Annotated in this window: 107 protein-coding genes and 3 pseudogenes (1 of these 110 running past the window's edge); 41 read left to right on the top strand and 69 right to left on the bottom strand. The window is 70.5% G+C overall.

The features are described 5' to 3' along the window. The 10 genes from ACZ4S3_RS34625 to ACZ4S3_RS34580 form a co-directional block, all read right to left on the bottom strand. Positions 1–515, bottom strand: partial view of an NADH-quinone oxidoreductase subunit 5 family protein gene (locus ACZ4S3_RS34625; RefSeq protein ID WP_467941765.1) — the beginning only. It extends 1483 nt beyond the left edge of the window; only the first 515 of its 1998 coding nucleotides appear in the window; the start codon lies at positions 513–515; the stop codon falls past the left edge of the window. Continuing rightward, positions 512–880 (bottom strand): NADH-quinone oxidoreductase subunit NuoK, encoded by a 369-nt coding sequence (gene nuoK / locus ACZ4S3_RS34620; RefSeq protein WP_467941763.1) that lies wholly within the window; start codon positions 878–880, stop codon positions 512–514. Before nuoK (ACZ4S3_RS34620) ends, ACZ4S3_RS34625 begins: the two co-directional genes overlap by 4 nt. Then, positions 880–1494, bottom strand: coding sequence for an NADH-quinone oxidoreductase subunit J family protein (locus tag ACZ4S3_RS34615; protein WP_467941761.1), 615 nt, complete (start codon positions 1492–1494; stop codon positions 880–882). Before ACZ4S3_RS34615 ends, nuoK (ACZ4S3_RS34620) begins: the two co-directional genes overlap by 1 nt. Further along, entirely contained in the window at positions 1491–2033 is a 543-nt protein-coding gene (locus tag ACZ4S3_RS34610) for a 4Fe-4S binding protein (RefSeq protein ID WP_467941846.1), read from the bottom strand. Before ACZ4S3_RS34610 ends, ACZ4S3_RS34615 begins: the two co-directional genes overlap by 4 nt. Before the next feature lie 107 nt (positions 2034–2140). After that, a complete protein-coding gene (locus ACZ4S3_RS34605) occupies positions 2141–3106 on the bottom strand; it encodes a complex I subunit 1/NuoH family protein (RefSeq protein ID WP_467941759.1) in 966 nt (321 codons plus the stop codon). After that, the gene (locus ACZ4S3_RS34600; RefSeq protein WP_467941757.1) at positions 3103–4278 is read right to left on the bottom strand and encodes an NADH-quinone oxidoreductase subunit C; all 1176 of its coding nucleotides are present in this window, start codon (positions 4276–4278) and stop codon (positions 3103–3105) included. The genes ACZ4S3_RS34605 and ACZ4S3_RS34600 overlap by 4 nt, the downstream gene beginning before the upstream one ends. After that, on the bottom strand, positions 4275–4916 hold the full coding sequence (locus ACZ4S3_RS34595; protein ID WP_467941755.1) for an NADH-quinone oxidoreductase subunit B: 642 nt from the start codon (positions 4914–4916) through the stop codon (positions 4275–4277). The genes ACZ4S3_RS34600 and ACZ4S3_RS34595 overlap by 4 nt, the downstream gene beginning before the upstream one ends. After that, positions 4907–5308 carry an NADH-quinone oxidoreductase subunit A gene (locus ACZ4S3_RS34590; RefSeq protein ID WP_467941753.1) on the bottom strand — a complete coding sequence of 134 codons (402 nt, stop codon included), beginning with the start codon at positions 5306–5308 and terminating at the stop codon, positions 4907–4909. The genes ACZ4S3_RS34595 and ACZ4S3_RS34590 overlap by 10 nt, the downstream gene beginning before the upstream one ends. Before the next feature lie 212 nt (positions 5309–5520). Then, positions 5521–7038 carry a hypothetical protein gene (locus tag ACZ4S3_RS34585; protein ID WP_467941751.1) on the bottom strand — a complete coding sequence of 506 codons (1518 nt, stop codon included), beginning with the start codon at positions 7036–7038 and terminating at the stop codon, positions 5521–5523. A gap of 289 nt (positions 7039–7327) precedes the next feature. Further along, a complete protein-coding gene (locus tag ACZ4S3_RS34580) occupies positions 7328–8452 on the bottom strand; it encodes a ubiquitin family protein (protein ID WP_467941750.1) in 1125 nt (374 codons plus the stop codon). Positions 8453–8624: 172 nt separating this feature from the next. On the opposite strand from ACZ4S3_RS34580, the gene ACZ4S3_RS34575 reads away from it, so the two are divergent. The 7 genes from ACZ4S3_RS34575 (at position 8625) to rarD (ending at position 17726) form a co-directional block, all read left to right on the top strand. Then, positions 8625–9815 carry a sensor histidine kinase gene (locus tag ACZ4S3_RS34575; protein WP_467941748.1) on the top strand — a complete coding sequence of 397 codons (1191 nt, stop codon included), beginning with the start codon at positions 8625–8627 and terminating at the stop codon, positions 9813–9815. Positions 9816–10072: 257 nt separating this feature from the next. Next, entirely contained in the window at positions 10073–11383 is a 1311-nt protein-coding gene (locus tag ACZ4S3_RS34570; RefSeq protein ID WP_467941746.1) for a sensor histidine kinase, read from the top strand. Positions 11384–11607: 224 nt separating this feature from the next. Then, entirely contained in the window at positions 11608–12267 is a 660-nt protein-coding gene (locus tag ACZ4S3_RS34565; RefSeq protein WP_467941844.1) for a LuxR C-terminal-related transcriptional regulator, read from the top strand. Between the two features lie 295 nt (positions 12268–12562). Further along, a complete protein-coding gene (locus ACZ4S3_RS34560; protein ID WP_467941744.1) occupies positions 12563–14503 on the top strand; it encodes a 2-oxoacid:acceptor oxidoreductase subunit alpha in 1941 nt (646 codons plus the stop codon). Continuing rightward, positions 14496–15590 carry a 2-oxoacid:ferredoxin oxidoreductase subunit beta gene (locus ACZ4S3_RS34555; RefSeq protein ID WP_467941742.1) on the top strand — a complete coding sequence of 365 codons (1095 nt, stop codon included), beginning with the start codon at positions 14496–14498 and terminating at the stop codon, positions 15588–15590. The genes ACZ4S3_RS34560 and ACZ4S3_RS34555 overlap by 8 nt, the downstream gene beginning before the upstream one ends. Positions 15591–15758: 168 nt before the next feature. Beyond that, on the top strand, positions 15759–16628 hold the full coding sequence (locus tag ACZ4S3_RS34550; RefSeq protein ID WP_467941740.1) for an SDR family oxidoreductase: 870 nt from the start codon (positions 15759–15761) through the stop codon (positions 16626–16628). An 81-nt stretch (positions 16629–16709) separates the two neighbouring features. After that, entirely contained in the window at positions 16710–17726 is a 1017-nt protein-coding gene (gene rarD, locus ACZ4S3_RS34545; RefSeq protein WP_467941738.1) for an EamA family transporter RarD, read from the top strand. Here rarD and ACZ4S3_RS34540 read toward each other — a convergent pair. From ACZ4S3_RS34540 to ACZ4S3_RS34525, 4 genes are all read right to left on the bottom strand, one after another. Further along, on the bottom strand, positions 17716–18588 hold the full coding sequence (locus ACZ4S3_RS34540; RefSeq protein ID WP_467941736.1) for an ABC transporter permease: 873 nt from the start codon (positions 18586–18588) through the stop codon (positions 17716–17718). The two genes, rarD and ACZ4S3_RS34540, sit on opposite strands and share 11 nt — an antisense overlap. Then, positions 18575–19594 (bottom strand): ABC transporter ATP-binding protein, encoded by a 1020-nt coding sequence (locus ACZ4S3_RS34535; RefSeq protein ID WP_467941734.1) that lies wholly within the window; start codon positions 19592–19594, stop codon positions 18575–18577. Before ACZ4S3_RS34535 ends, ACZ4S3_RS34540 begins: the two co-directional genes overlap by 14 nt. Before the next feature lie 105 nt (positions 19595–19699). Then, on the bottom strand, positions 19700–20965 hold the full coding sequence (locus tag ACZ4S3_RS34530; protein WP_467941732.1) for a LolA family protein: 1266 nt from the start codon (positions 20963–20965) through the stop codon (positions 19700–19702). 393 nt (positions 20966–21358) lie between these two features. Next, positions 21359–22372: a polyprenyl synthetase family protein gene (locus ACZ4S3_RS34525; RefSeq protein WP_467941730.1), complete on the bottom strand. Its 1014-nt coding sequence runs from the start codon at positions 22370–22372 to the stop codon at positions 21359–21361. A gap of 190 nt (positions 22373–22562) precedes the next feature. Here ACZ4S3_RS34525 and ACZ4S3_RS34520 point away from each other — a divergent pair. Beyond that, positions 22563–22768: pseudogene (locus ACZ4S3_RS34520) on the top strand (peptide MFS transporter); the annotation flags it as partial. Continuing rightward, a pseudogene (locus tag ACZ4S3_RS34515) lies at positions 22764–23825 on the top strand (CocE/NonD family hydrolase C-terminal non-catalytic domain-containing protein); the annotation flags it as partial. The pseudogenes ACZ4S3_RS34520 and ACZ4S3_RS34515, both read left to right, overlap by 5 nt. A gap of 47 nt (positions 23826–23872) precedes the next feature. On the opposite strand, the gene ACZ4S3_RS34510 reads toward ACZ4S3_RS34515, so the two are convergent. Next, positions 23873–25084 carry an FAD-dependent oxidoreductase gene (locus tag ACZ4S3_RS34510; protein ID WP_467941728.1) on the bottom strand — a complete coding sequence of 404 codons (1212 nt, stop codon included), beginning with the start codon at positions 25082–25084 and terminating at the stop codon, positions 23873–23875. 1064 nt (positions 25085–26148) lie between these two features. Between ACZ4S3_RS34510 and fahA the strand changes: the two genes are divergently transcribed. The 3 genes from fahA to ACZ4S3_RS34495 all read left to right on the top strand — a co-directional run bounded on the left by fahA (position 26149) and on the right by ACZ4S3_RS34495 (position 28964). Further along, positions 26149–27441: a fumarylacetoacetase gene (gene fahA, locus ACZ4S3_RS34505; RefSeq protein WP_467941726.1), complete on the top strand. Its 1293-nt coding sequence runs from the start codon at positions 26149–26151 to the stop codon at positions 27439–27441. Beyond that, on the top strand, positions 27438–28115 hold the full coding sequence (locus ACZ4S3_RS34500) for a GOLPH3/VPS74 family protein (protein WP_467941724.1): 678 nt from the start codon (positions 27438–27440) through the stop codon (positions 28113–28115). The genes fahA and ACZ4S3_RS34500 overlap by 4 nt, the downstream gene beginning before the upstream one ends. 366 nt (positions 28116–28481) lie before the next feature. Beyond that, complete coding sequence (locus ACZ4S3_RS34495) at positions 28482–28964, top strand: hypothetical protein (protein ID WP_467941722.1); 483 nt, start codon at positions 28482–28484, stop codon at positions 28962–28964. 88 nt (positions 28965–29052) lie between these two features. On the opposite strand, the gene nuoN is transcribed toward ACZ4S3_RS34495, so the two are convergent. The 14 genes from nuoN to ACZ4S3_RS34425 are packed head-to-tail and all read right to left on the bottom strand — an operon-like array spanning position 29053 to position 45185. Beyond that, on the bottom strand, positions 29053–30705 hold the full coding sequence (nuoN, locus tag ACZ4S3_RS34490) for an NADH-quinone oxidoreductase subunit NuoN (protein WP_467941720.1): 1653 nt from the start codon (positions 30703–30705) through the stop codon (positions 29053–29055). Then, positions 30702–32369, bottom strand: a complete 1668-nt coding sequence (locus ACZ4S3_RS34485) for an NADH-quinone oxidoreductase subunit M (RefSeq protein ID WP_467941718.1) — start codon at positions 32367–32369, stop codon at positions 30702–30704. The genes nuoN and ACZ4S3_RS34485 overlap by 4 nt, the downstream gene beginning before the upstream one ends. Before the next feature lie 3 nt (positions 32370–32372). Further along, positions 32373–34256 carry an NADH-quinone oxidoreductase subunit L gene (gene nuoL / locus ACZ4S3_RS34480; RefSeq protein ID WP_467941716.1) on the bottom strand — a complete coding sequence of 628 codons (1884 nt, stop codon included), beginning with the start codon at positions 34254–34256 and terminating at the stop codon, positions 32373–32375. 13 nt (positions 34257–34269) lie between these two features. Continuing rightward, positions 34270–34569 carry an NADH-quinone oxidoreductase subunit NuoK gene (nuoK, locus tag ACZ4S3_RS34475; RefSeq protein ID WP_467941714.1) on the bottom strand — a complete coding sequence of 100 codons (300 nt, stop codon included), beginning with the start codon at positions 34567–34569 and terminating at the stop codon, positions 34270–34272. After that, positions 34566–35444 (bottom strand): NADH-quinone oxidoreductase subunit J, encoded by an 879-nt coding sequence (locus ACZ4S3_RS34470; protein ID WP_467941712.1) that lies wholly within the window; start codon positions 35442–35444, stop codon positions 34566–34568. The genes nuoK (ACZ4S3_RS34475) and ACZ4S3_RS34470 overlap by 4 nt, the downstream gene beginning before the upstream one ends. Next, positions 35441–36052: an NADH-quinone oxidoreductase subunit NuoI gene (nuoI, locus tag ACZ4S3_RS34465; RefSeq protein ID WP_467941710.1), complete on the bottom strand. Its 612-nt coding sequence runs from the start codon at positions 36050–36052 to the stop codon at positions 35441–35443. Before nuoI ends, ACZ4S3_RS34470 begins: the two co-directional genes overlap by 4 nt. Further along, the gene (gene nuoH, locus ACZ4S3_RS34460) at positions 36045–37436 is read right to left on the bottom strand and encodes an NADH-quinone oxidoreductase subunit NuoH (protein ID WP_467941708.1); all 1392 of its coding nucleotides are present in this window, start codon (positions 37434–37436) and stop codon (positions 36045–36047) included. Before nuoH ends, nuoI begins: the two co-directional genes overlap by 8 nt. Then, the gene (locus ACZ4S3_RS34455) at positions 37436–39964 is read right to left on the bottom strand and encodes an NADH-quinone oxidoreductase subunit G (RefSeq protein WP_467941706.1); all 2529 of its coding nucleotides are present in this window, start codon (positions 39962–39964) and stop codon (positions 37436–37438) included. Before ACZ4S3_RS34455 ends, nuoH begins: the two co-directional genes overlap by 1 nt. Beyond that, the gene (nuoF, locus tag ACZ4S3_RS34450) at positions 39961–41334 is read right to left on the bottom strand and encodes an NADH-quinone oxidoreductase subunit NuoF (protein WP_467941704.1); all 1374 of its coding nucleotides are present in this window, start codon (positions 41332–41334) and stop codon (positions 39961–39963) included. Before nuoF ends, ACZ4S3_RS34455 begins: the two co-directional genes overlap by 4 nt. Next, on the bottom strand, positions 41334–42170 hold the full coding sequence (gene nuoE / locus ACZ4S3_RS34445) for an NADH-quinone oxidoreductase subunit NuoE (protein ID WP_467941842.1): 837 nt from the start codon (positions 42168–42170) through the stop codon (positions 41334–41336). Before nuoE ends, nuoF begins: the two co-directional genes overlap by 1 nt. A gap of 17 nt (positions 42171–42187) precedes the next feature. Next, on the bottom strand, positions 42188–43510 hold the full coding sequence (locus tag ACZ4S3_RS34440) for an NADH-quinone oxidoreductase subunit D (protein ID WP_467941703.1): 1323 nt from the start codon (positions 43508–43510) through the stop codon (positions 42188–42190). Then, entirely contained in the window at positions 43510–44265 is a 756-nt protein-coding gene (locus ACZ4S3_RS34435; protein ID WP_467941701.1) for an NADH-quinone oxidoreductase subunit C, read from the bottom strand. The genes ACZ4S3_RS34440 and ACZ4S3_RS34435 overlap by 1 nt, the downstream gene beginning before the upstream one ends. Further along, positions 44262–44816: a NuoB/complex I 20 kDa subunit family protein gene (locus ACZ4S3_RS34430; protein WP_467941699.1), complete on the bottom strand. Its 555-nt coding sequence runs from the start codon at positions 44814–44816 to the stop codon at positions 44262–44264. The genes ACZ4S3_RS34435 and ACZ4S3_RS34430 overlap by 4 nt, the downstream gene beginning before the upstream one ends. Before the next feature lie 9 nt (positions 44817–44825). Beyond that, the gene (locus ACZ4S3_RS34425) at positions 44826–45185 is read right to left on the bottom strand and encodes an NADH-quinone oxidoreductase subunit A (RefSeq protein WP_030262580.1); all 360 of its coding nucleotides are present in this window, start codon (positions 45183–45185) and stop codon (positions 44826–44828) included. A 769-nt stretch (positions 45186–45954) separates the two neighbouring features. Between ACZ4S3_RS34425 and ACZ4S3_RS34420 the strand changes: the two genes are divergently transcribed. Both ACZ4S3_RS34420 and ACZ4S3_RS34415 read left to right on the top strand, forming a co-directional pair. Further along, the gene (locus tag ACZ4S3_RS34420; RefSeq protein WP_467941696.1) at positions 45955–46752 is read left to right on the top strand and encodes a C40 family peptidase; all 798 of its coding nucleotides are present in this window, start codon (positions 45955–45957) and stop codon (positions 46750–46752) included. 192 nt (positions 46753–46944) lie between these two features. Then, positions 46945–47760 carry an ATP nucleotide 3'-pyrophosphokinase gene (locus tag ACZ4S3_RS34415; RefSeq protein ID WP_467941694.1) on the top strand — a complete coding sequence of 272 codons (816 nt, stop codon included), beginning with the start codon at positions 46945–46947 and terminating at the stop codon, positions 47758–47760. Here the strand turns inward: ACZ4S3_RS34415 and ACZ4S3_RS34410 are convergent. Further along, positions 47750–48610, bottom strand: a complete 861-nt coding sequence (locus ACZ4S3_RS34410) for an alpha/beta fold hydrolase (protein ID WP_467941692.1) — start codon at positions 48608–48610, stop codon at positions 47750–47752. The genes ACZ4S3_RS34415 and ACZ4S3_RS34410 overlap by 11 nt on opposite strands. A 361-nt stretch (positions 48611–48971) precedes the next feature. Then, entirely contained in the window at positions 48972–50255 is a 1284-nt protein-coding gene (locus ACZ4S3_RS34405; protein ID WP_467941840.1) for a geranylgeranyl reductase family protein, read from the bottom strand. Positions 50256–50414: 159 nt separating this feature from the next. On the opposite strand from ACZ4S3_RS34405, the gene ACZ4S3_RS34400 reads away from it, so the two are divergent. Continuing rightward, the gene (locus ACZ4S3_RS34400; protein WP_467941690.1) at positions 50415–50957 is read left to right on the top strand and encodes a GNAT family N-acetyltransferase; all 543 of its coding nucleotides are present in this window, start codon (positions 50415–50417) and stop codon (positions 50955–50957) included. Between the two features lie 128 nt (positions 50958–51085). Here ACZ4S3_RS34400 and ACZ4S3_RS34395 read toward each other — a convergent pair whose 3' ends face one another. The 6 genes from ACZ4S3_RS34395 to ACZ4S3_RS34370 form a co-directional block, all read right to left on the bottom strand. Further along, positions 51086–53719 carry a hypothetical protein gene (locus ACZ4S3_RS34395; protein ID WP_467941688.1) on the bottom strand — a complete coding sequence of 878 codons (2634 nt, stop codon included), beginning with the start codon at positions 53717–53719 and terminating at the stop codon, positions 51086–51088. Between the two features lie 158 nt (positions 53720–53877). Next, a complete protein-coding gene (locus ACZ4S3_RS34390; RefSeq protein WP_467941686.1) occupies positions 53878–54576 on the bottom strand; it encodes a demethylmenaquinone methyltransferase in 699 nt (232 codons plus the stop codon). A 351-nt stretch (positions 54577–54927) separates the two neighbouring features. Beyond that, positions 54928–55056, bottom strand: coding sequence for a hypothetical protein (locus ACZ4S3_RS34385; RefSeq protein ID WP_467941684.1), 129 nt, complete (start codon positions 55054–55056; stop codon positions 54928–54930). Positions 55057–55085: 29 nt separating this feature from the next. Next, a complete protein-coding gene (locus tag ACZ4S3_RS34380) occupies positions 55086–55724 on the bottom strand; it encodes an imidazolonepropionase-like domain-containing protein (protein WP_467941682.1) in 639 nt (212 codons plus the stop codon). 38 nt (positions 55725–55762) lie between these two features. Continuing rightward, on the bottom strand, positions 55763–56962 hold the full coding sequence (gene mqnC, locus ACZ4S3_RS34375) for a cyclic dehypoxanthinyl futalosine synthase (protein ID WP_467941680.1): 1200 nt from the start codon (positions 56960–56962) through the stop codon (positions 55763–55765). 102 nt (positions 56963–57064) lie between these two features. Then, positions 57065–58831 (bottom strand): serine/threonine-protein kinase, encoded by a 1767-nt coding sequence (locus ACZ4S3_RS34370; RefSeq protein WP_467941678.1) that lies wholly within the window; start codon positions 58829–58831, stop codon positions 57065–57067. Positions 58832–58989: 158 nt separating this feature from the next. On the opposite strand from ACZ4S3_RS34370, the gene ACZ4S3_RS34365 reads away from it, so the two are divergent. Further along, entirely contained in the window at positions 58990–60036 is a 1047-nt protein-coding gene (locus ACZ4S3_RS34365) for an alpha/beta hydrolase (RefSeq protein WP_467941676.1), read from the top strand. A gap of 267 nt (positions 60037–60303) precedes the next feature. Here ACZ4S3_RS34365 and ACZ4S3_RS34360 read toward each other — a convergent pair whose 3' ends face one another. Further along, a complete protein-coding gene (locus tag ACZ4S3_RS34360) occupies positions 60304–61194 on the bottom strand; it encodes a menaquinone biosynthetic enzyme MqnA/MqnD family protein (protein ID WP_467941674.1) in 891 nt (296 codons plus the stop codon). Positions 61195–61444: 250 nt separating this feature from the next. Between ACZ4S3_RS34360 and ACZ4S3_RS34355 the strand changes: the two genes are divergently transcribed. Next, on the top strand, positions 61445–61648 hold the full coding sequence (locus ACZ4S3_RS34355; RefSeq protein ID WP_003984261.1) for a cold-shock protein: 204 nt from the start codon (positions 61445–61447) through the stop codon (positions 61646–61648). A 437-nt stretch (positions 61649–62085) separates the two neighbouring features. Here ACZ4S3_RS34355 and ACZ4S3_RS34350 read toward each other — a convergent pair whose 3' ends face one another. From ACZ4S3_RS34350 to ACZ4S3_RS34335, 4 genes are all read right to left on the bottom strand, one after another. Further along, positions 62086–62328, bottom strand: coding sequence for a hypothetical protein (locus ACZ4S3_RS34350; protein WP_467941672.1), 243 nt, complete (start codon positions 62326–62328; stop codon positions 62086–62088). Between the two features lie 115 nt (positions 62329–62443). After that, positions 62444–62989: a hypothetical protein gene (locus ACZ4S3_RS34345; RefSeq protein WP_467941670.1), complete on the bottom strand. Its 546-nt coding sequence runs from the start codon at positions 62987–62989 to the stop codon at positions 62444–62446. Between the two features lie 18 nt (positions 62990–63007). Beyond that, on the bottom strand, positions 63008–63226 hold the full coding sequence (locus ACZ4S3_RS34340; RefSeq protein ID WP_467941668.1) for a DUF397 domain-containing protein: 219 nt from the start codon (positions 63224–63226) through the stop codon (positions 63008–63010). Further along, positions 63207–64061 (bottom strand): helix-turn-helix domain-containing protein, encoded by an 855-nt coding sequence (locus ACZ4S3_RS34335; RefSeq protein ID WP_467941666.1) that lies wholly within the window; start codon positions 64059–64061, stop codon positions 63207–63209. Before ACZ4S3_RS34335 ends, ACZ4S3_RS34340 begins: the two co-directional genes overlap by 20 nt. A gap of 109 nt (positions 64062–64170) precedes the next feature. On the opposite strand from ACZ4S3_RS34335, the gene ACZ4S3_RS34330 reads away from it, so the two are divergent. From ACZ4S3_RS34330 to ACZ4S3_RS34320, 3 genes are all read left to right on the top strand, one after another. Next, complete coding sequence (locus ACZ4S3_RS34330; RefSeq protein WP_467941664.1) at positions 64171–64392, top strand: hypothetical protein; 222 nt, start codon at positions 64171–64173, stop codon at positions 64390–64392. A 174-nt stretch (positions 64393–64566) separates the two neighbouring features. Beyond that, positions 64567–64902, top strand: a complete 336-nt coding sequence (locus tag ACZ4S3_RS34325; protein WP_467941662.1) for a hypothetical protein — start codon at positions 64567–64569, stop codon at positions 64900–64902. After that, entirely contained in the window at positions 64899–65027 is a 129-nt protein-coding gene (locus tag ACZ4S3_RS34320) for a hypothetical protein (RefSeq protein WP_467941660.1), read from the top strand. The genes ACZ4S3_RS34325 and ACZ4S3_RS34320 overlap by 4 nt, the downstream gene beginning before the upstream one ends. Positions 65028–65043: 16 nt before the next feature. Here the strand turns inward: ACZ4S3_RS34320 and ACZ4S3_RS34315 are convergent, their stop codons facing one another. Next, a complete protein-coding gene (locus ACZ4S3_RS34315; RefSeq protein WP_467941658.1) occupies positions 65044–67023 on the bottom strand; it encodes an AMP-dependent synthetase/ligase in 1980 nt (659 codons plus the stop codon). A 406-nt stretch (positions 67024–67429) separates the two neighbouring features. Between ACZ4S3_RS34315 and ACZ4S3_RS34310 the strand changes: the two are divergent. Next, positions 67430–67588 (top strand): annotated as a pseudogene (locus ACZ4S3_RS34310) (3-oxoacyl-ACP reductase); the annotation flags it as partial. 167 nt (positions 67589–67755) lie between these two features. Next, a complete protein-coding gene (locus ACZ4S3_RS34305; protein WP_467941656.1) occupies positions 67756–68751 on the top strand; it encodes a MaoC/PaaZ C-terminal domain-containing protein in 996 nt (331 codons plus the stop codon). Positions 68752–68756: 5 nt separating this feature from the next. Here the strand turns inward: ACZ4S3_RS34305 and ACZ4S3_RS34300 are convergent, their stop codons facing one another. Next, the gene (locus ACZ4S3_RS34300) at positions 68757–69500 is read right to left on the bottom strand and encodes a TetR/AcrR family transcriptional regulator (protein WP_467941654.1); all 744 of its coding nucleotides are present in this window, start codon (positions 69498–69500) and stop codon (positions 68757–68759) included. A 239-nt stretch (positions 69501–69739) separates the two neighbouring features. Between ACZ4S3_RS34300 and ACZ4S3_RS34295 the strand changes: the two genes are divergently transcribed. Next, positions 69740–71224, top strand: coding sequence for a serine hydrolase domain-containing protein (locus ACZ4S3_RS34295; protein ID WP_467941652.1), 1485 nt, complete (start codon positions 69740–69742; stop codon positions 71222–71224). A gap of 223 nt (positions 71225–71447) precedes the next feature. Here the strand turns inward: ACZ4S3_RS34295 and ACZ4S3_RS34290 are convergent, their stop codons facing one another. Beyond that, positions 71448–72131: a TetR/AcrR family transcriptional regulator gene (locus ACZ4S3_RS34290; protein ID WP_467941650.1), complete on the bottom strand. Its 684-nt coding sequence runs from the start codon at positions 72129–72131 to the stop codon at positions 71448–71450. A 206-nt stretch (positions 72132–72337) separates the two neighbouring features. Here ACZ4S3_RS34290 and ACZ4S3_RS34285 point away from each other — a divergent pair, with 206 nt between their 5' ends. Beyond that, positions 72338–73219, top strand: a complete 882-nt coding sequence (locus ACZ4S3_RS34285; protein WP_467941648.1) for an alpha/beta fold hydrolase — start codon at positions 72338–72340, stop codon at positions 73217–73219. 334 nt (positions 73220–73553) lie between these two features. Here ACZ4S3_RS34285 and ACZ4S3_RS34280 read toward each other — a convergent pair whose 3' ends face one another. From ACZ4S3_RS34280 to ACZ4S3_RS34250, 7 genes are all read right to left on the bottom strand, one after another. Then, on the bottom strand, positions 73554–74192 hold the full coding sequence (locus tag ACZ4S3_RS34280) for a hypothetical protein (protein ID WP_467941646.1): 639 nt from the start codon (positions 74190–74192) through the stop codon (positions 73554–73556). A 7-nt stretch (positions 74193–74199) separates the two neighbouring features. Beyond that, on the bottom strand, positions 74200–74847 hold the full coding sequence (locus ACZ4S3_RS34275) for a hypothetical protein (protein ID WP_467941644.1): 648 nt from the start codon (positions 74845–74847) through the stop codon (positions 74200–74202). 259 nt (positions 74848–75106) lie between these two features. Continuing rightward, on the bottom strand, positions 75107–76441 hold the full coding sequence (locus tag ACZ4S3_RS34270) for a dicarboxylate/amino acid:cation symporter (protein ID WP_467941642.1): 1335 nt from the start codon (positions 76439–76441) through the stop codon (positions 75107–75109). Positions 76442–76884: 443 nt separating this feature from the next. Further along, the gene (locus ACZ4S3_RS34265; RefSeq protein WP_467941640.1) at positions 76885–77172 is read right to left on the bottom strand and encodes a DUF4229 domain-containing protein; all 288 of its coding nucleotides are present in this window, start codon (positions 77170–77172) and stop codon (positions 76885–76887) included. Positions 77173–77280: 108 nt separating this feature from the next. Beyond that, positions 77281–77805 (bottom strand): GNAT family N-acetyltransferase, encoded by a 525-nt coding sequence (locus ACZ4S3_RS34260; protein WP_467941638.1) that lies wholly within the window; start codon positions 77803–77805, stop codon positions 77281–77283. 43 nt (positions 77806–77848) lie between these two features. Next, positions 77849–79012 (bottom strand): aminofutalosine synthase MqnE, encoded by a 1164-nt coding sequence (mqnE, locus tag ACZ4S3_RS34255; protein WP_467941838.1) that lies wholly within the window; start codon positions 79010–79012, stop codon positions 77849–77851. Between the two features lie 193 nt (positions 79013–79205). After that, complete coding sequence (locus ACZ4S3_RS34250) at positions 79206–79664, bottom strand: Lrp/AsnC family transcriptional regulator (RefSeq protein ID WP_467941636.1); 459 nt, start codon at positions 79662–79664, stop codon at positions 79206–79208. A 146-nt stretch (positions 79665–79810) separates the two neighbouring features. Here ACZ4S3_RS34250 and ACZ4S3_RS34245 point away from each other — a divergent pair, with 146 nt between their 5' ends. After that, positions 79811–79945: a hypothetical protein gene (locus tag ACZ4S3_RS34245; RefSeq protein WP_467941634.1), complete on the top strand. Its 135-nt coding sequence runs from the start codon at positions 79811–79813 to the stop codon at positions 79943–79945. Between the two features lie 6 nt (positions 79946–79951). Here the strand turns inward: ACZ4S3_RS34245 and ACZ4S3_RS34240 are convergent, their stop codons facing one another. Next, positions 79952–80674: a UbiX family flavin prenyltransferase gene (locus ACZ4S3_RS34240; protein WP_467941632.1), complete on the bottom strand. Its 723-nt coding sequence runs from the start codon at positions 80672–80674 to the stop codon at positions 79952–79954. Positions 80675–80792: 118 nt separating this feature from the next. Here ACZ4S3_RS34240 and ACZ4S3_RS34235 point away from each other — a divergent pair, with 118 nt between their 5' ends. Beyond that, positions 80793–81386: a rhomboid family intramembrane serine protease gene (locus tag ACZ4S3_RS34235; RefSeq protein ID WP_467941630.1), complete on the top strand. Its 594-nt coding sequence runs from the start codon at positions 80793–80795 to the stop codon at positions 81384–81386. Between the two features lie 89 nt (positions 81387–81475). Next, positions 81476–82096: a DUF4870 domain-containing protein gene (locus tag ACZ4S3_RS34230; protein WP_467941628.1), complete on the top strand. Its 621-nt coding sequence runs from the start codon at positions 81476–81478 to the stop codon at positions 82094–82096. Between the two features lie 58 nt (positions 82097–82154). On the opposite strand, the gene mqnP is transcribed toward ACZ4S3_RS34230, so the two are convergent. Together mqnP and ACZ4S3_RS34220 are read right to left on the bottom strand one after the other, a co-directional pair. After that, entirely contained in the window at positions 82155–83057 is a 903-nt protein-coding gene (mqnP, locus tag ACZ4S3_RS34225) for a menaquinone biosynthesis prenyltransferase MqnP (RefSeq protein WP_467941626.1), read from the bottom strand. After that, on the bottom strand, positions 83054–84511 hold the full coding sequence (locus ACZ4S3_RS34220; RefSeq protein ID WP_467941624.1) for a menaquinone biosynthesis decarboxylase: 1458 nt from the start codon (positions 84509–84511) through the stop codon (positions 83054–83056). The genes mqnP and ACZ4S3_RS34220 overlap by 4 nt, the downstream gene beginning before the upstream one ends. Before the next feature lie 88 nt (positions 84512–84599). Between ACZ4S3_RS34220 and ACZ4S3_RS34215 the strand changes: the two genes are divergently transcribed. The 4 genes from ACZ4S3_RS34215 (at position 84600) to ACZ4S3_RS34200 (ending at position 87992) form a co-directional block, all read left to right on the top strand. Next, positions 84600–85040, top strand: a complete 441-nt coding sequence (locus ACZ4S3_RS34215; protein ID WP_467941623.1) for a PLD nuclease N-terminal domain-containing protein — start codon at positions 84600–84602, stop codon at positions 85038–85040. A gap of 60 nt (positions 85041–85100) precedes the next feature. Next, a complete protein-coding gene (locus tag ACZ4S3_RS34210; RefSeq protein WP_467941621.1) occupies positions 85101–85664 on the top strand; it encodes a nucleoside deaminase in 564 nt (187 codons plus the stop codon). Positions 85665–85724: 60 nt separating this feature from the next. Beyond that, the gene (locus ACZ4S3_RS34205) at positions 85725–86354 is read left to right on the top strand and encodes a DUF4291 domain-containing protein (protein ID WP_467941619.1); all 630 of its coding nucleotides are present in this window, start codon (positions 85725–85727) and stop codon (positions 86352–86354) included. A 213-nt stretch (positions 86355–86567) separates the two neighbouring features. Further along, positions 86568–87992 carry an alkaline phosphatase family protein gene (locus ACZ4S3_RS34200; protein ID WP_467941617.1) on the top strand — a complete coding sequence of 475 codons (1425 nt, stop codon included), beginning with the start codon at positions 86568–86570 and terminating at the stop codon, positions 87990–87992. A gap of 93 nt (positions 87993–88085) precedes the next feature. Here the strand turns inward: ACZ4S3_RS34200 and ccsB are convergent, their stop codons facing one another. The 7 genes from ccsB to hemL form a co-directional block, all read right to left on the bottom strand. Then, entirely contained in the window at positions 88086–89174 is a 1089-nt protein-coding gene (gene ccsB / locus ACZ4S3_RS34195; protein ID WP_467941615.1) for a c-type cytochrome biogenesis protein CcsB, read from the bottom strand. Then, positions 89171–90997, bottom strand: coding sequence for a cytochrome c biogenesis protein ResB (resB, locus tag ACZ4S3_RS34190; RefSeq protein WP_467941613.1), 1827 nt, complete (start codon positions 90995–90997; stop codon positions 89171–89173). The genes ccsB and resB overlap by 4 nt, the downstream gene beginning before the upstream one ends. Before the next feature lie 3 nt (positions 90998–91000). After that, the gene (locus ACZ4S3_RS34185) at positions 91001–91762 is read right to left on the bottom strand and encodes a cytochrome c biogenesis CcdA family protein (protein ID WP_467941611.1); all 762 of its coding nucleotides are present in this window, start codon (positions 91760–91762) and stop codon (positions 91001–91003) included. Positions 91763–91766: 4 nt separating this feature from the next. Continuing rightward, positions 91767–92378, bottom strand: a complete 612-nt coding sequence (locus tag ACZ4S3_RS34180; RefSeq protein ID WP_467941609.1) for a TlpA family protein disulfide reductase — start codon at positions 92376–92378, stop codon at positions 91767–91769. Between the two features lie 118 nt (positions 92379–92496). Then, complete coding sequence (locus ACZ4S3_RS34175; RefSeq protein WP_467941607.1) at positions 92497–93720, bottom strand: polysaccharide deacetylase family protein; 1224 nt, start codon at positions 93718–93720, stop codon at positions 92497–92499. A gap of 144 nt (positions 93721–93864) precedes the next feature. After that, positions 93865–94545 (bottom strand): histidine phosphatase family protein, encoded by a 681-nt coding sequence (locus ACZ4S3_RS34170; protein WP_467941605.1) that lies wholly within the window; start codon positions 94543–94545, stop codon positions 93865–93867. 41 nt (positions 94546–94586) lie between these two features. After that, positions 94587–95894, bottom strand: a complete 1308-nt coding sequence (hemL, locus tag ACZ4S3_RS34165) for a glutamate-1-semialdehyde 2,1-aminomutase (protein ID WP_467941603.1) — start codon at positions 95892–95894, stop codon at positions 94587–94589. Between the two features lie 324 nt (positions 95895–96218). Between hemL and ACZ4S3_RS34160 the strand changes: the two genes are divergently transcribed. After that, entirely contained in the window at positions 96219–96779 is a 561-nt protein-coding gene (locus tag ACZ4S3_RS34160; RefSeq protein WP_467941601.1) for a hypothetical protein, read from the top strand. A gap of 102 nt (positions 96780–96881) precedes the next feature. Here the strand turns inward: ACZ4S3_RS34160 and ACZ4S3_RS34155 are convergent, their stop codons facing one another. The 3 genes from ACZ4S3_RS34155 to ACZ4S3_RS34145 form a co-directional block, all read right to left on the bottom strand. Beyond that, positions 96882–97940 carry a cation diffusion facilitator family transporter gene (locus tag ACZ4S3_RS34155; protein ID WP_467941599.1) on the bottom strand — a complete coding sequence of 353 codons (1059 nt, stop codon included), beginning with the start codon at positions 97938–97940 and terminating at the stop codon, positions 96882–96884. 138 nt (positions 97941–98078) lie between these two features. After that, positions 98079–98897 carry an SDR family NAD(P)-dependent oxidoreductase gene (locus tag ACZ4S3_RS34150; protein ID WP_467941597.1) on the bottom strand — a complete coding sequence of 273 codons (819 nt, stop codon included), beginning with the start codon at positions 98895–98897 and terminating at the stop codon, positions 98079–98081. Between the two features lie 92 nt (positions 98898–98989). Beyond that, positions 98990–99478: a cupin domain-containing protein gene (locus ACZ4S3_RS34145; RefSeq protein WP_467941595.1), complete on the bottom strand. Its 489-nt coding sequence runs from the start codon at positions 99476–99478 to the stop codon at positions 98990–98992. A gap of 184 nt (positions 99479–99662) precedes the next feature. Between ACZ4S3_RS34145 and ACZ4S3_RS34140 the strand changes: the two genes are divergently transcribed. After that, complete coding sequence (locus ACZ4S3_RS34140) at positions 99663–100004, top strand: MazG-like family protein (protein ID WP_467941593.1); 342 nt, start codon at positions 99663–99665, stop codon at positions 100002–100004. Between the two features lie 117 nt (positions 100005–100121). Here ACZ4S3_RS34140 and ACZ4S3_RS34135 read toward each other — a convergent pair whose 3' ends face one another. Then, a complete protein-coding gene (locus ACZ4S3_RS34135; protein WP_467941591.1) occupies positions 100122–100703 on the bottom strand; it encodes a TIGR03086 family metal-binding protein in 582 nt (193 codons plus the stop codon). Between the two features lie 94 nt (positions 100704–100797). Here ACZ4S3_RS34135 and ACZ4S3_RS34130 point away from each other — a divergent pair, with 94 nt between their 5' ends. Then, positions 100798–101616, top strand: coding sequence for an AraC family transcriptional regulator (locus ACZ4S3_RS34130; protein ID WP_467941589.1), 819 nt, complete (start codon positions 100798–100800; stop codon positions 101614–101616). 11 nt (positions 101617–101627) lie between these two features. On the opposite strand, the gene ACZ4S3_RS34125 is transcribed toward ACZ4S3_RS34130, so the two are convergent. Beyond that, entirely contained in the window at positions 101628–102314 is a 687-nt protein-coding gene (locus ACZ4S3_RS34125; protein WP_467941586.1) for a TetR/AcrR family transcriptional regulator, read from the bottom strand. A 102-nt stretch (positions 102315–102416) separates the two neighbouring features. Here ACZ4S3_RS34125 and ACZ4S3_RS34120 point away from each other — a divergent pair, with 102 nt between their 5' ends. After that, positions 102417–103973 carry an FAD-dependent monooxygenase gene (locus ACZ4S3_RS34120; RefSeq protein WP_467941836.1) on the top strand — a complete coding sequence of 519 codons (1557 nt, stop codon included), beginning with the start codon at positions 102417–102419 and terminating at the stop codon, positions 103971–103973. Here the strand turns inward: ACZ4S3_RS34120 and ACZ4S3_RS34115 are convergent. Then, positions 103968–104699: an AAA family ATPase gene (locus ACZ4S3_RS34115; protein ID WP_467941584.1), complete on the bottom strand. Its 732-nt coding sequence runs from the start codon at positions 104697–104699 to the stop codon at positions 103968–103970. The two genes, ACZ4S3_RS34120 and ACZ4S3_RS34115, sit on opposite strands and share 6 nt — an antisense overlap. An 89-nt stretch (positions 104700–104788) precedes the next feature. On the opposite strand from ACZ4S3_RS34115, the gene ACZ4S3_RS34110 reads away from it, so the two are divergent. The 3 genes from ACZ4S3_RS34110 (at position 104789) to ACZ4S3_RS34100 (ending at position 106843) form a co-directional block, all read left to right on the top strand. After that, positions 104789–105124, top strand: coding sequence for a YnfA family protein (locus ACZ4S3_RS34110; protein ID WP_467941583.1), 336 nt, complete (start codon positions 104789–104791; stop codon positions 105122–105124). A gap of 89 nt (positions 105125–105213) precedes the next feature. Then, positions 105214–105978: an SDR family NAD(P)-dependent oxidoreductase gene (locus ACZ4S3_RS34105; protein ID WP_467941581.1), complete on the top strand. Its 765-nt coding sequence runs from the start codon at positions 105214–105216 to the stop codon at positions 105976–105978. Positions 105979–106108: 130 nt separating this feature from the next. After that, positions 106109–106843 carry a DUF2306 domain-containing protein gene (locus tag ACZ4S3_RS34100; RefSeq protein WP_467941580.1) on the top strand — a complete coding sequence of 245 codons (735 nt, stop codon included), beginning with the start codon at positions 106109–106111 and terminating at the stop codon, positions 106841–106843. Between the two features lie 129 nt (positions 106844–106972). Here the strand turns inward: ACZ4S3_RS34100 and ACZ4S3_RS34095 are convergent, their stop codons facing one another. Continuing rightward, positions 106973–108166 carry an RtcB family protein gene (locus ACZ4S3_RS34095; RefSeq protein WP_467941578.1) on the bottom strand — a complete coding sequence of 398 codons (1194 nt, stop codon included), beginning with the start codon at positions 108164–108166 and terminating at the stop codon, positions 106973–106975. Between the two features lie 173 nt (positions 108167–108339). Between ACZ4S3_RS34095 and ACZ4S3_RS34090 the strand changes: the two genes are divergently transcribed. The 3 genes from ACZ4S3_RS34090 (at position 108340) to ACZ4S3_RS34080 (ending at position 111548) form a co-directional block, all read left to right on the top strand. Continuing rightward, positions 108340–109227: a hypothetical protein gene (locus ACZ4S3_RS34090; protein ID WP_467941576.1), complete on the top strand. Its 888-nt coding sequence runs from the start codon at positions 108340–108342 to the stop codon at positions 109225–109227. A gap of 187 nt (positions 109228–109414) precedes the next feature. Then, positions 109415–110125, top strand: a complete 711-nt coding sequence (locus tag ACZ4S3_RS34085) for a DUF3558 family protein (RefSeq protein ID WP_467941574.1) — start codon at positions 109415–109417, stop codon at positions 110123–110125. A 94-nt stretch (positions 110126–110219) separates the two neighbouring features. Then, positions 110220–111548 (top strand): DUF2637 domain-containing protein, encoded by a 1329-nt coding sequence (locus tag ACZ4S3_RS34080; protein ID WP_467941572.1) that lies wholly within the window; start codon positions 110220–110222, stop codon positions 111546–111548. Positions 111549–111671: the final 123 nt, after the last annotated feature.

Raw genomic sequence — 111671 nt, 5'->3', positions numbered from 1 at the left:
ACGAGGAAGGCCTTGAGGGAGGCGGCGCGGGCGGCCTCGGTCTCCCAGTAGTGGCCGACGAGGAAATACGAGCAGATGCCCATGACTTCCCAGCCGACCAGCAGCACCATCAGGTCGCCGGTGTAGACGACGAGCAGCATCGCGGAGGTGAAGAGCGAGACCAGCGCGGCGTAGGAGGGGTAGCGCGGATCGTCGCGCAGATAGCCGGTGGAGTAGATCTGCACACAGGTCGCCACGACGCCGACCAGGACGGCGATCAGCGCGGCGAAGCCGTCGATGTGCAGGGCCAGGTCGATGGGGATCGAGCCGGTCGGGGTGAGCTGGGTGGCGACGTCGGTGGCCGGTCCGCCGCCTTGCTCGACGGCGACGCTGATGGCGAGCGCCGCCGCGGCGAGCGTCGGCAGGACGGCCAGCGGGCGGACGAAGCCGGGCGTGCGGCGTCCGAGGAGGAGGCCTGCGATGGCTCCGAGGAAGGGCAGGAGGGGGACGAGGACGGCGGTGGTCGTGAGCGTCACGCGGGGGCCTCCGCCTTGGTGTCCGGCTGTGGCTGCCCGTCGGGGCCCGCACCGTCCGGCCGCTCCGCGAGGTCACGGAGCCGGTCGATGTCGGAGCTGCCGCGGTTGCGGTACACGAGCAGCACGATCGCCAGGCCGATGCCGATCTCGGCGGCGGCGACGGCGATGGTGAAAAGGGTCAGCGCCTGGCCGGCGTGCAGGGTGTCGCGCAGCCAGACGTCGAAGGCGACGAGGTTGAGGTTGACGGCGTTGAGCATCAGCTCGACGGACATCAGCACCAGGATCGCGTTGCGGCGGGCGAGCACGCCGTACAGACCGGTGCAGAAGAGGAGGACGGCGAGGACGGCCGGATAGGCGAGATGCATCAGCGCTGGTCCTCTCGCGGGCCGGCGGCGGAGCCGGCGCGTACGGCGGACACGGCACCCTTGGCGCCCGCCTCACCGGTCCGCCGGGACAGCACGATCGCCCCGACGAGCGCGGCGAGCAGCAGTACGGACAGCGCCTCGAAGGGCAGCACCCAGTACTGGAAGAGGCTGCGCCCGGAGGCCTCGGTGGAGCCCTGTGCGGCGCCGTCGAAAGTGATCCAGGTGGCCCGGAACGCATCCACGACGACCCAGACCAGCGCGCCGGCCGCGGCGACGGCCACCACGAGCGCGGCCCAGCGGTTGCCGGAATCGGCGTCCGGGGAACGGCCGATGGGCGCCTTGGTGAGCATCAGCCCGAAGAGCAGGAGGACGACCACGGAACCGACGTAGATCAGCACCTGCACCCAGGCGATGAACTCGGCGGTCAGCAGGAGGTACTCGACGGCGATCCCGCCGAGGGCGACGACCAGCCAGAGGGCGGCGTGCACCAGCTGCTTGGTGGTGACGGTGATGACGGCCGCGCCGAGGGTCGCGATGCCGACCAGGAGGAAGGCGATCTCGACACCGGTGGGTGAGAGGAAGCCGTGGCTTGCGGCGGTGGCGGCGAGCGTCACGTTCCCTCCTCCTTGGTGTCCTGGGCCTGGTCCTGGGCCGCGGCCTCGGCCGCCTGCTGGGCCTCGGCCGCCTGCTGGGCGGCGAGCTTGTCCGCGGTCTTGCGGGCGGCGGCGATCTCCTTGGGCTCCTCGGCCGCCGGGTCGAGCGCGGGCGGCTCGGGGACCGTCCACATCCACTCGCGGAGCCTGTCGCGCTCATGCGTCAGCTCGCGGATGTCCGTCTCGGCGTACTCGAATTCCGGCGACCAGAAGAGCGCATCGAACGGGCAGACCTCGATGCAGATGCCGCAGTACATGCACAGCGCGAAGTCGATCGCGAAGCGGTCCAGCACATTACGGCTGCGCTCGCGCCCACCGGGGGCGGCGGGCGGCACCGTCTCCTTGTGGGAGTCGATGTAGATGCACCAGTCCGGGCACTCGCGGGCGCACAGCATGCAGACCGTGCAGTTCTCCTCGAACAGCCCGATGACGCCGCGGGTGCGCGGTGCGAGGTCGGGCTGGACGTCCGGGTACTGCGCGGTGACGGACTTCCGCGTCATCGTGCGCAGGGTGACGGCCAGGCCCTTGGCGAGGCCGGCTCCGGGGAACGAACGAGGCCGCCCGGAGGGCGTCGTTGAGGGGTGGTGGTCGGGCGACGGGAGGGACATCAGGAGATCACCACCTTGATGACGCCGGTGAGGGCGATCTGGGCGAGAGCGAGCGGGATGAGGCCCGTCCAGGCGAGCTTTTGGAGCTGGTCCTCGCGCAGCCGGGGGTAGGTGACCCGCAGCCAGATGACGCCGAAGGCGAGGATCGCGGTCTTCAGCAGCGTCCACAGCCAGCCGAGGCCGTCGAGGCCGAACGGGCCGTGCCAGCCGCCGAGGAAAAGGACGGAGGTCAGCGCGCAGAGCACGACGATGCCCGCGTACTCGGCCAGGAGGAAGAGCGCGAAGCGCAGCCCGGTGTACTCGGTGTACGCGCCGAAGATGATCTCCGAGTCGGCGACCGGCATATCGAACGGCGGCCGCTGCAGCTCGGCGAGCCCCGCGGTGAAGAAGACGACTCCGCCGATGAGCTGCCAGGGCACCCACCACCAGTGGAAGGCGTCCAGGATGCCCGGCAGGGAGAGCGTGCCGGCCGCCATCGCGACCGATGCGGCGGCGAGCAGCATCGGCAGCTCGTACGCCAGCAGCTGCGCGGCCGTGCGCAGACCGCCGAGCAGCGAGAACTTGTTGGCCGACGCCCAGCCCGCCATCAGGGAGCCGAGCACCCCGACGCCCATGACGGCGAGCACGAAGAAGATGCCGGCGTCGACGACCTGCCCGACGGCGTTGTGCGGGCCGATCGGTATGGCGACCAGGACCAGGAGGTACGGGAGCAGGGCGACGGCCGGCGCGAGCTGGAAGATCCGCCGGTCGGCGCCCGCCGGGACGACGTCCTCCTTCTGCGCGAACTTGACGCCGTCCGCGACCAGCTGCGCCCAGCCGTGGAAGCCGCCGGCGTACATGGGGCCGAGGCGGCCCTGCATATGGGCCATGACCTTGTGCTCGGTCTGCCCGACGACCAGGGGGAAGACCAGGAAGACGACGAAGACGGCGATGAGGCGGAGGGCGATCGAGAGGGTGTCGCTCATGGGGTTTCGCCTCCTGCCGGGTCTTGGGGGTCGTCCTGTTTCGGCTGCGGTCCGGGGGCGGGCTCCGGGGCGGGCTCGGGCTTCGGCTCGGGCTTCGGGGCCGGTTCGGCCGTCGGCTCCGGCTCCGCCTTCTTTTCCGGGCTCTTTTCCGCCTCGTCGAAGGCCGGGCGGGCGTGGTGCCAGGGGGCGTCGGAGGAGCGCGCGGCCGCCTCCTTCGCCGGCGCCGGCGGGGTCTCCTGGGGCGCGGCCGCCTCCGCCGCCTGCTGACTCGCCGACCCCGCACTCGCCGAACGGGTACGCCGCGCCGGGCGCTCGGAGCGCTCCGGCCGCTCGGCAGGCGCTGCGGCAGCCGGGGCCTCGGCGGCCTCCCCCGCCTGCTGGCTCGCCGACCCGGCACCCGCCGTCCGCGCACGCCGCACCGGGCGCTCGCCCGCGGCGGCATCCGCCGCCCGCGCGCCGCCCGCCGCCCGCGCACCCCGCGCAGGACGCGCGGGCGCAGGCGGCAGCTGGCCCTTCAGCGGACCCCAGTCGTTCGGGTCGGGAACGCCCGGCGGCAGCATCTGACGCCGCTTGGGCCCGCCGTGCTCGGACTCCCCCGGCTCCTTCGCGCCCGGCCACGCCTTGGCGACCCGCGCCGCGAGCACAAAGTCCTTGCGCAGCGGGTGGCCCTCGAAGGTGTCCGGCAGGAGCAGCGGTACGAGGTGCGGATGGCCGGTGAAGTCGACGCCGAACATCTCGTGGGTCTCGCGTTCGTGCCAGCCCGCGCCCGCGTACACACCCACGGCGGTGGGCAGCGCGGCCGCGTCGTGCGGCACGGTCGTACGGACGATCAGCCGGTGGACGGTCCCCCGCTGCGCCACATCCGCGAGGTGCGCGCAGATCCGGAAGCCGGTGCCGGGCTCGTCGACGGCGCTCAGCCAGTCGAAATAGGTGCAGCCGAGGTCGTCGCGGGCGGCCGTCAGGGCGGTGAGCCAGCCGTCCGCCGGGACGTCGACCGTCAGCAGGTCATAGGCCAGCTCCGCGGTGGCGCCGGTACCGAAGATCTCGCTCGCGGGCCGCGGCAGCCAGCCGACGACCGGCTCGGCGACCGGCTCGGCCGCGGCCTCAACGGGCTGCTCCGGCTGCTCAGGCGCCTGCTCAACCGGCTGCTCGGGCTGCTGCTGCTCGCTCATCGGGACTCCCCGCCCGCAGTCTTCGGCGCGGGCGGCGGCACCAGGCCGCTGCGCAGCGCGGCCGCCGAGGGCCGGGCACCGCCCTGCTGGTACCGCTCCGCCAGCGACTCGCGGGCGATCTTCTCCTGAAGCTTGAGGATGCCCTGCAGCAGCGCCTCGGGCCGCGGCGGGCAGCCCGGTACGTACACATCCACCGGGATGATCTGGTCGACGCCCTTGGTGACGGAGTACGAGTCCCAGTAGGGGCCGCCGCAGTTCGAGCAGGCCCCGAAGGAGATGACGTACTTCGGCTCGGGCATCTGCTCGTAGAGCCGCTTGACCGCGGGCGCCATCTTGTCGGTGACCGTGCCGGAGACGACCATCAGGTCGGCCTGGCGGGGGCCGGGCGCGAACGGGATCACGCCGAGCCGGATGAAGTCGTGCCGGGCCATGGACGCGGCGATGAACTCGATGGCACAGCAGGCCAGGCCGAAGTTGAAGACCCACAGGCTGTAGCGGCGGCCCCAGTTGAGGACCACCTTCATCGGTTCGGGCGCGAGCCGGGCCAGCGTGCCCAGACGCCGGGGCTCGGGCAGGTACTGGGGGGCGGCGCCTTCGGAGGGGGCTGCGGTTCCGTTGGCGGCGGGGGTCACGTCCATTCCAGGACGCCCTTCTTCCATGCGTAGAGCAGGCCGACGGCGAGGAAGCCGAGGAAGATGAACATCTCCACCAGCGTCACGCCGCCGAAACCGGGGGCGGCGAAGATCGTCGCCCAGGGGAACAGGAAGATCGAGTCGACGGCGAAGACGACGTAGAGGAAGGCGTAGACGTAGTAGCGGACCTGGGTGTGCGCCCATCCCTCGCCGACCGGGTCGACGCCGCACTCGTACGTCAGCAGCTTCTCGGGAGTCGGCACCACAGGCCGCAGCAACCGCCCGGCTCCGAAGGCCACGGCCACGAAGAGCACGCCGATCACGGCGATGAGCCCTACAACCGAGTATCCCTGGAAATAGTCCCCGGCGATGGTGGTGCGTACGGTCGCGTCCGGCACGTCCGCCCCTCGCTCCCTGACTGCGCTTGTTCAACGACTTCGACGATCTGTACGGACCGGAGTCTAGGCCCTGCCCTGGCCGCGCCCCGCAACCGCGTCGTCGCGGACGGTGGGCTTGTCCCCACTTCGCCCTACCTGGGTGGCCGGCAGCGTAGATGGCCCGGCCGGTTGTCTCACGAGGTGTCTCACGGACCGGACTGCGCGGCTCCGGATCAGCGTATGGGGCCGCCGTCGAACGGGCTGCGGGTGTCGGGGCCGGAGGCCGGTGGCCGGGCTGGGGTCGCGGGCGGCGGCTGCGGCGGCTGCTGCGGGGCGGGGCGGGACATCGGCTGCGGGGCGGACTGAGGCGCCGGGGCCGGCTGGGGCGGAAAGGGCGCCGGGGCCGGCTGTTGGGACACGGGCACCGGTTGCGGCACCACGGGATGCGGCATCGGCTGCGGCGTTGCGGGGGCGCACCCGGGGGCTGAGGCGTACGGCGCTGCGGGCGTCGGCCCGGGGACACCGGGCCGTGGCGTGGCGGGCGCGTACCCGGGGACGGCGGACCGCGGCGGGACGGGGGCCTGCCCCGGGGCGTGGACCACCTGCTGGGGATACGCCTGCAGAGGCTGGGCCTGCGGAGGCTGGGCCTGCGGCGAGTAAGCCTGCCTCCTGCCCGGCTCCCGCGAGACGGCACGGTCCATCACCTCGGCGGCGATCCGGGCCGCCGCCTCCCGCGTCCGCTCGCCCAGCAGTTCCGTCCGGATGGCGCCGCCCGCCGCCAGATGGCGGTCGTAAGGCAGCGGGAGCACAGCCGCTCCCCCGGCGCCCAGATGCTCGGCCGCCTTGCGCACATCGAGACCGGCATCGGGCGAGGAATGCGTGAGCACGACCACCGTGGTCGGCAGCAGGCCGGGGTGCAGCCCGCCGACCCAGTTCAGTACGGAGCGGGTTGCCGCCACGCCCTCCGGCGTTGCCGGGGTGACCAGCACCCGCGCCTGAGTGGTCACCAGGGCGGTGCGCGCCACCTCGGCGGGCAGCGTCTCGCAGTCGACGACGGTGGCGGCGAAGTGGTGGCGCAAGGAAGTCATCACGACCCGGTAGGCGTCCAGGTCCAACCGGGTGCCGATGGAACCCTGGCTGCCGGGCAGCAGCCAGCCGCCGCCCGCGAACGGCAGGAGATAGCCGGTCAGGTCCGTGATCAGCATCGACGGGTCGACGATCTCTGCCAGATCGCTGCCCGACCAGCGCACTTCCCGGGCGCCGAGGCGGTGCGGCAGCGTGCCCAGCGCCGGATCGGCCTCGACGGCGAGCACCGGGTCGGAGCGGTAGTGCGCGTAGGTGAGCGCCAAGAGGGCGGCGACGGTGGACTTGCCCGCACCGCCGCGGATGCTGGACACAGCGATCTGCCGGCCAGTGGTCACCTGCTGCTGGATGGCATACGCGGCCTGGGTGACGGCGGCCGTCTCGGCGGCCGGGGACGAGGCGAACACCCGGCGCAGCGCACGCCCGGCCCGCCGGGCCAGCGGGTCGCCACGCCGCGGTTTGGGCTGCCCGGCGGCCAGTTCGGGTGGCAGCAGGGGGACCGAGACGGGCGTGCGGGCCGGCAATCCGGAACGGCCGTAGCGGCCGGGGGCGGGAGCCGGTGGAGTGGTCGGCGGCGTGCCGGGGACGTGCGGTGCCAGGGGCGTCGGGGTGGACGCCTGCACTGCGGGCGCCGGCGGCACGGCCGGGGCCGGGTCCGGGGTGGCCAAGGCCGGAGCGGCCGGGGCTTGCGGGGGAACGGCGGGCCCCTGCACAGCCGGGGCAGCAGGCGCCGTCGGGGCGACTTCCGCCGGCTCCCCCTCCGCAGCCAACGCTGGCATCGGCCCGGCCCCGTCCCTCGCACCCGAATGCGTACTCACCGAACCGACACCCCCCTCCTGCTCCTTCAACGCCCGGCCCGGTCGACCGGGTTCCGCTCCCGTGCTCGTATTCGCTCCCGCGCTGGTATGTGCTCCGGCGCTCGCTTCCGCTGACATGTTCCCTCCGAAGCCTTCCGGGTCAGGATGCACCCAGCAGCAAGCTGTAGACCCCGAAGGTCCCCAGGGCCACCGGGATCAGCGCCACCACGCCGACCGACTCGACTAGATCCAGCCACCGCCGCAGCCGAGCCCCCAGGGACTCCGGCACCCGTACCGCGAGCGCCATAACCGGCAGCGCCGCCAGTACGCCCAGCACCACCAGGGCGCCGATCTGCCCGCCGCCGTCCGTCGCCCACAGCAGAACGAGCCGTACGCAGACGGCGGTTCCGGCCGCCAGCAGTGCGACGACCTCCACCGCCAGCGGATAGGCGCGGGCCCGCGAGAGCAGTACGACGCAGAGCAGCAGTGCGGCGAGCACGGTCCACAAACCGGGTGAGTCCACGGCCAGCACCCCCGCCGCGCCGGCCGAGGCTGCCATCGCCACCGTGGCCAGGGCCAGTCCCCGGTGGGTGGCGTCCAGTGCGGCCGCCACCTGGTGCCTGCTGACCGGCGTGCCACCGGAGCGCTGGTCGTCCAGCCGGGTCAGCCCGGCCGCCATCAGTGCGAGCCGCGGCAGATAACCGAGGACGAGAACGGAGACAAAGCCGAGCGCAACTCCCGTTCGGGCGGGGGTGGTCAGCGCGAGACCGAGTTCCCAGGCGCCGACCGCGAGCGCGATCGACGCCGCACCGGTCAGGCCGCCGCGCCCCAGTGGCGTACAGAGCCCGAGGAGCGCGAACACGGCGGCGACGGTCAGTCCTGCGGTGGCCAGCCGGGCGGCGCCACCGGAGACCGCCTGCCAGGCGGCGACGCCCCCGAGTGCGCCGCCGAGCAGCAACAGGGCGACAACCGGTGCGTGACGGCCCGGCCGTCCGGCCACCAGGCCGGTCACCGTGCCGGCGCCCGCGACGAGCACGGCGGCGCCACAGAGCCAGAGGGCGGTGCCTCCGCCCCCGTACCAGGTGACCGCGCAGATCCCGGTGGCCGCGGCGAGCAGCACGCTCGCCGTCACCGCCGTCCAGGCCCTGGTCCGTTCGCCCCAGCCCCAGCCGCGGATGTCGAGAGATCCGGTCGCCTCGTTGGTGAGGTCCGCCCCAACGGGATCCGGCACCAGCACCTGGCCGTCACAACCCTGCGCCATCGCCCCGCCTCTCCCGCTCTGCACCGCATCACCATACGGGCCCGCCGCCGCGCCCTGTCCACCATCGGCGGTAACGAGATAGCCACCAACCTGCGCCGATGCCGCGGCGGACGGGTGCCGAAGGTGGGGAAAACCCCACCACCGGCGCACCGGTCACCCCATGGCACCCGGAACCGCCTCCAGGCAGGCTGGGCGTATGACGGAGAGTTCCCGGCCCAGTGCCGCCGATGACGCCCTTGACGGCACCTCACCACCCCCGCCCACGGCAGCGCTCAGCGCCTTCACCTGGCGCGAGATCGCGTATCTGCTCTCCAATTTCCCCGTGGCCGTGGTCGCGTTCGTGGTGCTGGTGGTCTGGCTCGCGCTCGGGATCGGGCTGTCCGTCACCGTGATCGGGGTGCCGCTGCTGGCGACGGGCCTGGTGGCGTGCCGCCGGTACGGGAAAGTGGAACGCGCACGGGCGCGGGCGCAGCTCGGGGTGCGGGTCGACGAGCCGAGCCCGCTACGGGCGGCTGAGCAGGGCTTCGTCCCCTGGTTGTGGACGTGCCTGAAGGATCCGGTCGCCTGGCGGCACGCGCTGTTCGCGTTCATCCGGCTGCCCTGGGCCGTGCTCACCTTTTCGGTCACGCTCGTCTCGCTCTTCGTGGGCTGGCCGGTGCTGCCCTCGCTGGCGCGCCGGCTGTCGAACGTGGACCGGGCGATGGTGCGCGGACTGCTCTCGCCCTCCGACGAGTTGGAGCGGCGGATCGCCGAGCTGGAATCGGACCGGATGACGGTCACCGACACCGCCGCGGCCGATCTGCGGCGTATCGAGCGGGATCTGCACGACGGCGCGCAGGCCCGGCTGGTGGCGCTCGCCATGGGGCTCGGCCTGGCGAAGGAAAAGTTGCTGGTGGACCCGGATGCGGCGGCGGCGATGGTGGACGAGGCGCACGGTGAGGTGAAGCTGGCGCTGCAGGAGCTGCGGGACCTGGCCCGGGGCATCCATCCGGCGATCCTGACGGACCGGGGGCTCGGCCCGGCGCTGGCCTCGCTGGCCGGGCGCTGCACGGTGCGGGCCACGACCTCCGTGGACCTGGCCGAGCGGCCCGCGCCCGCCATCGAGGGGATCGCCTATTTCACCGTCTCCGAGCTGCTGCAGAACGTCTCGAAGCACAGCGCGGCGCGGCAGGCGTCCGTCGAGGTGTGGCGGGTCAAGGACCGGCTGCTGATCCAGGTGGAGGACGACGGGCGGGGCGGGGCGCGGCTGGACGGCGGCAGCGGAATGGCCGGGCTCGCCGAGCGGCTGGGGTCGGTGGACGGGCTGTTCGTGCTGGATTCGCCGGAGGGCGGACCGACGCGGGTGACGGCGGAGCTGCCGTGGCGGGCGCGTACGGGACAGGGCTGAGGGCGAGGCGCCGACGGGGCGAGGCGGGGGCTCCCTGGGCGGGCCGGCCGGGGCGGTGCAAGGACGGCCGGGGCGGGACGCCGGGCCCGGCCGGCGCGCGGTGGTGCGCTCGTCCTCAGCTGCGGGGGGGGGGGGTGGGGAAAACCCCAGGAGAAGAGTGCGCTGAACCTCATGGTGCGGGCGTCGTCGGCCACCGACGCTTGTCGTGGCGGAAAGAGCCGGAACACCTCCCGCACGGCAGAACGGACGACGAGACGATGGATACCGCATACGCACCGCAGCCCCGCGGCTCCCATGTGCCCGTGGGACTGCGCGCCCCGTTTTCCGGGCGCACCTGGCGCGAGTTCCTCTATCTCTTCCTCAGCCTCCCGATCTCGGCCGTGATGTTCAGCTACGCGATAGCGGTGATCTCACTCGGCGCCGGCCTGCTGATCACGTTCGTGGGCATCCCGGTGCTGGCCGGCGGGCTGGCCGGCAGCCGTGCCCTGGGCGTTGTCGAGCGCGGGCGGGCCCGCGCCCTGCTGGGGCTGGAGGTGGCCGAGCCGGAGCCGGTCCGCGCCGCCAAGCCGGGCCTGATGGGGTGGATCGGAGCCGTACTGAAGAGCGGCGTGTCCTGGCGACACCTCGTCTACTCCTTCCTCCACTTCCCCTGGGCGCTGTTCGCCTTCGTCTTCTCGACGACTTTCTGGTCCGTCGGCTGGGGCCTGCTGACCTATCCGCTGTGGAGGTGGACGTTCCCCGCGTATCTCGGCCGGCCCGGCATCCAGCTGTGGGGCGACGGCAACGGCTTCTACCTGAGCACCCCCCTGGAGATCGGGCTCACCAGCGTCATCGGGCTGCTGCTCGTGCTGGCCGGGCCATGGCTGATCCGCGGGCTGACGCAGGTGGACCGGGTGATGGTTCACGGCCTGCTGGGGCCGTCCTCCCTCGCCGGCCGGGTCTGGGAGCTGGAGTCGGACCGCGGGGTGGCGGTCGATACCGCGGCGGCCGATCTGCGGCGTATCGAGCGGGATCTGCACGACGGCGCGCAGGCGCGGCTCGTCTCGCTCGCCATGGAGCTGGGCCTGGCCAAGGAGAAGCTGGCCCAGGACCCGGACGCCGCCCTGCAGATGGTGGACGAGGCACACGGCGAGGTGAAGGCCGCGCTGCAGGAGTTGCGGGACCTGGCCCGCGGTATCCACCCGGCGATTCTGACCGACCGGGGGCTGGGCCCGGCGCTGTCGGCGCTGTCCGCGCGGTGCGCGGTGCCGGTCACCGTGACCGTCGATCTGGACCGCAGGCCCGCCCCCGCGATCGAGGGCATCGCCTACGTCACCGTCTCCGAGCTGCTGCGGAACGTCTCCCAGCACGCCCAGGCCACCCGCGCCACGGTCGATGTCCGGCACACCGCGGATCGGATCGTGCTGCAGGTGACGGACAACGGCCGGGGCGGCGCGACGACCGAAGCGGGCAGTGGTCTGGCGGGCCTGGCGGAGCGGCTCGGCTCGGTGGACGGCCGGCTGGCCGTGAATTCCCCGGAAGGCGGCCCGACCTCCCTGTCCGCCGAGCTGCCGTGGCGGAGCCGGTAGCGGCCGGGTAGCCGACGGCCCGGGCCGGGACGGAGGTCCGGCCCAGGCCACAGCCCGCGCACCCCGCACCGCCGCCCCTCCTGCCTCGTCGTCTGCCCCTCCGCCCGCCTCTCCCCCGCGCCGAATCCGCGGCTCTCGCCGCACCGCACCCCGGATCCTGGAATGCTGGGGGCGCAGGGCGGCGTTGTACGAGGTACGGGGGAATCTGAGCCGTGGAGGACAGGGTGCGGGTGGTCATCGCCGAGGATTCGGTGCTGCTGCGGGAGGGCCTGACGCGGTTGCTCACCGACCTCGGGCACGACGTCGTGGCCGGCGTCGGAGACGCCGAGGCGCTGATCAAGGTGATCGCGGAGCTGGCGGCCGAGAGCGCGCTGCCGGATGTGGTGGTGGCCGACGTACGGATGCCGCCGACGCATACCGACGAGGGGGTGCGGGCCGCGATCCGGCTGCGCCGGGACCACCCGGATCTGGGGGTGCTGGTGCTCTCCCAGTACGTCGAGGAGCAGTACGCGACGGAGCTGCTGGCCGGTTCGAGCCGGGGCATCGGCTATCTGCTCAAGGACCGGGTCGCCGAGGTCCGGGAGTTCGTGGACGCCGTGGTCCGGGTCGCCGGGGGCGGCACCGCGCTGGATCCGGAAGTGGTGGCACAGCTGCTCGGCCGGAGCCGCAAGCAGGACGTACTGGCGAATCTGACGCCCAGGGAACGGGAGGTGCTGGGGCTGATGGCCGAGGGCCGGACGAATTCCGCGATCGCCCGGCAGCTGGTGGTCAGCGACGGCGCGGTGGAAAAGCACGTCAGCAACATCTTTCCGAAACTGGGCCTTTCCCAGAGTGACGGGGATCACCGTCGCGTGCTCGCGGTGCTCGCCTATATCAACTCATGAACATCTGACAGCCTGTCAGATACGCAGGCCGGAGGAACGCCCATCCGGGCCCAGGACTTTAGACCTAGAACTATTGGACGAAGTCCGGAGCGTCACGAAGAAGGGGTAATGGGGGCGGTGATTTCATGACAAACCATGCCAGCGCGACGTCCCATCCCGTCGTCCACCATGTGATCGCCTCAGGGAAGGCGACCCTTACCCACGTACGATGGATATGGGACAACCGGTCGGTATGACACGTCCCGAGCCCTGCCTCCGGCGGGGATGCCGCACCCCTCGAGGGAGGTCCGAAGCAGTGACCAGCCAGGTCAGTAGCCCAGCCGAGAAGACCGACGGTGCGCTTGTCGGGGAACAGCGCGCGCCCGGTGACGGCGGCGGAGGCAAGGAAATCCGGCGCCTGGACCGGGTGATCATCCGGTTCGCCGGAGACTCCGGTGACGGTATGCAGCTCACCGGCGACCGGTTCACCTCCGAGACGGCGTCGTTCGGCAACGACCTGTCGACGCTGCCGAACTTCCCCGCCGAGATCCGGGCACCTGCCGGCACCCTGCCGGGCGTCTCCAGCTTCCAGTTGCACTTCGCCGACCACGACATCCTCACCCCCGGGGACGCCCCGAACGTGCTGGTGGCGATGAACCCGGCGGCCCTGAAGGCGAATATCGCGGATGTCCCGCGGGGCGCGGAGATCATCGTCAACACCGACGAGTTCACCAAGCGCCCGATGGCGAAGGTCGGCTATGCGACCAGCCCGCTGGAGGACGGCTCTCTGGAGGCGTACAACGTCCACCCGGTGCCGCTGACGACGCTCACCATCGAGGCACTCAAGGAATTCGGGCTCTCCCGCAAGGAGGCCGAGCGCAGCAAGAACATGTTCGCGCTGGGCCTGCTGTCGTGGATGTACCACCGGCCGACGGAGGGCACCGAGAAGTTCCTGCGGTCGAAGTTCGCGAAGAAGCCGGATATCGCGGAGGCGAATGTCACGGCCTTCCGGGCGGGCTGGAACTTCGGCGAGACCACCGAGGACTTCGCGACGTCCTACGAGGTCGCCCCGGCCACCAAGGCCTTCCCGACCGGCACCTACCGCAACATCTCCGGCAACCTCGCGCTCTCCTACGGGCTGGTCGCCGCGAGCCGGCAGGCGGACCTGCCGCTCTACCTGGGCTCGTACCCGATCACCCCGGCCTCCGACATCCTGCATGAGCTCTCCAAGCACAAGAACTTCGGTGTGCGGACGTTCCAGGCGGAGGACGAGATCGCCGGTATCGGCGCGGCACTGGGCGCGGCGTTCGGCGGTGCCCTCGCGGTGACCACCACCTCGGGCCCCGGCGTGGCGCTGAAGTCGGAGACCATCGGCCTGGCCGTCAGCCTCGAACTCCCGCTGCTGATCGTGGACATCCAGCGTGGCGGACCCTCGACGGGCCTGCCCACCAAGACCGAGCAGGCCGACCTGCTGCAGGCGATGTACGGGCGCAACGGCGAGGCCCCGGTGCCGATCGTGGCGCCCAAGACACCCGCCGACTGCTTCGACGCGGCCCTGGACGCGGCCCGCATCGCGCTGACCTACCGCACCCCGGTCTTCCTGCTCTCCGACGGCTATCTGGCCAACGGCTCCGAGCCCTGGCGGATCCCCGACGTCGGTGAACTCCCCGACCTGCGCGTCCAGTTCACCTCCGGCCCCAACCACCGGCTGGCGGACGGCACCGAGGTGTTCTGGCCCTACAAGCGCGATGAGCAGACCCTGGCCCGCCCCTGGGCGGTGCCGGGCACGCCGGGCCTGGAGCACCGTATCGGCGGCATCGAGAAGCAGGACGGCACGGGCAACATCTCCTACGACCCGGCCAACCACGACTTCATGGTCCGCACCCGCCAGGCGAAGATCGACGGCATCGAGGTCCCGGACATCGAGGTCGACGACCCGTCCGGCGAGGCCAACACCCTCGTCCTGGGCTGGGGTTCGACGTACGGCCCCATCACCGCGGCGGTACGGCGCGTAAGGGGCGCAGGGGAGCACATCGCCCAGGCGCATCTGCGCCATCTCAACCCCTTCCCGGGGAATCTCGGCGAGGTCCTGGGGCGTTACGACAACGTGATCGTGCCGGAGATGAACCTCGGACAGCTCAGCACCCTGGTGCGCGCCAAGTACCTCGTGGACGCGCGCTCGCACACCCAGGTCAGCGGAATGCCGTTCAAGGCCGAGCAGCTCGCGGAGGTCTTTAAGGAGGCCATCAATGACTGAGACGATCCCGGAGAGGCCCGCTCAGTTCGAGGCCCTCTCCCTCGTGCCCAAGGCCGACGCCAAGCAGTCCATGAAGGACTTCAAGTCCGACCAGGAAGTGCGCTGGTGTCCCGGCTGCGGTGACTACGCCGTCCTCGCCGCCGTGCAGGGCTTCATGCCCGAGCTCGGCCTGGCGAAGGAAAACATCGTCTTCGTCTCCGGCATCGGCTGCTCCTCCCGCTTCCCGTACTACATGAACACCTACGGGATGCACTCCATCCACGGCCGCGCCCCGGCCATCGCCACGGGCCTGGCCTCCTCGCGGCGCGACCTGTCGGTGTGGGTCGTCACCGGTGACGGCGATGCGCTGTCCATCGGCGGCAATCACCTCATCCACGCCCTGCGGCGCAACGTCAACCTCAAGATCCTGCTGTTCAACAACCGGATCTACGGCCTGACCAAGGGCCAGTACAGCCCCACCTCCGAGATCGGCAAGATCACCAAGTCGACGCCGATGGGCTCGCTGGACGCGCCCTTCAACCCGGTCTCGCTGGCGCTCGGCGCCGAGGCGTCCTTCGTGGCCCGCACCGTCGACTCCGACCGCAAGCACCTCACCTCGGTGCTGCGCGAGGCCGCCGCCCACCCCGGTACGGCGCTGGTGGAGATCTACCAGAACTGCAACATCTTCAACGACGGCGCCTTCGAGGTCCTCAAGGACAAGGAGAAGGCCCAGGAGGCGGTCATCCGCCTGGAGCACGGCCAGCCGATCCGGTTCGGGGCGCCGGCCCCCGACGGCTTCGGTTCGAAGGGCGTGGTCCGTGACCCGGCCACCGGCGACCTCAAAATCATCGACGTCAGGGAGGAGGGCACCGGCGGTGTGCTGGTACACGACGCGCACAACCCGTCGCCCACCACGGCCTTCGCGCTCTCCCGGCTCGCCGACCCCGACACCCTGCACCACACCCCCATCGGTGTGCTGCGCAATGTCGAGCGCCCGGTCTACGACAGCCTGATGTCCGAGCAGCTCGACGCCGCCATCGAGCAGAAGGGCAAGGGCGACCTCGCCTCCCTGCTGGCCGGCAATGACACCTGGACCGTCGTCGGCTGACCGGCCCCGACGGCGCCCCCGCGGGTGCCCGTACCCGAGCGCCCCACGGCGCTCCGGTACGGGCACCCGTTCGTCGTTCCGTGGCCTTCGTTCCGACCGCGGCGCGTCTCTTCTGCACGACACGCGCGGGTGCCATGCTGGCGGCCTTCCACTCGCCAGGGGGTAGGCATGAGCTACGTCGTCACCGGCGCGACCGGGGCGCTGGGCAGGCTCGTCATCGAGGCGCTGCTGACGCGCAGCGCACCGGGCGAGATCACCGCGGTCGCCCGGGACGGGGCCAAGGCGGCGGAGTTCGCGGCGCGTGGTGTCGAGGTGCGGATCGCGGACTACGGCCGGCCCGAGACCCTCCAGGACGTCTTCACCGCCGGCGACCGGGTGCTGTTCGTCTCCGGTAACGAGGCCGGGCAGCGTCTCGCCCAGCACCGTGCCGTCATCGACGCCGCGCGCGAGGCGGGCGTCGCGCTGCTCGCGTACACCAGCGTGCTGGGCGGGCCGGCCGCCACTTTCTTGATCGCCGAGGAGCACATCGCCACCGAGCAGGCGCTGCTCGCGTCCGGCGTGCCCTACTGCCTGCTGCGCAACGGCTGGTACCACGAGAACTACACCGGGGCGCTGGCCACCACCCTGGAGACCGGCGCGGTCGTCGGCAGCGCGAACGGCGGCCGGGTGGCCACCGCAGCACGCCGCGACTATGCCGAGGCGGCCGCCGCCGTGCTGACCGGCAGCGGCCAGGAGAACTCCGTGTACGAGCTGAGCGGCGACACCGCGTGGACGATGGCCGAGTACGCGGCCGAGGTGTCCCGGCAGACCGGCCGGAAGATCCCGTACCGGGACCTCTCCCAGGAGCGGTATGTGGCGCTGCTGGTCGACGCGGGCGTACCGGCGCTGGGGGCGCAGATGGTCGCGGACGCGGACGCCGCGATCGCCCGTGGCGAGCTGGCCTCCACCCCCGGCGACCTGGCCCGTCTCCTCGGCCGCCCGACCACGCCCCTCGCCGAGGCGATCACCGGCGCCCTCAGGGAGCTGCGCCTGTCATGACCGTATTCCGATACGGGCATGACAGCGGGGTCCTGCGGCGCTACCTTCGCTGAGTCGACGCAGCACCACCGGGAGGGTTCCTTGCAGCCTCGAACCGATCAGCGCACGGGACTCACCCTCGGCCTGGCCGCGTACACCATGTGGGGCCTGCTGCCCCTCTACTGGCATCTGCTGGACGCCGCCTCGCCGTCCGAGATCCTGGCCCACCGCATGGTGTGGTCGCTGCCCGTCGCCGTCGTCATCCTGGCCGTGCTGCGCCGCTGGGCCTGGATACCCCCGCTGCTGCGGCAGCCCAAGCGGCTCGGGCTGATCCTGGTCTGCGCCCTGGTCATCTCGCTGAACTGGTTCCTCTACATCTGGGCCGTCAATGCCGGGCACGTTCTCGAAGCCTCGCTCGGATACTTCATCAACCCGCTGGTCAGCATCGCGTTCGGCGTTCTGGTGCTGCGCGAGCGGCTGCGGCCGATGCAGTGGACGGCGGTGTGCGTCGGGGCCCTCGCGGTCGTCGTGATGACCGTCGCCTACGGCAAGGTGCCCTGGATCGCGCTCGGTCTGGCCTTCTCGTTCGCGACGTACGGCCTGGCCAAGAAGGGCATCAAGCTCGACGGCATCGAGGGCTTCAGCGCGGAGACGGCGATGCAGCTGCTGCCCGCGCTGGGCTTCCTGATCTTCCTCGGCACCCGCGGCGAGTCCACCTTCCTCACGGGCGGGCCGGGCCAGGCGCTGCTGCTCGCGGCGTGCGGCATCGCGACGGCGGTACCGCTGATCTGCTTCGGCGCGTCGGCGATGCGGCTGCCGCTGGTGACGATCGGGATGATGCAGTATCTGGCGCCGACGTTTCAGTTCGTGCTGGGTCTGACGGTCTTCCAGGAGAAGATGCCGCCCGAGCGCTGGGCGGGATTCGCGCTGGTCTGGCTGGCCCTGTGCCTGCTGACCTGGGACGCGCTGCGGACGGTACGGCGGGCGCGGGCAGCGCTGGCCGTTGCGGGGGCGCGCGCGGGCGAAGCGGCCGCGGAGGCGGCGCTGGCCGAGGCGCAGCAGTCGGCGGCCCGGACGGAGCCGGCCGTCGCCGACCCCGCCCCTCGCATCACGCCGTGATGTCCCGCGTGGTGAACCGCGCCCAGGCCGCCGAGCCGAACACGACCGCATACAGCGCCTGCAGGCCTATGTTCTTCTGCAGCTGGTCCCAGTAGACGGGGTCACGCAGCAGGTCCGCGAAGGACAGCCAGTAGTGCGGGAAAAGATACGGCTGGATGGCGTGCAGCTGCGGGATCGTGTCCAGGATCTGCACGGTGATCAGCAGGCCGACCGTGGTCGCCATCGCCGCGATTCCGCTGCTGGTGAGCGTCGAGATGAACAGGCCGACGGCGGCCACCCCGATGAGGGAGAGCGCCACCACGCCCGCGATGGCCAGCGCGCGCAGCAGCCCCTCGGCGAACGATATGGACGTGCCGGAGAGCAGGGTGACGTCGCCCAGCGGGAAGAGAAGGGCGCCGGTCGCCAGCGCCGAGAGCGCCACGACCAGGGTCGCCACCAGGCAGAACGTCATGGTCGTGGCGTATTTGACCAGCAGCAGGCGGGTACGGCCTGCGGGGGCGACGAGGAGATAGCGCAACGTCCCGGCACTGGCCTCGCCCGCCAGGGAGTCGCCCGCGATCACGCCGATGGCCATCGGCAGGAAGAACGGCAGCGTCACGGCGAGCGACGTGAAGACCAGGAAGAGGCCGTTGTTGGTGACCTGGGAGATGAACGCCGGGCCGCCTTCACCGCCACCGCCCGACGGTCCGCCGTCACCGGTCTCGATCTTCACGGCGATGCCGACCAGGACCGGCACTCCCGCAAGCACCGCCAGCAGCGCGAGGGTGCGCCAGCGCCGGAACGTCGTACCGATCTCGCTGCGCAGCAGGCCCAGCGACCACAGCGGTCGGGGGCGGCGCAGCACCGCCTCAGCCTGCGACATCGAAGCCCTCCCCGGTCAGATGGACAAAGACGTCCTCCAGTGAGACACGCTCGGTGCCGAAGCCGCGGACACGTACGCCGGCATGGACGAGCGCGGCGTTGACATCCGCCGGCTCCCAGCCGTCCTGCCCTTCCGGTGCGGCAGCGGGCAGTTCGCCGCTCACCCGGTCGTCGGTGACCTGAAGGTCAGTCACGCCCTGCTCCTTCAGGACGCGCGCCGCCTCGGCCGCGTCCGGTGTCATCACCGTCAGCCTTCCGCTGCCACGAGAGTCGAGGACCGTGGCGGAGAGGTCGGCGACCGTGCCCTGTGTGATGAGGCGGCCGCGGGCCATCACGGCGGCGTGCGTGCAGACCTGCTCGATCTCGTCGAGGAGGTGCGAGGAGAGGAAGACCGTGGTGCCGTCCGCCGCCAGCTCGCGGATCAGGGCGCGGATCTCCCGCATGCCCTGCGGGTCGAGGCCGTTCGTCGGCTCATCGAGAACCAGCAGCTCACGGGGCTGGAGCAGGGCGGAGGCCAGCCCGAGGCGCTGCTTCATCCCGAGGGAGTAGGCCCGCGCCTTCTTGCCGGCCGCGGCGGCCAGCCCCACCCGCTCCAGGGCACGCCCGACCCGCTCGGCACGGGTGCGGGGATCGGCGGTCGGGTCGGCCGCGTCGAAGCGCAGCAGATTGTCGCGGCCGCTGAGGAAGCCGTAGAGAGCCGGGCCCTCGATCAGGGCGCCGACCCGGGGCAGTACCCGTCGGCTCGCGCCGGGCATGGGCGCGCCCAGGACCCGGGCGCTGCCGGCGGTCGGTTCGATCAGGCCCATCAGCATGCGGATGGTGGTGGTCTTGCCGGAGCCGTTGGGGCCGAGGAAGCCGAAGACGCTGCCGCGCGGTACGGAGAGCTCCAGGCCGTCGACGGCGAGCTGGCCGCCGCGGTACGCCTTGGTCAGCCCGCGGGTCTCGATCACGTGGTCCCCGGCGGGCGGGGCCGCGCGCTCGGAACCCGCGGCGGGTGGCGGTGGCATCGGCTCCCCCAACTCATGGCGTACGGCGTGATGTCAGACGTACGGGCTGCGCCGCGCCCCCGGACGGGAGGCGCGGCGAACCCTTGGTTGTGCTCCCGTGGCCCGTTACTTCGCGGCGTTGGCCGCGTCGATCAGGGCCTGCTTGTCGACGGCACCGACGTAGACCGTGCCGTTGTCCGTTATCAGGGCATTGACCAGGCGGGTGCTGAAGACCCGGCCGGAGCCGAAGGATCCGGTCACCTTGTCGCCGATGCTGTCGAGGAACTTGCCCGCGTCACCGGCGGCGCCCTTGTCCTTGCCGGCGGGCAGGCCGGAGCCGGAGCCCTTGATCGTGGCGATGGACGTCCAGCCCTTGCCGATGACGTTCAGCCCACCGTTGTGCTTGAAGTCCTTCAGGCCCTTTCGGTCCGCGAAGTCCTTGCCGTGCCGCCGCTCCGCCGTCGCGCGCTCCTTGTCGGCGTCGACGACCTTGGCGCCCTTGGGAGGCGTGAAGGAGAAGGAGCTCGCGGCGGGCTTGGCGAAGTCGACGTTGGTGTAGCCGACGTCGACCGCGGCCGCGCCACCGCTCTTGGGCGTCAGGGTGAACTTCAGCGGGACGCCGTTGTCGGCGTCCACCGCTATCCGGATCGAGCCGACCGTCGAGGCGGACTGCTTGGGCTTGATGAGGAGCTGGTAGGCATCCCGCCCGGCGACCCGCGCGGTGCCGTCGACCGTGACCGAGGTGGTCTCGCCCGCCGCCTTCAGGGCCTCCTTGGCAAGGTCCTGCGGCGTGGCGTTCTTCAGGTCCTCGGGCAGATCCCTGGGCCCGTGATGCTGCTTGCCGGCCCGGCCGTGCCCGTTCGCCTTGCTGTGCACGGCGGTGTTGCTGCCGCTGTCGTACGCCCAGACCTGGTCGCCGTTGTGGATGATGCTGTATTCGGCGGCCTTGTCCACGATGGACACCCGCTGCTTGTCGGGGCCGTCGGCGGCGACGCGCAGCGTGTGCGCACCGGACGCCAGCTCCATCAGCTTGTTCTGCGGGGACGCGGACGCCCCGTCCTTGCCCTTCTCCCCGCCGCTGCGGTCCGCGCCGCCGAAGGCTCCGGCGCCGGCGCCGCCGGGCAGGGACGGCAGGCCGAGGTCGGTGGTGACCCGCACCGTGCCGGACAGCTGCTGGACATCGGACTTGGCGATTTTCGCTATCAGGTCCTGAGCCGAGATCTTGGGCAGGTCGGGAGAACCGGAGCCGGCGAACGCCGGGACCAGCCCGATCGTGGCCGCCGCCACCCCTGCCACCGCGACCGGTACGCCGTACCGCACCGCCTTACGGCGCCTCGGCGAGCGCCCCCCGTCCCATTCCTCGGTGCCCTCTGTCGGTTCGTTCCGTGGCATGTGCCCTACCTCCGTCGTATGCGGCGGTTTTCGCGCGATGCACTCGTCCACCCCTAGGGCTCATTGTGGCCCGTCCGCCGCGTTGTGGTGCTTCCCATCCCACCAAATCGACGCAGACATGGCGTCAGCCCGCGGGTCCAACTCGTCGTACTGCTGAGGGATGACGCCCGGTCACCGTGCGGCGGTTCATGTACGCCGCGAGGCTGATCATTCCCTAGGGGATGCCGCGGGGCATCACGGAGCGGCATCACGGAGCGGCATCACGGAGCGGCATCACGGAGCGGCATCACGGAGCGGCATCACGGAGCGGCATCACGGAGCGGCATCACGGGGCGGCATACCAAGGGTTGAGATCCGGGACCGGCCGGTCTCGGCCGGTCCCCGGCACGGGTCTCAGCCGGCGCGGTGCACCACGGTGTCGCACAGCCCTTCCAGCGCCGCCTTGGCCGTGCACGACGGCAGCGGCGCCAGCGTCGCGCGGGCCTGCTCGGCGTAGCGCACGGTGTCGCGGCGGGCCTGCTCCAGCGCCGGGTGGGCGCGCAGCCCGGCCAGCGCCTCGGCGTGCCGGGCGTCGTCGGTGAGGTCCCCGGCCAGCAGTTCGCACAGCGCCCGGTCCTCGGCCGTACCGGACTCGCCTTCGGCCTGCGCGCGCAGCCGCAGCACCGGCAGCGTCGGGATGCCCTCACGCAGGTCCGTACCCGGCGTCTTGCCCGACTCGTGGGAGTCGCTGGCGATGTCCAGGACGTCGTCGGCCAGCTGGAAGGCGGTGCCCAGCCGCTCGCCGTACTGGGTGAGGATGTTGACCACCGACTCGTCGGCGCCGGACATCATCGCGCCGAAGCGGCCCGCGACGGCGATCAGCGAGCCGGTCTTGCCCGCGATGACGTCCAGGTAGTGGTCGATCGGGTCGCGGCCGTCGCGGGGCCCGGCGGTCTCCAGGATCTGGCCGGTCACCAGGCGTTCGAACGCCTCGGCTTGGATCCGGACCGCCTCGGGCCCGAGGTCGGCCAGGATGTGCGAGGCGCGGGCGAAGAGGAAGTCGCCGGTGAGGACGGCAACGGAGTTGCCCCAGCGGGCGTTGGCGCTGGCCACGCCGCGGCGCACATCGGCCTCGTCCATCACGTCGTCGTGATAGAGCGTCGCCAGATGCGTCAGCTCCACGACCACGGCCGAGGGCACCACACCGGGGCTGTACGGATCGCCGAACTGCGCGGCCAGCATCGCCAGCAGCGGCCGGAACCGCTTGCCACCGGCGCGCACCAGATGCTGCGCGGCCTCGGTGATGAACGGCACGTCGCTCTTGGTGGCCTCCAGCAGGCCCTCCTCGACAGCGGCCAACCCGGCCTGGACATCGGCCTCAAGAGCCTGGTCCCGCACGCTCAGCCCAATAGGCCCGACGACGGTCACGAGGGGTACTCCTGTCTGCTGACGATCAAACGGAATGTCGATCTGTCGCTGTCTCCACCACTGGCCAGCGTATCCGGTCGCAGTTCGATCACCGTGAGCGCCCGCCCCCCGAACCACCCGGCCAGCACACCGACCCGCGGAGCGGTATGTTCCAGATCACCGTGCGACGGAAGTTTGCAAACGAAAAGAAGAGGTGCTGCTCGCGCCGGTCGTCGCCGCCGTCTGGGTCAAGATGGGCCGCCGCCAGCCGCATGCCTCCCGCAAGATCGCCTACGGCGTGATCCTGGGCGGCCTGTCGTTCCTGGTGATGGTTCCGGCCACCACCGGGCGCAGCGGCGACTGGATGATGGCCGCCTGGTGGCCTCGTACACCCTGCTCGGCCTCGGCGACATCCTGCGTCAGCGAGTCGCATCCGCCGGCCACCGTCTATCAGGAGCTACCGGGCCGCTGGGTGGGCGACGCCTCCTGGCCCTCGCCCCGGGTGACGCCGAGCGCGTACCCGCTACCGGGCGGGCGGCCCCAGCTGGTGCGCTCGCCTCAGCACACCGGTGTGGACGCGGGCCGCTTCTTCCCGTTCGGCAATGCCGCCGATCTGCCGCCCGACCAGCGTGAAGAGGACGGCCGCTCGGTCTGCTTCGACCTGCCCGAACTCACCGAGCGCACCGAGATCCTCGGCCGCCCCCGGGTGCGGCTACGGCTGACCTCACAGGCCAGGCGCGGCCAGGTCATCGCCCGCATCTGCGATGTCGCCCCCGACGGCTCCTCGACGCTGGTCACCAGGGGCGTCCTCAACCTCCTTGCCCGGCACGGCCGGGACCGCGCCGTCGAGTGGGAACCGGGCGCCACCGAGGACGTCACGTTCGAACTGAACGGCATCGGGCACGCCTTCCCGCCCGGCCACCGCATCCGCCTCGCGCTGTCCTCCGCCTACTGGCCGTGGATCTGGCCGCATCCGGAGACCTCCGGCTGGACCGTCGACCCGGCGGCCTCCGTCCTCGAACTCCCGGTCCGCGCCGAGGGATCCGACGGCCCGCCGGTCACCTTCGAGCCACCCGAGCAGGCCGAACCGCTGGGCGTGGTCTTCCCGCAGGCCACCGCGCCGCGGCCGGAGCGCCAAGTGGTCCGCGATGTCGCCGCCGCGGCATGGACCCTGGAGGTCGACCCGCGCTACGGCGGCACCCGCGTCTATCCGGACGGCCTGGAATTCACCGAGGACGCCCTGGAGACGTACCGGATCCGCAGCACCGACCCGACCAGCGCGCACACCCACTCCACCTGGTCGGTACGGCTGCGCCGCCCGGCCATCGGGTGGGACGTACGGATCGCGACCACCTCGGAGATCACGGCGGACGAGGGCGATTTCCGCACCCGCAACGAGATCGTCTGCCACGACGGCGTCCAGGAGGTCTTCCGGCGGACCTGGCACCGGCGGATTCCCCGTACGGCGGGCTGAGGCCGGCCGGGCGTACGGCCTCACAGGGGCCGGCCCGGCGTACGGCCTCACCCGTACGCCCGCGCCACCGCCCGCGCCAGCCGGGGCGAGGCGAACTCCGTGCCGCAGACGAACCGCATCACCGGGCCGAACGACGCGGCGGCCGGCAGCCCCGTGAAGTACAGCCCCGGTACGGACGAGCCGAACCCGCCGTCCAGGAGGGGACCACCCGCGCGTACCGCGATCTCGCCGCGCAGCTCCTGGCCCAGGAAGTCCAGCGCCGCCAACCGCATCCGGTAGCCGGTGGCGGCCAGCACATGGTCGGCGGTGACCTCGCCGCCGATGCCGTCCGCGCCGCGTAGCGCCAGCACCGGATGGCCGTCGCGGACCCGCGCACGCACGATCCGCCGCCCCTGGGTGACCGACACCCGCCCCAGAAAGCGGTCCCGCAGCCACCATGCGCCCAGCGGGCCCAGCACCCGGCGCACCAGGAACCGCCGTGCGGGCACGGGAAGATGGCGGAAGGCGCCCGCGTAATACGTCACCGCATACAGCGACCAGGCATTCCCGAACGGCGTCCGCGGCCGCCACCGGGGCTGCCCGTCCGGCGGCGCGCCGAAGCCCACCGCCGCGCTCCCGCGCGCCACCACCTGCACGGACGCCGCGCCGCCCTCCACCAGGAGGACCGCGCTCTCCAGGGCCGACTGCCCGGCGCCGACGACCACCACGTCCCGGCCGGCCAGCGCCGACAGATCGTGGTGCTGTGAACTGTGCGAGACGGGCCCCGCGGCACACGGCCCCTCCGGGACCGCGGCCGCCAACTCCGGTGGCAGATACGCGATCCCGCTCGGCCCCGTGGCGACCACCACGGCCCGCGCCGCGGCCGGCTCCCCGCTGTCCAGCTTCAGCTCGAAACCGTCGGCCGCCCGGTCCACCGAGATCACCCGGACCCGCTCCAGATCCGGGACGAGTCGCCGCTGCACCCACTCCCCGTACCGGGCGAACGTCTCCACAGGGATGACGTCCCAGTCGGTGGCGTAGCGCCCCTCCCCGGTGGCCGCGCAGAAGTCGCCGAGGGCGTGCCCGGCCTGCGGGACATCGATGCTGGACGCGGCCGGGGGCGACTTGAGCAGCATGCCCGCGGGCATCTGCGCCCGCCAGCTCGCCATGGGCTGCCCGAATACCCGCACCGGCAGGCCACGCGCCCGAAGATGCGCGGCCGTCGACAGGCCGTACGGTCCGGCGCCGATGACCGCCACCGGAGTCCTCGACTTACTCACACCGGTCGCCTCTCCTGTGGATGGTGGACCGTATCGCCGTCCCGGCGGTCCGTCGGCCGTCCTGCCACCCGGTGCGGCTGTGCCGGTGGACCGGCCGGCGGGGCAGATCCGGCGCCGGACGGGGAATCCGGACGGGGGATCCGGACGGGGGATCCGGACGGGGGATCCGGACGGGGGATCCGGACGGGGGAAAAGAGCGCTTCGGCAAGGGCGGGGGCATGCTCGGCGATCAGCACGGCCGCTTCCTCGTCCGTCGGGATCAGCACCGTCGGCCGGCCGGGCTCCGCACGCCCCGTCGCGGGCCACACACATCGGCCCGTCAGATTGCGGGACACCGCGGCGGGCGGGCACCGGCCCTCGGTCACGGAATGCATCGGCACCCCGAGCCACCCCCGGCTGCGGATCGCTCCGACGCCGCCGTGGTGCAGGGGGTGCTCACCGATCGTGACAATCAGCCCCGGAACGCTTCGGCCGACCGCGAGCCGTGCGCCACTACGAGCCACTTTCCCCCCAACGGAATCGGCCCCGCCCGGGTGCCTCCCGGCTCGTACCAGCAACGGACGCTAGGCCCGAATTGCGTGGTACGGCAAGGGTTTTCCGGACATTGGGGGTGGTGGGGAGGGGTGAGCCGGCGCCTGCGCGGGGCGGCGTGTGCTGGGCGTGCGCCCGGCTCGGGGGCTGTTCGACGGACGCTTGTTACGTCGGCTCGGAGGCGGGTGCGCGGCGCGTTCGGGGAGCGGTCCGGCAGCCGGCTCGTGCGCGGAGCGCTTCGGCGGTTGCTGTGGCAGCAGTTGCTGTGGCAGCAGTTGCTGTGGCAGTCGTTCGTCGGTCGCTTCGGCAGTCGCTGCGGCGGTCGGCGCGAGGCCGGATCCGGCCGAATCCGGCCGAATCCGGGGCCGAATCGAAGGCCGAATCGAGGGCCGACTCGGCGGTTATCCACAGGCTCCCCCGCCGCGTTGCACCCCGCCGTACTCTGATCTTCGGACCGACCGGCCACGGACCGGACGGCCCGCCGACCGACCGGCCCGGCCGCCCACCGGCGACGACGAAGCGAGGAGCTGTCCATGCCCGAGCAGAGCCCGTTCGACCTGGCAGAAGGCGATCCCTTCGGCCCTTACACCCTCCCCTACGGCGTCTTCAGCACGGCCGACGCACCCGACCGGCGCAAGCTCGGCGTCCGCTACGGCCGCCATGTCCTCGACCTGAGCGCGCTGCCGAGCGCACTGCCCACCGTCGTGCGACCGCCGCATGCCGCGCTGCTCGCCGCACCGACCCTCACCCCACTGCTGGCCGCCGGACGCGCCGTCTGGCAAGAGGTCCGCGCGGCCATCCGCACCGCCGTCACCGATCCCGAGCACCACACCAAGGTGACACCGCTCTTCCATCCCCTGGACGAGGTGACCCTCCACCTCCCCTTCGAGGTCGCCGACTACGTCGACTTCTACTCCAGCGAGCACCACGCCACCAACGTCGGCCGGATCTTCCGCCCCGACGGCGCGGCGCTGCCCCCCAACTGGAAGCATCTGCCGATCGGTTACCACGGCCGGGCCGGCACCGTTGTCGTCACCGGCACCCCGGTGGTACGCCCCAACGGCCAGCGCAAGGCCCCGGCAGACGCCGTACCGACCTTCGGCCCCTCCACCCGCCTCGACATCGAGGCCGAGGTCGGCTTCGTCGTAGGCACCCCTTCCACGTACACCGAACCGGTGGGTCTCGGCGCCTTCCGCGACCACGTCTTCGGCGTCTGTCTCGTCAACGACTGGTCCGCGCGCGATATCCAGGCCTGGGAATATCAGCCGCTCGGCCCCTTCCTCGGCAAGTCCTTCGCCACCTCCGTCTCCGCCTGGATCACTCCGCTCGACGCCTTCGACGAGGCCCGTACGGCACCGCCCGCCCGGGACTTCCCGCTCCTCCCCTACCTCGATGACTCGGACGTCGAGCCGGGCGGCATCGATATCCGCATCGAGGTGGCCCTCAACGGCCGGCCACTCTCCCGCCCGCCGTTCTCCGCGATGTACTGGACGGCCGCCCAGCAGCTGGCCCATATGACGGTCAACGGCGCCTCGCTGCGCACCGGCGATCTGTTCGCCTCCGGCACCGTGTCCGGCCCCGAGCCCGACCAGCTCGGCTGTCTCCTGGAAATCACCGAGGGCAAGGGCCCCTACCTCCAGGACGGCGACGAAGTCACCCTCACCGCCTGGGCGCCTGGCCCCGATGGCGCCCGGATCGGCCTGGGCGAGGTCACCGGACGCGTCCTGCCGGCGCCCGAGCTGAGCGCGGTTCCGGCTGCGGCCCCGGCAGGGGCGGCGGACGCGGGTTCCGCCGTACCCTCCCCGACATCCCGGGACGCCACATGACAGGCACGCAAGGCCCCGGTGCGCCCGCCCTCACCCTGCCCGAGGAACTGCTGCTGCTCGCCCTGGACCCGGTCCGCGGCCGCCCCGTAAGCAACCCCAGGTACCTGCGCTACGGCCTGGCGGGCGCGGCGCTGGCCGACCTGGAGGCCGCCGGTCGGATCGCCGTCGAGCGCGGCGACCGGGTATCGGTGACCAATCCGCTGCCGATGGGCGACCCGGTGCTGGACGGCGCGCTCGCCGCGCTGCCCGACCCGGGCAAGAACCGCAGCGCCGGCGTCAAAGCCCGCCGCTGGGTACGCACCGCAGCCCGGCCGGTGCACGAACTGTGTCTGCGGCGCCTGGAGGAGCGTGGCGCGATACGCCGGGAGCCGCGGCGTGTCCTCGGCCTCTTCCCGTACGACCGCTTCCCCGCCGGCCCGGCCGACCTGACCGGCCCGGCCCGCGCCCGCTTCCGGTCCGCGATCGACGCCCACCTCCCCGACCACCGCAGCCGCCTCCTGGCCGCCTTTGCCTCGGTCACCGACCTGGACACCAAACTCCTGCCCGGCGGGTCCTTCCGCGCCCAGCGCCGCGACCTCAAACGTCTCGCCAGACAGGAGTGGGCCGCCAACGCGGCGTACCACGCCGTCCAGCACGACAAGAACGCGGCATCGAATGCGGGAGGTGGGACATAGGCGGACAGAGCGCCGGCGGGCAAGGCCGCCGCGGAGAAGTCGGCCCGCAGAGCCCGGTCAGTGGGGCCGCGGGCAGCATGTAAGGGCCGCGGTCCGGTGCGGCTCTGGTGCGGTGCGAGCACGGAGCGGTGCCGGTGCGATCCCGGTCCAGTGCGGGCACGGTGTGGTGCGGGCACGGTGCGGTGCGGGCACGGTGCGGTGCGGCGCGGGCACGGACTGGTGCCCACACGAACCGGCGCGGTCACGGGGCGGTGGGGGCACGAACCGGTGCCCGCCGGGCACCAGCGAAGTACCGCGCCACCGCCCCCACCCCACCCCCCTGCTGCTACCCTCACCCCTCCCTGTCCCACAACGGAGGAGACGTACGTGCGCAAGGCAGCGCAGATCGCCGGGGCGGCGGCCATCGCCGCGATGCTGCTCAGCGGTTGCGGAAGCAGCGGCGACAAGGGCAGCAACAGCACGCCGAGCAATGCGCCGGAGAGTACGCCGTCGACTCCGGGCGGGGGCGACAAGACCGCGGGCGGCAAGGCGTTCGAGGGTGCCTGGAAGGCCGGGTCGGCCGACAGTCCGCTGGTCCTCGTGATCACCAAGGGCACCGTCGCGTTCGCAGACGGGCACAAGACCGCCTGTATGGGCAAGGTCCAGGAGATGGCCGGCACGACGATGGCCGCCCTGACGTGCACCAAGGGTGACAACACCCGCACCATGGGCACCCTCAAGCCCAGCTCGGACGGTAAGACCCTGACGGTCGACTGGCGGAACGGGCCCACCGAGAAGTACACCAAGTCCACCGATGGCAGCGTGAAGATCCCGGACATGCCGAAGCTGCCGGGCATGCCCAGCAGCTGACCGGTCACACAGCCAACGGCCGCCGCCCGGAACCCTCTTGGGGTTCCGGGCGGCGGCCGTTGTGGCAGGTATCGGCGGTGCGGCGGCGTCAGCGGACGAATACCCCCGCCTGGCCGGCCAGGTCGAGGAAGTACTGCGGCGCCAGGCCCAGCACCAGCGTGACCGCGACGCCGATGGCGATGGCCGTGGTCGTCAGCGGGCTGGGGACCGCGACGGTCGGACCGTCCGCCTTCGGCTCGCTGAAGAACATCAGCACGATGACGCGGATGTAGAAGAACGCGGCGATGGCCGACGAAATGACACCGACCACGACCAGCCAGCCCGCGCCGCTCTGGGCCGCCGCCTTGAAGACGGCGAACTTTCCGGCGAACCCGGAGGTCAGCGGGATGCCCGCGAAGGCCAGCAGGAAGATCGCGAAGACCGCGGCCACCAGGGGTGAACGGCGGCCGAGCCCCGCCCACTTGGACAGATGCGTGGCCTCGCCGCCCGCGTCCCGTACCAGGGTGACGACCGCGAACGCCCCGAGCGTCACGAAGGAGTAGGCACCCAGGTAGAAGAGCACCGAGGAGATGCCGTCCTCGCTGGTGGCGATGACACCGGCCAGGATGAAACCGGCGTGCGCGATGGAGGAGTAGGCCAGCAGCCGCTTGATGTCGGTCTGAGTGATGGCGACGATCGCACCGCCCAGCATCGTGATGATCGCTACGCCCCACAGCACCGGCCGCCAGTCCCAGCGCATGCCGGGGAGGACGACGTAGAGCAGACGCAGCAGCGCGCCGAACGCCGCGACCTTGGTGGCGGCCGCCATGAAGCCCGTGACCGGGGTGGGGGCTCCTTGATAGACGTCCGGCGTCCACATGTGGAACGGGACCGCGCCGACCTTGAACAGCAGGCCCATCAGCACCAGCGCCGCGCCGATCAGCAGCAGCGCGTCATTGCCCATCGTCCCGGCCAGCGCCGGATCGATCTGCTTGGCGCCGTCCGAGATGACCTCGGCGATCCCGGAGTACGTGACCGTGCCGGCGTAGCCGTACAGGAGGGCGATGCCGAACAGGAGGAAGGCGGAGGAGAAGGCACCGAGGAGGAAGTACTTGACCGCGGCTTCCTGGGACAGCAGACGCTGGCGGCGGGCCAGCGCGCACAGGATGTACAGCGGGAGGGAGAAGACTTCCAGCGCGATGAAGAGGGTCAGCAGGTCGTTGGCGGCCGGGAAGACGAGCATGCCGCCGATCGCGAAGAGAACGATCGGGAAGACCTCGGTGGTGGTGAACCCGGCCTTGACCGCGGCCTGTTCGGCGGCTCCGCCGGGGACGGCCGCGGCCTGGGCGGCGAACGAGTCCACCGGCTTCCCGTGCGCCGCCGGGTCGAGGCGGCGCTCGGCGAAGGTGAAGACGGCGACCAGGGACACCAGCAGGATCGTGCCCTGGAGGAACAGCGCGGGGCCGTCCACGGCGATGGCGCCCATCGCGGCGATACGCGCCTTGGACGAGCCGAAGCCGCCCGCCGCCAGGCCGATCACCGCGGCGAACGCTGCGGCCAGCGCCACCACGGACAGCGCCAACTGGGCGTAGTACCGGCTGCTGCGGGGCAGCAGCGCCTCGATCAGGACGCCGATCACCGCGGCGCCGAGGACGATCAGTGTCGGCGACAGCTGGGCGTACTCGATATGCGGCGCCGGGATCCGGCCCGGCACATCGGCCGCCACCGTCCACAGGCTGTGGACACTTGCCACGGAACTCACTTCGCGGCCTCCACGTCTTGATCACGAGCGGCGTGACCGTGCCGGCCTCCACCGGGCACGGCGTCCACCTGCACAGTGGGTTTGGGGTCCTTCTTGTCCACGACGGACAGGGTGTGATCCACCGCAGGGTTGACGATGTCGGTGAGCGGCTTGGGATACACCCCGAGGAAGAGCAGCAGCGCGATGAGCGGCGCGACCACCAGCAGCTCCCGGACCCGCAGGTCGGGCATGCTGCGCACCTCCGGCTTCACCGGGCCGGTCATCGTCCGCTGGTAGAGGACGAGGACGTAGAGCGCGGCGAGGACGATGCCGAAGGTGGCGATGATGCCGATGACCGGATAGCGGCTGAAGGTGCCGACCAGGACCAGGAATTCGCTGATGAACGGGGCCAGGCCGGGCAGCGAGAGGGTTGCCAGACCGCCGACCAGGAAGGTGCCGGCGAGGACCGGGGCGACCTTCTGGACGCCGCCGTAGTCCGCGATCAGACGCGAGCCGCGGCGGCTGATCAGGAATCCGGCCACCAGCATCAGCGCGGCGGTCGAGATGCCGTGGTTGACCATGTAGAGCGTCGCGCCGCCCTGGCCCTGGGACGTCATGGCGAAGATGCCGAGGATGATGAACCCGAAGTGGGAGATCGAGGCGTAGGCGATCAGGCGCTTGATGTCCCGTTGGCCGACGGCGAGCAGCGCGCCGTAGACGATGCTGATCAGCGCGAGTACGAGGATGACGGGGGTCGCCCAGCTGCTGGCCTCGGGGAAGAGCTGGAGGCAGAAGCGGAGCATCGCGAAGGTGCCGACCTTGTCGACGACCGCGGTGATCAGCACCGCCACCGGGGAGGTCGCCTCGCCCATGGCGTTGGGCAGCCAGGTGTGCAGCGGCCACAGCGGCGCCTTCACCGCGAAGGCGAAGAAGAAGCCGAGGAAGAGCAGCCGCTCGGTGCCCGTGCCGATGGTGAGCTTGCCCGCTGCCCGTGCCTCGACGATCTGCTGGAGCGAGAAGGTGCCGTTGCCGAGCTGGTCGGCGGTGACGGCGTACAGCCCGATCACCGCGGCCAGCATGATCAGGCCGCCGACGAGGTTGTAGAGCAGGAACTTCACCGCGGCGTACGACCGCTGGGTGGCGGCCTGTTCCTCGCCGTGCGCCCCGGCGCGGTCTCCGAAGCCGCCGATGAGGAAGTACATCGGGATGAGCATGGCTTCGAAGAAGATGTAGAAGAGGAAGACGTCGGTGGCTTCGAAGGAGATGACCACCATGGCCTCGACGGCCAGGATCAGGGCGAAGAAGCCCTGGGTGGGCCGCCAGCGGCGGTTGGGGCTGGCCTCTTCGAGGGGGTCGGCGTCGTGCCAGCCGGCCAGGATGACGAACGGGATCAGCAGGGCGGTGAGCGCGATCAGGGCGACCGCGATGCCGTCCACGCCGAGTTCGTAGCGGACTCCGAAGTCCCGGATCCAGGCGTGCGATTCGGTGAGTTGGTACGGGCCCTTGGCGCCGGGCACGAAGCGGAAGGCGATCACCAGGGCCAGCACGAAGGTGGCCAGCGAGAACACCAGGGCCAGCCATTTGGCCGCGGTGCGCTTGGCGGCGGGCACCGCGGCGGTGGCGATCGCGCCGATCGCCGGGACCGCGGCGGTCACCGTCAGCAGAGGGAAGGAAAAATCTGCCATGGCTCAGACACCCCTCATCAGCAGGGTCGCGGCGACCAGAACGGCGGCCCCGCCCAGCATCTGGACCGCGTACGAGCGGACGAAACCGGTCTGCAACTGGCGCAGCCGGCCGGAGAGTCCGCCCATCGAGGCCGCCGTGCCATTGACCGCGCCGTCCACCAGGGAGTGGTCGAGGTAGACGAGCGTGCGGGTGAGGTGTTCGCCGCCGCGTACCAGGACGACGTGGTTGAAGTCGTCCTGGAGCAGATCGCGGCGGGCGGCCCGGGTGAGCACCGAGCCGCGCGGGGCGGTGGCCGGTACGGGCCTGCGGCCGTACATCGCCCAGGCGATGCCGACGCCGATGACCAGGACGACCATGGTCGCGGCGGTGACGGTGGTGGCGCTGAGCGGGGAGTGGCCGTGTTCGAAGGAGGTGACCGGCTCCAGCCACTTCACGAACGACTCGTTGAGACTGAACAGCCCGCCCGCGAAGACCGAGCCGAAGGCCAGCACGATCATCGGGACCGTCATGGATTTCGGGGACTCGTGCGGGTGGGTTTTTTCGGGGTCCCAGCGCTTCTCGCCGAAGAACGTCATCAGCATCACCCGGGTCATGTAGAACGCGGTGATCGCGGCGCCCAGCAGGGCCGCGCCGCCGAGGATCCAGCCCTCGGTGCCGCCCTTGGCGAATGCCGCCTCGATGATCTTGTCCTTGGAGAAGAAACCGGACAGGCCCGGGAAGCCGATGATCGCCAGATAGCCGAGGCCGAAGGTGATGAAGGTGACCGGCATGTACTTCCGGAGGCCGCCGTAGCGGCGCATGTCCACCTCGTCGTTCATGCCGTGCATCACGGAGCCGGCGCCGAGGAAGAGGCCCGCCTTGAAGAAGCCGTGGGTGACCAGATGCATGATCGCGAAGGCGTAGCCGATCGGGCCGAGACCGGCGGCCATGATCATGTAGCCGATCTGCGACATCGTCGAACCGGCCAGCGCTTTCTTGATGTCGTCCTTGGCGCAACCGACGATCGCACCGAAGAGGAGTGTGACCGCGCCGACCGCGACGACGGCCGTCTGGGCATCCGGCGCGAGATTGAAGATCGCCCCGGAGCGGGTGATCAGATACACGCCGGCGGTGACCATCGTGGCGGCGTGGATCAGGGCCGAGACCGGGGTCGGGCCCTCCATCGCGTCACCGAGCCAGGACTGCAGCGGGACCTGTGCCGACTTGCCGCAGGCGGCCAGCAGCAGCAGCAGTCCGATGGCGGTCAGTTTGCCTTCGGAGGCGTCGCCGGCGGAGGCGAGGACCGGGCCGAAGGCGAATGTCCCGAACGTCGTGAACATCAGCATGATCGCGATGGACAGGCCCATATCGCCGACGCGGTTGACCAGGAACGCCTTCTTGGCGGCGGTGGCCGCGCTGGGCTTGTGCTGCCAGAAGCCGATCAGGAGGTACGAGGCGAGGCCGACGCCCTCCCAGCCGACGTACAGCAGGAGGTAGTTGTCGGCGAGGACCAGCAGCAGCATCGCCGCCAGGAACAGATTCAGATAGCCGAAGAAGCGGCGGCGCCGCTCGTCGTGCTCCATATAGCCGATCGAGTAGATGTGGATCAGCGATCCGACACCGGTGATCAGCAGGACGAAGGTCATCGACAACTGGTCGAGCTGGAAGGCGAGATCGGCCCGGAAGCCGCCGACCGGGATCCAGCTGAACAGATGCTGATGCAGGGCGCGGTCCTCGGCTCCCTTGCCGAGCATGTCGGCGAAGAGCACCACGGCGACGGCGAAGGAGGCCACCGCGAGCAGGGTGCCGATGACGTGGCCGGTGCGGTCCAGTCGTTTACCGCCGCACAGCAGCAGGGCCGCACCGACCAGCGGTGCCGCGACAAGCAGCGCGATCAAGTTCTCCACTTTGTGCGACCCCTTACAGCTTCATCAGGCTGGCGTCGTCGACCGAGGCCGTATGACGGGTGCGGAAGATCGACACGATGATCGCCAGGCCGACCACGACCTCGGCCGCGGCGACGACCATCGTGAAGAAGGCGATGATCTGGCCGTCCAGATTCCCGTGCATCCGCGAGAAGGTCACGAAGGCGAGATTGCAGGCGTTGAGCATCAGCTCGATGCACATGAACACCACGATGGCGTTCCGCCTGATCAGCACCCCGGCCGTGCCGATGGTGAACAACAGGGCGGCCAGATAGAGGTAGTAGACCGGGTTCATTTCTTGGCCCCCTCCTTGTGGCCTTTCGGTGCCGAGGGGCCGGACGGCGATGAGGGTGGCGCCGCCTCGGGCTCCTCGCCGCGCTCCAGCCATTCCTCCGAGCGCTGCTCCAGCGCCTTGAGCTCGGCGAGCGACTCACGCGAGACATCGCGCATCTGGCCGCGCCCGCGCAGCGTCGGGTTGACGGTCAGCTCGGACGGGGTGCCGTCGGGCAGCAGGCCCGGGATGTCCACGGCGTTGTGCCGGGCGTAGACACCGGGGGCGGGCAGCGGCGGCACCTGCTTGCCTTCCTTGACCCGCGCGATGGACTGCTCGCGCTGGCTCTTGGCGCGCTCCGTGCGCTCCCGGTGGGTGAGCACCATCGCGCCGACGGCCGCCGTGATCAACAGGGCGCCGGTGATTTCGAAGGCGAAGACGTACTTGGTGAAGATGAGCGCGGCCAGGCCCTGCACATTGCCGCCGGCGTTGGCCTCGCCCAGGCCGTTGAACTCCTTGAGCGAGGCGTTGCCGATGCCGGCGATGAGCAGGACGCCGAAGCCGAGGCCGAGGCCGGCGGCGAGCCAGCGCTGGCCCTTGAGGGTCTCCTTGAGGGAGTCCGCCGCGGTGACGCCGACGAGCATGACGACGAAGAGGAACAGCATCATGATCGCGCCCGTATAGACGACGATCTGGACGATGCCGAGGAAGTAGGCGCCGTTGGCCAGATAGAAGATCGCCAGGACGATCATGGTCCCGGCGAGTGAGAGGGCGCTGTGCACGGCACGCTTCATCAAGATCGTGCACAGGGCGCCGGTGACGGCGACGATGCCCAGGATCCAGAACTGCACAGCCTCCCCCGTGGAGGTCGTGGAGGCCGCGGCGGCGAGGCCGATCATCCCTGCACCCCCTTCTCATGGGAGGCGTCGTCCTTGGCCTCGGAGGTCTTGTCCGGCTTCTCGCCCTTGGTGACCGCGACTTGGCGTACGGTCCCCGGCGCGGCCTCGGTCACCAGCCCGTTGTAGTAGTCCTTCTCCGTCATGCCGGGGTAGATCACATGCGGCGAATCGACCATGGTCTCCTCCAGGCCCGCGAGCAGCTCCTCCTTGGTGTAGATGAGCGATTCGCGGGACCGGTCGGCGAGTTCGTACTCATTGGTCATGGTCAGCGCGCGGGTCGGGCAGGCCTCCACGCACAGGCCGCACAGAATGCAGCGCAGGTAGTTGATCTGGTAGACGCGGCCGTAGCGCTCGCCCGGGGAGTAGCGCTCCTCGTCGGTGTTGTCCGCGCCCTCGACGTAGATCGCGTCCGCGGGGCAGGCCCAGGCGCACAGTTCGCACCCGATGCATTTCTCCAGGCCGTCCGGATGGCGGTTGAGCTGATGGCGGCCATGGAAGCGCGGGGCCGTCGGCTTCTTCTCCTCCGGGTACTGCTCGGTCAGCCGCTTCTTGAACATGGCCTTGAAGGTCACGCCGAAGCCGGCCACGGGGTTCTGGAACTCAGGCACCGTCGCCCCCCTTTCCGTCGATCCCATTTCCGTCACTGACAGTGTCCGCCCCACCACTGACAATCAACTCGCGCTCTCCCCCTCGCGGCCGCCGTCGCGGCACGGGCGGCAGGCTCTGTCCGGGCAGCGGTGGTACGGGGAATCCGCCGGCCATCGGGTCGAACTCCCCGTCGCCGTCCGGCTCCTCCTCCCGTTCGCTGTTCCGGAAGAAGTCCACGACGAGCGAGATCAGCAGCAGGGTGATGGCGGCCCCGGCGACGTAGAGCACGATCTGCTGGAAGTCGTAGCCCTCGTTCTTCAGTGCCCGGACGGTGGCGACCAGCATCAGCCAGACCAGCGAGACCGGGATGAGGACCTTCCAGCCCAGTTTCATGAACTGGTCGTAGCGCACGCGCGGGAGCGTGCCGCGCACCCAGATGAAGAAGAACAGCAGCAGCTGGACCTTGATGACGAACCAGAGCATCGGCCACCAGCCGTGGTTCGCGCCCTCCCAGAAGGAGGTGATCGGGTACGGGGCCTTCCAGCCGCCCAGGAAGAGGGTGACCGCGACCGCCGAGACGGTGACCATGTTGATGTACTCGGCGAGCATGAACATCGCGAACTTGATCGACGAGTACTCGGTGTTGAAGCCGCCGACGAGGTCGCCCTCGGACTCCGGCATGTCGAACGGCGCGCGGTTGGTCTCGCCCACCATGGCGACGATGTAGATGATGAAGGACACCGGCAGCAGGAGGACGTACCACTTGCTCTGCTGCGACTCCACGATCGTCGACGTCGACATCGACCCCGAGTAGAGGAAGACCGCCGCGAAGGACATGCCCATCGCGATCTCGTACGAGATCATCTGGGCGCAGGAGCGCAGGCCGCCGAGCAGCGGGTAGGTCGAACCGGAGGACCAGCCCGCCAGGACGATGCCGTAGATGCCGACCGAGGCCGTGGCCAGGATGTAGAGGATGCCGATGGGGAGGTCGGTGAGCTGCATCGGGGTGCGGACACCGAAGATCGAGATCTCGTTGTCGGCGGGCCCGAAGGGGATCACCGCGATCGCCATGAAGGCCGGGATGGCCGCGACGATCGGCGCCAGGACGTAGACCGCCTTGTCGGCCCGCTTGACGACCAGGTCCTCCTTCAGCATCAGCTTGATGCCGTCGGCGAGGGACTGGAGCATGCCCCAGGGGCCGTGCCGGTTGGGGCCGATGCGCAGCTGCATCCATGCGACGACCTTGCGCTCCCAGACGATGGAGAACAGCACGGTCAGCATCAGGAACGCGAAGCAGAAGACCGCCTTGACGACGATCAGCCACCACGGGTCGCGGCCGAACATCGACAGGTCTTCCTGCGCCAGCGCGGGTCCCACGGCTGCCAGTTGATCGAGCCGCTGCATCAGGCCTCCACCTCCTTGGCGGGCTCCGGCGTACCGGGTACGGCGGAGACCTTCACCAGCTCACCGGGGCGCGCCCCGGTGTCGGCGGTGACGCCACCGCCCACGGAATTGAGCGGCAGCCACACCACCCGGTCGGGCATCGGCGTCACCTGGAGCGGCAGCCGGACCGAGCCGGCCGGTCCGGTGACCGCCAGCAGGTCGCCGTCCTTGACGCCGGTCTCCCCCGCGGTGGCCTCCGACAGGCGGGCGACCGCGGTGTGCCGGGTGCCGGCCAGCGCGTCGTCGCCCTCCTGGAGCAGCCCCTGGTCCAGGAGGAGCCGGTGTCCGGCCAGGAGGGCCTCGCCACTGTCCGGGCGGGGCAGCTGGCGCCCGGTCTCCATGGGCTCGCCCGCGTAGGGGCCGTCCCAGCCGCCGAGCCGGTCCATCTCGCGGCGTACGGAGCGCAGGTCGGGCAGCGCCAGGTGGACGTCGAGGGCGTCGGCGAGCATGTGCAGCACCCGGGCGTCCGGCAGCAGATGCCGGCGGGTCATCTGGTCGGGCTTCAGCGCGGCCTCGAACAGCCGGGCCCGGCCCTCCCAGTTGAGGAACGTTCCGGCTTTCTCGACCACGGCCGCCACCGGGAGGACCACATCGGCCCGGTCGGTGACCTGCGAGGGCCGCAGTTCCAGGCTGACCAGGAAGCCGACCTCGTCCAGGGCGGTCAGCGCGCGGGCCGGGTCGGGCAGGTCGGCGACCTCGACGCCGGCCACCAGAAGCGCGCCCAGTTCGCCGGTCGCCGCGGCCTCGATGATCTGGCCGGTGTCGCGGCCGTGCCGGTGCGGGAGTTCGGCCCCCCAGGTGGCGGCGACCTCGTCGCGGGCCCGGGGGTCGGTGGCGGGGCGGCCACCGGGCAGCAGGCCCGGGAGCGCGCCCGCCTCGATGGCGCCGCGTTCGCCGGCCCGGCGCGGGATCCATACCAGCTGGGCGCCGGTGGCAGCGGCGGCGCGGACCGCGGCGGTCAGGGCGCCGGGCACCGTGGCCAGCCGCTCGCCGACGACGATCACCGAGCCCTCCGCCCGCAGCGCCTCGGCCGCGGCGTGCCCCTCGCCCTCCAGGCCGACGCCGCTCGCGAGCGCGTCCAGCCATTCGGTTTCGGTGCCGGGTGCGGCCGGGAGCAGGGTGCCGCCGGCCTTGATCAGGCCGCGGGTGGCGTGGGTGGCCAGGCCGTAGGTGCGCCGGCCGCTCGTGCGGTGTGCCTTGCGCAGCCGCAGGAAGACGCCGGGCGCCTCCTCTTCCGCTTCGATGCCGGCCAGGAGGACGGCCGGTGCTTTCTCCAGGGCGGTGTACGTGATGCCGCTGCCGTCCAGATCGCGGCCCCGGCCGGCGACCTCGGCCGCCAGGAAGTCGGCCTCCTCGGCGCTGTGTGCCCGCGCCCGGAAGTCGATGTCGTTGGTGTCCAGCGCGATCCGGGCGAACTTGGCGTAGGCGTAGGCGTCTTCGACGGTCAGCCGGCCGCCGGTCAGGACGCCGGTGCGCCCCTTGGCGGCCGCCAGCCCGCGGGCCGCGGCCTCCAGCGCCTCGGGCCAGTTCGCCGGCTCCAGCTCGCCGCTGGCCGCGTTGCGTACGAGGGGCTGCTCCAGCCGGTCCCGCTGCTGCGCGTACCGGAAGGCGAAGCGCCCCTTGTCGCAGATCCACTCCTCGTTGACCTCGGGGTCGTTCGCCGCCAGCCGCCGCATGACCTTGCCGCGACGGTGGTCCGTCCGGGTCGCGCAGCCGCCCGCGCAGTGTTCGCACACCGACGGCGAGGAGACCAGGTCGAAGGGGCGGGAGCGGAAGCGGTACGCGGCGGAGGTGAGCGCGCCGACCGGGCAGATCTGGATGGTGTTGCCGGAGAAGTACGACTGGAAGGGATCGCCCTCTCCGGTGCCGACCTGCTGGAGGGCGCCGCGCTCGACCAGCTCGATCATCGGGTCGCCGGCGATCTGGTTGCTGAAGCGGGTGCAGCGCGCGCACAGCACGCACCGCTCGCGGTCCAGCAGCACCTGCGTGGAGATCGGTACCGGCTTCTCGAAGGTGCGCTTCTTGCCCTCGAAGCGGCTGTCCGGGTCGCCGACCTGCATCGCCTGGTTCTGCAGCGGGCACTCGCCGCCCTTGTCGCAGACCGGGCAGTCCAGCGGGTGGTTGATCAGCAGCAGTTCCATCACCCCGCGCTGGGCCTTCTCGGCCACCGGGGAGGTGAGCTGCGACTTGACGACCATGCCGTCGGTGCAGGTGATGGTGCAGGAGGCCATCGGCTTGCGCTGGCCCTCGACCTCGACGATGCACTGGCGGCAGGCGCCGGCCGGGTCCAGCAGCGGGTGGTCGCAGAAGCGCGGGATCTCGATGCCGAGGAGTTCCGCGGCGCGGATGACCAGCGTCCCCTTGGGGACGGAGATCTCGATGCCGTCGATCGTCAGGGTGACGAGGTCCTCCGGCGGGATCGCCGCCTCGCCGCCCCCGGTGGGGCCCGTGGCGGAGCCACTGTTCGATCCCGTGGTCGTGACGGTCATGCATTCACCCCCAGGTGAGCGTCGTTGTCGGCCCACAGGGTCGACTTGGCGGGGTCGAAGGGGCAGCCCTTGCCGGTGATGTGCTGCTCGTACTCCTCGCGGAAGTACTTGAGCGAGGAGAAGATCGGCGAGGCGGCGCCGTCGCCGAGGGCGCAGAAGGACTTGCCGTTGATGTTGTCGGCGATGTCGTTCAGCTTGTCGAGGTCGTCCATCACGCCCTTGCCGGCCTCGATGTCGCGCAGCAACTGCACCAGCCAGTACGTCCCTTCACGGCAGGGCGTGCACTTGCCGCAGGATTCGTGCGCGTAGAACTCGGTCCAGCGGGTGACGGCCCGTACGACGCAGGTGGTCTCGTCGAAGCACTGCAGCGCCTTGGTGCCGAGCATCGAGCCGGCCGCGCCGACACCTTCGTAGTCGAGGGGGACGTCGAGGTGTTCGTCGGTGAACATCGGTGTCGAGGAGCCGCCCGGTGTCCAGAACTTCAGCCGGTGGCCGGGGCGGATGCCGCCGCTCATGTCCAGCAGCTGGCGCAGGGTGATGCCCAACGGGGCTTCGTACTGGCCGGGGTTGGTGACATGGCCGCTGAGCGAGTAGAGCGTGAAGCCCGGGGACTTCTCGCTGCCCATCGACCTGAACCAGTCCTTGCCTTTGTTCAGGATCGCGGGAACCGACGCGATGGATTCGACGTTGTTCACCACAGTGGGGCAGGCGTAAAGGCCCGCCACCGCCGGGAAAGGGGGACGCAGCCGGGGCTGTCCGCGCCGGCCTTCCAGCGAGTCGAGAAGCGCGGTTTCCTCACCGCAGATGTACGCGCCGGCGCCCGCGTGCACGATCACATCCAGGTCGAGTCCCGACCCGAGGATGTCCTTTCCGAGGAAGCCCGCCGCATACGCCTCACGTACGGCCTCGTGCAGCCGGCGCAGTACGGGCACGACCTCACCGCGCAGATAGATGAAGGCGTGGTTCGACCGGATCGCATGACAGGCGATCACGATCCCCTCAATGAGGGAATGCGGGTTCGCGAAGAGGAGCGGGATGTCCTTGCAGGTCCCGGGCTCCGATTCGTCGGCGTTGACAACTAGATAGTGCGGTTTGCCGTCGCCCTGCGGGATGAACTGCCACTTCATCCCGGTCGGGAAGCCCGCGCCGCCGCGGCCGCGGAGCCCGGAGTCCTTGACGTAGGCGATCACGTCGTCGGGCGGCATGGCGAGGGCCTTGCGCAGGCCCTCGTAGCCCTGGTGCTGGCGATAGGTTTCCAGCGTCCAGGATTCGGGCTGGTCCCAGAAGGCGGACAGGACGGGCGCGAGGATCTTCTCGGGGTCGCCGCCGGCCCCTGGCCGGGTGCCCCCGTACTCGGCTGCCACGGTCATCACTCCCCCTCCTCTGCTGTCGGTCCGGCCGGGTGCTCGGGGTCGGAGGCCGCGGTGTGCTGTGGTGCGTCGTGTGAGCTGGGGTGGCCCGAGGGTGCCTGGGCGTCGGGCGGTTCTTCCGCGGAGCCCTCGGCGGTGCGGGGTGCGATGACGTGGTCCGTACCGCGGCCCGGGACGGCTTCGCCCTTGGCCAGGCGCAGCCCGATCAGTGAGGCGGGTCCGGCACCGCCGGTGGCCTCGACGGCGCCCGGCCGCTCGTCGGGGAAGCCGGCGAGGATCCGGGACGTCTTCTGGTAGGTGCACAGGGGGGCGCCGCGGGTGGGTTCGACGGTCCGTCCGGCCCGCAGGTCGTCGACCAGCCGCTTGGCGGTCTCGGGGGTCTGGTTGTCGAAGAACTCCCAGTTGACCATCACGACGGGGGCGAAGTCGCAGGCGGCGTTGCACTCGATGTGTTCGAGGGTGACGGCGCCGTCCTCGGTGGTCTGGCCGTTCTCGACGCCCAGGTGCCGCTTGAGCTCGTCGAAGATGGCGTCGCCGCCCATCACCGCGCACAGGGTGTTGGTGCAGACCCCGACCTGGTAGTCGCCGCCGGTCTTGCGGCGGTACATGGAGTAGAAGGTCGAGACCGCCGTGACCTCGGCCGTGGTCAGGTCGAGCAGCTCGGCGCAGAAGCGGATGCCGGTGCGGGTGACATGCCCTTCCTCGGCCTGTACGAGGTGCAGCAGGGGCAGCAGCGCGGAGCGGGAGCCGGGGTAGCGGGCGATCACCTCCTTGGCGTCGGCCTCCAGCCGGGCCCGGACGTCGGCCGGGTAGTCGGGGGCGGGGAGTTGGGGCATGCCCAGCTGGACGTCGTTCACCGGTCGACGCCTCCCATCACGGGGTCGATGGACGCGACGGCGACGATGACATCGGCGACCTGGCCGCCTTCGCACATCGCCGCCATGGCCTGCAGATTGGTGAAGGACGGATCGCGGAAGTGCACGCGGTAGGGGCGGGTGCCACCGTCGCTGACCACGTGGACGCCCAGCTCGCCCTTGGGGGACTCCACGGCGGAGTAGGTCTGGCCGGGCGGGACCCTGAAGCCCTCCGTCACCAGCTTGAAGTGGTGGATCAGGGCCTCCATCGAGGTGCCCATGATCTTCTTGATGTGGTCCAGGGAGTTGCCGAGGCCGTCCGGACCCAGGGCCAGCTGCGCCGGCCAGGCGATCTTCTTGTCCTCGACCATGACCGGCCCCGGCTCGAGCCGGTCCAGGCACTGCTCGACGATCCGCAGCGACTGGCGCATCTCCTCCAGCCGGATCAGGAACCGGCCGTAGGAGTCGCAGGTGTCGGCGGTCGGCACCTCGAAGTCGTAATTCTCGTATCCACAGTACGGCTGCGTTTTGCGCAGGTCATGCGGCAGCCCGGCGGAGCGCAGCACGGGGCCGGTGGCGCCGGTGGCCAGGCAGCCGGCCAGGTCGAGATAGCCGATGCCTTCCATCCGGCCCTTGAAGACCGGGTTGCCGGTGGCGAGCTTGTCGTACTCGGGGATGTTCTTGCGCATCTTCTTCACGAAGGCGCGCACCTGGTCGACGGTGCCCGGGGGCAGGTCCTGGGCGAGGCCGCCGGGCCGGATGTAGGCGTGGTTCATCCGCAGGCCGGTGATCAGCTCGTAGATGTCGAGGATGAGTTCACGGTCGCGGAAGCCGTAGATCATGATCGTGGTGGCGCCCAGCTCCATACCGCCGGTGGCGATGCACACCAGGTGGGAGGAGAGCCGGTTGAGCTCCATCAGCATCACGCGGATGACCGAGGCCCGGTCGGGGACCTGGTCGGTGATGCCGAGCAGCTTCTCCACGGCCAGGCAGTAGGCGGTCTCGTTGAAGAAGGGGGTGAGGTAGTCCATCCGCGTGACGAAGGTGGTGCCCTGCGTCCAGGTCCGGTATTCGAGGTTCTTCTCGATGCCGGTGTGCAGATAGCCGATGCCGCAGCGGGCCTCGGTGACGGTTTCGCCGTCGATCTCCAGGATGAGCCGGAGCACGCCGTGCGTGGAGGGGTGCTGCGGCCCCATGTTGACGATGATCCGCTCATCGTCGGACTTGACAGCGGCCGCCGCGACCTCGTCCCAGTCGCCGCCGGTGACGGTATATACGGTCCCCTCGGTGGTCTCACGGGGGGTTGCCGGGGGAGTGGTCATCAGCTGTACGACCTCCGCTGGTCGGGAGCCGGGATCTGGGCGCCCTTGTACTCGACGGGGATGCCGCCGAGCGGGTAGTCCTTGCGCTGCGGGAAGCCCTGCCAGTCGTCGGGCATCATGATCCGCGTCAGCGCCGGGTGGCCGTCGAAGACGATCCCGAAGAAGTCGTAGGTCTCGCGCTCGTGCCAGTCGTTCGTCGGGTAGACGCTCACGAGCGAGGGCACATGCGGGTCGGCGTCCGGGGCGGAGACCTCCAGCCGGATGAGCCGGTTGTGGGTGATCGAGCGCAGGTGGTAAACGGCGTGCAGCTCGCGTCCCTTGTCACCGGGGAAGTGCACCCCGCTCACGCCCGTACAGAGCTCGAAGCGCAGCGCCGGGTCGTCGCGAAGGATCTTGGCGACCACCGGCAGGTACTCCCGCTCGATGTGGAAGGTCAGCTCGGCGCGGTCCACGACGGTCTTGCTGATGACGTTCTCGGGGACCAGTCCCTGTTCGTCGAGGGCGCCCTCCAGCTCGTCGGCGATCTCGTCGAACTCTCCGTCCTCCTCGCCGCGTGGTCCGCCGTACGGCCGCTGGGTCGCGCCGGGCAGGCGTACGGTCCGGACCAGGCCGCCGTAACCGGAGGTGTCGCCGCCGTTGTTGGCGCCGAACATGCCGCGGCGGGTGCCGATCACCTCGCCGGTGTCGTCGCGCTGGACGGGCACGTTGCCGTTGGAGTTCCCCTGGTCGCTCTCAGGGTTCTTCGGCTCACTCACCGCAGCAGCCCCTTCATCTCGATCAGCGGGAGCGCCTTGAGCGCCGCTTCCTCCGCCTCGTGGGCCGCCTGCTGCTGGTTGACCCCGAGCTTGGTGTCCTGGATCTTCCGGTGGAGCTTGAGGATGGCGTCCATCAGCATTTCGGGACGCGGCGGGCAGCCCGGCAAATAGATGTCAACGGGAACAATGTGGTCAACGCCCTGCACAATCGCGTAGTTATTGAACATGCCGCCCGACGAGGCGCACACGCCCATGGAGATCACCCATTTCGGGTTCGGCATCTGGTCGTAGACCTGCCGCAGAACGGGGGCCATCTTCTGGCTCACCCGGCCGGCCACGATCATCAGATCCGCCTGCCGCGGGGAGCCGCGGAAGACCTCCATGCCGAAGCGGGCCAGGTCGTAGCGCCCGGCGCCGGTCGTCATCATCTCGATGGCGCAGCAGGCCAGCCCGAAGGTCGCGGGGAAGACCGATGATTTACGCACCCAGCCCGCGGCCTGCTCGACAGTGGTCAGCAAAAAGCCGCTCGGCAGCTTCTCTTCAAGTCCCATGTGTGACCCCTAGTCCCATTCCAGGCCGCCACGACGCCAGACATAGGCGTAGGCGACGAAGACGGTGAGCGCGAAGAGCAGCATCTCGACGAGCCCGAAGAGCCCGAGGGCGTCAAAGGTGACGGCCCAGGGGTAGAGGAAGACGATCTCGATGTCGAAAACGATGAAGAGCATCGCCGTCAGGTAGTACTTGATCGGAAAGCGACCACCGCCGGACGGCTGCGGGGTCGGCTCGATTCCGCATTCGTACGCCTCAAGCTTCGCCCGGTTGTAGCGCCTGGGTCCGACGAGCGTGGCCATCACGACAGAGAAGATCGCAAAGCCTGCCCCGAGGGCTCCCAGTACGAGGATGGGCGCGTAAGCGTTCACCGTCCTCGCTCCCTTCAGTCGACGATGACTGGATGGCGGTCCGCTCGGGCCCGGTGGCTGCCCCGTAGAGATCGTGCATATGTGAGGCAGTTCACAAGCCCGAACGCCTGCATCTTATGCCCGCTGGTCTGTGATCTGCGACACGGGGTGCGACAACGACTTTGTGATCTTCACCACCTGACGAAGGATCATGAAGTCGGATGAGTGGTGATCTTCGTACGGGAAGCACGCGAGTGATCACGAGAGGTGACATTCGGCGGGGTTACCGCTGGTCAGCGCGTCGTTTCCCTATCAAGGGATGCCCCTTGCAGGCAAATTGGCGCTGGACTGGGTCAACTGCTATACGCCGCCGACGCCGTTGGGTGATCCGCCCGTGATGTGACCGTGATCGTCGGCGCGTGCCCGCATTCACGAGCGGCCGGCCGGGCCGGCGGGCGAGTGGCCGGACGGATGACCCGCCGACCATCCGGCACCGTCAGGTCACGGGAACATAACGGACACTCAAGAGTGACCTATCCCACGGACTTTCAAGCGATAAGTCCTTGACGGCCGGGAAGCCTTGGCGTGGCGGATGTGGAGGTGATAGGCCCCTCCGGACCCCGCAGCGGGCAGCAAATGCCATGCGCAGGAACATGATCGCGAAATCCGGACATCGCGCCGCCGGCTCAGCGCGCGACCAAAAGTCCGTTTTATTCGTCGCGTACGCGTCAAATGTGGTGCACCCCACCTTTGTTGGCAGCAACCTGCGGCTCCTGATAGCCGTGGTGCCATGTCCCCGAACGCACTCATACCCAGCCACCGGAAGCCCCGCCGTTCCGCGTCCTCGCGGGCACTGCGTGCGGGCGTGACCGGTGGCTTCCTCACCCTCGCGGTCACCGGCGCGACCGTGCCGGCCAACGCCGCGGAAAAGCCTGTCTCCGAAACACAGGAGATGCCCACGATCACGAGGGCGCTGGCGACCAGCGCCGCCAAGGCCGCGGACACCGCTCAGCAGGTCGCCTTCGACTACGAGCGCGAGGCCCTCCAGGACAGCGCGCTCGCCAAGGCCGCCAAGACCGCGGAGAAGCACAAGGCCGCCGCCGTGAAGAAGGCCAAGGCCGAGGCCGAGGCCAAGAAGAAGGCAGCCGAGGCCCGTCGGGCCAAGGAAGCGGCCCAGGCCCGCGCCTCGCGCTCCGACGAGCGCACCACGCTCTCCGTCTCGTCCTCCGCCACCGGCAGCGCCGCGACCCTGGTCACCTTCCTCAAGGCCCAGCTCGGCAAGGCGTACGTCCTCGGCGCCACCGGCTCCTCGGCGTACGACTGCTCCGGCCTGACCCAGGCCGCGTTCAAGCAGATCGGTATCGACCTGCCGCGCGTCTCGCAGGACCAGTCCACCACCGGCACCCAGGTCGGCCTGGACAACCTCCAGGTCGGCGACATCCTCTACTGGGGCAGCGCGGGCAGCGCCTACCACGTCGGCGTCTACGTCGGTAACGGCAACTTCATCGGCGCCCAGAACCCGAGCACCGGCATCGTCGAGCGCCCGCTCAGCTACGACATGCCGACCGGTGCGGTGCGCGTCCTCTAAGGCTCCCCCACCTCTCACGGGTCCCGTAAGGGCCGCCCCTCCCCAGGGGCGGCCCTTTGGCGTACCCGGCCCCCGAGCGGCCGATTCTTGCCGCTACCGATCGCCTCTGCGCGCCGTTGCATCTCTCGCCATATGCCGCACATATGCCACTCGGGCGCCGTGCGGCATCCGTAGAGAGGACACCGCGCTCCGATGAACACCCCTCGCACCGTCCAGGGCACCGTCACCCGGGCCGCCACCGCCGCCGCCCTGGCCGGCGCGCTCGCCCTTGGCGCCGTCCACACCGCGACCGCCTCGGCGTCGCCCGCCGCCCAGGCCCGTGCCGCCGGCCACGACGGCGCCTGGCACCAGGACGGCCTGTCGCTCAACGCCGCCGACAACAAGACCGTCGACGCCTTTGTCGCCCGCGCCCGGCACGCCGAGCGCTCCATCAGCCCCCAGGTACGTGCCGCGGCCCTGCTCAGCCACGCCGATCTCATCGGATTCGACCAGCGGCTGAAGTCCCCGGACTCGCTCAAGCGCAAGGTCGCCACCTGGATGCAGGAGTCCCCCGGGCAGACGGTGAACGAGTCGCTCGCCCAGATCAATGACGCGGTGCGCTTCACCCTCCAGTGGTCCGCCGGCCGCTATTCCCACGGCGTCACCGCCGCCTCCCGGCTGCTGTCCTCCTGGGGCAACGACAGCACCCGCTGGGCCAACACCTGGCACCGCGCCGCCGGCTACAAGGCGGTCAACTCCGCCTGGCGCGCGCCCCGGTCCGGCCAGCTCTTCGAGGTGCAGTTCCACACCCCCGAGAGCAAGCGGGCCCAGCTGGAGACCCACAAGCTGTACGAGGAGCAGCGGCTGCCCGGCACCCCGCCGGAGCGGGTGCGCGAGCTCCAGGAGCAGCAGAACGCGATCTTCGCCGCGGTGCCGGTCCCGGCCGGCGCCGAGCAGCTGACCGCGCCGGGCCGACGGCTGCCGTCGCCGGACCCGGCCCGCCGGCTCCCGGCGGCGCTCACCGCGTGAGGCTCTCCTCGCCCGTGAGGAAGGCCAGCAGGTCGGCGTTGAGCTGAGCGTGGTGGCTGGCGTAGATGCCGTGCCCCGCGGCCGGGTACTCCTTGTACGTCGTGCCCGGGATCAGCTCGGCGGTGCGCCGCCCGGTGACGTCCACCGGTGCCGAGAAGTCGGCGGCGCCGTGGATGATCAGCGTCGGGATGTCGATCTCGCGCAGCCCGGCCCGGTGGTCGGTGTGCAGCACCGCCTGCTGCACCTGGAGCGTCGCCCACGGCGAGGCCGACAGGCACTGCGCCATGACGTGCTCGACCTGGGCCGGTGAGACGTCGTTGCCCAGGTGGGTGGCGAAGAACGCCTGCAACTGGCGGGCCATCCACTTGGGCCGGTCGGCCCGCAGCTGCGCCATCGACGCCTCCATCGCGGCCTCGGGCACGCCGTGCGGATTGTCGTCCGTACGCTTCATGAACGGCAGCGTCGCCGCGATGAACACCGCACGGGCGACCCGCCGCGAGCCGTGCCGCGCCAGATAGTGGGCGATCTCGGCGCCGCCCATGGAGTGGCCGATGAGGGTGACGTCGCGGAGATCGAGGTGCTCCAGCAGGGCGGCAAGATCGTCGGCGGTGGAGTCGAAGTCGTAACCGGCAGAAGGGCGGTCCGAGCGGCCGTGGCCCCGCCGGTCGAAGGCCACACAGCGAAAGCCGCGCTCCGCGAAGAAGGGGAGCTGGTACTCCCACATCTCGGTGTTGAGCATCGCGCTCGAGACGAACACGATCGTCTCGCCCTGGCCGTAGTCCTCGTAGAACAGCCGCGTCCCGTCGTGCCCCTCGAAGAACATGCCGTTTCCTCCCGTTGCGGTATGCATTGCGGTATCCGTTGCGGTATCCGTTGCGGTATCCGTTGCGTGTGCACAGGATTCACGGCGGCCGGGGGACGGCTCAATTACCTCCGGCGTCATGGGCGTCGGCCCGGCGGGCCGAGCGAGCGGGATTCACCAGCCCGCGCCCGGCGGTTGCCTGGTAGTGGCGCTCAGCCGGTTGAAGAGGTTGGTGAGTCCGATCGTCAGGATGATCGCGGACGCAGAAGCTGCAGCCGTTGATGTGGCCGGCGCGCAGATGCCGTGGAGAGATCTCGTCGGGGAATTTCGCCGTCACCGCACCGACGGATCCCGGGCGGAGGATGTGACGGCGGCGGCCGGGAGTTTTTCCGGACCGCCGCCGGGGCCGTTACGCCTTCGGTGCCACCTTGCTCAGGCCATTGATGATCCGGTCCATCGCGTCCCCGCCCGTCGGGTCCGTGAGGTTGGCGAGCATCTTGAGGGTGAAGCGCATCAGCAGCGGGTGGGTCAGGCCGCGCTGGGTGGCGATCTTCATGACCTTGGGGTTGCCGATGAGCTTCACGAAGGCGCGGCCGAGGGAGTAGTAGCCGCCGTAGGTGTCCTTGAGGATCTTGGGGTAGCGGTGCAGGGCGAGCTCGCGCTGGGCGTAGGTGGCGCGGGCCTGCGCCTGGACGATGACCTCGGCGGCGATGGAGCCGGACTCCATCGCATAGGCGATGCCCTCGCCGTTGAAGGGGTTGACCAGGCCCCCGGCGTCGCCGACCAGGAGGAGGCCCTTGGTGTAGTGGGGCTGGCGGTTGAAGGCCATGGGGAGGGCCGCGCCGCGGATCGGGCCGGTCATGTTCTCCGGGGTGTAGCCCCAGTCGGCCGGCATCGAGGCGCACCAGGCCTTGAGGATCTCGCGCCAGTCCAGCTCCCGGAAGGCGGAGCTGGAGTTGAGGATGCCCAGGCCGACGTTGCTCGTACCGTCGCCCATGCCGAAGATCCAGCCGTAGCCGGGGAGAAGACGGTCCTGGGCGCCGCGCCGGTCCCACAGCTCCAGCCAGGACTCGAGGTAGTCGTCGTCGTGGCGGGGGGAGGTGAAGTACGTACGCACGGCGACGCCCATGGGGCGGTCCTCGCGGCGGTGCAGGCCCATGGCCAGCGAGAGCCGGGTGGAGTTGCCGTCGGCGGCCACGACGATCGGGGCGTGGAAGGTGACCGGGGTCTTCTCCTCGCCGAGCTTGGCGTGGACGCCGGTGATGTGGCCGGTGAGGTCGTTGATGACGGGCGCACCGACGTTGCAGCGCTCGTAGAGGCGGGCGCCGGCCTTCTGGGCCTGCCGGGCCAGCTGCTCGTCGAAGTCGTCGCGCTTACGGACCAGTCCGTAGTCGGGGTACGAGGCGAGATCCGGCCAGTCGAGCTGGAGGCGGGAGCCGCCGCCGATGATGCGCAGGCCCTTGTTGCGCAGCCAGCCCGCTTCCTCCGAGATGTCGATGCCCATGGCGACCAGCTGCTTGGTGGCGCGCGGGGTCAGGCCGTCACCGCAGACCTTCTCGCGCGGGAAGGCGGTCTTCTCCAGGAGGAGGACGTCCAGCCCGGACTTGGCCAGGTGGTAGGCGGTGGCCGAGCCGGCGGGCCCGGCACCGACGACGATCACGTCCGCGCTGTGCTCGGAGCGGGGTGTTGTCACGGATTCGCTCACGGACGCGGACTCGGACTCGGTCACGGGGGGTCTCCGGGAGGTCGTTGTAAGCCGATGACGTCGATATCTGGATATCTGGGTGCCGACCGGCACGGGGCATGTGCAGTCTATGGGGGCCTTGGTGATCGGAAACTGAAGGGTTGCCCCATGAAGCCTGAGACTGTGCCTGCCCCGCATACCCCGCCGCCCGCCGTCGAGCTGCGCGTGCCCACTGAGGAGGACGCACTGAACTGGCACCGGGTCTTCAACGACCCGGAGGTCATGGAGTTCCACGGCGGCGCACCGGCCGAGTTGTCGGTGTACGACGAGCTCACCGCGCGGCAGCGCCGCCACCACGCGGAGCTGGGATTCTGCCTCTACACGCTGGTGGACCCTGCGGACGGTGCGGTCATGGGCTTCACCGGCGCGCAGCCGTGGCCGTGGGAGTGGGGTCCGGCGGGCGAGATCGAGATCGGCTGGCGGCTGGGGCGCGCGTACTGGGGCAAGGGGTATGCGACGGCGGCGGCGCAGGCGGCCCTGGAGGCCGTACGGGCGGCCGGGGTACAGCAGGTGGTCGCGATAGTGGACGCGCGGAACGAGCGGTCCCTGGCGGTGACCCGGCGGCTGGGGATGCGGCGGGCGGAGACGGTGATCACGCCGGTGGGGAAGCGGACGGCGTACTGCAACCGGTTGACGCTGCCCGCCTCGTAGGGGCCACGCGCAGGACCCCAAGCAGGGGCCATGGGTGCCAACACCACTGATAGGCAGAGGAGTTGGCCCCCATCGGCGGCCTGGTTGCGCTGGCCTGGTTGCGGTGGCCTGGAAGCGGTGCCGAGGTCCTAGTCCACGTCCGCGTCGGGAACGTCCCAGGTGCTGAGCGCCGTGCTGAACACCTTGTCGTGCTCAGGGTCGTAGAGGTCCTGCGGGCACTCGTAGTAAATGCTGTATTCCGTGCCGTCGGCTGCCACATACGCCTGGTCGATGGCGTGGATGGTGTTCCCCGTGTCGTTGACGTAGCTGAACTCCCAGCGGGCGCCCTCGGCGTCGTGGAAGGTGTTCCGCTTCAGCTCCGCCTGCCGGTAGTTCGTCCGCTTCTTGGCGCCCTTCTCCATGCTGAGGAAGTTGTCGTACGAGGACTGCGGGGCGTTGGCGATGACGCCGATGCGCAGGTACGTGTCGTCGGCCGGCGCCTTGTAGTCGACCTGGGTGCCCTTCGCCGAGCGCTTCCAGCCGCGCGTCACGCCGAGCGAGAAGCCGTAGGAGTCGTCCTTCCGCTCGAAGCCGGCGGGAAGGCCCGCGGCGGGGGAGGACGCCGATCCGGTCGGGGTGGCGGTCGGGGAGGGAGTGGTGTCCGGGGACGGGGGCGCAGAGGGGCTGAGGCTTTCGGTGGGCCGGCCGCTCTTTTCGACGGCGGGCTTCTTGCCCGTCTTGTGGTCGTCGGCGCCGCGGTGGCTCTTGAAGTACAGCGCGCCGGCCGTGGCACCGCCGCCGATCAGGAACGCGACGAGCGCCAGCGACACCCATTTCACGACGCCACGGCGGGCCGGGCGGGGCTCTTCGGGGGCGATAGGGGTGGCAGTGGCGGTGGGAGTGGCCGGAGCTATCGGAAGTGTCGGAGGTGTCGGAGTGGCTTCGGGAGCGGGGGGCGCCGTGGAGGCATCCGCGGGCGGGGCTGCGGGGGCAGCCGGGGCCGGCGTGGCCACGGGTGTCGGCGGGGCCGCGGGCAGGGGCGCCGTGGCCGGGGCAGGAGGCGCCGTCGGCATGCCGGGGGCGGCCGGGGGTGCCGCGGGAGCGCCGTACGGGGCGGCCGGGGCAGTTGGGGCGGCGAGCATGGAGGCGCTGCCGCGGCCCACCATCATCAGCAGATACGGGGCGAGCAGCACCGCGCCGAAGGTCCACAGCAGCCCGAACAGCAGCGTTTCGCCGCCGCCCGCGGCCAGTTCGGCGTGCCCTGCGAGGCCGGCGCCGTTGCTGCCGTAGCCGCCTCCGTACCCGTCGCCGTCCCCGCTGCCGTAGCCGCCTCCGTAGCCGCCGCCGAAATCGCCGCCGGGGCCGTCACCGCTCGCGCCGTGGAACGTCGCCGATGCCGTGGCGCCGGCTGCCCACACCACCAGCACCAGCGCGAGCACGAAGAAGCCCGCGGCCAGCAGCTGTTCGCGCCGGTCGGCGCTGCGGCGGACGGCCAGGAAGCCGACCAGCAGCGCGCAGACCAGACCGCCGACGATGATGCCGAACACCGCCCAGTCGTTGCCCAGATCGCCCAGCTCGGCGTAGCCGATCGACTTCCGGCCGGACTCCAGGAACGGCATATCGGGAAGGTTCCACTCGACGTTCACCGGCGCGCCCCAGGCCATCGCCAGCGCGATCGCGCCGAGGTTGGGGAGCAGCACCAGCAGGGCGAGGGCGTTGCCGCCGTGGATGTCGTCGGCCGTCGCGAGGAGGGTCACGAACGCGACCAGACCGGCCACCAGGACGACGGTCAGCAGCGCGACCAGCGCGGTGCGCAGCGCGCCGACGGTGATACGCCACCCGGGCCGGACCGCGAGCCAGGCCCGCATCGCGTCACGCGCCAGCACCGCACCGCTCACCAGGGCCGCCAGCAGGAACGAGCACAGCAGCGCCAGCCAGGGGGCGGAGGACAACTCCAGGCCGTCGTAGGAGGGCTGGGCCAGCAGGCCGAGCGCCAGGCTGCCGACGCCGCACAGCACCGCGATCCGCAGCACCGACTCCAGCACGGCCGTACCCGGTACGGCCGGACTCCCCACGGCCGTGCCCGGTATCCCGCCCGGTACGGCCGCCCCGGCCCCCGCCGCGGCGGCCGCGCGGCGGGCCCTGCGGGCGGCGACCGCCAGCAGCGTCACCCACAGCCCGGTGACCACCAGCGGCACCAACGACACCGACATCTCGCCGGTGAGCCCCCGGCCGATCTCCCCCAGGGGCCCGGTGGCGCTGCCGGAGAGGGTGACCCTTCCGCCCACGCTCTGCAGCAGCAGCGCGAGGAAGCAGCGCATCCGGGTGCCCCAGCCGAGACCGGCGTGGTCCGCGTCGTCCGACGAGAAGATGCCGAGCACACTCGCGAGGACCAGCAGCATCAGCGTCGGCCAGGCCGCGATCTTCAGCGCCGCGACCCAGTCGCCCCGCGCCGTACGGCCGAGAAAGGCGCCGAGCGGCGAGGGGCGTCCCCCCTGCCCCTGGAGAGCTTGGGGGACGGCGGGCGCGGCATACGGCGGAGGGCCGGGCGGCGCCGCCGGGGCCGGCGGCTGCCCCGGGGCCGGCGGCTGCCCAGGGGGCGGCGGCGCGTCCGGCGGGGGCGGCGCTGCGGCCTGCCGCTCCCGGCCGCAGCCCATACAGAAGCGCGCCTCGGGCGGCGAAGAAGAACCACATTCCGGGCAGGAGGCGGAACGGTCGGGCAACTCGGACTCCGGGAACTCAGCGGGCAGCGGATCCGCTGCCACTCGCGAACGTAGGGACATGACTGTCCCACGCATGGTTCCCGCCAACTCACGCCCTGTGAAGCGACGTTATCCAAGCGAGTCCCCGGCCGAGCGAGTCCCCGGCCGAGTGAGTCCCCGGCCGAGCGGGTCGCCGGCCGAGCGGGGCTTCGGCCGCGTGCGCCGATGCCCCGGCGTCCTCAGCCGGCCGGCTTCGTCCCCCGGTGGAGCGCGACCACGCCGCCGGTCAGATTGCGCCAGGCCACCTCGGTCCAGCCCACGCCCTGCATCCGGGCGGCGAGTTCGGGCTGGTTGGGCCAGGTGCGGATGGACTCGGCGAGATAGACGTACGCGTCCGGGTTGCTGCTGACCGCGCGGGCGACCGGCGGCAGCGCACGCATCAGGTACTCCGTGTAGACCGTCCGGAACGGCGCCCAGGTCGGCTCGCTGAACTCACAGATCACCACCCGGCCGCCGGGCTTGGTGACCCGGTACAGCTCGGCCAGCGCGGCATCGGTGTCCTGGATGTTGCGCAGCCCGAAGGAGATGGTGACGGCGTCGAAGACCCCGTCCGCGAACGGCAGCCGGGTGCCGTCACCGGCCGTGAACGGCAGCCAGGGGTGCCGCTTCTTGCCCTCCGCCAGCATGCCGACGGAGAAGTCGCACGGCACGACGTACGCCCCGGTCCTGGCGAACGGCAGCGACGAGGTGCCGGTGCCGGCCGCGAGGTCGAGTACCCGCTCGGCGGGCCGGGCGGCCACCGCCCGGTCCACCTCCTTGCGCCAGCGCCGCGCCTGCCCCAGGGAGAGCACGTCGTTGGTGAGGTCGTACCGCGCCGCCACGTCGTCGAACATCGCGGCGACTTCGTGCGGCTGCTTGTCCAGGGATGCTCGGGTCACCCGGCCATTGTCCACCGTGGGGCGGCCGGCGCCCGCACCGGGCACGGACGCGCGCCGGACGGCTGGTCGGGGACGGCCGGATTCCCCCGAGCTCTCGGCTCCGTTCGAGCAGGGGGGACCCCCTCAGAACATCCGGGCCGTCCAGCGGTGCACAGTGCATCGTGAGCGGCCGGCGCCGGCCGTCCCCGCGTCAGCGATCCTGCCGCGTTGAATGCGCCGTTCCGTTTCCGTTGACACGGCCCTGACGTGCGGCGGGACCGTGTTGACGGCTCCTTGACGAAGATCATCGAGGCGGGCGTTCCGCCGGGGCCGCTACGGCCGCCGGGCTCCTGCCGTACCGGTGGGGCCCGGTCAACAGTCCTTGATCGCATCGGTGGGCGACATCCGGGCCGCGCGCCGGGCAGGCAGCACCGCGCCCGCCGCGACGACGAGCACGGTGCAGAGCAGCAACAGCGCGGTGGTCCCCGCCGCCGAGGTCAAGAGCCCGACGGGTCCGGGCCGGGGCCCGCTCAGCGCCGCCGGAAGACGAGCCGCCCGGCGAGCACCGTGGCCACGCACGCCCCGGCACCGTGCACCCGCAGCGCGCGGGCCGGCAGTTCGTCGACCGGGACGTCGAACACCGCGAGATCGGCCGGCCGGCCCACCGCGAGGTCGCCGCCCAGTACGGCGCTCAGCGGCAGTACGGCGAACACATCCAGCGCGGCGGCCGTTTCGTGCTCCTGGCGCGGATCACGTACCCGCAGGCCCGAGCGCGCCACGGCGGTACGAACCGTGGGCCGCCGGAAGGGCCCGGCCACCGCCGTCGTGCCGTGCTGGAGCATCCGCTGCAGCCCGCGCCGGGCGCTCGCGCCCCAGCGCGTGTCGTCCATGGCGAGCGCCGCCAGTGCGTCTCCGGTGACCGGCTCCGTGCCGAGCTCGTCGGCCTCCCGCGGATCGGGGTGGTACGCCGCTTCGAGCAGCGCCGCCGCCTGGTGATTGACGAGGCCGGGCGTCAGCAGCCCCGGCCAGCGCCGCACCCGGGCCTGCGGCCAGGCGGCGGTCATCCGCTCCAGAGTGCCGACGCCCACGATGACGTCGCCGTCGACGGCCACCGCCTCGCCCCGCGCACCGGCCCCGAACACCGCATCGGCGGCGTGAATCGTCAGCACGGTCGCTCAGTCCGCCCTCACCCCGGCCCGCCGGACGCTCAGTTGGCCTCGACGAGCTTCAGCTCGGGATGCGCCGTACCGCCCTCGATGGCGGTCGACGACAGGTGCGAGACCACCCGCTCGTCCACCGGGTCGTTCGCCGGGTCGTCGTGCACGAGAAGGTGCTCGTACGTCGTGGCCCGCTGGGCCGGCACCCGGCTCGCCTTGCGGATCAGGTCGATGATCTCCATGCGGTTGGAGCGGTGCTTGGCGCCGGCGGAGGAGACGACGTTCTCCTCCAGCATGATGGAGCCCAGGTCATCGGCGCCGTAGTGCAGCGACAGCTGGCCGGCCTCCTTGCCGGTGGTCAGCCACGAGCCCTGGATGTGGGCGACGTTGTCGAGGAAGATCCGGGCGATGGCGATCATGCGCAGGTACTCGAAGAGGGTGGCCTGCGTCTGGCCCTTGAGGTGGTTGTTCTCGGGCTGGTAGGTGTACGGGATGAAGGCGCGGAAGCCGCCCGTACGGTCCTGGACGTCGCGGATCATCCGCAGATGCTCGATGCGCTCGGCGTTGGTCTCGCCCGTACCCATCAGCATCGTGGAGGTGGACTCCACGCCCAGGTTGTGCGCCGCCTCCATGATCTCCAGCCAGCGCTCGCCGGACTCCTTCAGCGGCGCGATGGCCTTACGCGGCCGGGCCGGCAGCAGCTCGGCACCCGCACCCGCGAAGGAGTCCAGCCCCGCGGCGTGAATACGCGAGATGGCCTCCTCGACGGACACCTTGGAGATCCGGGCCATGTGCTCGACCTCGGAGGCGCCCAGGGAGTGGATCACCAGCTGCGGGTACGCCTTCTTGATGGCCGAGAAGTGCTCTTCGTAGTACTCGACGCCGTAGTCCGGGTGGTGGCCGCCCTGGAACATGATCTGGGTGCCGCCCAGTTCGACGGTCTCCGCGCAGCGGCGCAGGATGTCGTCGAGGTCGCGGGTCCAGCCCTTGGCGGTGTCCTTGGGCGCGGCGTAGAACGCGCAGAACTTGCAGGCCGTTACGCACACATTGGTGTAGTTGATGTTGCGCTCGATGATGTACGTCGCGATGTGCTCGGTGCCGGCGTAGCGGCGGCGGCGCACGGCGTCGGCGGCCTGGCCCAGCGCGTGCAGCGGCGCGGAGCGGTAGAGGTCGAGCGCCTCCTCCGGCGTGATGCGGCCGCCCTGCGCGGCGCGGTCGAGTACGGACTGGAGGTCGGCGTTCTCGGTCACCGGGGCGTCCCTTTCGGAGGCGGGCATAACGACCGAACCAGCGTACGTCAGGGGTCCGGCCGCCTCGTCCGCGGTCCGCCCCCCGCGGCGGGCGGCGCCCCGTCAGTGATCACTCACCCTCGTCAGGGACGCCTTCGGGGTGCCGCCCGCATCGTCGTCCGAGGTGAAGCTGAGGCCGCCGCCCTTGCCGAGCGTGTACGTCACCCGGGAGGTGGTCCCCGTACAGCCGGGCCCCTGCTTGCCGTCGGGGCGCTCCCGGAGCACCAGCCTGTCCTTGGTGGCCGACTCCAGCTTCGCCTTGGCCTCGCACTGCACCAGCACCGCGTCGTACACGGTGTGGATGACGTAGTCGCCCTTGCCGCCCGGCTTGATGACGCTGGTCATCTTGCCGTTGGGGATGTCGTGCGAGGTCGTGATGCTGCCGGTCCAGGTGCCGAGGAAGCCCTTGGCGACGGCGGGCTCGCCGCCCGAGTCCCCCGGATCGGTGGGCCCGGCCGTCGGCGTCCCCTTGGCCGGCGGCTTGGCCCCGGCCGTGTCCGCGCCGTCGGGTCCGCCCGGCAGCAGGTGGAACACGAACGTCGCGGTCGTCGCGGCGGCCAGCGCACCGGCCACCGACAGCACCAGCGTGCAGCTCACCCGGCGCGGCCGCTCGTTGCCGCCGAACGCCCCGGTCACCGCGACCCGCCGCTCCTTGGGGGCGGCGGACGGATCCGCGGTCGGCGCATCGGCGACCGCCGCCCCGGCAACCGGCCAGGGAGCCGGCGGCGGGCCGGGGGGCTGAGCGGGAACACCAGGGGCACCGCCCGGAATCTGCGTCGCGATGCCGAGGGAGCCGGGCCCGGACGCCTCCGCCTCGAACGGCACCAGCCCGGAAGGATGCCCGTACGCGGAATCCGCACCCGCCCCGTACGAGGGATCCGGCGGCCCGAACGCCCCGCCGGGCGCTACCGGGGCGGCCGCCTCGGCCTCCAGATTCAGCAGCTCCACCGCCCGCCGGCTGACCTGCTCCACCACGGCCCCGGGCAGCCACCCGGCACGCACCAGCCCCGCGGCGCCACCGTTGCCCTCCCCCGCGAGCCGGGCCGCGAGCACCTCCGGAGCGGGCCGGTCCGCGGGATTCTTGGCAAGGCAGCCGGACACCAGCTCCCGGAGTTCACCGCGGAGTTGAGGACCCAGCTCCGGCTCCTCGTGCACCACCTTGTAGAGCAGCGTGGCCGACGAGTCCCCCGAGAACGGGCTGACCCCGGTCGCCGCATACGCCAGCACCGCGCCCAGCGAGAAGACATCCGCGGCTTCCGTCGCCCCCTTCCCCAGGATCTGCTCGGGCGCCATATATCCGGGCGAGCCGACCGAGACGCCGGTCGAGGTGAGCGAGGCGGTCCCCTGCGTGGCCCGCGCGATCCCGAAGTCGATCAGCAGCGGCCCGTCGAGGGTCAGCAGCACATTGGACGGCTTGACGTCCCGGTGCACCAGCCCGAGCGCATGGACAGCGGTCAGCGCCTCGGCCAGCCCGGCGCCCAGGGCCCGTACGGAATGCTCGGTCAGCGGTCCGACATCGGCGACCGCCTGGGCGAGCGAAGGGCCCGCGACATAGCCGGTGGCGATCCACGGAACGGAGGCGTCCGGGTCGGCATCCAGGACGGGCGCGGTCCAGGCGCCGCCCACCCGCCGCGCGGACTCGATCTCCCGCCGGAACCGGGCCCGGAACTGGTCATCGACCGCGAACTGCGCATGCACGACCTTCACCGCGACCGTGCGGCCGCCCTCGCTGCGCCCCAGATAGACCCGCCCCATGCCGCCGGCTCCGAGCCGGCCGAGCAGCCGGTATCCGCCCAGGACCCGTGGATCGTCTCCCGCCAGCGGCTCCATGGCCTGCCTCCCCCTCGTACGGCGCACTTCAGCTTATGACCGATGTCATGCCCGGTCGCAGGAAACCCCCACACCACTTTCCGCATCAAACAGGGCACACATCAACAACTCGCCCATCCTGCCCACCGCGGCAGCATGAATCGTCCCGGAGTACGTCCGTGCACCACCCGCACCGTCCGCACCCCCCACGCAGAAAGCGGCGGCTCCTCATCGGGGCAGCCCTCGCGGTCCTGGTCCTCGGCGCAGCCGTCCCCGTCCTGATCCGCCTCGGCGTCTTCTCCGACAACGGCGAGCCGATGTCGTTCGGTCCGCCCGCCAAAGCGTCCGCTCCCGCCGACCCGTCCGTCCGCCTGCCCACCGGCCCCCAGGCGGAATTCCGTACGGCCAACACCCTCGCCGACGGCACCAGGATCGGCGTCACCACGCTCCACGGCAAGAAATCCGGCTTCACCGGCAAGGTGTGGGTCTGGGCGCCCGAGGAGTACTACGAGGACCGCTACCGCAACAGCGCCTTCCCGGTGCTGATCGCGCTCCCCGGCGGCCCCGGCCACCCCATGAACTACTGGATGGGCACCGACCTCAAGCTCCAGAACACCATCAGCGACATGGCGGCGGCCGGCCGGAGCAAGCCCTTCCTCGTCGTCATGCCCGTCCTCAACCCGGACGCCGACCACTACTACGACGGCAGCGACATCCCCGGGCAGCCGAAGATGGGCACCTGGATCTCCGACGACGTCCCCGACCTGGTCAAGGCCAACTTCCGGACGTTCGCCACCCGCGACGGCTGGGCCTTCATGGGCTCCTCCTCCGGCGGCTTCGTCGGCCTCAAGCAGGTCCTGCAGCATCCGGACCGCTTCAAGGCGGTGATCGCCAGCGGTCCCGACACCCGCCCGGACTCCCCCCTCTGGCGCGGCCACGAGAAGGAGATGCGGGCGAACGACCCCGAACTGCTGGCCCGGCAGCTCGCCGCCCGCCCCCACACTCCCCCCGTCTACCTCGAGCTCCAGATCGGCAGCGAGGAAGGCGGCCGGGCAAACCTGGAGCGCTTCGTACGCGAGTACGGAAGGGGCCCGGTCAAGGCCCGGCTCCACGTCATCCAGGGCGGCAGCCACAACGCCAAGAGCTATGTCCGCGGCATGCGGGAAACCACCCTGGAGGCCATCAGCAAGGTCCTACGGGGTCCGACACCAACCGCGGGGCGCTAGCTGGACAGTGGCCGAGGCGCTAGCTGGGCAGCATCTTGCCGCTCACGTGGTGCGCCCCGGATTGCCGCTCACGTGGTGCGCCCCGGAATACCGCTCACGCGGTGCGCCCCGGAATACCGCTCACGCGGTGCGCCTGGAATACCCGCCCCGGCCCGTCACGTTGTGGCCCCGCAGCGGGCGCGTGCATCCCCTACGGCATGCGTTCGACGACCCCCTACGGGTGTCAGTGATCGACAAGGCGCACCCAGAGGATGCAGCGGGTGCCGGCTAGGCCCCCAGCAGATCCACCTTCACATCGGCCGGGAACCCGGTCGTCGGCCCGACCCGGCGGGCGAATTCCGTGACGCCCCGCAGCTGCTCGGCCCCGAACCGGAAGTCCAGCGTCGTGAAATAACGCTCCAGCACCGGCTCGTTGAACGTCTCCCAGCGAGCCGCCTGCTCGGCGACCTTGCCGACCTCCTCCAGCGACAGATCGCGGGAGGCCAGAAACGCCTCGTGCACCTTCTGTACGACGAGCGGCTCGCGCTCCAGGTACTCGCGCCGGGTCGCCCATACGGCGAAGACGAACGGCAGCCCCGTCCAGTCCTTCCACATCTGCCCGAGGTCGTGCACCTCCAGGCCGAGCCGGGGACCGTCGTGCAGATTGGCTCGCAGCGCGGCGTCACCGATCAGCACCGCAGCGTCCGCCTCCTGCATCATCAGCCCGAGGTCGGGCGGGCAGCTGTAGTACTCGGGCCGTACGCCGATCTTCTCGGCCAGCAGCAGCTGCGCCAGCCGTACGGAGGTCCGCGAGGTCGACCCGAGGGCCACCCGGGCGCCGTCCAACTGGTCCAGCGGCTTCTGCGAGACGATCACGCAGGACATGACGGGCCCGTCGCAGCCGACCGCAAGGTCGGGGAACGCAACAAGATCATCAGCGGCCCGCAGAAACTCGACCAGGGTCACCGGAGCGATGTCCAGCTCGCCGCGGACCAGCTGCTCGCTGAGCTTCTCCGGGGTGTCCTTGGTGAGGTCCAGGTCGAGCAGGGTGCCCGTACGGGCGAGGCCCCAGTAGAGGGGCAGGCAGTTCAGGAACTGGATGTGGCCCACCCGCGGCCGGATCCGGCGGTGGCCGGTCGGAGCGTCTGCGGGTGCGTCTCCAAAGGTTGAATTGTCCACATGCGGAGGCTAGACCCGCCGCCCTTGGGCCGGCGCGGCGGGGCCTGCATATGGCCTCTGCCGCCTTCAACTAAACGTGATCTTTGGCTCTTCCGCCTCACGAGCGCACCATGCTACGCTCAGCGCAAGTTGCAGTTTGGTTTCCCTTGCAGTACAGAGCCTGCGGAGCATGTGACCCGCAGGCTTTTGTAGTTTTCAGACTTGTTTGCAGGTTCTGGAGCAGGGCAACCCTTTGGCCCAAGGAGGGCTTATGGCTACCGGAACCGTCAAGTGGTTCAACGCTGAAAAGGGCTTCGGCTTCATCGCCCAGGACGGCGGCGGCCCGGATGTCTTCGTCCACTACTCGGCGATCAACGCCTCTGGTTTCCGCTCCCTCGAGGAGAACCAGCAGGTGAACTTCGACGTCACGCAGGGTCCGAAGGGCCCGCAGGCGGAGAACGTTACGCCGGTCTGAGTTGCCCGGACCGACCTTTAGGTCGATCTAGCAGTACCCAAGGAGCCCCGCTCCTCCACTTCGGTGGGGAGACGGGGCTCCTGCCTTTGATCTGGGCGCCGCGTGCACCGAATGGCCGCTACATGAAATTCGCCCGCACGCGCAATGAACACCGCTTAACGAGAAACCGCGAACGCGGAAGTGGAAGCGGAATGGCGCTTCCGCGCAGAGCCGACAACCACGCGGTACGCACCCCGCCTGAGCGAACTCCCGAGCGAACTCCTGACCGAACTCCTGACCGGTCCCCTTACCTCTCCCGTTAGCGCGAGCTGTGGAAGGGAGAGCTCAACCCGAGCTGACGGGGAAGGGCGCGGAAGAGCGCCGAGGACAGTGATGCCAGCCCCGACGAGATCGGCTCTCGTCGGAGCCTTCGACAGGCGGGATGCCTGATTGCCGTACTAGCGAGAGATGGTCCGGCCGTCCTCATCCGTGAAGCTGGTTTGGTAGGGGCGGGCGACCAGGCCGGTCGGTACGCCGTCGACGAGTGCGAGGTCCACGACCGCCGTCCCCTCAGGCGAGAAACGCAGGCCAAAGCGCCTCCCGTGCCGGCCCGCGATGATGGCGTACGGGCATCGTCTCCACATCGCCGTCCACCGGTCGTAGGCGTGGACCCCGAGCCGTCGTGTGTCGTTTCCGTTCATCTGGCCGTCTCCCCCGTGAAGTTCGTCAAGAAGTCCGTGAAGTTCGTGACGTTCGTGACGTTCGTGACGTTCTCGACGGTAACAAGGGGGTCTGACAGCGGGCCGGGAACGGGGCTCAGGCGGCGTTGTCCAGCGCCGCGAGCAGGGCGCCTGCCTCGGCGTGGAGGCGGTCGAGGTCGGCGTCGTCGCAGCAGACCTGCATTCCCAGGGCGGTCACGTTGAGCTTTCCGGAAAACTCGTAAAACGACTGGTAGTTCAGGCCCGGCCGGAGCCCGTCAGCCAGCTCTCGGAAGACCGACAGCATGGCGACGAGGGTCCGCTTCGTGGGCTCCTCCGGGGTCACCGGCCCGGTGTCGGCCTCCGAGAAGGTGAGCTCCCGGTCGTAGGGCTCGGCCGACTTCGGCAGGTCCAACATGGCCTGGGCGAACTCCCGGACATGCGCGACGCTGTCGAACGGCAGGATCTCAGTGAAGCGGGGGTTGCTGTGGCGGGCCACCAGCAGCCATCGCCGTCCGGTGTCGGTTTCGGTGTCGGTCGACTCGTATGCCACGGAAAGGGCCGAGGGACGTTGCGCCGAGGAGCGTTGCGCCGACGGGCCGTCGTCGTGCCAGGCGTAGGTGAAGACTTCCTCGTATTCCATGTGGTCCATGTCGCTGGTCACTGGTCGCTGGTCCCTGCTCTAGGCCTGGAACGTGTCGTCTTTGACGGCTGCGACGAAGCGGCTCCAGGCACCGGCGGGGATGATGACGGCCGGGCCGTGGGGGGCGATCTTGGTGTCGCGGACGGGGACGAGGCCGGGGAAGTTGTCGGCGACCTCGACGCAGTTGCCGCCGGAACCGTTGCTGTAGCTGCTCTTGCACCAGGCCGCGGCGCCCAAGTCAATCTGTCTGCTTGCCATTTCGATAGTCCTCTGCCGCAGCCTCGATCATGGCCAGGGACGCCTCAGGCGGCAGTGCGGCGGCCCTGAGCAGATCGTACGACTTGCGGTACTCCTCCACGAGTGCTGGATCGTCGATGGTGGCGCCGCTGTGCAGCGACTCCGTATAGACCAGCGGCGGGGCATCGGGAAACGTCATGACCATGACCGTGCCCAGCATGAAGGGATGCGGCCCCCTATTCCACGGAAGAACCTGTGGAACAATCCGCCGTCGCCTCGCCAACGCAGCAACGCTGTCGAGCTGTTCGGCCATTTCCTCCGGCGGGAGAATGGGGTGCCGTAGCAGCGACTCATGCAGGATCGACCAGTACATCGGGGTCTTGTGGTCGTCCTCGAAGAGACGTGCCCGCGCCATCCGGGCATCGACCTTCTCCGCCACCTCCTCGTCGGGCACCAGCGGGTGCGTCGCCCGCACCACCGCCCGCGCGTACGCTGCGGTCTGCAGGAGCCCGGGGATGACGCTGGGGCACCACTCCTCGATGGCCTTCGCGTGCTTCTCCGCCTCCAGGACCTTCTCGAAGTACTCGGCGTGCCCGGTCCGCCGCGCCTTCCGTACATCCTTGCAGCGCCGCTCGAAGAACCCGTCGGTCTTCAGCGCCCGGTCCACATGGACGGCCAGATCCAACGGCATGCGCCGTAGCCCGCGTTCGATCTCGCTCAGGTAACTCGGCGCGTAGTAGCTGCCCTTGACGGCCGCCTGGAGGGTGAGGCCTGCATCCTCGCGCTTCCAGCGCAACTCGGAACCGTAGAAGGCGGGGACACTCGCCGATCCGTCAACGTCCTTGCGTGCAGGCATTTTTCACCGTTCCACGGGTCGCACAGCGAAAAGGAAATCCCTTCCACGCTACGTCGCACCACGGCACTCTGTGAGCAGTTCGTCACAATGCGCACAGGGAGTCATATCCATGCCCGATCACGGCCACGACCACATGCACGACGACGTCGACGATTGCGCCGAAGCCCTCCGCACCGCGCTCGCGGCCAACGGCGTCACGCTGCCGTCCCTCGGCATCGAATTGCCGGCTTATGCGGGCAGCTACCGCATCTCGCTCATCGCGCTCGGCAACTGCAACACCGCTACGGCCCGCAAGCTGACCGCCGCGCTCCGTAAGGCCGCCGCGCAATGACAGGCCCCGTGCCACCTCCCCCACAGAGGTGACACGGGGGTTCCAGTCTGACGCGCCGAGCCTCCCGGCTCCAGAGCAGGGAGGCCCCTTCTTTCGTACGACAGCCAGGAAAGCCCCCGCGACCGTGCAACCGGTCCGGGGGCGTGGCCATCAACCCCCTGGAGGTTGAGAAGCATGACCGACCTTATCCGAATGATCTTGGCGCCGCTGGTGTGTTGGTTATTTCCGGCCCGCGGGAAGCACCGGACGTCGACCGGCACCCCGTACGCCGCCCCGCGCCGCGCCGCCCCCTCGGTACCCCCGCAGCGCAGGTTCCGCCGCCCCGCCGAGGAACCGCTGCGCGGTGAGGACAGCTGCCTCGTACGGCCGTATCTGCTGACCGACGAGGAGTGGCAGCTGCGGCGCACGCGGCGGGCGCAGCGGGAGCGACGGCGGGACCTGTGGCTCGCCGTCCATGGGATCGACACCGGGCCGCGCTGGATCCACGGGGTGGAGGTGCCGGCACGGTGAGCGAGGAGGAGACGGAGACGGAGAAGGGGGAGGGGCGGCCGGATGAGGGCGGGCGGCGGGCGGCGCTGGTGGCGAGCGTGCGGCGGCTGAACAGGTGGTCGTCCGGGGGCGGCGGGCGGCGGTGAGCCGGTGCCCGTGCGGTCAGGTCCGCTCGTACAGGGCCTCGATCTCCTTGGTGAAGTCGCGGGTGACGGCGGCCCGGCGGAGTTTCAGAGACGGGGTGAGATGGCCGGTTTCCACCGTGAAATCGGCCGGGAGAACGGCAAAGCGACGGATGGACTCGGCACGGGAGACCAGGCTGTTGGCGTCGTCGACGGCGTGCTGGAGGTCGGCGAGGAGGCGTTCGTCGCGGAGGAGCTCCGGGAGCGGTACGTCGCGTTTCTTGGTCATCTGACGCCAGTGCGAGAGGCCGTCGGGGTCGACGGTGATCAGTGCGGTGATGTACGGGCGGTTGTCGCCGAGGACCATGCACTGGCCGACGAGGGGGTGCGAGCGGAGGCGGTCCTCCAGAGGGGCGGGCGCGATGTTCTTGCCGCCCGTGGTCACGATGATCTCCTTCTTGCGGCCGGTGATGGTGAGGTAGCCGTCGGAGTCCAGGGCGCCGAGGTCGCCGGTGGCCAGCCAGCCGTCCTGGTCGGTCATTGGCGTGGCCGCGCCGCGCCCCGCGTCCCAGTAGCCGGTGAAGACATGGCCGCCGCGGAGCAGGATCTCGCCGTCGCCGGCGATGCGGACCGCGCCGCCGGGGAGCGGCCAGCCAACCGTGCCGATGCGGGGGCGAAGGGGCGGAGTGACGGTCGCGGCGGCCGTCGTCTCCGTCAGGCCGTAGCCCTCGAAGACCTCGATGCCGGCGCCGGAGTAGAAGGCGGCCAGGCGGTGGCCCAGTGGGGAGCCGCCGCAGATCGCGTAGCGGACCCTGCCACCCAGCGCGGCGCGGATACGGCGGTAGACCAGGGGGTCGTAGAGCTTGCGGGCGGCCTTGAGGGCGAGGCCGGGGCCCGAGCCGGTGCCATGTTCCTGGGCCTCGACGGCCTCTCCGTAGGAGCGGGCTATCCGGGCGGCGCGGTCGAAGGAGGCGGCGCGGCCCATCTTCTCGGCGGTGGCGCGGCCGGTGTTGAAGACCTTCTCCAGGACGTAGGGGATGGCCAGGAGGAAGGTGGGCCGGAAGGTGGCGAGGTCGGCCAGCAGGTCGTCGGTCTGGATGCTGGGGGCGTGGCCGAGGCGGACGCGGGCCCGGAGGCAGCCGATGGCGACCATCCGGCCGAAGACATGCGAGAGGGGGAGGAAGAGGAGGGTGGCGGCGGGTTCGGCGCTGACCGACTTGAAGACCGGGTGGAGGAGCTCGATGGAGTTGTCGACCTCGGCGAAGAAGTTGGCGTGGGTGAGGACGCAGCCCTTGGGGCGGCCGGTGGTGCCGGAGGTGTAGATGAGGGTGGCGAGGGAGTCCGGGCCGACGGCGGCGCGGCGCTGGTCGACCGCCTCGTCGGGGAGGTCGCGGCCTGCGGAGGTGAGGTGGGAGACGGCGCCGGTGTTGAACTGCCAGAGGTGGTCGAGGGCGGGGAGTTCGGTGCGGATGCCGCTGATCAGACGGGTTTCCTCGACGTTTTCCACGACGCAGGCGCGGGCGCCGGAGTCGTGCAGGATCCACTGCGCCTGATGGGCGGAGGACGTCGGGTAGATGGGGACGGTGACCAGGCCGGCGGCCCAGGCGGCGAAGTCGATCAAGGTCCACTCGTATGTCGTACGGGCCATGATCGCGAGGCGGTCCCCGGGGTTCAGGCCATGCGCTATCAGGCCCTTGGCCACGGCCCGTACTTCCGCGGCGAACTCCGCGGCGGTGATGTCTCGCCAGGCTCCGCTGGGCTGCTTACGGGCCAGAACGACGTCGGCGGGGGCCTCGGCGGCGTTGGTGAAGGGGAGGTCGCCGAGGGAGCCGGTGCGGACGGGCGGGGCGAGGGCGGGGACGGAGGCCTCGCGGACGATGCCGTCGAGGACGGTCTTGTGCGGCTCTACGAGGGTGGGCTCTACGGGGGTGGGCTCTACGGGGGTGGGCTCTACGGGGGGTGAGGCCGGGGCTCCGGCGGTGGCTTCGGTTCCTGGGGCGGCGCTTTCCTGCTTGAACACGGGCGGCTCCTCATTCCTTCCGCGAAATCTGCGAGTCGGCGAATTGGGGAATTGGCGAGGCGGCGAACTGCGGGTCTGCGAAATGGCGAGTCTGCGAATCTGCGACGTGGCGGCGCGTTCTTGGTGCGAGGGGGCGCGGGCGGGCGGGACAGCCCTCAGGAGGGGCGCGGGGCAGGCGGGGGACGGCTGCCGTCGATGACCGCAACGGGCCATATACGGCCGTTAGTTGAGCCGAGGGTGGTCGGGCCCGTTGCGGGCCCCGTCGTCGGCCCTGTCGCAGGCCCTGACACCGATCGCGCCGCAGGTCCCGCCGCCGGCCCGCTGGGAGCGCTCATCCTCGACCAACTCCTGACCCATCAGTAACCTTACTTCGAAGTAAATTTACGCGAGGACCAGGAGTTGGCCAATGCCCGATCGCTACCTTCGTCTCACCAATTCCGGCCCCGGCCGCTTCCTCGCCCACCGCCTCGGCCTGCCGCAGCCGACCCCGCCGCGCCGCTGGAGCCCCGAACACCCCGGTCCGGCCTGGCCGGTTCTGTATCTGACCGCCGGAAAGTCCGCCGTCGGAATGTCCGCCTCGTCCGGCGTCAACGGCCAGATAGTCCGCGTGTGCGGGCAGAGCCTGCTGGGGGCCCGATGAGTGACGCGCCCCCGTCCACGGCGACAGCGACGACTGCAGCTGCCGCTGCAGCTGCCGCCACGGCCACAACCACAACCACAACCACGGCGAATGTGCCGCTTCGCCGGGCGCCGCGGCTGGTGCCCGCTCTCGGCAAGGGCGTACTGACCGGCATCGGCAAGCGTCCGCACCCGGAGGCCACGCTGCCGCCCACCCGCCTCGTCCTGCCCGCCGCCCGGATCGACCCGGCCAACGTCGCCGCGTACGCCCGGGTCTGCGGCTTTGCCACCGCCGGCCCGCTACCCGTCACCTACCCGCACATCCTCGGCTTCCCGCTCGCCGCCCGCCTGATGAGCGCCCGAGCCTTCCCGCTGCCGCTGCTCGGGCTGGTGCACACCACGCTCGAGATCGAGCAGTACGCACCGCTGCATGTCGATGACCGGCTCGAACTGGCGGTGCATGCCGAGGGGTTGAGGGCGCACCGGCGCGGCACGGAGGTCGTGATGACGACGGAGGTGCGGCGGGCGGGGCGGCTGGTGTGGGTGGACCGCAGCGGCTATCTGGCGCGGCACCGGGTGGGCGACGAGCACGGGGCGGCCGACGGGCACGGGGCCGCGGCGTCCGAGGAGCCACGGCCGGACCTCCCCGTACGGGCCGAATGGCCGCTACCCGCCAACCTCGGCCGCCGCCACGTCGCCGTCTCCGGCGACTACAACCCCATCCACCTCCACCCCCTCACCGCCCGCCCGCTCGGCTTCCCGCGCGCCATCGCCCACGGCATGTGGACCGCCGCCCGGTGCGCCGCGGAGTCCGTCCCGGTGGAGGCCGAGTCCGTACGGCTCGTGGCCGCGTTCCGGGCCCCGGTCCTGCTGCCCGCCACCGTCTCGTACGCCCAACAGGACGCGGCGGACGGTACGGGCTGCGCCTTCCAACTCCGGGGCGGAACAGCCGAGCGGCCGCGGTGGCATCTCTCCGGAAAGGTGGAGCTCCAGCGCCTACCTGTTGCGGCCGAGGTGGCCGAGGTGCCCGATGCGACCAGCGTCACCCACCCCACCGGAACCAGCGACGCCACCGACACCACCGACGCCACCGACGCCTCTAACCACTGACGCCTCTAACCACTGACGTCGCCGATTGATCCCGCCAGGCCGTCGAGGACCCGCTGGAGTCCGTAGTCGAACTTCCCGTCGCGGATCTCGCGCGGGTCCTTGCTGCGCAGCGCGGCGTACTGCTCCTGCAGCTGGGGGTGGCCCTGGGCGGCCTCCTCGGCCGCCGGCCACAGCTGCTGCACCCATTCCTGCTCGCTCTGGCCGCTGCGGGAGAGCGTCGTCAGCCAGGAGGCCTCGCTGATCGTCATGCCGATGACGTACGCGGTGAGCGTGGACACGGCCAGGTCGGCCTCGCCCGCCGGGAGGCCCGCCTCCCTGAAGATCGCGAGCATGCCCTCGGACACCCCCATCAGGTTCGGTCCGAGCTGGGACATCCCGACCTCGCCGAGCACCGAGGCCATCCAGGGGTGCTTCAGTATCGTCACCCGCAGGCTCTCGGCGCAGCGGACGGCGCACGGGCGCCAGTCGGCCGGGTCTCCGGCCTCGGGCACTTCGATCTCGCCGTAGACCTCGTCCACGACCAGCTCGATCAGCTCGTCCTTGTTGGCCACATGCGAGTAGAACGACGTGGCCCCGGCATTCAGGCGGGTGCCGAGACGCCGCAGGCTCAGGGCGGCGATGCCCTCCTCGTCGAGCAGCCGGACGGCCTCCGCCACGATCTGATTCCGGCTCAGCGCGGGCTGTTCGCGCTTGCGCCGCTGCGGGCGCGTCCATACCGACGGGATCGGCTGCTTCTTGTCGACCGGCATACGGCCCCCTCTCTCTCGTCTCTCGGTCTTCGGCTCGGCGATCAGAGTAGCTCCAGTTCGTACATCGTGCGCACTTGCGCACACTGTTCGGCGACCGTACAGTGTTCGACGTGACGCCGAGCGGCGTTCGAAGTTACGCACAGCGTTCGACAGGGCGCGCGACGACCGGGCCACGACCGAGCGTCAACTACCGCACCACCACAGACCGTTGACGAATGACGACGAATCGGGGAACTGCCATGCCGAAGAACCTGAAGACCGACGACACCCCCACGCCCCTGCCCTCGCCCCCGCACTCAACCTCTCCCTCTCCCTCCCCCTCCCCCTCTCCTTCCCTCTCGCCCTTTGACGCCGCTCGCTGGCAGGCCCGGCTGGACACGCTCCTGGCCACCCACCGCGTGCCGGGCGCCGCGCTGGCCGTGCTCGCCGGCGGGGAAATTCACGAGCTGGCCGCCGGGGTGCTCCACACGGAGACAGGGGTGGAGGTGACCACGGATTCGGTGTTCCAGATCGGGTCGGTCAGCAAGGGCTACACCGCCGCGCTTGTCGTGCTGCTCGCGGAAGCGGGGAAGCTGGATCTGGACGCGCCGGTCATCGACGTACTGCCGGACTTCGCCGTCGCCGACGCGGAAGCCACCAAAACCATCACCCCGCGGCAGTTGCTCAACCACACCAGCGGCATCCAGGGCGACTTCGTGAGCGACACCGGCCGGGGAGACGACTGCCTCGCCCGCTATGTCGAGGGCGCCAAGAACGTCGGCATGACCAACCCGCCCGGCGCGACCATGTCCTACTCCAGCACCGGCTACAACGTCCTCGGCCGCATCGTCGAGGTGCTGACCGGCAAGACCTGGGACGAGGCCCTCAAGGACCTGATCTACGCCCCGCTCGGGCTCGAGCACACCATGACACTGCCCGAGGAAGTGCTGCGCTTCCGCGCCGCAATGGGGCACATGGGCGATCCCGGCGAGGACCCGGCCCCCACCCCGCTGTGGAACATGCTGCCCCGCTCGGCGGGTCCGTACGGCGGGATCAGCGCCACCGCCGCCGATGTCGCCCGCTTCGCCCGGCTGTTCGTCGACGGCGGCACGGCACCGGACGGCACGCGAGTGATGTCGGCCGAGGCCGTCGAGGCGATGCTGACGCGCGAGGTCGAGATGCCCGACCAGTGGTTCCTCGGCGCCCACTGGGGCCTGGGCTGGGGGCTCTTCGAATGGGACGGCGTACGCGGATTCGGCCACGACGGCAGCACGTTCGGGCAGCTCGCCTATCTGCGCGCCATCCCGGAGAAGGGCATCGCTATCGCCCTTCTGACCAACGGCGGAGGTGCGGCGCCGAAGGTCTTCGAGACGCTGTGCCGCGAGCTGACCGCGGAGCTGGCCGGGGTGACCATGCCGGCATTCGGACCGGCCGAAGAGGAACTGGCTGTGGACCCGGCGCCGTTCGTGGGCAGCTACCGGCGTGAGGGATTCCTGATGACCGTCACGGACCGGCCCGCCGGCGAGGGCGTGCTACAGGTCAAGTACGAGGGCGCCGACGGCCTGAAGGACACCTTCGAGCCCCTCTTCTGGAACCTTCTCCCGGTGTCGGACACGCCGTCGAAGACGGTGTTCGCCGGACGCCGCAGCGAGAAGGACAGCTGGATACCGGTGGTGTTCTACGCCCTGCCGGACGGCTCCCGGTACGTCCACTTCGGCGTACGGGCCACGGCCAAGTCCGCGTGACAACAGCGGCCGGCGCCTGGTCCTTACGGCCAGGAGAGCTCGGCCCATTCTTCCGATGGATTCGACCTTGCCCCGGAAACAGCTTTGTGTGCATCGGAGCCGCCGATGGGCGCCGCACCGCGCACATCGAGACGCGAGCCCTGGCCGGGGGCACCGATCAGCCCCGCAGACCTGCCACGCCGGCGCTCTCAGTCACCGTGCCCCCCGGATGCGCCCGCCGGCGTCAGCCGCCCGGCGTCCAGCGCTCGCCGCCCGTCATCCGGCCCAACCCCGCCCACGCGAAGTTCATCAGCGTAGCCACCGTGTCCTTCGCCGCAGGGCGCTCCCACTGCCCCGAAGCCCCGTCGCCCGAAGCCCCGTCGCCCGTAGGGCCGTTGGCCCACTCGGCGAGCGATTCGGCCGCGCCGACCAGCGCATGCGCGAGGCCCGCCACCTCGCGGTCGGCCAGTTCCCCGGCGCAGCCCGCCTCCTTGGCGGCCGCGCCGATCAGCCCCGTAACGAACTCCACGATCTCGGCCCGCATCGCGGCCACTTCGAGCGCGAACGGCTCACCGTGCGTACGCGCCTGCTGGTGCAGCACCGCCCAGCCGTCCGGATGCTCGGCGGTGTGCGCGAAGAAGCCCTTCAGCCCGCTCCACAGCTGCCGGTCGGCCGACGCCCCCGGCTCGACGGCCACCGTCACGGCCTCCACCAGCGCCGCCGACTCCCGCCGGATGACCGCACTGAACAGCTCGTCCTTCGAATGCAGATAGAGATAGACCAGCGGCTTGGAAACCCCGGCGGCCTCGGCGATCTCATCCATCGAAGCCGCCCGGTAACCGCGGCGGGCGAACGTGCGCACCGCCGCGTCCAGCATCTGCTGCTCCCGGACCGCCCGCGGCACCCGCTTGCTCTTCACAGCGCCCACGCTGAATGTCCTTCCATCCCGCCCCTTTACTGCAAAGTAAGTTTACGATCTTCGCCCTCTACCTCATTCCATTCCTTGACACGGCTCCGCGGCTCACGAGACGATACGTCTCGTTCCACACACATTCCCTCGCGCACCCCTTCCGCCACCCGCCATCCCTCCCCCTTCCCCGCCACCCCTCCCCCTCTCCAGGAACAGGACCGCCCGTGCAGCAGTTCATCGACACCTCCGCCCCCGGCATCCGCCTGTGGACCGAGCAGCGCGGGCCCGCCGATGCGCCCCCGTTGCTGCTGGTCATGGGCGCTCAGGCGTCCGGCGTCGGCTGGCCGGAGCCGCTGGTGGACGCGCTCGCCGCACACCATCGGGTCATCCGCTACGACCACCGCGATACCGGCCGCTCCAGCTGGCCGTTCGAGGAGCAGCCGTACCGCATCGCCGATCTCGCTGCGGACGTGGTTGCCGTCCTGGACGGGCTCGGCATCGAGCGGGCGCACCTCGTCGGTATGTCTCTCGGCGGCATGCTGGCCCAGATGACGCTCGCCGACCACCCCGACCGATTGATCAGCGCCACTCTCATGAGCACCAACGCCCTCAGCACCACCCCCTACACCCGCCCCGACGGCACCACAGTCCCGGTCGAGGAACTGCCCGGCATCGCACCCGAGCTCCTGGAGATGTGGGCCCGCCCCATCGAGGACCATGGCTTGGAGGCCGAGGTGGATCGCCGCATCGCGCATGGGCGCGTACTCGCCGGTGATCAACTCCCCTTCGACACCGACTACTTCCGCGCCTTCGAGCACCGCATCATCGAGCACACCGGCCACTACCGCGTCAGCGCCGCGCACGGCCGCGCCGCGACCGAGGGCATGCTCCGCACCGACGAACTGGCCAAGAACCAGGTGCCCACCCTCGTCATCGCCGCCCTCGCCGAACCGATCTTCCCGCCCCCGCACCCGCAGCACCTCGCCCAGGTCGTCGGCAACGCCCGGCTCGTCGAGATCCCGGGAATGGGCCACGCCCTCCCACCCGCCGTCCACGCCCCGCTCGCCACCGCGATCCTGGCCCATACACGAGGCCAGGCCGGGTGAACCCGAAACCCGCCGGACTTCAGCGACCACATCGGCGCGGCGAAGCGGGCCGTAAGGCAAGGGAATCAAATTCGGCGGCGGCCACGGCCACGAGGCCCTACGCCACTACTTCCGCCACGAGGCCCTGCCTCTGCTCAGCGCCAACTGCAGCGAACACGTCGGCACAGCACTGTTCAGCGCCGCCTCCAGAATCTCGCCGTAGCTCGCTTGGACCGCGTACGACTCCGGGAACCACGGTCTCGCGCACCGCTACCTGACCTCGACGCTGTGCCTGTCCCCGGTCATCGACGACCGCATGTTCGGCGCCCGCATCCTCGGCAACCAGAGGTTTGCGTTACGCCCCGTACGACACCTTCGGCTCACGCTCGATCAGCTTGGCGATGCCCGCCTGTTGCGCCCGCGCGATCCGTGCGGGATCGGCCTGGGCGCGCTCCTGGTCCAGCTTCTTCCATTTTGCGGGCTGCATGAACAGCATGTCGAGACTGTCAGGGACGATCATGACGCCGCCGAAGAGAGGGTCGCCGGCGAACCAGGCGCCGCCGTCCTCCGCGCCCTCGGGCCAGCGGCGCACCGCCGAGGCGTTGACTGCCCGCATGTGGGGAGCACCGTGGCGGCCGCGTTCGGAGAGCTTGACAATGTGCACCGTGCCGAGGAGCAGCCGATTCCCGCCGTGCTTCCGGTCCACTCGCGTTCGGTATTCGAGCGGGTAGGTGCGCAGAACCTTCTTGCATACGCCCAAGCGCAGCCCATTGGCGAGCCGCACCACCAGGAAGAAGAGCACATACAGCCCGGCCACCATGAGCACCATCAGAAAGAAGGAATTCGGCCCACCCAGCGCCTTCGACACGAACGGCACCGCGAACAGGGGGACTCCAATGGCGACGCGTCCAGCGGCATGCCGCCTCAGCAGTTTGGCGTTGTGCTTCAGGACCTGCTCGATATCAGGTGCCACCGGCTCATTCATCGGGTTCATGAAACCTTCATCCGAAAACGTCCCTTACCGCCGCAACCACGGAATCCGGCTTCGGCTCCATGTCCCCTGTACCGGCCTCGTCCGCGGAGCGCGCCGGATCGGTGAAGCTCAGCGTGTGTGCGACGCCGATCAGGATATTCCGGTAGTCGTCGGCCATTTCCACGGCGGATGTAACCAGTTGAATCACCACGATGTCGGGCCCGCCGGAGCCTGTCACCGCGATCGCGCCCTGCCAGACGTTGCCCATGAGAGGACCGTCGCCGTCCTCGGGCGGGCGGCCCGGGGCGATCGTGCGCCGCTCTTCCTCGGAGAAGAAGGCAAGGCCGGCCGGCAGCTCCAACGGGCGCCCGCCCCCGTCCGGCACGTCGTCAGCCGACCCCATCATGCCGGCGACGACCAGCTTGGCGCCGCCCCCGTGCGACGGGACGGTCGAGAACGTGATGACGGAGGTGACGGGTTCGCCATCCTCGTCGAGGTGCATGCCGTGCAGGCAGGCTCGCGCGTTCTGCGCGTTCAGCGACGTGACGAGGCCGGCATAGAACTGCACCACCGACTCGGCCTGCGCGCGCATGTCATCGGGCAGGCTGCGTACCTGCTCGACCAACGCCTCGATCTGCTCGACCGGTGGATCGAGGTCCAACTGGATATACGCCACCGGTGCGCCGGACCCGGCGCGGGATCAGAAGAAGCCGCCGTCGGCCTCGACGGTGCGGCCTGCGAGGCAGGAGGCGCCTGTGGCGCCGGGAAGAGCCCGGACGCGTGCATGCACGACTCCGGGGCGGCTTTAGGTCTTGTCCGTGGAGTCATGCTCGCAGTCATCGACGGACCGACGCGACGCTGCCGCCCCAAGAAACGCAGGTATGCGCCCCGGCCTTGGAGAAGAGGCCGGGGCGCATCTGCAGGACGAACTCAGGCTAGGCAGCAGCCGATGCCGGGATCTTCTCGTCCACACCATCAGCGGCGGCCGAGTCGAGGCTGATGCTCTTGACGCCGTTGTACGCCTCGCGGTCCAGGATCTTTTCCTTGGCGGAGACCAGGATCGGGATGACCGACTGGCCGGCGACGTTGGTGGCCGTACGCATCATGTCCAGGATCGGGTCGATGGCCATCAGCAGACCGACGCCTTCCAGGGGCAGGCCCAGGGTGGAGAGGGTCAGGGTCAGCATGACCGTCGCGCCGGTGAGGCCGGCGGTGGCGGCGGAGCCGATGACGGAGACGAAGGCGATCAGGATGTAGTCGCCGATGCTCAGGTGGACGTCGAAGATCTGGGCGATGAAGATCGCGGCGATCGCCGGGTAGATCGAGGCGCAGCCGTCCATCTTGGTCGTCGAACCGAACGGCACCGCGAAGGAGGCGTACTCGCGCGGCACGCCCAGGCGCTCGGTGACCTTCTGGGTGACCGGCATGGTGCCGACCGAGGAGCGGGAGACGAAGGCCAGCTGGATGGCGGGCCAGGCGCCGCGGAAGAACTGCAGCGGGTTGACCTTCGCGACGGTCCACAGCAGCAGCGGGTAGACGCCGAAGAGGACCAGGGCGCAGCCGATGTAGATGTCGACGGTGAAGGTCGCGTACTTGCCGATCAGGTTCCAGCCGTACGTCGCGATGGCGTTGCCGATGAGGCCGACGGTGCCGATCGGGGCGAGGCGGATGACCCACCACAGGGCCTTCTGGAGCAGTTCGAGGACCGAGCGGCTGATCTTGAGAACCGGCTCGGCCTTCTCGCCGAGCTGGAGGGCCGCGATACCGGCGACGGCCGCCATGAAGACGATCTGCAGGACGTTCAGCTCGGTGAACGGCGTGATGATGTCGGTGGGGACGATGCCGGTCAGGAAGTCGATCCAGGAGCCGGCGTGGTCGGGGAGCTTGCCGTCCTTGGGGGTCAGGCCGGTGCCCGCGCCGGGGTTGGTGAGCAGGCCGATGGCCAGGCCGATCGCGACGGCGATCAGCGAGGTGGCCATGAACCACAGCAGGGTGCGGGTGGCGAGCCGGGCGGCGTTGTTGACCTGTCGCAGGTTGGTGATCGACACCAGGATCGCGAAGAAGACCAGCGGGGCGACGGCCAGCTTCAGCAGCTGCACGAAGAGGTCGCCGATGTGCTGCAGCGTGGACGTGAGCCAGCCGACGTCACCGCTCTTGGCGACCCAGCCGAGCAGCACGCCGAGGGCGAGGCCGGCCAGGATCTGGACCCAGAAGGGGATCTTGGGTATTCGGGATGACGTGGGCGTCTGGGCAGACGTGGACGAGGACAACGGACACACTCCGGTGAGGACAGACAAGGCACGGGGGAACGGCGGGAAGAAGCGCCAGGAGGTCCGTACGAAGGGATCTCCGGCCGCTGGATGAGGTGGTCAGCGGCGGCAACAGGCCGCGGACATGCAGCGGCAAAGATCGACGTGCAGGCGCGCCACGAGCGGAACGCTCATGGGGGACGGGGGCGCGGCTGCTGTCTTCATGCCAAGCACGTTAACACTTGAACTTTGAGGAACCCAAAGAAAATCTTTGGGTTGGGGAGGCCGCCGCGGGTGGGACGGGCAAGCGGCGGAAAGGGGGTAAACGCGGCAGGCGCCCGGCAGTTGGGGAGTTCCCAACTGCCGGGCGCCTGCCGCGCAAGGTGTGGTGTGAGGCGTCTTACACCCGCCGCACGCCCCGGCCGGACGCCGCTCTCACGCCCTCTGCCGCCCGCCGGCCCCGCTCAGATGCCGTCTTCCTGGCTGCGGTTGGCCGCGAGGCGGTCGCGCTGGCGGTCGACCTTGGCCACGATCTGCTCGGACATCGCATCCCGCTGCCGGCGCAGCAGCACAAAGCTGAGGGGCGCGGAGATCACGATGGCGAGCAGCAGCAGCCAGACGAAATTGGAGCTGCCGACACCGAGCGGAATGATCCGGAAGTAGGCCAGCGCCCACACCGCGGCGAACGAGGCGATGAAAAGGCCGATGCGAAGCGCGGTGTAGCGGAGCGTGGCGAACTTGGGGCTACTCACGGACGGGACCTTCTTCTCAACGGCAACCGAAAGGGTCTCCTGCCAGTGAAGCACAGCGGCCGAGGCGATCTTCCGCACCCCCACAGCCGCCCGTGGCCGCCGTCCCGCTCACCCCAGCTCGAGCCACATGGTGACGTCATCGCGGAAGTCCCCCTCCGCCACCTTGATCGCGCCCGGGACCCGGCCGACCTCTTTGTAGCCGCACGAGCCGTAGAAGCGGGAGATGCCGGTGCCGCCGCGGCAGGTGAGGCGTATGCCGTGGATGCCGTCGGTGGTGCGGGCGGCGTCGGCTACCGCGGACATCAGCGCGCGGCCGGCGCCCTGGCCCTGGAGGGTGGGGTGGACCATGACGGTGTAGACCCAGAGCCAGTGCTTCATCAGGCGGTGGGTGTTGAGGGTGAGGAAGGCCGTGGCCAGTACGCGGTCGTCCGCGTCGCGGCCGACGACCAGGCGCCCGCGGCCCTCGGCCATGGCCGTCAGGTGCATGAGGAGGTCGGGCCGGACGTCGTCGACGGTCACCGGCGGCACAAAACCGACGGCACCGTCGGCGTTGGAGACGTCCGTCCACAACGCGCAGATCCCGTCCCGGAGTTCGGGGGTGACAGAAGGGTCCAGGTCGAAGCGCACGCTCATGACCTGGACCCTAACGTCCGCCACTGACAATCGTCTGACCAGGTCAGATACGCATCGGCTGGGGGGCCTCACGGCGGTCCGGGTCCGGGCCCGGGTACTCGCGGATGGCCTCGTAGCGGGTGTTGCGCTCGACGGGGCGGAAGCCCGCGTCGCGGATCAGGTCGAGCAGGTCGTCGCGGGTGAGCTTGTTCGGCGTGCCGTAGTTGTCCGCGTCGTGCGTGATCTTGTACTCGACGACCGAGCCGTCCATGTCGTCCGCGCCGTGCTGAAGGGCGAGCTGGGTGGTCTGCAGTCCGTGCATCACCCAGAAGCACTTGACGTGCGGGACGTTGTCGAAGAGGAGGCGGGAGACCGCGAAGGTCTTGAGGGCCTCGGCGCCGCTGGCCATCGTCGTACGGGCCTGGAGCTTGTTGCGGACCTTGCCGTCCTGCATGTCGACGAAGTCGTGCTGGTAGCGGAGCGGGATGAAGACCTGGAAGCCGCCGGTCTCGTCCTGGAGTTCACGCAGGCGCAGGACGTGGTCGACGCGGTGGCGGGGCTCCTCGATGTGCCCGTAGAGCATGGTCGAGGGGGTCTTGAGGCCCTTTTCGTGGGCGAGGCGGTGGATACGCGACCAGTCTTCCCAGTGGGTGCGGTGGTCGACGATGTGCTGCCGGACCTCCCAGTCGAAGATCTCGGCGCCGCCGCCGGTCAGCGACTCCAGGCCGGCCTCGATCAGCTCGTCGAGGATCTCGGAGGCGGTCAGGCCGGAGATGGTCTCGAAGTGGTGGATCTCGGTGGCGGTGAAGGCCTTCAGGGAGACCTGCGGGAGGGCTTCCTTGAGGGCCTTGAGGGAGCGCGGGTAGTAGCGCCAGGGGAGGGTCGGGTGCAGGCCGTTGACGATGTGCAGCTCGGTGAGGTTCTCGCCCTCCATCGCCTTGGCGAGGCGGACGGCCTCCTCGATGCGCATCGTGTACGCGTCCTTCTCGCCCGGCTTGCGCTGGAAGGAGCAGTAGGCGCACGACGCGGTGCACACGTTGGTCATGTTGAGGTGGCGGTTGACGTTGAAGTGGACGACGTCGCCGTTCTTGCGTGTGCGCACCTCGTGGGCGAGGCCGCCCAGCCATGCCAGGTCGTCGGACTCGTAGAGGGCGATACCGTCCTCGCGGGTCAGCCGCTCTCCGGCGTGGACCTTCGCCTCCAGCTCGCGCTTGAGGCCCGCATCCATAGATGCAGCCATCCGTCGCCTCCCAGTATCTCTGCCGTATCCGTGCCGCTTCGGTGCTCTTTCGGTACCGAAAAAACGGCTTCGCCGAGCCTACTCCCCCGCTTTCCGGGCGGACGGAGCCCCCATGCGCCGGGCGGACGGAGTCGCCCTGACGCAGCCCCGCCCGCCCCGTCCGCCGTACCGGGCCTCGCCCTTACTCGCCCTCTTCGGGCAGCTCGCCGACCCGGTTCTCCCACTTGGTGGAGAGCACGATCGTGGTGCGGGTACGGGAGACGCCCCTGGTGCCGGACAGCCGCCGGATGGTGCGCTCCAGGCCGTCCACATCGCCCACCCGCACCTTGAGCATGTACGAGTCGTCGCCGGCGATGAACCAGCAGTCCTCGATTTCGGCGAGGTCCTTGAGCCGACGCGCCACGTCCTCGTGGTCGGCGGCGTCCGAGAGGGAGATGCCGACCAGCGCGGTGACGCCGAGCCCGAGGGAGGCGGCGTCGACCGTGGCGCGGTAGCCGGTGATCACGCCGGCCGCTTCGAGCCGGTTGATCCGGTCCGTGACGCTGGGCCCGGAGAGGCCCACGAGCCGGCCGAGCTCCGCGTACGAGGCCCTGCCGTTCTCGCGAAGTGCCTGGATGAGCTGCCTATCCACCGCGTCCATGCCCTCAAGCCTTCCAATCTTTACGCATTTTCGAGTTCTACATGTAGAATCTAAGGCATACAGGGCCACAAGCCCTGCGAATCTTTTGCATCCTCCGATGATCAGCCACGAACTGATCAGCGACGATCTTCACAGGAGTTGTCACCGTGTACTCGATCGAGATGGCCTACGTCCGCATGCGCGAGCTGCAGGATCAGGCCAATCGTTCACGTGCCCACAAGGAAGCGGCCCCGCGGACCCGGCGCCTCTTCGGCCGCGCCGCCGCAGCCAAGAAGCGCTAGACACAGCTAGGACGGATCCGGGGCCTCCTCCTTGGAGCCACCCCGTAGCTCCCCCTCCCAACGCCGGTACAGACCGTGCGGCACCTCAGCCGCATCGAGCACCCGGCCCGCGACGAAGTCCACCAGGTCCTGGATGTGCGTCGCCCCCGCATAGAACGCCGGAGAGGCGGGCAGCACCACGGCGCCCGCCTCGTCCAGCGCCACCAGATGCTTCAGCGTCGGTCCGTTCAGCGGAGTCTCCCGCACCGTGACCACCAGGCGGCGGCGCTCCTTGAGCGTCACGCTCGCCACCCGCTGCAGCAGATCCTTCGAGAGCCCGAGCGCCACCCCGGCCACACACGCCGTGCTTGCCGGGACGATCAGCATCCCCTTGACGGGATACGAACCGGACGACGGGCCGGCCGCCAGATCACCGGCCGGCCAGTACCGCACATCTGCCAGTCTCTCCTCGGTCACCGGAAACGTCTCCGGCTTGCCGTCGGCCCCGAGCGCCAGCCATTCCCGCAGGTCGGTGCGCCAATGCGCATCCCGGAAGGCGATGCCGGTCTCGTCCAGCAGCGTCAGCCGCGACGCCCGGCTGACGACGAGATCCACCGCCTCCCCCGCGGCGAGCAGCCCACGCAGCACGGACGCGGCATACGGCGTTCCGGACGCGCCGGAGATCCCCACGACCCACGGACGGCGGCGGCCGGGGTCCTGCTTGCTGATGTCGTTGTGCGGCGGCTCCACAACATCGAGCCTATCCGGCGGAACCACCGACCCCGTCACGACCGTTCTTACCTGTGCGCCCCTCACGCGGCCCCGCCGAGGGCCGCCCCGCCGGGGGATGAGAAGGGACGGCCGGACGATGACAGCACGCGCGAAGCCCGCGATCTTCCTGATGCTGGGCTGGGTCGCCCTGCTCTGGGCGCTCGAAGGCCTCGACTTCGTCACCGGGAACGCCCTGGACACCTTCGGCATCCAGCCGCGCGATCCCGCCGAGCTGGTCGATGTGGTGCCCGCCGCCTTCCTGCACTTCGGCTTCGGCCACCTGGCGGCCAACACCGTGCCGCTGCTGGTCCTCGGCTTCGTCGCCGCGCTGCGCACGGGGATACGCCGCTTTCTCGCCGTGGTCCTGCTGGTCATCCTCACCAGCGGCGTCGGCGTCTGGCTGACCGCCGCCCCGGGCAGCAACACCGCGGGCGCCTCCGGCGTCGTCTTCGGCCTCTTCGGCTATCTCCTGGTGCGCGGCTTCATCGAGCGCAAGCTCCTCGACATCGGCATCGGCGTGCTGGTCGGCGTGGTGTACGGCTCGATCATCTGGGGCGCGCTGCCGACCGACAGCCAGATCAGCTGGCAGGGGCATCTGTTCGGGCTGATAGGCGGCGTGGTGGCGGCCTTCGTCCTGAGGGAGCGCACCCGTCCCGCCACCGCCGGGTCCGCTGTCCGACCCGTCCCGTAGTCTCGGAAGAACGGGATCCGCGGGCCGCCAGGGGCAGTTGACGCCACGACGGCAGGCGGCAACAACAGCACAAACGGGGTGAGCAGAGCATGTCGGACTACCACCAGCCCGGATACGGGCCACACGCCGGCGGACCGCAGCAGCCGTACGGCCCCCAGCCGGGCTGGGGCAGCGACCCCTCGGCGAGCGGCTACGGCTACCCGGCGGGCCCCGGCTATCCGGCGGGCCCCGCCTACCAGCAGCCCGCTCCCGGCTATGGCCCCCAGCCGCCCGTGCCCTCCAAGGGTCCCGCGATGTGGACGCACCTCGGCGCGCTGCTGACCGTCGTCGTCGGCTCGGGGATGTGCTGCGGCCTCGGCGGATTCCTCGGCTGGGTCGTCCCGCTCTCCATCCGCAACAGCGCCCGTAACCAGCACAACCCCTACGTCCGCCACCACGCCACCCAGGCCATGAATTTCGGCTTCACCCAGGCCATCGTGGCCCTCATCGGGCTGGTCCTGTACTTCGCCAGCGGGTTGGCCTTCGAGGTTCTCGCCAACGAGCAGCAGAAGGACAACGGTCTGGCGGTCCCGCTGCTGACCGTGATGGGCATCATGGCCGCGTACGCCATATCCGGGATGGTCTGCGCCATCATCGGCACGGTGAAGGCGAACAGCGGCGAACTGTGGTCCTACCCGCGGCTGATCGCCTGGCCGATGGCCAAGGTCTGACCCCGACGGCCGCCGGCCCCCTACGGCCGCCGGGTCGTCCCCCGCGTCCGTCGGCCCGTCACACCGTCAGACCCCGCACCAGCAGATCCAGCAGCGCGCACACGAACAGCGCGATGCCGATGAAGCCGTTGACCGTGAAGAAGGCGCGGTTGAGCCGGGACAGGTCGTGCGGGCGGACGATCGTGTGCTCGTAGAGGAAGGCCGCGGCCACGATCACCAGGCCGGTCCAGAAGAAGATGCCGGCGCCGGTGGCCAGCGCGTACCAGACCAGCAGTGCCGTGGTGACGACATGACTGGCGCGGGCGCCGTGCAGCGCCGCCGGGATGCCGAAGCGGGCCGGCACCGACTTCACGCCGTGCGCCCGGTCGGCCTGGACGTCCTGGCAGCCGAAGATCAGGTCGAAGCCGCCGATCCAGACGCCGACCGCGAGACCGAGGATGACCGCGTCCCACGACCAGGTGCCGCTGATCGCGATCCAGGCGCCGACCGGCCCCATGGCCTGGGCCAGGCCCAGGATCGCGTGCGGGAAGTTCGTGAAGCGCTTGCCGTACGGATAGACCACCATCGGCACCACCGCGATGGGCGCAAGGGCCAGACACAGCGGGTTGAGCAGCGCCGCGGCGCCCAGGAAGAGCACCACGGCGACCAGCGCGCCGGTCCATGCCGACTTCACGGTGACCGCGCCGGTGACCAGTTCACGGCTCGCCGTGCGCGGATTGCGGGCGTCGATCTCGCGGTCGATGATGCGGTTGCAGGCCATCGCGAACGTCCGCAGCCCGACCATGGCGATGGTGACCAGCAGCAGCCGGCCCCAGTGGACGTTCTTGTCCCACTGGAACATCGCGGTGAGCGAGGCGATATAGGCGAAGGGCAGCGCGAAGACCGAGTGCTCGATCATCACCAGGCGGAGGAACGCCTTGGTCCGGCCCGGCTGCGGGACTGCTGCGGCGGCGCTGGTCACAGGCCGTACTCCTTCCAGCGGCGGTCGACCAACGCGGCCGTCCGAGGGTCGGACTCGACCATGTTCGGCCAGCCCCCGTCGCGCGTATAGCCCTCCTCGGGCCACTTCTTCGTCGCGTCGATGCCCGCCTTGCCTCCCCAGAACTGCTGGTAGGAGGCGTGGTCGAGATGGTCGACGGGGCCCTCGACGACGGTCAGGTCGCGGGCGTAGTCCGTATTGCCGAGCGCGCGCCAGGAGACCTCGTGGAGGTTGTGGACGTCACAGTCGGCGTCCACGACCACGATCAGCTTGGTCAGCGACATCATGTGCGCGCCCCAGATGGCGTGCATGACCTTCTGCGCGTGCTTGGGGTACTTCTTGTCGATCGAGACGATCGCGCAGTTGTGGAAGCCGCCGGACTCGGGGAGGTGGTAGTCCACGATGTCCGGGACGATGATCTTCAGGAGCGGCAGGAAGAAACGCTCCGTGGCGCGGCCCAGCGGACCGTCCTCCGTCGGCGGGCGGCCCACCACGATCGACTGGAGCAGCGGGCGCTTGCGCATCGTCACACAGTCGATCTTCAGCGCGGGGAACGGCTCCTGCGGCGTGTAGAAGCCGGTGTGGTCGCCGAACGGGCCCTCGGGCAGCATCTCCCCGGGCTCCAGCCAGCCCTCCAGCACCACCTCGGCGTTCGCCGGGACCTGCAGCGGGACGGTCTTGCAGTCGACCATCTCGATCCGCTTGCCCTGCACAAAGCCCGCGAAGAGGTACTCGTCGATATCGCCGGGCAACGGCGCGGTCGAGGCGTAGGTCACCGCCGGCGGGCAGCCGAAGGCGATGGCGACCGGCAGCCGCTCACCGCGCTTGGCGGCGACCTGGTAGTGGTTGCGGCTGTCCTTGTGGATCTGCCAGTGCATGCCGATGGTGCGCTTGTCGTGGCGCTGGAGGCGGTACAGGCCCAGATTGCGCACGCCCGTCTCGGGGTGCTTGGTGTGCGTCAGGCCCAGGTTGAAGAAGGAACCGCCGTCCTCGGGCCAGGTGAACAGGGCCGGGAGCCGGTCGAGATCGACCTCGTCGCCCTGGAGCACGACCTCCTGGACCGGCGCGCTCTCGCCCTTCACCTTCTTCGGCGGGACGTGCGTCATCCCGGCGAGCTTGCCGAACGCCTCGCGCACCCCGACGAAGCCCTGCGGCAGCTCCGGCTTGAGCAGTCCGCCGATCTTGTCGCTGATGTCGCCGTACGCCTTCAGGCCGAGCGCCTTGAGCAGCCGGCGATCGGTGCCGTAGACGTTCATGGCCAGCGGCATCGCCGAACCCTTGACGTTCTCGAAGAGCAGCGCCGGCCCGCCGGACTTCTGCACCCGGTCCACGATCTCGCCGACTTCCAGATACGGGTCGACCTCGGCCTTGATGCGCTTGAGGTCGCCCTCGCGCTCCAGGGCCCGCAGCAGGGAGCGAAGATCGTCGTAAGCCATACGCTCCAGTATCCGGTACGCACTACCCTGTACGGGTCACCGGGCCCCCGCCGTGGGCCCGTCATCGTGTACAGGGGGCCCTTCCGCAATGCTCAGGTATCTGCCGTTCCTCTTGGTCCTGGCGCTGTGGATCTACGCCTTCATCGACTGCCTCAACACCCCCGAATCGCAGGTGCGCGGCCTGCCGAAGGTGGTGTGGGTGATCATCATCCTGCTCTTCGGCGAGGTGCTGCTGGGCCCGATCGCCTGGCTGGTGGCGGGCAAGCACCGGCAGCCGGTGACGGGCGGCGGCAGCACGCCCTCGGAGTGGCACCGCAACCACAGCACGAAGTTCGTCGCACCGGACGACAACCCCGAGTTCCTGCGGTCCCTCAAGGAGGAGAACAAGAAGGACGAGGCGCTGCTCAAGGACTGGGAGGCCGATCTGCGGCGCCGCGAGGAGGAGCTGCGCCGCAAGGAAGGCGGCTCCCGGAACGACCAGAGCGGCCCGAGCGGTCCCGACGACGCGCCGCCGCCCGCCAGGGGCTGAGTCCGCACTTCGCCCGTTCGCACGTTGCCGGGCCGCGGCCGAGCGAGGAGAGTTGCGGTCATGGACCAGGCACCGGATCAAGGCCGTACGCAGGACTGGGCGGGCGACCGCGACGAGTTCCGGCGGCACGGCAGCGTCGACGGCCATACCGACCCCTACGGCCACCCCACTCACCTCCAGGAGCAGGCCCGCGCGATGCTGGCGACGGCGGTCGCCGAGGCGCGGGCCGGGCTGGCCGAGGGCGGCATCCCGATCGGCGCGGCGCTCTACGGGCCGGACGGCACGCTGCTCGGGCGCGGCCGCAACCGCCGCGTCCAGGACGACGACCCGTCGGCGCACGCCGAGACCGCGGCCTTCCGCGCTGCCGGCCGGCAGCGCAGCTACCGCGGTACGACGATGGTCACCACCCTCTCCCCCTGCTGGTACTGCAGCGGCCTGGTGCGCCAGTTCGGGATCTCCCGGGTGGTGATCGGCGAGGCCCGTACCTTCCATGGCGGACACGACTGGCTCGCCCGGCACGGCGTACGGATCGTGCTGCTGGACGACCCCGGGTGCGCGACGATGATGCGGGACTTCATCGGGACGCACCCGGCGCTGTGGAGCGAGGACATCGGCGACGAGTGAGGCGGGCGCCGGGCGCAATTCGGTGGCCGCGGGACGGCCGGTAGGCCAGGATGAGCCGCCATGAGCACCGACCCCGACGCCCCCGTCCCCCAGGTCCCCGAGCCTGCCCGCCGTATCCGGGCGCTGCACACCGAGAAGACCGTCACCGTCTATCAGGCGTACGCCCCCGGGCTCGGCGTCCCCGCCGTCCGGGACGGCCGTTTCCCCGCGGCCTGGAAGCGCGAGCGGATGACCTGGATCAAGCCGTCGTTCCTGTGGATGATGTACCGCTGCGGCTGGGGCACCAAGGACAGCCAGGAGACCGTGCTCGCCATCGAGATCGACCGGGCCGGGTTCGACTGGGCGCTGGGCAACGCCTGCCTGTCGCACTACGACGCCGACGAGCACCCCGACCGGACGGCCTGGCAGCGGCAGTTGAAGGCCTCGCCGGCCCGGGTGCAGTGGGACCCGGAGCGTGATCTGCATCTGACGGCGCTGCCCTACCGGTCGCTGCAGCTCGGCCTGTCCGGTGAGGCCTCGCGGCGGTACGCCGACGCGTGGACGGTGGCCATCACGGATGTGACGCCGCTGGCCCACGAGATCCGTGCGCTGGTGCGCTCCGGGGAGACCGGGGCGGCGGCCGCGCTGCTCCCCGAGGAGCGTCCCTACCCGGCACCTGGGGGAACTCCTGGCCTGAGCCGCGTGTCCTGACACAGCGTCATAAACGCGTAGTTCTGGCCACTCAGGGTCCGCCGCGCGCTGCTTCGTGTGGCGTATGAGACGTAGCGACGACCGGCCAACTCACGTTCGTTCACGGCCATTTGATGCAGCGTTCAGTTACCTCCCCCTGCCCGGGAAACTCGGCCACCGCCACAGTCGGGTCGGCCCACCGAGGCCCCACGCGACTCAGGGAGAGTGGCACATATGCCTGACATGACCCGACGCAGACTCCTCGGCTCCGCGGCCGGCGCGATCGGCGGCGGAGCCGCGCTGTCGCTGCTGCCGCCCAGCGTGCAAAAGGCCATCGCCGCCGGACCCCCGCGGCACGGCTCACTCGAGGACGTCGAGCACGTCGTGCTGCTCATGCAGGAGAACCGCTCGTTCGACCACTACTTCGGCACCCTGCGCGGCGTCCGCGGCTTCGCCGACCCGGACGCGCTCACCCTGCCCGACGGCCGGTCCGTCTTCCACCAGCCGGACGCGGAGAACCCGGACGGCTATCTGCTGCCGTTCCACCTCGACACCCACACCTCCAGCGCGCAGGCCATCCCGTCCACCAGCCACGCCTGGTCCGTCCAGCACGAGGCGTGGAACGGCGGGAAGATGGACCGCTGGCTGCCCGCGCACCGCAAGGCCGACGGGATCAACGGTCCCTATGTGATGGGCTATCACACCCGCGAGGACATCCCCTTCCAGTTCGCCCTCGCCGAGGCGTTCACCCTCTGCGACAACTACTTCTGCTCGGTCTTCGGCCCCACCTGGCCCAACCGCCTCTACTGGATGAGCGGCACCATCGACCCCGGCGGCACGCAGGGCGGCCCGGTCCTCAACAACACCGCGCCCAAGCCGTACCGGTGGACGACGTATGCGGAGCGGCTGGAGGCGGCCGGCATCAGCTGGAAGGTGTACCAGGAGGAGGACGACTACGGCTGCAATCTGCTGGAGCAGTTCCAGACGTTCAAGGACGCCAAGCCGGGCGAGGCGCTGTACGAGCGCGGGGTGCGGCCGCAGCCGGCCGGTACCTTCGAGGACGACGCCCGAGCCGACCGGCTGCCGGCCGTCTCCTGGCTGATCCCCACCAGCTACCAGTCCGAGCACCCGGACTATCTGCCGGCCGCCGGCGCCGACTACGTCGCCAAGAAGATCGAGGCCATCGCCTCGAATCCGCGGGTGTGGCGCAAGACCGTCTTCATCCTCAACTACGACGAGAACGACGGCCTGTTCGACCATGTGCCGCCGCCGGTGCCGCCCGCCGGGACGAAGGACGAATTCGTCCAGGGCCTGCCGATCGGCGGCGGCTTCCGCGTGCCGTGTCTGATCGTCTCTCCCTGGACGGTCGGCGGCTGGGCCGCGGGCGAGGCCTTCGACCACACCTCGGTGCTGCAGTTCCTGGAGCGCTTCACGGGCGTCGACGAGCCCAACATCAGCGACTGGCGGCGCGCCGCCTTCGGCGATCTGACGTCCGCGTTCGGCTTCCGTGCGGCGCACCGCCCGCCGCGGCTGCCGGACGACACCGCCGAGCAGCTGGCCGAGGCGCAGTGGGAGGTGGCGCATCTGCCGAAGCCGACGCTGCCGGGGGCGGGCCAGCGGCCGCCCCGCCAGGAGCACGGGCGGCGCAGGCGGCGCTGAGGGATCCCGGACCCGCACGGACGACGGTGCCGTACGGGGCCGGGCTCATGGCGAGTCCGGTTCCGTACGGCACCGAGGCGGGTGGATCGTGGCTCAGACTCCGGCGTACGAGTGCAGCCCGGTCACGAAGATGTTCACGCCGAAGTAGTTGAACAGGTAGCAGGCGAACCCGATCAGGCCCACCACGGCGGCCTTGCGGCCCTTCCAGCCGGCCGTGGCACGGGCGTGCAGATAGCAGGCGTAGGCGACCCAGGTGATGAAGGCCCAGACCTCCTTGGGGTCCCAGCCCCAGTAACGGCCCCAGGCGGCCTCGGCCCAGATGGCGCCCGCGATGATGGTGAACGTCCACAGCGGGAAGACGGTGGCGTTGATGCGGTAGGCGAACTTGTCCAGCGTGGCCGCCGAGGGCAGCCGCTCCAGCACGGAGGTGGCGAACGCGCCGGGCTGCTTGCCCGACGGGTCCGCGAGCTTGGCCTCGTAGGGGTCGCGGAAGAGGAAGAGCAGCGTGGCGACCGCGCCGAGGTAGAGCGCCGCGCCGGAGATGATCGCGCAGCTGACGTGGATCCACAGCCAGTACGAGTGCAGCGCGGGCACCAGCTGGTCGCTGGAGGTGTAGAGCACCGAGACGGCGAGCCCGAGGTCGAGCAGGACGGTGGTGACCAGGGGCAGGCCGACCCAGCGGACGTTCTTCTTCAGTACGAGAAGGAGCAGGTAGAAGCTGACCGCGACGGCCGCGATGGTCGTGGAGAACTCGTACATGTTGCCCCAGGGGGCACGCTCCACGGACAGGGCGCGGGTGACGACGCCGCCCACGTGCAGCGCCCAGGCCAGGACGGTCAGCGAGACGGCGATCCGGCCGTAGAGGTCGCCCTTCTCGGTGCCGCCGGCGGCACCGGGCCCGTCGGGGACGTCGCGGGTGCCGGTCGCGGCCTTGGTGATGATCTTCGGGCGCTCCAGTACGGCGGTGCCGCCGCCCTTCTGGGCCACCTTTACGGACACGCTCGCGGGCGCCTTGGCCTCGGCGGTGAGCGCCGCGGCGGTACGGCCGACCTTGCTGCGGCTGCCGAACACCCACTCGGCCATATGGGCGAGGAAGGCGAGGGTATAGACGGCCATCGCCGAATAGACCAGCACATTGCTGTTGTGAGCCAGTGTCTCGTTGGCTGCGGCAGCGAGATTCACGCGCGCGCTCCTTCAGAGGGATCAGCAGGATCGGCAGAGTCGGTGGGCTCCGTCGGGTCTTCGTCGGCGGCCTCGGCCGCGGGCTCCGCATCCGGGGCGGGCGGGGCGTGGGGCCCGAGGGCCACGGCGAGATCGGCGAGTTCGTCCGGGAGCCGGGCCGACTCACTGCGGCCCAGGCCCGCCATCTCGACGACCGTGACGCCGTCGGCCCCCTGCTCCGCCCGGACCCACACCCGGCGGCGCTGGATGAACAGCGACCCGGCCAGGCCCACCAGGGCGAGGACCGCGCCGGTCAGCGCGAGGCCGTTGCCGGGCTGATGGGTGATCTTGAAACTGGCCCAGGTCTTGACGCCCTCGAAGGTGATGGAGCCCTGGCCGCCCGGGAGCTGCATGGTGCTGTCGGCCTCGGCGTCCTTCTTCGTCAGGCCGCCCTTGATGCCGGCGTGCTGCTTGGTCTGCCGCTCCAGCCGGTCCTTGGGCATCAGCATCTTCTTGAAGATGTTGCCCTTTGCGTCCTTGTACTGCTTCATCCGCTTGGTGTCGAGCTGGTAGACGTTCTGCGGCAGACCGGAGTCCACGCCCAGGTCGCCGTGCCAGGCGTTCACCGCCAGCACGGGGAAGTCCAGCGCGGGGAACTGCGAGAACATCGACCCGGAGTTCTTGCCGCCGAAGGTCGGTACGAACAGCCCGTTGAAGCCGAGCTGATTGCGCTTGCCGTCCTTGGTCTGCGCGCCCGGCACCTTGACGACACCGGTCGAGGTGAAGTTCTTGGGGTCCTGCGGGAGGAAGGGCACCGCACCGTGGTAAACGACCTTGCCGCGGCCGTCCTTGACGGTGACCACCGGCGAGTAGCCGTGCGAGAGCAGGAAGACCTTGGAGCCGGCGATCTCGAGCGGGGTGTTCACCTCGATCGCGGTCTTGTGCTCCTTGCCGTCCGCGCCGGTGAAGTAGGTGACGTTGGCGCGGAAGACGCGGGGGGTGCCCTTCTGCGGTCCGGTCCGTTCGTAGGTCGCGTCGAACTTCTTCAGTGTGAAGCCGAACGGTTCCATGGTGTCGGTGTCGAAGAACGGGCCGGACTTGAAGTCGTCGTACTGGACGAGGCTGTTGGCGAAGCCGTCGCCCTCGGTGACCAGCTTGCCGCCCTCGGACTTCCACAGGCTGCCCACCGCGAAGGCCACCAGCATCACGATCAGCGCGACATGGAAGAGCAGGTTGCCGACCTCGCGCAGATAGCCCTTCTCGGCGGCGACCGCGGTGCCGGCCCGGTACGCCCGGAAGCGGCGCTTCTTCAGCATCCGCTGCGCCGCTTCGAGGACCGCCTCGGGCTCCGCCTCGCTGCGCCAGGTGGTGTACGCGGGCAGCCGGGTCAGCCGGCGCGGGGCGGCCGGCGGGCGGCCGCGGAGCTGTCCGACGAACTGCCAGCTGCGCGGCACGATGCAGCCGATCAGCGAGATGAACAGCAGCAGATAGATCGCCGAGAACCACACCGAGCTGTAGACGTGGAACATCCCCAGCTTGTCGTAGATCGCGCCGAGGGTGTCGTGGTCGGTCTTGAACTGCTCGACCTTGACCGGGTCGATGCTGGTCTGCGGGATCAGCGAGCCGGGGATCGCGCCGATGGAGAGCAGGAAGAGCAGCAGCAGCGCCACCCGCATGGAGGTCAGCTGCCGCCAGAACCAGCGCACCCAGCCCAGGGGGCCGAGCGAGGGGAAGCTGATGTCTTCCTTGGGGGCGGTGGAGAGCTGGGATCCGGCGGCGCCGAGATCGTTGCCCGCGTCGGGGGCGGGGCCCGGCTCGCGGGGGCTGCCGGTCTTCGTGGCCATCAGTCAGATCCCAACATTGAAGCTTTGCGTCCAGCCCTGCAGATCCTGCATCAGGCTGTCCCAGACGCCGGTGACGAGGAGGATGCCGAGCGCGATCATCATGCCGCCGCCGATCCGCATCACCCACTGGTAGTGCCGCTTGACCCAGCCGAACGCACCGAGCACCCGGCGGAAGGCCAGCGCCACGGCGATGAACGGCAGGCCCAGGCCCAGACAGTAGGCCACGGTGAGCAGGGCGCCCCGTCCGGCGTTGGCTTCGGAGAAGGCGAGGGCGTTGACGGCGGCGAAGGTGGGGCCCAGGCAGGGCGTCCAGCCGATGCCGAAGAGCAGCCCGAGCACCGGCGCGCCGGCCAGCCCCATGGCGGGCTTCTTGTGGAAGCGCAGCTCTCGCTGGCCGAAGCGGGTGAGGACGCCGGCGAACGCCAGCCCGAGCAGGATCATCAGCACGCCGAGGACCTGCGAGATGGGGCCCTTGTAGTCCTGCAGGGTCTTGCCGAAGTACCCGAAGAGGGCGCCGCCGGAGACGAAGACGGCGGTGAAGCCGAGGATGAAGAGTGAGGCACCGGCCAGCATCCGGCCGCGCTTGGCCTCGCCGAGGTCGGTTCCGGTCACGCCGGTCACGTACGACATATAGCCGGGGACCAGCGGCAGGACGCAGGGGGAGAAGAAGGAGACCAACCCGGCGAGCAGCGCCACGGGTATGGCAGCGAGCAGGGAGCCGTTGACGACGGTCTGGTCTCCCGCGGCGGCGGCGAGCTCGATCACGCGATCACTTCTCGGCGGTCAGCGGGGCGATCATCTTGCGCAGATCGTCCTCGGTGAGCGGGCCGAGCGAGCGGGCGGCGATCTTGCCGTGCCGGTCGATGGCGATCGTGGAGGGAATGGCCTGCGGGTTGAGGCTGCCCTTGGGGAAGCGCAGCATCAGCTTGCCGGTCGGGTCGTACAGGCTCGGGTACGGGATCTTGTGCAGCTCCTCGAAGCTGACCGCCTGCGACTTCTCGCTGTCGCGGGTGTTGATCCCGATGAACTGGACGCCCTTGGCCTTGGTCTCGTTCGCGACCTTGGCGAAGTTCGGCGCCTCGGCGCTGCACGGCCCGCACCACGAGCCCCAGACGTTGAGGACGACGACCTTGCCCTTGTAGTCGGCGACGTCCAGCGGCTTCTTGCCGGTGGTGGTCTCCCCGGACAGCTCGGGCGCCGGCTGCCGGTCGGCCCTGGGCACGGTGTCGATGCCGTTCTTGCCCTGGACGAACTTGGTCTGGGCCGATCCGCCGGAGGTTCCGTCACCACAGGCGCTCAGCATCAGCGAGGCCGCCGCGGCCCCTGCGGCGATCAGGGCGATACGGCGGCGATTGGTGCGGCGTGGACGGCAGGCACTCATGTGAAAAGTTTCGCATGGGCCGATTCCGGATCTTCCGCACCCCCCTCACGCGGCGCCACCCGGCGCAAAGGGGCATGTCAGGACGTACGGGCGAGGCGGGGGGCCGAGGCGTAGGGGCTCAGGCGGCCGAGAGGTAGGAATTCCAGCCACCGGAGGGCCGCTGCCCCACACCCATCCGCTGGAGCTTGGCCAGCACGTCCGGGTCCTGGGCGTCGAGCCAGTCGGTGAACTGCCGGAACGACACCAGGTGCACATCCCGGTTCTTGTCGTCGGCGATGTGCTTGAGCGCTGCCTCGACGGCGTCCATATAGATGCCGCCGTTCCACTGCTCGAAGTGGTTGCCGATGAAGAACGGCGCGCGATTGCTCTCGTAGGCCCGCTGGAATCCGGCGATATAGGCGTCGGTGGCCTGCTGCCGCCATCCGGGGTAGTTGGCCGGCGGGGCCTTTGTGGAGTTCCGCGACTGATTGGCGAGGATGTTGTAGTCCATCGAGAGGACCTCGAACGAGTGGCCCGGGAACGGAATCTGCTGGAGCGGGTAGTCCCAGATGCCGAGCTTCTTCTTGGGCCACATCTGCAGACCGCCGGGCGAGCTGGCGTCGTAGCGCCAGCCGAGATTCTTGGCGGTCGGCAGCAGATTTTCCTGACCGAGCAGGCAGGGGGTGCGGCCGCCGACCAATTCCTTGCGGTAGTCGAACGGCAGCGGTTCTATGTCCGTGAACCCCGTATGCGTACGCCACTTGGTGACAAAATCCATCGCCTGGTCGATCTCGGACTTCCATTGCTGCGGCGTCCAGTGCTTCACGGTGCCCGAGCCCGAGCAGAAGTGGCCGTTGAAGTGGGTGCCGACCTCATGGCCGTCCAGCCAGGCCTCGCGCACGTTCTTCAGCGTCGCCTTGATGTGCTCGTCGGTGAGATAGCCGATGTCGGAGGCGCCGCGCCGGTTGTTCGGCGGTTCGTAGAGGTGCCGCTTGGATTCCGGCAGGAGATAGAGCCCGGAGAGGAAGAATGTCATGGCCGCGCCGTGGTCCTTGGCGAGCTTGAGGAAGCGCGGGAAGAGGCCGTTGCCGACCTCTCCCGCGCCGTCCCAGGAGAAGACCACGAACTGCGGCGGAGTCTGACCGGGCTCCAGCCGTTCGGGCTGCTTGGGCTGATTCGGCTGCGCGCCGGAATTGGCGGTCGAGCCGTCACCGATGAGTTTCGAGCGAGCCTGCACCGAGTTCTGCACCCGTTGCTTGTCCGCCTCCTCGTCCGAACCGGACGAGGAGCAGCCTGCTATGCCGAAGGCCGCCGCTGCTCCAACTCCCATGCCCAGCAGGTCCCGCCGACTGATTGCACGCATACCGTGACCCCATCCGTACTCGCCGTACTCGATGTCCATATAAACGGACAACTGAGTAGAGGGCATGTCGAACGGCGGGGTTCCGGTTATTCGCTCAAATCTCTTCTTCGGCTCGTGTTTGACATACCGCCAATTGAGGCGGCATCAGGCCCCGAAAGCCTTGGCTTTCCCCTTGACCGGTTTGGCGCCCGCCAGAAGATGGGAGGGAACCAGGTCGCGTGCGGGCTCGCTGTAGCCGACCGAGATGATCTTGTCGCCGTGGAAGGTGAACGACGTCAGCGAGGCCAGCGTGCACTGCCGCTTCCGCGGGTCGTGCCACAGCCGCCGCCGCTCGGCGAAGCTGCGCACGATCCAGATCGGCAGCTGATGGCTGACCGCCACGGCCTCGTGCCCGCGCGCCGCGTCCCGCGCCGCACCGAGCGCCGCCATCATCCGGACGACCTGCTCGATGTACGGCTCGCCCCACGAGGGCCGGAACGGATTCGTCAGGTATTTCCAGTTCCCCGGCTTTTTCAGCGCGCCGTCGCCGACCCCGAAGGTCTTTCCCTCGAAGACATTGCCCGCCTCGATCAGCCGCTCATCGGTGGCCAGATCCAGACCGTGGCCGGCCGCGATCGGCAGCGCGGTCTCCTGGGCACGCTCCAGCGGGGAGGCGACGACATGCGTGATGTCCCGCTCCGCCAGATGCTCCGCGACCCGGTCGGCCATCTTCCGGCCCAGCTCGGAGAGGTGATAGCCGGGCCGGCGCCCGTAGAGGACGCCCTCGGGGTTGTGCACCTCGCCGTGCCGCATCAGATGCACCACGGTGATGTCGTCGCTGCTCATGTCACCCATCTTCCGGTCCTCCGCCTTCCGGTCCGGCCCGCTCACGCGGTTGCCCCGGCGGCGGCCTGCGCGGCCGCGGGCAGCGCGGCGGCGATCCGCTCGAGCGCCGCCGCATCGTGCGCGGTGGAGACGAACCAGGACTCGAAGGCGGACGGCGGCAGGTAGACGCCCTGTTCCAGCATCGAGTGGAAGAAGGCGGTGAAGCGGAACGCCTCCTGCGCCTTGGCGCTGTCGTAGTCCCGCACGTCCTGGTCGGTGAAGAAGACCGAGAACATATTGCCCGCCGCCTGGAGCCGGTGCGCCACACCCGCCTTGGTGAACGCCTCGCCGACCAGCGTCCGCAGCTCGGCCGAGACCGCGTCGACCTTCTCGTACGCCGCATCGTCCAGCAGTCGCAGCTGCGCGACACCCGCGGCGGTCGCGACCGGGTTCCCGGACAGGGTGCCCGCCTGGTAGACGGGACCGGCCGGCGCGAGGTGTGCCATGACGTCCGCGCGGCCGCCGAAGGCCGCGGCCGGGAAGCCGCCGCCCATCACCTTCCCGAAGGTCATCAGGTCCGGGCGGACGCCATCGATGCCGTACCAGCCGGCCTTGCTGACCCGGAAGCCGGTCATGACCTCGTCGGAGATGTAGAGCGCACCGTTGGCGGCGCAGAGGTCCTTGAGGCCCTGGTTGAAGCCGGGCAGCGGCGGCACCACGCCCATGTTCCCGGGCGACGCCTCGGTGATCACACAGGCGATCTCGCCCTCGTGCGCGGCGAACGCGGCCCGGACCGCCTCGAGGTCGTTGTACGGCAGCACGATGGTGTCGCCGGCCTGCGCGCCGGTCACCCCCGGCGTGTCGGGCAGACCGAAGGTCGCCACGCCCGAACCGGCCGCGGCCAGCAGCGCGTCGACATGCCCGTGGTAGCAGCCCGCGAACTTGACCACCTTCGCCCGGCCGGTGAAGCCGCGCGCCAGCCGGATCGCCGACATCGTCGCCTCGGTGCCCGACGACACCAGCCGCACCTGCTCGACCGGCTCGATACGGGCGACGATCTCCTCGGCCAGCTCGACCTCACCCGCGCCGGGCGTGCCGAAGGACGTACCGCGGGCGACCGCCTCCTGGACCGCGGCGATCACCTCGGGGTGCGCGTGGCCGAGGATCATCGGCCCCCACGAACACACCAGATCGACATACTCCCGGCCATCGGCATCAGTAAGGTACGGACCCGTACCGGACACCATGAACCGGGGCGTACCGCCCACGGCCCGGAACGCCCGCACCGGGGAATTGACGCCGCCCGGGGTCACCACGGACGCCCGGTCGAACAGCGACTGCGAAACAGGGGCTTCATACGGAAAAGACACTGTGATCCTGACCTGCGTAAACGGAGGGAGGGCGGCGGCACACGGACACGGCCCGGCTGACTACGATGCGGGAACCCCTCGCGGACCCTCATAGGGGGCCACTCGGTTCCATCTCGGTCCCTTTTTGATTCCTCTCGCTCTCGACCGGGCCTCAGCCCCCGTGCGTCTGCAAAACTGGGGCGACGTACGAGTAAGTCACGCAAGCAATGGTCTCAGAGCCGTACAGGGGCGCGTGGCCGGGCGTTTCACGCGCCGGTGACGGGGGAGGTCTCTGGGACGATGATCGGGTTGCGCGGCTGGAGCTGCGAGTGGTCGGGTGGAGATATGCATCGCGGTGGCGAACTGGGTGAGGGGACCAATGACCGGGGTCCCGAGCGCGCCCAGCGCGGCCGTCACCGGCGCGAGGACGTCGAGGGCATCACGGGCGGGGAAAACAGGGGCGGCCGCATGGGGGTGACATACAAGTACTTCGGCGCGCCGAATGGCGCGACGGCGGCCCGGGTCCCGATCTCGATGCGCCCCGAGGAACTGGGCGGTGACGAGCTCGGAATGGGCGGCATGTTCACCAAGATCAAGCCGGAGACCATGGCCGCGATGGTCCTCACGGGTATAGAGGGCATACCCCTCCATAAGGTTCCGCCGCTCGAACTGGTCGTTCTGCATCCCGACTACGCCGTCGTCAAGCTGCCCATGACCGTGGTCGACCCGCTGCGCGGCGTCGGCGAGGAATCGGTCGGCGCGGCCGCGTTCATCTGGTCCACCGTCCCCGACCGCGGCGGCCCGCGCGACGCCTACACCGTCTACCAGCTCCTGCACGAGTGGCAGGACTTCAGCCACCGGCTGCATGAGGCGGGGCATCAGGCGTACTGCCTGGTGTGGCCCTGACCACACCAGGACGGGGCCGCGGCGCTGCTGCGCGACCGGCATGAGGCGCCCCCGATCTTCACCGGGACGGCGGGGCGAGGACCCGACGGGGGACGCTGGCTGTCAGGCAGCGGCGTGCCGGTGAGGGTGATGATGCTGATGGTGTGCCAGCACGGCGTGCGGATCACCGGCAGCGGCGTCGACGGGGGCGTGGTCCGTGTGGACGGTGGCCGCCGTCAGCCGCGGTACCGCGTGGATCAGTGCGTGCTCGGCCGCCACCGCCAGCTTGTGCGCCGCCACCACCGACAGCTGCGGGTCGACCACGATGGCCGTCTCGGCCCGGAGCGTATGGCCGATCCACCGCATCCGCACCGGCCCGATGCCCCGCACCCCCGCGACGCCGCGCAGCGCGGACTCGGCCCGCTCGACCAGCTCCGGATCGACGGCATCCATCAGGCGCCGGCAGACCTCCCGCGCCGTGTCCCGCAGCACCAGCCCGATGGCGAGGGTGATGAGCAGGCCGATCACCGGGTCGGCCGCACGCACACCGAGCGCCGCACCGCCCGCTCCCAGCAGCACCGCGAGCGAGGTGAACCCGTCGGTCCGGGCGTGCAGTCCGTCGGCGACCAGCGCCGCCGAGCCGATCTTCCGGCCGGTCCGGATCCGGTAGTGGGCCACCCACTCATTGCCGACGCACCCGACGAGCGCGGCAAGCGCCACCGCCCCTAGGTGGGACACGTCCCTGGGGTGCAGCAGCCGGTCGACGGCTTCCCAGGCGGTCACCGCCGCCGACGCGGCAACCGTCAGCACGATGGCGATACCGGCCAGGTCCTCGGCCCGCCCGTAGCCGTAGGTGTAGCGGCGGTCGGCCGCCCGCCGGCCCAGGACGAAGGCGATGCCCAGCGGCACGGCCGTCAGCGCGTCGGCGGCGTTGTGGACGGTGTCACCCAGCAGCGCCACCGACCCCGACCATGCGACGACCGCGGCCTGCACCGCTGTGGTCAGCCCCAGGACGGCCAGCGAGATCCACAGCGTGCGCATCCCCTCGGCGGAGGTCTCCAGCGCGGGATCGGTCCGGTCAGCCCTCTGGTGGCCGTGCGGCTTCATCAGATGCGCGACCCGGTGGCGAACGCCCGGCCGGCGCGGCCCACTGTGCCCGTCGTGGTGCCGATATCCCTCCATGAACCTCACTGTGGCACCACAACTCCCCTGCAGCCACTGTCCATGTGAGGCTCAGGACCACCTGCGATGCCCTCGCAGGTGCCTGGCGGACGGCGCTGCACCGACTCTGCGGGCGCCCGGCCGGAACCGGGTGGTGCGTCACCACGTAGGGCGGGCCGAGATGCCGCCGTCCACCACGAGATCGTGACCGGTGATCCAGGAAGCCATCGGCGAGGCGAGAAAGACACAGGCATCGCCCACATCCCCGGGCCGGCCCAAGCGCCCGGCGGGCACCGCCTCTTGCCAGCGCCGTACACCCTCCGGCCAGTCGTCCTCGAGGCCACGACGCTCGATCAGCCCCGGGGAGACGCTGTTGACGCGGATGCCGTACGCCCCGTATTCCAGCGCCGCCGAGCGGGCGTGCATCACCACCGCCGCCTTGGCCGCGCTGTAGTGGGCGTGCCGCGGGGCCGGGTGGTGCGCCTCGATCGACGCGATATGGGTCACCGACCCTCCGCCGCCCGCGCGCATCGTCTCCGCCGCGGCCTGGGTGCAGGCGAAGACGCTGTGCAGGGTGGGATCCGCCACCGCCCGCCAGTCGGCCAGCGACATGCCCGGCAGCTCCTGTGTCGGCTGCACCCCGGCGTTGTTCACCAGGGCGGTCAGCCGGCCGCGCCAGGCGGCCGCCTCCGCCACCAGACGGTGGCATTCCGCCTCGACGGCCAGATCGGCGGACAGCGCCAAGGCGCTCCCGCCGCCTGACTCGATCTGCTGGACCAGTGCCCGCGCGGCGTCGGCGCCCGTACGGTAATGCGCCACCACGGCGGCCCCTGCGGCGGCGAACCGCAGCGCGATACCGCGGCCGATGTTGCCGGCCGCGCCGGTGATCAGGACTACCTGGCCGGTGAGGTCGGGGAGAGCGGTGGGAGCGGGGGAAGGGGCAGGGCAGTGGCCCTGGTGGCCGGGCCTTTCGGGCACACTTTCGGGCGTACTTTCGGAGGCGGCGGCCCCACCGGGAGTCGCCGACCCGCCGACTGCGTTGTCGGACCCACAGGGGGCCGTCGGCTCTGTCATGGCCGGCTCAGCGCGGTGATCCGCGCCGCCTCCCCGGGAAACCGCGCCGCCAGTTCGGCGGCGTCCCCGTGCTCGTAGTCCGCGAAGGTGAAGCCCGGCGCCATGGTGCAGCCGAAGAGCGTCCAGGAGCCGCCCTCGGCGACCACGGCCGCCATCCACGTGCCGGCCGGGACGGTGAACTGGACGTGCTGGCCGCCCATGATGTCCGGGCCGAGGACGGCCGTACGGGCCGTGCCGTCCCCGTACAGCAGCAACAGGGCCAGCGGATCGCCCTGATAGAAGTGCCAGATCTCGTCGGTCGGCAGCCGGTGCAGCGCGCAGAAGTCGCCGGGTTCGGAGGTCAGGAGCATGACGATCGCGGTGCCCTCCGGACGCCCGTCGGCGCGCTCGGGCCCGGCCCAAGTCTGCCGGAAGCGCCCGCCCTCACGGGGCAGCGGGACCAGCCCGTAGAAGTCGATCAGGGTTTTGGGTGTCGGCTGGTGCATCTACGGCCTCCCGTACTCCCGTCCTGGTGCCACACCCTAGGCAGGGGGCGGGCGGCGACGAGGGCACAATCGGGCCATGTCTGATGTCTTGCCTGATCCCACGTCGGATGCCACATCGGATGCCGTGTCTGACGCCTTGCCTGACGCCGTGTCTGACGCCGTGTCTGACGCCGTGTCTGACGCCTTGCCCGGTAGCTCGGGTCCGCTGGACGGGGCGGCCGTGTGGGAGGCCGTCGAAGGGCTGGTGCGCTGGCTCGACGGGGAGAGCGCGCTACCGCTCGAACAGGAGCGGCTGCTACGGATCCTGAAGCTCTCGGAGGAGGCGGGCGAGGTCGCGCAGGCCGTCATAGGGGCCACCGGCCAGAACCCCCGCAAGGGCCACAGCCACACCTGGGACGACGTACGCAGTGAACTGTGCGATGTGATCCTTACGGCGATGGTCGCCTTGCGGACACTGACGCCGGATGCGCGACGGGTGTTCGAGGGGCACCTGGGGCGGGTGGCGGCGCGGGTGCCGCCTTCCTGAGGCGGGACGGCCGGGCGGCGGAGCGGCCAGGCGGCGGGACGGCCGGGCGGCCGGATGGCGGGACCGCGGGACGGCCGGCCGCTCGGTGGCCGTCTGCCCGGCGCGTTGAGGTGGCCGTCAGCCGGTGGTCCAGTGGGGGTCGCGGCCCGTCTCCGCCAGCAGCGCCTCGAAGCCGGACGCGCCCGGCGGTACGGGGACCGGCTCGGCGAAGACGTTCATCTGCCGGGCCGTCGGGGCCATCTGTGCGACCAGGGCCCGCAGCTCGGCCACGCACCCCGCGGCCGGCGCGTACGCCTGGCCGGTCGCCCGCGCCACGTCCCACGTATGCACCGTCAGGTCCAGCAGCACCATTCCGCCGACGATCCGGGACGGCAGCCGCATCCCGCCGCTGAGCCCGTCCTCCGCGCCCGGTGCCGCCCAGGCCTCGACCAGCCGCGCCGTCTCCTCGGCGAGGCGGGCGGGCCACCGCGCCCCGTACTCGCCGAGCCGGTCGGGCGTATGGCCGAAGTCCGCGTCCTTCTTGGCGGCGAGCGCCTGGAACTCGACGACCACCTGGAAGAGGTGGTTGAGCAGCGCCCGCACGTCGTACTCGGCACAGGGTGTCGGCAGTGTCATCTGGTCGTCGCGCACCTGGCGCAGTACGGGAAGCGCCGCCGCGGCCGACGCGTCGAGCAGCTCGCTGATGGGTTCTTCTGTCATGCGGACGACGCTAGGGGCGCGCATCGGCGGTGGCTTGAAAAAATGCGACACGCGCGTCGAGGCGAACGCGGCGGCGCGCCCTACGCTCGATGGCATGACCGCTCCACGGCGCGATACCCGGGGCATCGTCGACGCCCGGGAGCTCCTCACCCGGGTGCACTTCCGCCGCCGCGTCCCCGCGGCACCGCTGCGCCCGTATGTGGAGCACTACTGGCTGATCGACTGGGACCTGGCCGAGCCGTACGCCACGCATGTCGTCCCGCACCCGTCCGTGAACGTCGTCTTCCAGCGGTACGCGGACCGGCCCGGCTTCGGCGAGGTCGCGGGTGTGGGGCTGGAGGTGTTCTCGCAGAAGCTGGTGGGGCGGGGGCGGGTGTGCGGGGTGCAGTTCCGGCCAGGTGGGTTCCGGCCGTTCGCACCGGGGCGGCCGGTGACCGACTGGACGGGCCGGCGGCTTCCGCCGGCCGTGGTGTTCGGGGGTGCGGGCCGCTTCGGTGCGGCCGCGTCCGGTGTGCTGGAGCCGGCGGACGAGGACGCCCGGGTGGCCGCGCTCGACGCCTTCGTGGCCCCTCTCCTACGGGGCGAGCCGCGGGTCCTCGCCCAGGCCGGCCTGGCCATGCGCCTGGCGGACCGGATCCGCCGGGACCGTACGATCCGGCGGGTCGCGGACTTCGCGCGGGACGAGGGGATGTCCGTACGGGCCCTGCAGCGGCTGTTCGCGGGGTACGTCGGGGTCAGCCCCAAGTGGGTGCTGCTGCGGCACCGCGTCCATGAGGCGCTGGAGCGCGCCGCCTTTGACGCGGCGGTCGACTGGGCCGCGGTCGCCGCCGAGCTGGGCTACAGCGATCAGGCGCATCTGATCCGCGATGTCACGGCGACGGTGGGCGTGTCCCCGACGGCTTACGGGCGCTGAGGGCGGGGTTCTCAGGGCCCTTCGGCCGTCAGATAGCGCTGGACGGTGGGGGCCAGCCAGGCGATGAGTTCGTCGTGGCTGAGGGCGACGGCGGGCGGCATGTGCAGGACATAGCGGCACAGGGCCATGCCCAGGATCTGCGATTCGATCAGCGCGGCGCGGGTCGCCGCCTCCTCGGGCACCGGGCAGACGGCGTCGAGCACAGGCCTGATCTGCTCGGCGAAGATCCCCCGCATCCGCTCCGCGCCCGCGGCATTGGTGACGCCGACGCGCATCATTCCGGTCAGCGTCTCGTCGCCCTCCCAGCGCTCGATGAAGTGGCGGACGAGCCGGGCGCCGACTTCCTCGCGCGGCACCTGGGTGAGATCGGGGACACGCAGCTCGATCTCCGAGGCGGCCGCGAAGAGCCCTTCTTTGTTGCCGTAGTAGCGCATCACCATCGACGGATCGATGCCCGCGTCCCGTGCGATGGCGCGGATCGTGGCGCGCTCGTAGCCGTCGGCGGCGAAGCGGTCGCGGGCGGCGGCCAGGATCGCGGCGCGGGTGGCCGCGGAGCGGCGGGGGCGGGGGTGGTCCCCGGCGTGGGGCGCGGCGGGGACGACGGGGGGTGCGTCGAGGTCCACGTCAGGGGTGATCGCGGGGGTGGGGGAGGTGGCGGAAGGGGTGGAAGGGGCGGCGGAGGGCTTTCGGTCGGCCATGCCAACAAATGTAGGCCAACGGCTGTTGACACGCCAGCTCCGACCGTTTTACGCTTGCCAACAAGCGTTGACCAACACATGTTGGCACTGGAGGCGGCCATGATGGAGACGAACCGCGAGCCCGGCACCACCGACCTGACAACGACCCCCGAGACCCCGCGCAGCGACGTGATCGTCGTCGGCGCCGGCCCGACCGGACTGCTGCTCGCCGGCGACCTCGCCGAGGCGGGGCTGAGCGTCACGCTTCTGGAGCGCCGCCCCAAAACCATCAGCAACCTCACCCGCGCGCTTGCCGTGCATGCCCGCTCGCTCGAGCAGCTGGATGCCCGCGGGCTCGCCGATGAGCTGATCGCGGGCGGCCACCGGCTCACCGGCCTCGGCCTGTTCGGCGGCGCCGTCCTCGCCCCGGCCCAGCTCCCCACCCGCTTCCCGTTCGTGCTGATCACCCCCCAGTTCGAGGTCGAGCGGCTGCTGGAGCGGCGGGCCCGGCAGGCCGGCGTCACCTTCCGGTACGACTCCGAGGTGCTCGCCCTCGATCAGGACGCGGACGACGTGACGGTGCGCTTTCGCGACGCCGAAGGCATCGGCAGCGCCCGTGCCGCCTACGTCGTCGGCACCGACGGCGCCCGCAGCAGCGTCCGCCAGGCCGTCGGCTTGCCCTTCCCCGGCAAGTCCGTCATCCGCTCCGTGGTGCTCGCCGATGTCCGGCTGGCCCAGCCGCCCGACTCCCCCTTCACCGTCAACGCCACTCGCGACGCCTTCGCCCTGATCGGCTCGTTCGGCGACGGCTGGTACCGCGTCATCGGCTGGAACCTCCACGCCCAGGCCGACGACACCGCCCCGGCCGACTTCGCCGAGGTCCAGGAGGTCAGCCGGCTCGCCTTCGGCACCGACTACGGCATGTATGACCCCCGCTGGATCTCCCGCTTCCACAGCGACGAGCGCCAGGCCCCCGAATACCGCGTCGGCCGCGTCTTCCTCGCCGGCGACGCCGCGCATATCCATTCCCCCGCCGGCGGCCAGGGGATGAACGTCGGCCTCCAGGACGCGGCCAATCTCAGCTGGAAGCTGGCGGCGGTGATCAAGGGGCATTCCCCCGACACCCTGCTGGACAGCTATCAGGCCGAGCGCCACCCGGTGGGCAAGATGGTGCTCCGCAGCAGCGGCGCCCTCATCCGGCTCGCGCTGTTGCGCTCTGCGCCGGCCCGCGCCGCCCGCGCGCTCCTCGCCCAGCTCATCAACCATCTGCGGCCGCTGTCCCGCCGCGCGCTCGGCACCGTCTCCGGCATCGACCTCGCCTACCCGGCCGGGCGCGGCGCCCACCGCCTCACCGGCCGCCGCGCCCCCGACATCCGCCTGGCCGACGGCAGCCGCCTCTACGAAGTCCTCCGGCAGGGCAAGTTCGTCCTCATCACTCCCGCCGACGAGACCGGCGCCGTCCGCCCCGCCGCCGACCGCGTCGTCGCAGCCTCCTGGGAGAGCGACCGCCGCACCGCGCTTCTCATACGTCCCGACGGCTACATCGCCTGGGCCACCGACGCCACCGGACCGGCCGAGCGCGCCGTGCAGCTCCGTGGCGCCCTCACCGAGTGGACGGGCGCCGCGGCCGGCCCGGCGGGCTCCAGCCCGGCCGGCCCGCCCGTGGCTGTCGGTTCATGAGCCGCTGAGCACATGCCGCAGATAGGCCTGCGGGTCGGCCATATAGCGGCGCCAGTGATCGACGAGGCCCAGCTCCGCCCACTCCACACTCCGCATGCCGTGCTCACCGAGCTCGACGATCTCGGCTCCGGGCAGCGCCGTCAGCACGGGCGAATGCGTGGCGCAGATGACCTGCGCCCCCACGGCGGCCAACTCATCCATCAACCCGACCAGTTGAAGACAGGAGGAAAACGACAGTGCCGCCTCCGGCTCATCCATCACATACAGCCCCGGCTGCGCGAACTTCTCCCGGAAGGCCAGCAGGAAGCCCTCGCCATGGCTCATGTCGGCCGGGGCCTGCGACAGCCGTTCGCGGCTCAGCGCCTCCAGCGCGGTCTCGGCCCGCAGAAAGAAGCCGCGGCGGCGGGTGCGCGGCCCCCGGACCATCCGCCGCCCGGCGCGTGTGGGGTCGAACCGCAGCAGCCCGCCCAGCTCCGACGGCGTCCGGGAGCTCGCGTACTTGTAGCCCGCCGATCCGCCATAGGAATCCAGCCCGAAGGCCTCCGCCAGCGCCTCCGCGAAGGTCGACTTCCCCGAACCGTTCTCCCCCACCAGAAAGGTGACCGGCGCACGGAAGGCCAGCCCCTCCGCGACCAGCTGCCGCACACACGGCACGGTCCAGGGCCAGCCGTCCGGTGCCGTCCCGTCGCCTGCCGGGAGGTCCACGTAGGCGCGTTCGATGAGCATGCCCCGAAGCTCTCACAGGGCACTGACACCGGCTTCCCCGACGACGCCCCCCGCACGGCTCCCGGCGTTCGGCTCCCTACCCTGACCCCATGCTGATCGCCCGCTCCATCGCCCTGTTCGTCGTCGCCGCGCTCTTCGAGATCGGCGGTGCCTGGCTGGTCTGGCAGGGGATCCGGGAGCACCGGGGCTGGGTGTGGATCGGCGCGGGGGTGATCGCCCTCGGGCTGTACGGCTTTGTGGCCACCCTCCAGCCGGACGCCGACTTCGGCCGGATTCTCGCCGCGTACGGCGGGGTGTTCGTCGCGGGCTCGCTGGCCTGGGGCATGGTCGCGGACGGCTACCGCCCCGACCGCTGGGACGTCATCGGCGCGCTGATCTGCCTGGCCGGAATGGCAGTGATCATGTACGTCCCTCGCGGTCGCTGACGCGCGCCTGCATATCCTGACCATGCACCGATCACCCCCACGCCTTCCATGAGCAGGGGGACCCACCGCCCCTGGCCCGAGGAGAACGCATGACCGCCGACGCCCACACCGCTGAGGGCCGTACCGCCGTCATCACCGGAGCGAGCAGCGGCATCGGCGCCGCCACCGCACGGCAGCTGGCGGCGGCCGGCTACCGCGTCGTCCTCACCGCCCGCCGCAAGGACCGCATCGAGGCGCTCGCCGCGGAGCTGCCGCACGCCGAGGCGTGCGCCCTCGATGTCACCGACCGCGCCGCCGTCGACGCCTTCGCGGCCTCCCTCGGCCGCTGTGACGTCCTGGTCAACAACGCCGGCGGCGCCCTCGGCGCAGAGCCGGTCGCCACCGGGGACCCGGCCGACTGGCGCGCGATGTACGAGGTCAATGTCCTGGGTGTGCTCCACATGACCCAGGCGCTGCTGCCCGCCCTCACGGCTTCCGGCGACGGAACGGTCGTCGTGCTGTCCTCCACCGCGGGCCACGCCGCCTACGAGGGCGGCGGCGGATATGTCGCCGCCAAGCACGGCGCGCACGTCATCGCCGAAACCCTCCGCCTGGAGCTGTGCGGCGAGCCCGTACGGGTCATCGAGATCGCTCCCGGCATGGTCAAGACCGAGGAGTTCGCCACGACGCGCTTCCGCGGGGACGCCACCAAGGCCGCCAAGGTCTACGAGGGCGTGGCCGACCCGCTCAGCGCGGACGATGTCGCCGACACCATCACCTGGGCGATCACCCGCCCCGCGCACGTCAACATCGACCTCCTGGTCGTCCGCCCGCGCGCCCAGGCCTCCAACTCCAAGGTCCACCGCACCGGTTGAGGCCGGGCCAGGCGCCGCCTCCCGGCGCCTCACCCGGCGCCGGCCCCCCTCGGATACGGGGCCTGGGTACACCCCGAACCGGGTGTCCCGGCCCCGTGTGCCGCGGTGCCGCCCTCGCGACAGTGGACGCATGACCTCCACGACGCACCCGGACGGCCCCGCCGTCACCCGCCCCGTGCCCGCCGGCCGCCCCCGGCGCCGCCGCCACGCCGCCTGGTGGCTGATCCCCCTGGCCGCGGTGATCGTTTTCGTCACCGCTCAGGCCCTGAGCGCCTATATCCCCCCGGACCTGCACACCAGCCGTGTCCCGCCGCGCAGCACACTCCACTACGCGCTGCTCCTGGCACACATCGCCACCGCCACCGTCGCGGTGCTCACCGGCGTCGCGCAGTTCTGGCCCTGGCTACGCCGCCGCCATCCCGCCGTACACCGCTGGACCGGCCGCACCTACTTCTTCGCCGGCGTCTTCCCGTCCGCCCTCGTCGGCATCCCCGTCGTCTACCTCGCCCCCACGGGCCTGAGCAACGAGCTCTCCCTGGCCGTCCTCGAGGTCCTCTGGCTCGTCACCGGCATCGCCGGCTACCGCACCGCCAGGCAGCGCCGCTACGCCGACCACCGCGTATGGATGATCCGCAACTTCGCCCTCACCCTCGTCGCCATCACCTCGCGCCTCATCCAGCCCCTGCTCGAACAGCTCACGGCGGCCCAGCTCCCCGACCCGGTCAGCTACGCGGGCGACCAGCTGGCCGCCGCCCACGACATCGCCGGCGCGACGGCCTGGCTCGCCCTCGTCATCAACCTGATCGCGGCCGAGTATCTGATCCAGCGCCGGCGGAAGCGGGCACGACGGAGCACGGCGCGCTGACCCACACGCTCGCGAAGCACCGCCCCTTCCACACCCGGTCCGCCACGCCGGCCTCCACTCCGACGCCGCCGCCGCGCCCGGGCCTGCGCGCGGCGGCCATCCCGTCGCAGTGGTGGCCGGGTGCCGCTCTCAGCCCTTCACGCAGATGACCTGCTTGAGGTGGGCGACGACCTCCACCAGGTCCCGCTGCTGATCGATGACCTTCTCGATCGGCTTGTAGGCACCCGGAATCTCGTCGATCACTCCGGAGTCCTTACGGCACTCCACGCCCCGCGTCTGCTCCTCCAGGTCGCGCGTCGTGAACCGCTTCTTGGCCGCGTTACGGCTCATCTTGCGGCCGGCGCCGTGCGAGGCGGAGTTGAAGCTCGCGGCGTTGCCCAGGCCCTTGACGATGTACGAGCCGGTGCCCATCGAGCCCGGGATGATGCCGTACTCGCCGCTGCCCGCCCGGATCGCGCCCTTACGGGTCACCAGCAGGTCCATGCCGTCGTACCGCTCCTCCGCCACGTAGTTGTGGTGGCAGGAGATGACCTCGCCAAAGGTCACCTTCGCCTTCTTGAACTCCCGGCGGACCACTTCCTGGGACAGGGCCATCATGACCTCGCGGTTGTGCTTCGCGTACTCCTGCGCCCAGAACAGGTCGTTGCGGTACGCCGCCATCTGCGGGGTGTCCGCGATGAAGACGGCGAGGTCGCGGTCGACCAGTCCCTGGTTCTGCGGCAGCTTCTGGGCCACGCCCATGTGGTACTCGGCCAGTTCCTTGCCGATGTTGCGCGATCCGGAGTGCAGCATGATCCATACGGACTGATCGGAATCGATGCAGAACTCCCAGAAGTGGTTGCCCGATCCGAGCGAGCCCATCTGCTTCGTGGCCCGTTCCTGACGGAACTTGACCGCGTCGGCCACCCCGTCGAAGCGGGCCCAGAAGTCCCTCCACCCCGCCGTCGCGAACCCGTGCATCCGCCCGGGGTCCACCGGATCGTCATGCATCCCCCGCCCCACCGGGATCGCCTGCTCGATCTTGGAGCGGAGGCGGGAGAGATCACCGGGAAGGTCGTTGGCGGTGAGGGAGGTCTTCACGGCGCTCATTCCGCAGCCGATGTCGACGCCGACCGCCGCCGGGCAGACCGCACCCTGCATCGCGATCACCGAACCGACGGTGGCGCCCTTGCCGTAATGCACATCCGGCATCACGGCCAGGCCCTTGATCCACGGCAGGGTGGCGACATTACGCAGCTGCTGCATCGCGACGTCCTCGACCGAAGCCGGGTCCGTCCACATCCGGATCGGTACCTGCGCGCCGGGCACCTCGGTGTACGACATAACTCCCTCATTCCCCCGAAAACAGATAAAACGCAAAACGCGGACAACTCATCGGATCTTGGACGGTTGACCGGCGTCCGCGGCAAGACGTGCGGTAGACATTGTGTCCATCGGCCGCCGCTCGGCGGCAACCACATTTCGTGGGGGACTCCACAGGAAAGGAGCCGCGAACGATGCAGCGCAAGACGCTACGCAAGACGCCCCGGAAGTCGTTCGTCCCCGGTGCCGCGCTGATGGCCGCCGCGGCGCTCGCCGTAGGCCTCACCGGCTGCACCGGCGGCTCCAGCGCCGACGGCGAGGCCACCGACGCCAAGAGCGGCGACGCCTCCACCGCGAACCAGGCCTCCGAGCCGGGCCGCTACCAGACCCTCCCGGAGGCCTGCGGGCTCCCGGCGCGCAGCACCGTACGCGGCATGCTGCCCGGCGACGACCAGCAGCTTTCGCAAGCCGACGCGGAGAAGATCTACGCGGGTCAGGCCGACGTCACCTACGACACCGACCGCCGCGTCGGCTGCCGCTGGAAGCGCGAGACGACCGAGGGCACCCGCCACCTGGCACTCGACATCGTGCGGGTGGTCTCGTACGACCCCGCCGTCAGCGATGACGACCGGGCGCAGGAGATCTACGCCGGCAAGGAGCTGGCCGCCGAAATACCGTCCGACGGTTCCGCCACACCCACCGCGCCGCCGTCCCCCAAGGGCACGCCGGAGGCCAAGAGCGGCAAGGGCGGCAAGGGCGGCAAGGGCACGGACGGCGGCGAGGGGAAGGCGTCCGGCAGCCCGGCACCGCCGTCCACCGGGGCGAGCGCGGCCCCGGGCAGCTCCACGGCGCCACGCGTGCTGGACGGTCTCGGTGACGCGGCATTCCTGAACGACAAACTGGCCACCGCGGACTCCGGAGTACACCGCGACATCACTGTGGTCTTTCGCACGTCGAACGTCGTCGTGACGATCACCTACGACCAGTGGTCCACGGACAAGGCCAATTTGCCCGACAGCCAGGAACTGCAGGACAGGGCCCGTTCACTGGCCGGAGAACTCGCCGACAGCTTGAGCGAATAGTTCGGAATGGGCAGTTTGCGGGAATGGCGCCACTTGGGGCCATTCCCTCCCAAACATCCGATCGTTCGCCCGACACGAATCGGTCACCGGCCTCGCTCCGCCGCGTACCGTGCCGTCTAGTCGCACCCCCGTACGACCCCGTACGCGAGGTGGGGCCGCAGCCACGACGACGAACAGCGAAGGAACCATGCACCGTTCAGCCAAGCGCCTCGCCAGCCTTCTCGCCTGCGCAGCAGTCCCGGTGATGCTTGTCGCCGGCTGCTCCGGCTCGGACACCAAGAGCTCCGGCGACTCCTCCGCGACGCCCAGCAAGACCGGCAGCCCGTCACCGAAGGTCGCGGCCGCGAAGTTCAAGAAGCTGCCGAATCCGTGTGCGGCGCTCTCCAAGGACACCCTCGACAAGCTGGTGCCCAAGACGAAGAACAAGTCCGGCGAGCAGGGCACGTCCTCCGACGACGCCACGCACGGCACCTGCTCCTGGGACAGCTCCGACGAGAACGGCGTCGACGGCACCCAGTTCCGCTGGCTCGACATCGGCTTCCAGCGCTACGACTCCGACCCCAACCCGAGCGTCGGCTCCGGCGAGAAGCGGGCCACGGAGTTCTACGCCAAGCAGGTCTCCGACGCGAAGGGGACCTCGGGCGCCAAGAAGCTGGAGGCCGTCAAGACCTCCGGAACGGGCGATGAGGCCACCGCGATCACCTACGACGTGAAGAAGGAAGGCAACGCCTTCAAGAACACGACGGTCGTCGCCCGCACCGCCAACGTCGTCGTCACGCTCAACTACAACGGCGCGGGCCTGGCCGGTGCCGACACCCCCAAGAGCGCCGACCTGCTCAAGAGCGCCCAGGCCGCCGCCAAGGAGGCCGTCAACGCCGTCACCAAGGCGAACGGCTGACCGTTCACAGCCGACTCAGGGCCCCGCTCCGGCCCCGGCTCGACCGTGTGCCACGCTAGGCGCGCCATTTCGCCGAGGCCGGGGAGGACCGCGGGTGTCCGCGACGAAGACGGCGCAGTTGACTCGTACGCACCGCATCCTGATCGGTGTGGTCATCGCCGGGGCGGCATTGATCGCGGCCATCGGGTTCACCGGCTCCTATGCGGCGGTGCGCGAGCTGGCCGAGAAGAAGGGCTTCGGCGCCTTCTCGGCCGTCTTCCCGATCGGTATCGACGCGGGGATCGTGGTGCTGCTGGCGCTGGATCTGCTGCTGACCTGGATCCGTATCCCGTTCCCGCTGCTGCGCCAGACGGCGTGGCTGCTGACGGCCGCGACGATCGCGTTCAACGGCGCGGCCGCCTGGCCCGATGCGCTGGGCGTGGGGATGCATGCGGTGATCCCGGTGCTGTTCGTGGTGGCCGTGGAGGCCGCCCGGCATGCCGTCGGCCGGATCGCCGACATCACGGCCGACAAGCACATGGAGGGCGTGCGGCTCACCCGCTGGCTGCTGGCGTTCCCGTCCACGTTCCGGCTGTGGCGCCGGATGAAGCTGTGGGAGCTGCGCTCCTACGACCAGGTCATCCAGCTCGAACAGGACCGCCTCGTCTATCAGGCGCGGCTGCGCGCCCGCTACGGGCGGGCGTGGCGGCGGCGGGCGCCGGTCGAGTCGCTGATGCCGTTGCGGCTGGCGCGGTACGGGGTGCCGCTGGCGAGAACGGCCCAGGCCGGGCTGACGGCGGCGGGGATCGAGCCGACGGTGCTGATGCCGGCGGGGGCGTGGGCCATGTCCGCGCCTGCCGTGGAGCCCCGGCCGGCCGCGGAGGCGGAGCCTGAGGCCGACGCCCCGGAGGCGGTGCCCGGGACCGCCGACCGGACCGCCGACCGGGCCGCCCGGCAGGCCCGGATCGGCGAAGAGACCGCCGGCGAAATCGCCGACGGGACCACTGGCGAGGCCACCGACGAGACCATCGCCGAGTTCACGGCCGAGCCCCCCGCCCCCGAACAGTCCACCGCGGCAAGCCAGTTGACCGTCCCCGTAGGCCCCGGACGCAGCCGCCCCCTGGGCAGTGCCGGCGATCCGCTGCCGATCCCCGAGCAGCGCGGGTACGCCCCCGAACCCGAGCCTGAACCCGAGCCGCTGCCCCCGCTCTCCGCGCTCCCCGACGACGTCCCGCGCGACGAGGCGTACTACGGGGCGTACCGCACGTACGTCGCGGAGAAGAACTACTTCCCCGACACCCGGCAGTTCGCCCGCTATCTGCTCGACTCCTACGGGGTGACGGGACGGGACGGCGGCCCGCTGACCGAGAACTACCTGCGCACGTTCGTACGGGACTTCCAGGCCCGCTTCCGTATGGAGATGGAGACCGAGCACATCCCGTAGCCCGGCCTGATCCGGACGAAGGCCCTACTGACCTGAGTCGGAGTTTCGTCGTTGGTTGAGTGTGAGTCGTCCTGGACCGAAGATCCCGCCGTTGTCGGTAACTGATGCCCAGCGGGCCGTGCT

This window comes from Streptomyces sp. NPDC028368 (assembly GCF_055565615.1).
The sequence above is the reverse complement of the archived record's forward strand: the minus strand, read 5'-3'. Positions and strand labels throughout refer to the sequence as shown.

What these genes read in the sequence shown, in the direction of transcription:
- nuoK (WP_467941763.1), bottom strand. Translation starts at nt 880, where the DNA reads ATGCATCTCGCCTATCCGGCCGTCCTCGCCGTCCTCCTCTTCTGCACC.
- ACZ4S3_RS34610 (WP_467941846.1), bottom strand. Translation starts at nt 2,033, where the DNA reads ATGACGCGGAAGTCCGTCACCGCGCAGTACCCGGACGTCCAGCCCGAC.
- ACZ4S3_RS34605 (WP_467941759.1), bottom strand. Translation starts at nt 3,106, where the DNA reads ATGAGCGACACCCTCTCGATCGCCCTCCGCCTCATCGCCGTCTTCGTC.
- ACZ4S3_RS34600 (WP_467941757.1), bottom strand. Translation starts at nt 4,278, where the DNA reads ATGAGCGAGCAGCAGCAGCCCGAGCAGCCGGTTGAGCAGGCGCCTGAG.
- ACZ4S3_RS34595 (WP_467941755.1), bottom strand. Translation starts at nt 4,916, where the DNA reads ATGGACGTGACCCCCGCCGCCAACGGAACCGCAGCCCCCTCCGAAGGC.
- ACZ4S3_RS34575 (WP_467941748.1), top strand. Translation starts at nt 8,625, where the DNA reads ATGACGGAGAGTTCCCGGCCCAGTGCCGCCGATGACGCCCTTGACGGC.
- ACZ4S3_RS34570 (WP_467941746.1), top strand. Translation starts at nt 10,073, where the DNA reads ATGGATACCGCATACGCACCGCAGCCCCGCGGCTCCCATGTGCCCGTG.
- ACZ4S3_RS34555 (WP_467941742.1), top strand. Translation starts at nt 14,496, where the DNA reads ATGACTGAGACGATCCCGGAGAGGCCCGCTCAGTTCGAGGCCCTCTCC.
- ACZ4S3_RS34550 (WP_467941740.1), top strand. Translation starts at nt 15,759, where the DNA reads ATGAGCTACGTCGTCACCGGCGCGACCGGGGCGCTGGGCAGGCTCGTC.
- ACZ4S3_RS34540 (WP_467941736.1), bottom strand. Translation starts at nt 18,588, where the DNA reads ATGTCGCAGGCTGAGGCGGTGCTGCGCCGCCCCCGACCGCTGTGGTCG.
- ACZ4S3_RS34535 (WP_467941734.1), bottom strand. Translation starts at nt 19,594, where the DNA reads ATGCCACCGCCACCCGCCGCGGGTTCCGAGCGCGCGGCCCCGCCCGCC.
- ACZ4S3_RS34530 (WP_467941732.1), bottom strand. Translation starts at nt 20,965, where the DNA reads ATGCCACGGAACGAACCGACAGAGGGCACCGAGGAATGGGACGGGGGG.
- fahA (WP_467941726.1), top strand. Translation starts at nt 26,149, where the DNA reads ATGCCCGAGCAGAGCCCGTTCGACCTGGCAGAAGGCGATCCCTTCGGC.
- ACZ4S3_RS34500 (WP_467941724.1), top strand. Translation starts at nt 27,438, where the DNA reads ATGACAGGCACGCAAGGCCCCGGTGCGCCCGCCCTCACCCTGCCCGAG.
- ACZ4S3_RS34485 (WP_467941718.1), bottom strand. Translation starts at nt 32,369, where the DNA reads ATGGCAGATTTTTCCTTCCCTCTGCTGACGGTGACCGCCGCGGTCCCG.
- nuoK (WP_467941714.1), bottom strand. Translation starts at nt 34,569, where the DNA reads ATGAACCCGGTCTACTACCTCTATCTGGCCGCCCTGTTGTTCACCATC.
- ACZ4S3_RS34470 (WP_467941712.1), bottom strand. Translation starts at nt 35,444, where the DNA reads ATGATCGGCCTCGCCGCCGCGGCCTCCACGACCTCCACGGGGGAGGCT.
- nuoH (WP_467941708.1), bottom strand. Translation starts at nt 37,436, where the DNA reads ATGCAGCGGCTCGATCAACTGGCAGCCGTGGGACCCGCGCTGGCGCAG.
- ACZ4S3_RS34455 (WP_467941706.1), bottom strand. Translation starts at nt 39,964, where the DNA reads ATGACCGTCACGACCACGGGATCGAACAGTGGCTCCGCCACGGGCCCC.
- nuoF (WP_467941704.1), bottom strand. Translation starts at nt 41,334, where the DNA reads ATGACCGTGGCAGCCGAGTACGGGGGCACCCGGCCAGGGGCCGGCGGC.
- nuoE (WP_467941842.1), bottom strand. Translation starts at nt 42,170, where the DNA reads ATGCCCCAACTCCCCGCCCCCGACTACCCGGCCGACGTCCGGGCCCGG.
- ACZ4S3_RS34440 (WP_467941703.1), bottom strand. Translation starts at nt 43,510, where the DNA reads ATGACCACTCCCCCGGCAACCCCCCGTGAGACCACCGAGGGGACCGTA.
- ACZ4S3_RS34430 (WP_467941699.1), bottom strand. Translation starts at nt 44,816, where the DNA reads ATGGGACTTGAAGAGAAGCTGCCGAGCGGCTTTTTGCTGACCACTGTC.
- ACZ4S3_RS34420 (WP_467941696.1), top strand. Translation starts at nt 45,955, where the DNA reads ATGTCCCCGAACGCACTCATACCCAGCCACCGGAAGCCCCGCCGTTCC.
- ACZ4S3_RS34415 (WP_467941694.1), top strand. Translation starts at nt 46,945, where the DNA reads ATGAACACCCCTCGCACCGTCCAGGGCACCGTCACCCGGGCCGCCACC.
- ACZ4S3_RS34410 (WP_467941692.1), bottom strand. Translation starts at nt 48,610, where the DNA reads ATGCATACCGCAACGGGAGGAAACGGCATGTTCTTCGAGGGGCACGAC.
- ACZ4S3_RS34400 (WP_467941690.1), top strand. Translation starts at nt 50,415, where the DNA reads ATGAAGCCTGAGACTGTGCCTGCCCCGCATACCCCGCCGCCCGCCGTC.
- ACZ4S3_RS34395 (WP_467941688.1), bottom strand. Translation starts at nt 53,719, where the DNA reads ATGTCCCTACGTTCGCGAGTGGCAGCGGATCCGCTGCCCGCTGAGTTC.
- ACZ4S3_RS34370 (WP_467941678.1), bottom strand. Translation starts at nt 58,831, where the DNA reads ATGGAGCCGCTGGCGGGAGACGATCCACGGGTCCTGGGCGGATACCGG.
- ACZ4S3_RS34355 (WP_003984261.1), top strand. Translation starts at nt 61,445, where the DNA reads ATGGCTACCGGAACCGTCAAGTGGTTCAACGCTGAAAAGGGCTTCGGC.
- ACZ4S3_RS34350 (WP_467941672.1), bottom strand. Translation starts at nt 62,328, where the DNA reads ATGAACGGAAACGACACACGACGGCTCGGGGTCCACGCCTACGACCGG.
- ACZ4S3_RS34340 (WP_467941668.1), bottom strand. Translation starts at nt 63,226, where the DNA reads ATGGCAAGCAGACAGATTGACTTGGGCGCCGCGGCCTGGTGCAAGAGC.
- ACZ4S3_RS34335 (WP_467941666.1), bottom strand. Translation starts at nt 64,061, where the DNA reads ATGCCTGCACGCAAGGACGTTGACGGATCGGCGAGTGTCCCCGCCTTC.
- ACZ4S3_RS34330 (WP_467941664.1), top strand. Translation starts at nt 64,171, where the DNA reads ATGCCCGATCACGGCCACGACCACATGCACGACGACGTCGACGATTGC.
- ACZ4S3_RS34325 (WP_467941662.1), top strand. Translation starts at nt 64,567, where the DNA reads ATGACCGACCTTATCCGAATGATCTTGGCGCCGCTGGTGTGTTGGTTA.
- ACZ4S3_RS34300 (WP_467941654.1), bottom strand. Translation starts at nt 69,500, where the DNA reads ATGCCGGTCGACAAGAAGCAGCCGATCCCGTCGGTATGGACGCGCCCG.
- ACZ4S3_RS34295 (WP_467941652.1), top strand. Translation starts at nt 69,740, where the DNA reads ATGCCGAAGAACCTGAAGACCGACGACACCCCCACGCCCCTGCCCTCG.
- ACZ4S3_RS34280 (WP_467941646.1), bottom strand. Translation starts at nt 74,192, where the DNA reads ATGAACCCGATGAATGAGCCGGTGGCACCTGATATCGAGCAGGTCCTG.
- ACZ4S3_RS34260 (WP_467941638.1), bottom strand. Translation starts at nt 77,805, where the DNA reads ATGAGCGTGCGCTTCGACCTGGACCCTTCTGTCACCCCCGAACTCCGG.
- mqnE (WP_467941838.1), bottom strand. Translation starts at nt 79,012, where the DNA reads ATGGATGCGGGCCTCAAGCGCGAGCTGGAGGCGAAGGTCCACGCCGGA.
- ACZ4S3_RS34250 (WP_467941636.1), bottom strand. Translation starts at nt 79,664, where the DNA reads ATGGACGCGGTGGATAGGCAGCTCATCCAGGCACTTCGCGAGAACGGC.
- ACZ4S3_RS34235 (WP_467941630.1), top strand. Translation starts at nt 80,793, where the DNA reads ATGACAGCACGCGCGAAGCCCGCGATCTTCCTGATGCTGGGCTGGGTC.
- ACZ4S3_RS34230 (WP_467941628.1), top strand. Translation starts at nt 81,476, where the DNA reads ATGTCGGACTACCACCAGCCCGGATACGGGCCACACGCCGGCGGACCG.
- ACZ4S3_RS34220 (WP_467941624.1), bottom strand. Translation starts at nt 84,511, where the DNA reads ATGGCTTACGACGATCTTCGCTCCCTGCTGCGGGCCCTGGAGCGCGAG.
- ACZ4S3_RS34215 (WP_467941623.1), top strand. Translation starts at nt 84,600, where the DNA reads ATGCTCAGGTATCTGCCGTTCCTCTTGGTCCTGGCGCTGTGGATCTAC.
- ACZ4S3_RS34210 (WP_467941621.1), top strand. Translation starts at nt 85,101, where the DNA reads ATGGACCAGGCACCGGATCAAGGCCGTACGCAGGACTGGGCGGGCGAC.
- ACZ4S3_RS34205 (WP_467941619.1), top strand. Translation starts at nt 85,725, where the DNA reads ATGAGCACCGACCCCGACGCCCCCGTCCCCCAGGTCCCCGAGCCTGCC.
- ACZ4S3_RS34200 (WP_467941617.1), top strand. Translation starts at nt 86,568, where the DNA reads ATGCCTGACATGACCCGACGCAGACTCCTCGGCTCCGCGGCCGGCGCG.
- resB (WP_467941613.1), bottom strand. Translation starts at nt 90,997, where the DNA reads ATGGCCACGAAGACCGGCAGCCCCCGCGAGCCGGGCCCCGCCCCCGAC.
- ACZ4S3_RS34180 (WP_467941609.1), bottom strand. Translation starts at nt 92,378, where the DNA reads ATGAGTGCCTGCCGTCCACGCCGCACCAATCGCCGCCGTATCGCCCTG.
- ACZ4S3_RS34175 (WP_467941607.1), bottom strand. Translation starts at nt 93,720, where the DNA reads ATGCGTGCAATCAGTCGGCGGGACCTGCTGGGCATGGGAGTTGGAGCA.
- ACZ4S3_RS34170 (WP_467941605.1), bottom strand. Translation starts at nt 94,545, where the DNA reads ATGAGCAGCGACGACATCACCGTGGTGCATCTGATGCGGCACGGCGAG.
- ACZ4S3_RS34160 (WP_467941601.1), top strand. Translation starts at nt 96,219, where the DNA reads ATGCATCGCGGTGGCGAACTGGGTGAGGGGACCAATGACCGGGGTCCC.
- ACZ4S3_RS34155 (WP_467941599.1), bottom strand. Translation starts at nt 97,940, where the DNA reads ATGGAGGGATATCGGCACCACGACGGGCACAGTGGGCCGCGCCGGCCG.
- ACZ4S3_RS34145 (WP_467941595.1), bottom strand. Translation starts at nt 99,478, where the DNA reads ATGCACCAGCCGACACCCAAAACCCTGATCGACTTCTACGGGCTGGTC.
- ACZ4S3_RS34135 (WP_467941591.1), bottom strand. Translation starts at nt 100,703, where the DNA reads ATGACAGAAGAACCCATCAGCGAGCTGCTCGACGCGTCGGCCGCGGCG.
- ACZ4S3_RS34130 (WP_467941589.1), top strand. Translation starts at nt 100,798, where the DNA reads ATGACCGCTCCACGGCGCGATACCCGGGGCATCGTCGACGCCCGGGAG.
- ACZ4S3_RS34125 (WP_467941586.1), bottom strand. Translation starts at nt 102,314, where the DNA reads ATGGCCGACCGAAAGCCCTCCGCCGCCCCTTCCACCCCTTCCGCCACC.
- ACZ4S3_RS34120 (WP_467941836.1), top strand. Translation starts at nt 102,417, where the DNA reads ATGGAGACGAACCGCGAGCCCGGCACCACCGACCTGACAACGACCCCC.
- ACZ4S3_RS34115 (WP_467941584.1), bottom strand. Translation starts at nt 104,699, where the DNA reads ATGCTCATCGAACGCGCCTACGTGGACCTCCCGGCAGGCGACGGGACG.
- ACZ4S3_RS34110 (WP_467941583.1), top strand. Translation starts at nt 104,789, where the DNA reads ATGCTGATCGCCCGCTCCATCGCCCTGTTCGTCGTCGCCGCGCTCTTC.
- ACZ4S3_RS34105 (WP_467941581.1), top strand. Translation starts at nt 105,214, where the DNA reads ATGACCGCCGACGCCCACACCGCTGAGGGCCGTACCGCCGTCATCACC.
- ACZ4S3_RS34100 (WP_467941580.1), top strand. Translation starts at nt 106,109, where the DNA reads ATGACCTCCACGACGCACCCGGACGGCCCCGCCGTCACCCGCCCCGTG.
- ACZ4S3_RS34095 (WP_467941578.1), bottom strand. Translation starts at nt 108,166, where the DNA reads ATGTCGTACACCGAGGTGCCCGGCGCGCAGGTACCGATCCGGATGTGG.
- ACZ4S3_RS34090 (WP_467941576.1), top strand. Translation starts at nt 108,340, where the DNA reads ATGCAGCGCAAGACGCTACGCAAGACGCCCCGGAAGTCGTTCGTCCCC.
- ACZ4S3_RS34085 (WP_467941574.1), top strand. Translation starts at nt 109,415, where the DNA reads ATGCACCGTTCAGCCAAGCGCCTCGCCAGCCTTCTCGCCTGCGCAGCA.